At 69.7% G+C, this 114,269-nt stretch carries 99 protein-coding genes, 1 tRNA gene and 1 pseudogene (1 of these 101 running past the window's edge); 49 read left to right on the top strand and 52 right to left on the bottom strand.

Annotated elements, in window-relative coordinates; translation table 11 throughout:
• From AC5L38_RS36195 to AC5L38_RS36160, 8 genes are all read left to right on the top strand, one after another.
• A protein-coding gene (locus AC5L38_RS36195; protein WP_495247313.1) for a glycosyl hydrolase crosses the window boundary here: on the top strand, positions 1-1,145 show its 3' portion. It extends 310 nt beyond the left edge of the window; the window shows 1,145 of its 1,455 coding nt (coding positions 311-1,455); its start codon lies beyond the left edge, outside the window; its stop codon occupies positions 1,143-1,145.
• Positions 1,146-1,422: 277 nt separating this feature from the next.
• Positions 1,423-1,860, top strand: a complete 438-nt coding sequence (locus AC5L38_RS36190; protein WP_495247312.1) for an SRPBCC domain-containing protein — start codon at positions 1,423-1,425, stop codon at positions 1,858-1,860.
• Positions 1,847-2,176, top strand: coding sequence for an ArsR/SmtB family transcription factor (locus AC5L38_RS36185; protein ID WP_495247311.1), 330 nt, complete (start codon positions 1,847-1,849; stop codon positions 2,174-2,176). Before AC5L38_RS36190 ends, AC5L38_RS36185 begins: the two co-directional genes overlap by 14 nt.
• Before the next feature lie 155 nt (positions 2,177-2,331).
• Entirely contained in the window at positions 2,332-3,120 is a 789-nt protein-coding gene (locus AC5L38_RS36180; RefSeq protein ID WP_495247310.1) for a DUF899 domain-containing protein, read from the top strand.
• 457 nt (positions 3,121-3,577) lie between these two features.
• On the top strand, positions 3,578-4,123 hold the full coding sequence (locus tag AC5L38_RS36175; protein ID WP_495247309.1) for a GNAT family N-acetyltransferase: 546 nt from the start codon (positions 3,578-3,580) through the stop codon (positions 4,121-4,123).
• Positions 4,124-4,184: 61 nt separating this feature from the next.
• Positions 4,185-4,679, top strand: a complete 495-nt coding sequence (locus AC5L38_RS36170) for an NUDIX domain-containing protein (protein WP_495247308.1) — start codon at positions 4,185-4,187, stop codon at positions 4,677-4,679.
• Between the two features lie 81 nt (positions 4,680-4,760).
• Positions 4,761-5,090, top strand: coding sequence for a DUF5709 domain-containing protein (locus AC5L38_RS36165; protein ID WP_495247307.1), 330 nt, complete (start codon positions 4,761-4,763; stop codon positions 5,088-5,090).
• Positions 5,091-5,943: 853 nt separating this feature from the next.
• Positions 5,944-7,047: a pectate lyase family protein gene (locus AC5L38_RS36160; RefSeq protein ID WP_495247306.1), complete on the top strand. Its 1,104-nt coding sequence runs from the start codon at positions 5,944-5,946 to the stop codon at positions 7,045-7,047.
• 32 nt (positions 7,048-7,079) lie between these two features.
• On the opposite strand, the gene AC5L38_RS36155 is transcribed toward AC5L38_RS36160, so the two are convergent.
• Together AC5L38_RS36155 and AC5L38_RS36150 are read right to left on the bottom strand one after the other, a co-directional pair.
• Positions 7,080-7,229 carry a helix-turn-helix domain-containing protein gene (locus AC5L38_RS36155; protein WP_495247305.1) on the bottom strand — a complete coding sequence of 50 codons (150 nt, stop codon included), beginning with the start codon at positions 7,227-7,229 and terminating at the stop codon, positions 7,080-7,082.
• Positions 7,222-7,434, bottom strand: a complete 213-nt coding sequence (locus AC5L38_RS36150; RefSeq protein WP_495247304.1) for a transposase — start codon at positions 7,432-7,434, stop codon at positions 7,222-7,224. Before AC5L38_RS36150 ends, AC5L38_RS36155 begins: the two co-directional genes overlap by 8 nt.
• Before the next feature lie 154 nt (positions 7,435-7,588).
• Here AC5L38_RS36150 and AC5L38_RS36145 point away from each other — a divergent pair, with 154 nt between their 5' ends.
• Entirely contained in the window at positions 7,589-8,632 is a 1,044-nt protein-coding gene (locus AC5L38_RS36145; RefSeq protein ID WP_495247303.1) for a pectate lyase family protein, read from the top strand.
• Between the two features lie 134 nt (positions 8,633-8,766).
• The gene (locus AC5L38_RS36140; protein WP_495247302.1) at positions 8,767-9,789 is read left to right on the top strand and encodes a pectate lyase family protein; all 1,023 of its coding nucleotides are present in this window, start codon (positions 8,767-8,769) and stop codon (positions 9,787-9,789) included.
• A gap of 68 nt (positions 9,790-9,857) precedes the next feature.
• Here AC5L38_RS36140 and AC5L38_RS36135 read toward each other — a convergent pair whose 3' ends face one another.
• Complete coding sequence (locus AC5L38_RS36135; RefSeq protein WP_495247301.1) at positions 9,858-10,505, bottom strand: HAD family hydrolase; 648 nt, start codon at positions 10,503-10,505, stop codon at positions 9,858-9,860.
• Between the two features lie 251 nt (positions 10,506-10,756).
• Here AC5L38_RS36135 and AC5L38_RS36130 point away from each other — a divergent pair, with 251 nt between their 5' ends.
• Positions 10,757-11,386, top strand: a complete 630-nt coding sequence (locus tag AC5L38_RS36130; protein WP_495247300.1) for a Uma2 family endonuclease — start codon at positions 10,757-10,759, stop codon at positions 11,384-11,386.
• A 10-nt stretch (positions 11,387-11,396) separates the two neighbouring features.
• Here the strand turns inward: AC5L38_RS36130 and hrpA are convergent, their stop codons facing one another.
• The 3 genes from hrpA to ppgK form a co-directional block, all read right to left on the bottom strand.
• Positions 11,397-15,293 (bottom strand): ATP-dependent RNA helicase HrpA, encoded by a 3,897-nt coding sequence (gene hrpA, locus AC5L38_RS36125; RefSeq protein WP_495247299.1) that lies wholly within the window; start codon positions 15,291-15,293, stop codon positions 11,397-11,399.
• 331 nt (positions 15,294-15,624) lie between these two features.
• On the bottom strand, positions 15,625-17,928 hold the full coding sequence (locus AC5L38_RS36120; protein WP_495247298.1) for a glycoside hydrolase family 6 protein: 2,304 nt from the start codon (positions 17,926-17,928) through the stop codon (positions 15,625-15,627).
• 328 nt (positions 17,929-18,256) lie between these two features.
• Positions 18,257-18,988, bottom strand: a complete 732-nt coding sequence (gene ppgK, locus AC5L38_RS36115; protein ID WP_495247297.1) for a polyphosphate--glucose phosphotransferase — start codon at positions 18,986-18,988, stop codon at positions 18,257-18,259.
• Between the two features lie 130 nt (positions 18,989-19,118).
• Between ppgK and AC5L38_RS36110 the strand changes: the two genes are divergently transcribed.
• Positions 19,119-19,643 (top strand): hypothetical protein, encoded by a 525-nt coding sequence (locus tag AC5L38_RS36110; protein WP_495247296.1) that lies wholly within the window; start codon positions 19,119-19,121, stop codon positions 19,641-19,643.
• Between the two features lie 64 nt (positions 19,644-19,707).
• Here the strand turns inward: AC5L38_RS36110 and AC5L38_RS36105 are convergent, their stop codons facing one another.
• The 4 genes from AC5L38_RS36105 to AC5L38_RS36090 form a co-directional block, all read right to left on the bottom strand.
• The gene (locus AC5L38_RS36105) at positions 19,708-20,709 is read right to left on the bottom strand and encodes a hypothetical protein (protein WP_495247295.1); all 1,002 of its coding nucleotides are present in this window, start codon (positions 20,707-20,709) and stop codon (positions 19,708-19,710) included.
• Positions 20,710-20,746: 37 nt separating this feature from the next.
• Positions 20,747-21,298, bottom strand: coding sequence for a hypothetical protein (locus AC5L38_RS36100; protein ID WP_495247294.1), 552 nt, complete (start codon positions 21,296-21,298; stop codon positions 20,747-20,749).
• 504 nt (positions 21,299-21,802) lie between these two features.
• Positions 21,803-22,783: a LacI family DNA-binding transcriptional regulator gene (locus tag AC5L38_RS36095; RefSeq protein WP_329084127.1), complete on the bottom strand. Its 981-nt coding sequence runs from the start codon at positions 22,781-22,783 to the stop codon at positions 21,803-21,805.
• An 85-nt stretch (positions 22,784-22,868) separates the two neighbouring features.
• The gene (locus tag AC5L38_RS36090; protein ID WP_495247293.1) at positions 22,869-24,506 is read right to left on the bottom strand and encodes an ABC-F family ATP-binding cassette domain-containing protein; all 1,638 of its coding nucleotides are present in this window, start codon (positions 24,504-24,506) and stop codon (positions 22,869-22,871) included.
• A 349-nt stretch (positions 24,507-24,855) separates the two neighbouring features.
• Here AC5L38_RS36090 and AC5L38_RS36085 point away from each other — a divergent pair, with 349 nt between their 5' ends.
• Both AC5L38_RS36085 and AC5L38_RS36080 read left to right on the top strand, forming a co-directional pair.
• Positions 24,856-25,590, top strand: a complete 735-nt coding sequence (locus AC5L38_RS36085; protein WP_495247292.1) for a hypothetical protein — start codon at positions 24,856-24,858, stop codon at positions 25,588-25,590.
• Positions 25,591-25,749: 159 nt separating this feature from the next.
• Positions 25,750-26,901, top strand: a complete 1,152-nt coding sequence (locus AC5L38_RS36080) for an acyl-CoA dehydrogenase family protein (protein ID WP_495247291.1) — start codon at positions 25,750-25,752, stop codon at positions 26,899-26,901.
• 30 nt (positions 26,902-26,931) lie between these two features.
• Here AC5L38_RS36080 and AC5L38_RS36075 read toward each other — a convergent pair whose 3' ends face one another.
• The 4 genes from AC5L38_RS36075 to AC5L38_RS36060 form a co-directional block, all read right to left on the bottom strand.
• Positions 26,932-27,972 carry a family 2 encapsulin nanocompartment cargo protein polyprenyl transferase gene (locus AC5L38_RS36075; RefSeq protein WP_495247290.1) on the bottom strand — a complete coding sequence of 347 codons (1,041 nt, stop codon included), beginning with the start codon at positions 27,970-27,972 and terminating at the stop codon, positions 26,932-26,934.
• Between the two features lie 44 nt (positions 27,973-28,016).
• Complete coding sequence (locus AC5L38_RS36070) at positions 28,017-29,312, bottom strand: family 2B encapsulin nanocompartment shell protein (RefSeq protein ID WP_495247289.1); 1,296 nt, start codon at positions 29,310-29,312, stop codon at positions 28,017-28,019.
• Between the two features lie 585 nt (positions 29,313-29,897).
• A complete protein-coding gene (locus AC5L38_RS36065; protein ID WP_495247288.1) occupies positions 29,898-31,094 on the bottom strand; it encodes a glycosyltransferase family 4 protein in 1,197 nt (398 codons plus the stop codon).
• Positions 31,091-31,891: a sulfotransferase family protein gene (locus AC5L38_RS36060; RefSeq protein WP_495247287.1), complete on the bottom strand. Its 801-nt coding sequence runs from the start codon at positions 31,889-31,891 to the stop codon at positions 31,091-31,093. The genes AC5L38_RS36065 and AC5L38_RS36060 overlap by 4 nt, the downstream gene beginning before the upstream one ends.
• Before the next feature lie 325 nt (positions 31,892-32,216).
• Between AC5L38_RS36060 and AC5L38_RS36055 the strand changes: the two genes are divergently transcribed.
• The 3 genes from AC5L38_RS36055 to AC5L38_RS36045 all read left to right on the top strand — a co-directional run bounded on the left by AC5L38_RS36055 (position 32,217) and on the right by AC5L38_RS36045 (position 35,343).
• A complete protein-coding gene (locus AC5L38_RS36055) occupies positions 32,217-32,639 on the top strand; it encodes a hypothetical protein (protein WP_495247286.1) in 423 nt (140 codons plus the stop codon).
• A gap of 123 nt (positions 32,640-32,762) precedes the next feature.
• On the top strand, positions 32,763-33,626 hold the full coding sequence (locus AC5L38_RS36050) for an NAD(+)/NADH kinase (RefSeq protein ID WP_495247285.1): 864 nt from the start codon (positions 32,763-32,765) through the stop codon (positions 33,624-33,626).
• A 271-nt stretch (positions 33,627-33,897) separates the two neighbouring features.
• Positions 33,898-35,343, top strand: a complete 1,446-nt coding sequence (locus AC5L38_RS36045) for a pectate lyase family protein (RefSeq protein WP_495247284.1) — start codon at positions 33,898-33,900, stop codon at positions 35,341-35,343.
• A 377-nt stretch (positions 35,344-35,720) separates the two neighbouring features.
• On the opposite strand, the gene AC5L38_RS36040 is transcribed toward AC5L38_RS36045, so the two are convergent.
• The gene (locus AC5L38_RS36040; protein ID WP_495247283.1) at positions 35,721-37,247 is read right to left on the bottom strand and encodes a glycoside hydrolase family 53 protein; all 1,527 of its coding nucleotides are present in this window, start codon (positions 37,245-37,247) and stop codon (positions 35,721-35,723) included.
• Positions 37,248-37,632: 385 nt separating this feature from the next.
• The gene (locus AC5L38_RS36035; protein ID WP_495247282.1) at positions 37,633-39,693 is read right to left on the bottom strand and encodes a beta-galactosidase; all 2,061 of its coding nucleotides are present in this window, start codon (positions 39,691-39,693) and stop codon (positions 37,633-37,635) included.
• Between the two features lie 407 nt (positions 39,694-40,100).
• Here AC5L38_RS36035 and AC5L38_RS36030 point away from each other — a divergent pair, with 407 nt between their 5' ends.
• The 4 genes from AC5L38_RS36030 to AC5L38_RS36015 are packed head-to-tail and all read left to right on the top strand — an operon-like array spanning position 40,101 to position 44,249.
• On the top strand, positions 40,101-41,411 hold the full coding sequence (locus tag AC5L38_RS36030) for an ABC transporter substrate-binding protein (protein WP_495247281.1): 1,311 nt from the start codon (positions 40,101-40,103) through the stop codon (positions 41,409-41,411).
• Positions 41,408-42,310, top strand: coding sequence for a carbohydrate ABC transporter permease (locus AC5L38_RS36025; RefSeq protein WP_495247280.1), 903 nt, complete (start codon positions 41,408-41,410; stop codon positions 42,308-42,310). The genes AC5L38_RS36030 and AC5L38_RS36025 overlap by 4 nt, the downstream gene beginning before the upstream one ends.
• Positions 42,310-43,200, top strand: coding sequence for a carbohydrate ABC transporter permease (locus AC5L38_RS36020; RefSeq protein ID WP_495247279.1), 891 nt, complete (start codon positions 42,310-42,312; stop codon positions 43,198-43,200). Before AC5L38_RS36025 ends, AC5L38_RS36020 begins: the two co-directional genes overlap by 1 nt.
• Before the next feature lie 44 nt (positions 43,201-43,244).
• Complete coding sequence (locus AC5L38_RS36015; RefSeq protein WP_495247278.1) at positions 43,245-44,249, top strand: LacI family DNA-binding transcriptional regulator; 1,005 nt, start codon at positions 43,245-43,247, stop codon at positions 44,247-44,249.
• A 149-nt stretch (positions 44,250-44,398) separates the two neighbouring features.
• Here AC5L38_RS36015 and AC5L38_RS36010 read toward each other — a convergent pair whose 3' ends face one another.
• The 3 genes from AC5L38_RS36010 to AC5L38_RS36000 all read right to left on the bottom strand — a co-directional run bounded on the left by AC5L38_RS36010 (position 44,399) and on the right by AC5L38_RS36000 (position 47,991).
• Positions 44,399-45,673, bottom strand: a complete 1,275-nt coding sequence (locus tag AC5L38_RS36010) for a hypothetical protein (RefSeq protein WP_495247277.1) — start codon at positions 45,671-45,673, stop codon at positions 44,399-44,401.
• Between the two features lie 214 nt (positions 45,674-45,887).
• Positions 45,888-47,468 (bottom strand): TROVE domain-containing protein, encoded by a 1,581-nt coding sequence (locus AC5L38_RS36005; RefSeq protein WP_495247276.1) that lies wholly within the window; start codon positions 47,466-47,468, stop codon positions 45,888-45,890.
• A gap of 453 nt (positions 47,469-47,921) precedes the next feature.
• Positions 47,922-47,991, bottom strand: a tRNA-OTHER gene (locus tag AC5L38_RS36000).
• A gap of 491 nt (positions 47,992-48,482) precedes the next feature.
• Here AC5L38_RS36000 and AC5L38_RS35995 point away from each other — a divergent pair.
• Positions 48,483-48,740 (top strand): hypothetical protein, encoded by a 258-nt coding sequence (locus AC5L38_RS35995; RefSeq protein ID WP_495247275.1) that lies wholly within the window; start codon positions 48,483-48,485, stop codon positions 48,738-48,740.
• 200 nt (positions 48,741-48,940) lie between these two features.
• Positions 48,941-50,416, top strand: a complete 1,476-nt coding sequence (locus tag AC5L38_RS35990) for a pyridoxal phosphate-dependent decarboxylase family protein (RefSeq protein ID WP_495247274.1) — start codon at positions 48,941-48,943, stop codon at positions 50,414-50,416.
• Between the two features lie 135 nt (positions 50,417-50,551).
• Here AC5L38_RS35990 and AC5L38_RS35985 read toward each other — a convergent pair whose 3' ends face one another.
• The 3 genes from AC5L38_RS35985 to AC5L38_RS35975 all read right to left on the bottom strand — a co-directional run bounded on the left by AC5L38_RS35985 (position 50,552) and on the right by AC5L38_RS35975 (position 52,934).
• Positions 50,552-50,893 (bottom strand): type II toxin-antitoxin system PemK/MazF family toxin, encoded by a 342-nt coding sequence (locus tag AC5L38_RS35985; RefSeq protein ID WP_495247348.1) that lies wholly within the window; start codon positions 50,891-50,893, stop codon positions 50,552-50,554.
• On the bottom strand, positions 50,883-51,113 hold the full coding sequence (locus AC5L38_RS35980) for a ribbon-helix-helix domain-containing protein (protein ID WP_495247273.1): 231 nt from the start codon (positions 51,111-51,113) through the stop codon (positions 50,883-50,885). The genes AC5L38_RS35985 and AC5L38_RS35980 overlap by 11 nt, the downstream gene beginning before the upstream one ends.
• Positions 51,114-51,350: 237 nt before the next feature.
• Positions 51,351-52,934 carry an RICIN domain-containing protein gene (locus tag AC5L38_RS35975; RefSeq protein WP_495247272.1) on the bottom strand — a complete coding sequence of 528 codons (1,584 nt, stop codon included), beginning with the start codon at positions 52,932-52,934 and terminating at the stop codon, positions 51,351-51,353.
• Between the two features lie 237 nt (positions 52,935-53,171).
• Between AC5L38_RS35975 and AC5L38_RS35970 the strand changes: the two genes are divergently transcribed.
• Positions 53,172-54,422 carry an amidohydrolase family protein gene (locus AC5L38_RS35970; protein ID WP_495247271.1) on the top strand — a complete coding sequence of 417 codons (1,251 nt, stop codon included), beginning with the start codon at positions 53,172-53,174 and terminating at the stop codon, positions 54,420-54,422.
• Positions 54,423-54,780: 358 nt separating this feature from the next.
• A complete protein-coding gene (locus AC5L38_RS35965) occupies positions 54,781-55,251 on the top strand; it encodes a hypothetical protein (RefSeq protein ID WP_495247270.1) in 471 nt (156 codons plus the stop codon).
• 425 nt (positions 55,252-55,676) lie between these two features.
• Here the strand turns inward: AC5L38_RS35965 and AC5L38_RS35960 are convergent, their stop codons facing one another.
• Positions 55,677-56,021: an MmcQ/YjbR family DNA-binding protein gene (locus tag AC5L38_RS35960; RefSeq protein ID WP_495247347.1), complete on the bottom strand. Its 345-nt coding sequence runs from the start codon at positions 56,019-56,021 to the stop codon at positions 55,677-55,679.
• A gap of 55 nt (positions 56,022-56,076) precedes the next feature.
• Complete coding sequence (locus tag AC5L38_RS35955; protein WP_495247269.1) at positions 56,077-58,104, bottom strand: phosphocholine-specific phospholipase C; 2,028 nt, start codon at positions 58,102-58,104, stop codon at positions 56,077-56,079.
• A 176-nt stretch (positions 58,105-58,280) separates the two neighbouring features.
• On the opposite strand from AC5L38_RS35955, the gene AC5L38_RS35950 reads away from it, so the two are divergent.
• Positions 58,281-58,835, top strand: a complete 555-nt coding sequence (locus tag AC5L38_RS35950) for a hemerythrin domain-containing protein (protein ID WP_495247268.1) — start codon at positions 58,281-58,283, stop codon at positions 58,833-58,835.
• 412 nt (positions 58,836-59,247) lie between these two features.
• On the opposite strand, the gene AC5L38_RS35945 is transcribed toward AC5L38_RS35950, so the two are convergent.
• Both AC5L38_RS35945 and AC5L38_RS35940 read right to left on the bottom strand, forming a co-directional pair.
• Positions 59,248-60,645 carry a DUF2786 domain-containing protein gene (locus AC5L38_RS35945; protein WP_495247267.1) on the bottom strand — a complete coding sequence of 466 codons (1,398 nt, stop codon included), beginning with the start codon at positions 60,643-60,645 and terminating at the stop codon, positions 59,248-59,250.
• A gap of 330 nt (positions 60,646-60,975) precedes the next feature.
• Complete coding sequence (locus AC5L38_RS35940) at positions 60,976-61,272, bottom strand: hypothetical protein (RefSeq protein WP_495247266.1); 297 nt, start codon at positions 61,270-61,272, stop codon at positions 60,976-60,978.
• 291 nt (positions 61,273-61,563) lie between these two features.
• Here AC5L38_RS35940 and AC5L38_RS35935 point away from each other — a divergent pair, with 291 nt between their 5' ends.
• Positions 61,564-61,791 (top strand): hypothetical protein, encoded by a 228-nt coding sequence (locus AC5L38_RS35935; RefSeq protein WP_495247265.1) that lies wholly within the window; start codon positions 61,564-61,566, stop codon positions 61,789-61,791.
• Between the two features lie 28 nt (positions 61,792-61,819).
• Positions 61,820-63,808 (top strand): hypothetical protein, encoded by a 1,989-nt coding sequence (locus tag AC5L38_RS35930; protein ID WP_495247264.1) that lies wholly within the window; start codon positions 61,820-61,822, stop codon positions 63,806-63,808.
• A gap of 14 nt (positions 63,809-63,822) precedes the next feature.
• On the opposite strand, the gene AC5L38_RS35925 is transcribed toward AC5L38_RS35930, so the two are convergent.
• Positions 63,823-64,296, bottom strand: a complete 474-nt coding sequence (locus AC5L38_RS35925; protein WP_495247263.1) for a hypothetical protein — start codon at positions 64,294-64,296, stop codon at positions 63,823-63,825.
• 491 nt (positions 64,297-64,787) lie between these two features.
• Here AC5L38_RS35925 and AC5L38_RS35920 point away from each other — a divergent pair, with 491 nt between their 5' ends.
• Positions 64,788-65,615 (top strand): helix-turn-helix domain-containing protein, encoded by an 828-nt coding sequence (locus AC5L38_RS35920; RefSeq protein WP_495247262.1) that lies wholly within the window; start codon positions 64,788-64,790, stop codon positions 65,613-65,615.
• Entirely contained in the window at positions 65,606-65,812 is a 207-nt protein-coding gene (locus AC5L38_RS35915) for a DUF397 domain-containing protein (protein ID WP_495247261.1), read from the top strand. The genes AC5L38_RS35920 and AC5L38_RS35915 overlap by 10 nt, the downstream gene beginning before the upstream one ends.
• Positions 65,813-65,855: 43 nt before the next feature.
• On the opposite strand, the gene AC5L38_RS35910 is transcribed toward AC5L38_RS35915, so the two are convergent.
• A complete protein-coding gene (locus AC5L38_RS35910; protein WP_495247260.1) occupies positions 65,856-66,824 on the bottom strand; it encodes a helix-turn-helix transcriptional regulator in 969 nt (322 codons plus the stop codon).
• Between the two features lie 173 nt (positions 66,825-66,997).
• Here AC5L38_RS35910 and AC5L38_RS35905 point away from each other — a divergent pair, with 173 nt between their 5' ends.
• Complete coding sequence (locus AC5L38_RS35905) at positions 66,998-70,447, top strand: S8 family serine peptidase (protein ID WP_495247259.1); 3,450 nt, start codon at positions 66,998-67,000, stop codon at positions 70,445-70,447.
• Positions 70,448-70,635: 188 nt separating this feature from the next.
• Here AC5L38_RS35905 and AC5L38_RS35900 read toward each other — a convergent pair whose 3' ends face one another.
• From AC5L38_RS35900 to AC5L38_RS35890, 3 genes are read right to left on the bottom strand one after another with little or no spacing between them, the layout of a single operon-like run.
• The gene (locus tag AC5L38_RS35900; RefSeq protein ID WP_495247258.1) at positions 70,636-71,445 is read right to left on the bottom strand and encodes a hypothetical protein; all 810 of its coding nucleotides are present in this window, start codon (positions 71,443-71,445) and stop codon (positions 70,636-70,638) included.
• Entirely contained in the window at positions 71,442-71,867 is a 426-nt protein-coding gene (locus AC5L38_RS35895) for a PadR family transcriptional regulator (RefSeq protein WP_495247257.1), read from the bottom strand. The genes AC5L38_RS35900 and AC5L38_RS35895 overlap by 4 nt, the downstream gene beginning before the upstream one ends.
• A gap of 14 nt (positions 71,868-71,881) precedes the next feature.
• Entirely contained in the window at positions 71,882-72,649 is a 768-nt protein-coding gene (locus AC5L38_RS35890) for a CPBP family intramembrane glutamic endopeptidase (protein ID WP_495247256.1), read from the bottom strand.
• Positions 72,650-72,927: 278 nt separating this feature from the next.
• Between AC5L38_RS35890 and AC5L38_RS35885 the strand changes: the two genes are divergently transcribed.
• From AC5L38_RS35885 to AC5L38_RS35875, 3 genes are all read left to right on the top strand, one after another.
• Entirely contained in the window at positions 72,928-73,866 is a 939-nt protein-coding gene (locus tag AC5L38_RS35885) for a MerR family transcriptional regulator (RefSeq protein ID WP_495247255.1), read from the top strand.
• Positions 73,867-74,047: 181 nt separating this feature from the next.
• A complete protein-coding gene (locus AC5L38_RS35880; protein WP_495247254.1) occupies positions 74,048-74,329 on the top strand; it encodes a hypothetical protein in 282 nt (93 codons plus the stop codon).
• Between the two features lie 538 nt (positions 74,330-74,867).
• Positions 74,868-75,584 (top strand): NPP1 family protein, encoded by a 717-nt coding sequence (locus tag AC5L38_RS35875; RefSeq protein ID WP_495247253.1) that lies wholly within the window; start codon positions 74,868-74,870, stop codon positions 75,582-75,584.
• A 91-nt stretch (positions 75,585-75,675) separates the two neighbouring features.
• On the opposite strand, the gene AC5L38_RS35870 is transcribed toward AC5L38_RS35875, so the two are convergent.
• The 6 genes from AC5L38_RS35870 to AC5L38_RS35845 all read right to left on the bottom strand — a co-directional run bounded on the left by AC5L38_RS35870 (position 75,676) and on the right by AC5L38_RS35845 (position 83,077).
• Complete coding sequence (locus AC5L38_RS35870; protein ID WP_495247252.1) at positions 75,676-77,796, bottom strand: hypothetical protein; 2,121 nt, start codon at positions 77,794-77,796, stop codon at positions 75,676-75,678.
• 395 nt (positions 77,797-78,191) lie between these two features.
• A complete protein-coding gene (locus AC5L38_RS35865; protein WP_495247251.1) occupies positions 78,192-78,680 on the bottom strand; it encodes a hypothetical protein in 489 nt (162 codons plus the stop codon).
• Positions 78,681-78,838: 158 nt separating this feature from the next.
• Complete coding sequence (locus AC5L38_RS35860) at positions 78,839-79,402, bottom strand: hypothetical protein (protein WP_495247250.1); 564 nt, start codon at positions 79,400-79,402, stop codon at positions 78,839-78,841.
• Positions 79,403-79,938: 536 nt separating this feature from the next.
• The gene (locus tag AC5L38_RS35855) at positions 79,939-80,196 is read right to left on the bottom strand and encodes a helix-turn-helix domain-containing protein (RefSeq protein ID WP_495247249.1); all 258 of its coding nucleotides are present in this window, start codon (positions 80,194-80,196) and stop codon (positions 79,939-79,941) included.
• Positions 80,196-80,693 carry a DUF2975 domain-containing protein gene (locus AC5L38_RS35850; RefSeq protein WP_495247248.1) on the bottom strand — a complete coding sequence of 166 codons (498 nt, stop codon included), beginning with the start codon at positions 80,691-80,693 and terminating at the stop codon, positions 80,196-80,198. The genes AC5L38_RS35855 and AC5L38_RS35850 overlap by 1 nt, the downstream gene beginning before the upstream one ends.
• A gap of 194 nt (positions 80,694-80,887) precedes the next feature.
• Positions 80,888-83,077, bottom strand: coding sequence for a 3-keto-alpha-glucoside-1,2-lyase-like domain-containing protein (locus AC5L38_RS35845; protein WP_495247247.1), 2,190 nt, complete (start codon positions 83,075-83,077; stop codon positions 80,888-80,890).
• A 246-nt stretch (positions 83,078-83,323) separates the two neighbouring features.
• Between AC5L38_RS35845 and AC5L38_RS35840 the strand changes: the two genes are divergently transcribed.
• From AC5L38_RS35840 to AC5L38_RS35815, 6 genes are all read left to right on the top strand, one after another.
• Positions 83,324-84,343, top strand: coding sequence for a LacI family DNA-binding transcriptional regulator (locus tag AC5L38_RS35840; protein WP_495247246.1), 1,020 nt, complete (start codon positions 83,324-83,326; stop codon positions 84,341-84,343).
• A gap of 294 nt (positions 84,344-84,637) precedes the next feature.
• The gene (locus AC5L38_RS35835; protein ID WP_495247245.1) at positions 84,638-85,963 is read left to right on the top strand and encodes an extracellular solute-binding protein; all 1,326 of its coding nucleotides are present in this window, start codon (positions 84,638-84,640) and stop codon (positions 85,961-85,963) included.
• Positions 85,963-86,910: a carbohydrate ABC transporter permease gene (locus AC5L38_RS35830; protein WP_495247244.1), complete on the top strand. Its 948-nt coding sequence runs from the start codon at positions 85,963-85,965 to the stop codon at positions 86,908-86,910. The genes AC5L38_RS35835 and AC5L38_RS35830 overlap by 1 nt, the downstream gene beginning before the upstream one ends.
• Positions 86,910-87,761 carry a carbohydrate ABC transporter permease gene (locus AC5L38_RS35825; RefSeq protein WP_495247243.1) on the top strand — a complete coding sequence of 284 codons (852 nt, stop codon included), beginning with the start codon at positions 86,910-86,912 and terminating at the stop codon, positions 87,759-87,761. Before AC5L38_RS35830 ends, AC5L38_RS35825 begins: the two co-directional genes overlap by 1 nt.
• Before the next feature lie 2 nt (positions 87,762-87,763).
• A complete protein-coding gene (locus AC5L38_RS35820) occupies positions 87,764-89,368 on the top strand; it encodes an FAD-dependent oxidoreductase (protein WP_495247242.1) in 1,605 nt (534 codons plus the stop codon).
• A gap of 1 nt (position 89,369) precedes the next feature.
• The gene (locus AC5L38_RS35815; RefSeq protein ID WP_495247241.1) at positions 89,370-90,767 is read left to right on the top strand and encodes a GH1 family beta-glucosidase; all 1,398 of its coding nucleotides are present in this window, start codon (positions 89,370-89,372) and stop codon (positions 90,765-90,767) included.
• Positions 90,768-91,092: 325 nt separating this feature from the next.
• On the opposite strand, the gene AC5L38_RS35810 is transcribed toward AC5L38_RS35815, so the two are convergent.
• Positions 91,093-91,656, bottom strand: coding sequence for a hypothetical protein (locus AC5L38_RS35810; RefSeq protein WP_495247240.1), 564 nt, complete (start codon positions 91,654-91,656; stop codon positions 91,093-91,095).
• Between the two features lie 66 nt (positions 91,657-91,722).
• On the opposite strand from AC5L38_RS35810, the gene AC5L38_RS35805 reads away from it, so the two are divergent.
• On the top strand, positions 91,723-93,141 hold the full coding sequence (locus AC5L38_RS35805; RefSeq protein ID WP_495247239.1) for a M20/M25/M40 family metallo-hydrolase: 1,419 nt from the start codon (positions 91,723-91,725) through the stop codon (positions 93,139-93,141).
• 250 nt (positions 93,142-93,391) lie between these two features.
• On the opposite strand, the gene AC5L38_RS35800 is transcribed toward AC5L38_RS35805, so the two are convergent.
• Together AC5L38_RS35800 and AC5L38_RS35795 are read right to left on the bottom strand one after the other, a co-directional pair.
• Positions 93,392-93,988, bottom strand: coding sequence for a hypothetical protein (locus AC5L38_RS35800; RefSeq protein ID WP_495247238.1), 597 nt, complete (start codon positions 93,986-93,988; stop codon positions 93,392-93,394).
• 159 nt (positions 93,989-94,147) lie between these two features.
• Positions 94,148-94,519 (bottom strand): DUF5997 family protein, encoded by a 372-nt coding sequence (locus AC5L38_RS35795; RefSeq protein WP_495247237.1) that lies wholly within the window; start codon positions 94,517-94,519, stop codon positions 94,148-94,150.
• Between the two features lie 55 nt (positions 94,520-94,574).
• On the opposite strand from AC5L38_RS35795, the gene AC5L38_RS35790 reads away from it, so the two are divergent.
• Entirely contained in the window at positions 94,575-95,315 is a 741-nt protein-coding gene (locus AC5L38_RS35790; protein ID WP_495247236.1) for a LysR family substrate-binding domain-containing protein, read from the top strand.
• A gap of 62 nt (positions 95,316-95,377) precedes the next feature.
• On the opposite strand, the gene AC5L38_RS35785 is transcribed toward AC5L38_RS35790, so the two are convergent.
• The 6 genes from AC5L38_RS35785 to AC5L38_RS35760 form a co-directional block, all read right to left on the bottom strand.
• On the bottom strand, positions 95,378-95,590 hold the full coding sequence (locus AC5L38_RS35785; protein WP_495247235.1) for a ferredoxin: 213 nt from the start codon (positions 95,588-95,590) through the stop codon (positions 95,378-95,380).
• Positions 95,590-96,417 carry a cytochrome P450 gene (locus AC5L38_RS35780; protein ID WP_495247234.1) on the bottom strand — a complete coding sequence of 276 codons (828 nt, stop codon included), beginning with the start codon at positions 96,415-96,417 and terminating at the stop codon, positions 95,590-95,592. Before AC5L38_RS35780 ends, AC5L38_RS35785 begins: the two co-directional genes overlap by 1 nt.
• Before the next feature lie 563 nt (positions 96,418-96,980).
• On the bottom strand, positions 96,981-97,646 hold the full coding sequence (locus AC5L38_RS35775; protein WP_495247233.1) for a M15 family metallopeptidase: 666 nt from the start codon (positions 97,644-97,646) through the stop codon (positions 96,981-96,983).
• A 118-nt stretch (positions 97,647-97,764) separates the two neighbouring features.
• Complete coding sequence (locus AC5L38_RS35770) at positions 97,765-99,159, bottom strand: CHAP domain-containing protein (RefSeq protein ID WP_495247232.1); 1,395 nt, start codon at positions 99,157-99,159, stop codon at positions 97,765-97,767.
• A gap of 316 nt (positions 99,160-99,475) precedes the next feature.
• A complete protein-coding gene (locus AC5L38_RS35765; protein WP_495247231.1) occupies positions 99,476-100,774 on the bottom strand; it encodes a hypothetical protein in 1,299 nt (432 codons plus the stop codon).
• 148 nt (positions 100,775-100,922) lie between these two features.
• Positions 100,923-104,126, bottom strand: a complete 3,204-nt coding sequence (locus AC5L38_RS35760) for an AfsR/SARP family transcriptional regulator (RefSeq protein WP_495247230.1) — start codon at positions 104,124-104,126, stop codon at positions 100,923-100,925.
• A 351-nt stretch (positions 104,127-104,477) separates the two neighbouring features.
• Between AC5L38_RS35760 and AC5L38_RS35755 the strand changes: the two genes are divergently transcribed.
• Positions 104,478-104,834: a helix-turn-helix domain-containing protein gene (locus AC5L38_RS35755; RefSeq protein ID WP_495247229.1), complete on the top strand. Its 357-nt coding sequence runs from the start codon at positions 104,478-104,480 to the stop codon at positions 104,832-104,834.
• A 15-nt stretch (positions 104,835-104,849) separates the two neighbouring features.
• On the opposite strand, the gene AC5L38_RS35750 is transcribed toward AC5L38_RS35755, so the two are convergent.
• Positions 104,850-105,452 carry a ClpP family protease gene (locus AC5L38_RS35750; RefSeq protein WP_495247228.1) on the bottom strand — a complete coding sequence of 201 codons (603 nt, stop codon included), beginning with the start codon at positions 105,450-105,452 and terminating at the stop codon, positions 104,850-104,852.
• Entirely contained in the window at positions 105,449-106,075 is a 627-nt protein-coding gene (locus AC5L38_RS35745) for a ClpP family protease (protein WP_495247227.1), read from the bottom strand. Before AC5L38_RS35745 ends, AC5L38_RS35750 begins: the two co-directional genes overlap by 4 nt.
• 244 nt (positions 106,076-106,319) lie before the next feature.
• On the opposite strand from AC5L38_RS35745, the gene AC5L38_RS35740 reads away from it, so the two are divergent.
• Genes AC5L38_RS35740 through AC5L38_RS35730 form a run of 3 tightly spaced genes read left to right on the top strand, consistent with a single transcriptional unit; the run spans position 106,320 to position 107,327 of the window.
• Entirely contained in the window at positions 106,320-106,646 is a 327-nt protein-coding gene (locus AC5L38_RS35740) for a PadR family transcriptional regulator (RefSeq protein WP_495247226.1), read from the top strand.
• On the top strand, positions 106,643-106,999 hold the full coding sequence (locus AC5L38_RS35735) for a DUF1048 domain-containing protein (protein ID WP_495247225.1): 357 nt from the start codon (positions 106,643-106,645) through the stop codon (positions 106,997-106,999). The genes AC5L38_RS35740 and AC5L38_RS35735 overlap by 4 nt, the downstream gene beginning before the upstream one ends.
• A gap of 1 nt (position 107,000) precedes the next feature.
• Positions 107,001-107,327, top strand: a complete 327-nt coding sequence (locus tag AC5L38_RS35730) for a DUF1048 domain-containing protein (protein WP_495247224.1) — start codon at positions 107,001-107,003, stop codon at positions 107,325-107,327.
• Between the two features lie 206 nt (positions 107,328-107,533).
• On the opposite strand, the gene AC5L38_RS35725 is transcribed toward AC5L38_RS35730, so the two are convergent.
• The 3 genes from AC5L38_RS35725 to AC5L38_RS35715 all read right to left on the bottom strand — a co-directional run bounded on the left by AC5L38_RS35725 (position 107,534) and on the right by AC5L38_RS35715 (position 109,281).
• Positions 107,534-108,370, bottom strand: a complete 837-nt coding sequence (locus tag AC5L38_RS35725; RefSeq protein ID WP_495247223.1) for an SAM-dependent methyltransferase — start codon at positions 108,368-108,370, stop codon at positions 107,534-107,536.
• 267 nt (positions 108,371-108,637) lie between these two features.
• Positions 108,638-108,775 carry a hypothetical protein gene (locus tag AC5L38_RS35720; protein WP_495247222.1) on the bottom strand — a complete coding sequence of 46 codons (138 nt, stop codon included), beginning with the start codon at positions 108,773-108,775 and terminating at the stop codon, positions 108,638-108,640.
• Positions 108,776-108,942: 167 nt separating this feature from the next.
• On the bottom strand, positions 108,943-109,281 hold the full coding sequence (locus AC5L38_RS35715; RefSeq protein ID WP_495247221.1) for a hypothetical protein: 339 nt from the start codon (positions 109,279-109,281) through the stop codon (positions 108,943-108,945).
• Positions 109,282-109,868: 587 nt separating this feature from the next.
• Here AC5L38_RS35715 and AC5L38_RS35710 point away from each other — a divergent pair.
• The 3 genes and pseudogenes from AC5L38_RS35710 to AC5L38_RS35700 all read left to right on the top strand — a co-directional run.
• Positions 109,869-110,486, top strand: a complete 618-nt coding sequence (locus AC5L38_RS35710) for a hypothetical protein (RefSeq protein WP_495247220.1) — start codon at positions 109,869-109,871, stop codon at positions 110,484-110,486.
• Between the two features lie 1,566 nt (positions 110,487-112,052).
• Positions 112,053-112,835: a cellulose binding domain-containing protein gene (locus tag AC5L38_RS35705; protein ID WP_495247219.1), complete on the top strand. Its 783-nt coding sequence runs from the start codon at positions 112,053-112,055 to the stop codon at positions 112,833-112,835.
• 158 nt (positions 112,836-112,993) lie between these two features.
• A pseudogene (locus AC5L38_RS35700) lies at positions 112,994-113,443 on the top strand (transposase); the annotation flags it as partial.
• A gap of 325 nt (positions 113,444-113,768) precedes the next feature.
• On the opposite strand, the gene AC5L38_RS35695 reads toward AC5L38_RS35700, so the two are convergent.
• On the bottom strand, positions 113,769-114,107 hold the full coding sequence (locus AC5L38_RS35695) for a helix-turn-helix domain-containing protein (protein WP_440064592.1): 339 nt from the start codon (positions 114,105-114,107) through the stop codon (positions 113,769-113,771).
• Between the last annotated feature and the right edge of the window lie 162 nt (positions 114,108-114,269).

The following is a 114,269-nucleotide window of genomic DNA, read 5'->3' as shown; positions in this document are numbered from 1 at the left end:
TGCTGAACTGGGAGCGCGCCTACGCCACCGCGTTCCGGATCCAGACCTCCTCCGGCGGCGGCCAGTGGAAGACGATCCACAGCACGACCGCGGGCAAGGGCGGCACGCAGACCCTCGACGTGTCGGCCACCGGCCGCTACGTCCGGCTGCACGCCACCAAGCGGTCCAGCCAGTACGGTGTCTCGCTCTGGGAGTTCCAGGTCTTCGGCAAGGGCTCGGGCAACCCCGTCCCCAGCGCCACCCCGACCAGGCCGACGCCGAGTTCGAGCCCGAGCCGCACCCCGAGCGCCACCCCCAGCGCCACGCCGACCAAACCGACGCCGAGCTCCACCCCGAAGCCCACCCCGAGCGCCACCCCCAGCAAGACCCCGACCACACCGGTCCCCGAGGTCCCGCCCACGGGAACCTCCGGCAAGAAGGGCGTGGGCGTGTGGCAGGCGCCCAACGTCAGCGCGGCCCTCGAAGCCTCCGGCGCGAACTGGTACTACACGTGGTCCACGAACCACAACAACATCACCACCCCCAAGGGGGTGGAGTTCGTCCCGATGATCTGGGGAGCCGACAGCGTCACCGACCAGAACCTCGCCCAGGCGAAGAACTCCGGTTCCCCCTACCTGCTCGGTTTCAACGAGCCGGACTTCGCCGAGCAGTCCAACATGACCGTGGACAAGGCGCTGTCGCTGTGGCCGAGGCTCACCGCGACCGGCCTGAAGGTCGGCAGCCCGGCCGTGGCCTGGGGCGGTGACCGGGCGGGCGGCTGGCTGGACCGGTTCATGACCGGGGCGGCCCAGAAGAACTACCGCGTCGACTTCATCACGCTGCACTGGTACGGCGGCGACTTCCGCGCCGATGCGGCGGCCGGCCAGCTCAAGTCGTACATCCAGGCCGTGTACGAGCGCTACCGCAAGCCGATCTGGCTCACCGAGTACGCGCTGATCGACTTCTCGAACGGCGTCCGCTTCCCCACGGACGCGCAGCAGGCCGCCTTCGTCACCGCGTCCTCCAAGATGCTGGCCTCCCTGCCGTACGTGCAGCGCCACGCCTGGTTCGGCCTGCCCTCCTCCGACACCGAGCCCAACAGCGGGCTGTTCCGGAGCAACGGCGTCGCCACCCCGGCGGGCCGTGCCTTCCAGGCAGCCGAGTGATCTAGGTCATCGCCAAGGACCCGGGCATGGGTCCGCGGCCTTCCCCCGGTCCGGCCCGCGCGAGTCCTGTCTCGCGCGGGCCGGACCCTTTTTCACCCGCCGATGCGAGTCCCGATGGCGGCCATGACCGTGTACGACCCCGCTCGCCTCACCTCGCCCTCTCGCCCTCTCGTTCTCTCGCCTCGCCGGGTCGGGTCCTGCGGGCGCGCGGGTTGACGCAACCAGTTGATTGCCATAGGTTAAGTAGCAATCAACTGGTTGCGATAAGGAGACGGACATGACATTCCCCGACCGGATCGAACGCACGCTCCAGCTGCCCCACCCGCCGCAGCGGGTCTGGGAGGCGCTGACCACCGCCGAGGGCCTGGGCACCTGGTTCGGAAACCACGCCGAGATCGACCCGCGCGTCGGCGGCCAGGCCAAGCTCACCTGGGACAGCGGCGACACCGCCACCCTCACCATCGAGCGCTTCGAGCCGCCGCGCGTCTTCGGCTACACCTGGCCGATCAACGGCCTTCCCGACGGCGACCCGCGACGCACCTACGTGGAGTTCACCCTGGAGCCCACCGGCGCCGGCACCACGCTGACCATGGTCGAGAGCGGGTTCGCGCAACTGCCGGGCACCGGGGAGCACGAGGCCGCCTACTCGGGCAACACCAAGGGCTGGACGAACGAGCTGGGCGAGCTGGTCGCCTACCTCGATGGACGAGCCTGACCTGGAGGCGGTGGCGCAGGAGGTCTTCGCCGCCCTGGCCGATCCGAGCAGGCGAGGCATCCTCGCCGCACTCGCGGCCAGGGGGCCGGCCACCGCGACCGACCTGGCCGCCCAGCTGCCGATCACCCGGCAGGCCATCGCCAAGCACCTCGCCCTGCTGGCCGAGGCGGGGCTGGTGGTGGCCGAGCCGGGAGAGCGCCGCCGGGTCCGCTACCGCCTGGACTCCGCGCCCATGAAGGTGGCACAGCAGTTCCTCGCCGCGCTCGCCCGCGACTGGGACGGCCCGCTGGACGCCCTGCGAGACCGGCTGAAGTGAGAGCCCGCTCCGGTGTGACTCCACCGGCCGGCCCCGCGTGACGCCGGGTCGTCCCGCCCACCGGACTCACCGCCCGGCCCCGGACCGACCGGACCCGAACCGCCCGCGGCGCCGACGCCCCCGCGCCGGCGTCGTAACCGTTGGGAGAGATCGAGATGACGATGACGGGAAACCTGCCGGAAGTGGTGTCGCGCGAGGAGTGGCTCGCCGCCCGTAAGGAACTGCTGGTCAGGGAGAAGGAGCTCACCCGGGCCCGTGACCGGGTCAACGCCGACCGCCGCCGGTTGCCGATGGTCCGCGTTGACGAGCCGTACGCCCTGGAGGGCCCGAACGGGACGGTGAGCCTGCTCGACCTGTTCGAGGGCCGGCAGCAGCTGGTGATGCACCACTTCATGTTCAGCCCCGAATGGGACGCGGGCTGCCCAAGCTGCTCCTCCGCCGCCGACGGGATCGGCGGGCTGCGGCAACTGCACGTGCGCGACACCACGCTCGTCGCGGTGTCGCGGGCGCCGTACGCCAAGATCGCCGCATTCCGCGAGCGGATGGGCTGGACGTTTCCCTGGTACTCCTCGTACGGCAGCGCTTTCAACCACGACTTCCACGCCACCCTCGACGACCGGGTCGTGCCGGTGCTGCTCCACTTCCGCACCGAAGCCGAACTCGCCGAGGCCGGGACACCGTGGACGGGTGGACCGTGGACGGAGGGCATGCGCGGCGAGGAACTCCCGGGCATCAGCGCGTTCCTGCGGGTCGGCGAGGAGGTCTTCCACACCTACTCCACGTACGGGCGCGGCATCGAGGAGTTCCACAACGGCTACCCCTATCTCGACCTCACCGCCCTTGGCCGGCAGGAGGCATGGGAGGAACCCGAGGGGCGCGCGGCCCCCCTCGGGCTGCAGGCCGGAGGCCCCAACATGCGCCTGCCCGACGAATACGACATCTGACATCGGCCTCGCCCGTTGCCTCCAGGCCGACCGGGAAACCCGTGTCTTTCACAAACCGGAATACCGCCGCGCGGACAGCGGGCAAAGGGGGCGCACCCGCATCGCGAGGAGCGGAACGACCGCTTACGGGATAACGCGACCTTCCCGAAGTCGCGGAACCGCGACAGCGGCCTGCTGCCACCGCCGACAGGAGCGGCGGTGGCAGCAGGATCACCCTGCGGGCCGACATCGATGACTTCAGCCGGCGCCGGCCGACCTTCGGGGTCTGGGTGGATCTGCCGAGCGGCCCACCCGGGTCGAGCGGACCCTCCGAGCGGGACACCCCGGCCGGGATCCGGGGAAAGGGCTTCGGGTAACACGAGAAAATAGGATAAAAAGCCTATTTGGGTATGATTCGCAAGACACAGACGACGGGTGGTTCGCGTACATCCCACCCCGCGCTGAGAGGATCATCCGCATGGACAACCCCTCCCAGGCCGTTCGGCCCACCTTCCGCACGGCCACCGTCGCGGACGCGCCCGCCCTGGCGCTCCTGGTCGACTCGGCGTACCGGGGAGAGTCGAGCCGCGCCGGATGGACGACCGAGGCGGACCTGCTGAGCGGGCGGCGGACGAACCCCGAGAGCGTGGCCGCCGAGCTGGGGAAGCCGGGAAGCCACATGATCGTCATGGAGGCGCAGGACGGGATCGTCGCCTGCTGCCAGGTGGAACACCGGGGCGGATACGCCTACTTCGGCATGTTCGCCGTACGCCCCACCCTGCAGGGCGGCGGCTTCGGCAAGGCGGTCCTCGCCGAGGCCGAGCGCTTCTCCCGCGACACCTGGGGGGTCGGCGAGATGCGCATGACGGTGATCTCGGCGCGCGAGGAACTCCTCGCCTGGTACGTGCGCCGCGGCTACACCCGCACCGGCGAGATGATCCCCTTCCCCTACGACGACGAGAGCGTCGGCGTACCGGCCAGGAACGACCTGGAAATGGAGCTCCTGGTCAAGAAACTCGGCTGAGCGAGGGGTGCCGCCGGCGGATCCACCCGTGACCGGCGGTCGCGAGGGTAGCGTGGCGAAGATGAGCGAGCCCTATCCCGACCCCGCCGCCTGGTACGCCACCCTGCCCAGCGTGTTCGTCTCGGCCTGCATGCTGCTCACCGACGCGGAGGACCGCGTCCTGCTGGTCAAGCCCAACTACCGGCCCGGCTGGAACTTCCCCGGCGGGATCGTCGAGGAGGGCGAGGCACCCCACGACGCCGCCACGCGCGAGGTGGCCGAGGAGCTCGGCGTGTCCGTCAAGGCGGGCGAGCTGCTCGTGGTCCACTGGGCGCCGCCGACGAGGGAGCGCCCCCGCGCGATAATCAACTTCATGTTCGACGGCGGCGTCCTGGAGGATCCCACCCGCGTACGGCTGCAGGTGGAGGAGCTCGACGAGGTGGCGTTCCTCCCCTGGGACGCCGCCGCCCCCCTCCTGCCCGCGCACATGGCGCCCCGCCTCGCGGCCGGGCGCCTGGCCCGCGAGAACCGGTGCCCCGTCTACCTGCCGGGCGAGCCACTGGAGACCGACGGCTGAGGAACCCGGTCACGGACCTCGCGGGGGCACGACGGAGATCTGACCTGGGATTTAGGGCGATAAAACGGGTAGGGCGGCGGTATGACCGAAACACCCCCAGACCGCGAGGGTCTGAGCGACGAGCAGGCGATCGAGGTCGAGGAGTGGACCGACGACCTCGGTCTCAACCACGAGATCGTCGAACACGACGACGAGCACCAGGACACCCTCGACGAGCGCCTCCGGCGCGAGGCCCCGGAGCGCGAGCGGGTCCCGCGCGACGGAACCCGCCTGGTGGCGCCGGACGAGGGGCTGAGCCCCGACGAGACCTCCGAGGAGTACGCCTCGGAGGTGGGCCTCGACGACGGCGACCTGTCCGCCGAGGAGCGCGCCGTCCACATCGAGCCCGACATCGAGTACCGCGAAACCTGAGAACCCCTCCGGGGCCGAAGATCCCGGCCCCTCGCGAACCGAGCACGGACCACCGGCCGCGCCCCCGGGCCTCACCGGCACGACGAGGCCCGGGGCGACCGGTCCGTGCGCTTCTCGACGACCTGCCCTACCACCTCGACAGCACGACGAAGCCCGGGGCGACCGGTCCCCCGCGACACGCACCGGCACCCCGGACCGGCTCACCACCCGAGCCCCCGCACACCGGACCGGCTCACCGTCCTGGCGTCCCGCACGCCGGGATGACCCCCGCACCTCCCACCGGCACACCCGACCGGCTCACCACCCGCCCCGCGCACCGGGCCGGCTCACCACCCTGGTCCCCGCACGCCGGGATGACCCCCGCCCGCCAACCCGGGCCCGCACCCGCACCCGCCCCCTCGCCTCCCACCGGCGATCGCGGAGCATTGACAGAAACTTGTTGGAAACATAAACTCGGGCCCGTCTGGAAAGCGCTTTCCTAGCGCCTCGCCGGGAAGCGTTCCACCCGCTGGAAGGTGGCGATGCCATAGCCGCGCACTGACCCGAGCCCTCCCTTCTCCCGAGTGCGGTGACCACTCCCGCCTCACCTCCCACGCGCGCCGCGCGGCCTCAGCCCACGGGCGGACCGGCCCGGCGAGACGACGACCGCCGCGCGGTGGGAAAGCACCGCCTTCCACGCGACCGGCGCACCTTTTCCGTACCGGAGATCCGACCGAGGATCCGCACCGGAAACCGTGGCCGTCGCGCCGATGAGCCGCGCACCGCGGACGTCCCGTACTCCTCTCCCGGCTTCACGCTGCCGCCTGACCGCACGCCGCCGCGACCGCGACCGCGCGCAGAGAGCAGAGAACACGTGTCCCCCAGATCCGCCCTCCCCCCGCCCCTCCCCTCGAAGCCGGCGGAACTGCCGCGTTCCGCACCCGGAAGCACCCGGCGCACGGCACCCGTCCTCGCCGCCGTCGCCCTCCTGATCTCCGCTCTGATCGGCCCCGCCGTGGCGGAGACCGGAGCCGCGCGGCTCGCGGACCCGGTCAACGCCCAGATCGGCTTCTCCACCGTCAACGCCCTCGGCCAGAACGGCACCACCGGCGGCGCGGGAGGCCCCACGGTCACCGCGGCCACGACCGCGCAGTTCCTCGACTACATCTCCCGCTCCGGGCCGTACGTCATCCAGGTCACCGGCCGGATCACGCTGCCCACCGGCTCCAGCGACGGCATGCACAACGTCGCGTCGGACAAGACGATCATCGGTGTCGGCGCGAACGCCGCGCTGGTCGGTGGCGGGCTGAACATCGGCCTGCCGGTCAGCGACTCCGTCACCTCGCCGCCCGCGAACGCCGTGCACAACATCATCATCCGCAACATCGCGTTCTCCGGCGCCACCGACGACATGATCAACGTGCAGATGTTCAGCCACCACGTCTGGATCGACCACAACGACTTCTCCAACGGGGACGACGGGGCGGTCGACATCAAGCGCGGCTCGGACTACGTGACCGTCTCCTGGAACAGGTTCCACGACCACGACAAGACCCTGCTGCTCTCCCACGACGAGGACGCGGGCCCGCAGGACATCGGCCGGCTGCGCGTCACCTACCACCACAACTTCTTCGACGCCTCCGACCAGCGCCACCCCCGGGTCCGCTTCGCGAACGTCGTGCACGTCTACAACAATTACTACCGGGACAACAGCTACGGCATCGCGTCCACCTACAACGCCGGGGTGCTGGTCGAGAACAACTACTTCTACAGCGTCAACAACCCCGGACGGGTGGAGTTCAGCGGGGACCTCGGGCGCCTGGTCGAGCGCGGAAACATCCTGGTCGACTGCAACCACGCCATCGAGACGCGGGGCACCGTGACCGAGCCGCGCACCTACTACTCCTACAGCGCGGACCAGGCCTCCGCGGTGCCGACCATCGTGCCCGCCGGTGCGGGCGTCGGGAAGATCTGGTGACTCCTCCGCTTCCTGAAGGGAGCGGCTTCTCGTTAAGCCGCTTGCGCGACGTCGCGACGGTAGGCGGTGCGGCGGTGCTCCAGCGCGGCGTCGTACAGGGTGCGGTGGTCATCCAGGCACGCGGTGAGGGCGACCTCTTGATGGCGGGTGGGACGCAGCAGGAACTTGAACGACCTACGCACGAGCACCCCCACTCGTGGGGACATGATCGTACTGGAGCTCGATGTAGCGCCGCACGGTATCGACCGACACCGCGCCGGCCGTGGCCACGAAGAACGACCGCGACCACAGCGCGTACAACTCCTCCAGGCGGTACTTCGGACACCACACCACGTGGTATCCGAGGTCGTACGCCGCACCGGGACAGGTGCGCACCTGACGAGTCACACGACCATTACAACAGCACCATCCATCCAACGCGCGACGACCGGAAATCTCCAATGCGCAGACCTGACCGGCCAGGGCACACTCGGGCTCTGGCGGCCCTCCCGCTCCCGATTCCCTCGTCGCCTAAAGGCGACGGTCCCCTCGGAAGGATCTGATGGAGACGACGATGAACGCCATGAACCGCCCCCTCCGCCGCTCGGCCGTCACCGCGCTGCTCCTGGTCGCCGCGCTCGCCGGCGCGGGTGGCGCCGCCGGCGCCGACACCACCGCCTCGGGTACGGCCACCGGAGGGAAGCTCGCCGCGGCCTGCACCGGCACCCCGAGCGGCTTCGCCACCGTCAACGCCCTCGGCCAGAACGGCACCACCGGCGGCGCCGGAGGCCCCGTCATCACCGTGACCACCGCCGCGGCGCTGAAGGACTACGTCGGCCGGGCAGGACCGTACGTGATCCAGGTGTCCGGCCGCATCCAGGTGTCCGGCATGCTCACCGTGGTCGCGAACAAGAGCATCCTGGGCGTGGGCACGACCGCCGAGATCACCGGCGGCGGGCTCCAGCTCGGCTCGACGACCCGGCCGGGCAACAACGTGATCATCAGGAACATCCGGTTCACCGGTGCCGAGGACGACTCGATCAGCGTCACGAACAAGGCCCACCACGTGTGGATCGACCACAACGACCTCTCCGACGGCTACGACGGCCTGCTCGACATCAAGCGGGAGTCGGACTTCGTCACGGTCTCGTGGAACCACTTCCACCACCACAGCAAGTCGGCGCTGCTGGGCCACTCGGACAACTACACCGCCGACGTCGGGAAGCTGCGCGTCACCTACCACCACAACTTCTTCGACGGCACCGACCAGCGCCACCCCCGGGTGCGCTTCGCCGAACCGGTCCACGTCCTCAACAACTACTACCGGAACAACGCGCTGTACGGCGTCGCGTCCACCGAGAACGCCGGGGTGCTCGTCGAGGGCAACTACTTCGAGAACGTCGCCCACCCGATCTACGTGGGCTACGACAAGAGCGGCCCCGGCCGGGTGGTCGAGCGGAACAACCGCTACGTCGGCTCCGGCACCCCCCAGACGGCCGGCACCGTCGTCGAGCCGCGCACGTACTACCAGTACACCGTCGACGACCCCGCGACCGTCCCGGCGACCGTGTCCGCCGGCGCGGGTGTCGGGAAGATCGGCTGCTAGCCCTCTCCCCCCGGATCGCCGCCCGCCGGCCACCCCCACCGGCGGGCGGCGGCCCACCTTCCCGCACCTCCCCGGAACCTCCCGAACCTCCCCGGGATCCCCGCGACCGCTCCCGCACCAGGAAGGCAGACACCATGCCCCAGAGAATCACCGATCCCGCGACCCGGCGGGGTACGGCCCTGCGCGCCGCCGCGGCCGCCGTGCTGGCCGCCGTCCTCGCCGTGACACCGGCCGTCGCGGGTACCGCCACCGGGACCGCCGCGGCGTTGCCCGCCCCGGTCGGCTTCGCGTCGGTCAACGCCCTCGGCCAGAACGGCACCACCGGCGGCGCGGGCGGGCGCACGGTCACCGTGACCGACGCCGACACGTTCCTGGAGTACATCGACAGCAAGGAGACGCTCGTCATCCGGGTCGCGGGCACCATCGCGATCACCAGCAAGCAGGGGGTCCGGCCGAACAAGACCATCATCGGGGTGGGCACCTCGGGCCACATCACCGGCGGCGGCCTGGACTTCTACCGGTCCTACAACGTGATCGTGCGCAACATCCGGTTCACCGAGGCCGAGGACGACGCGATCAACGTGGGCCAGCAGTCACACCACATCTGGATCGACCACAACACCTTCTCCGGCGCGGTCGACGGCTCGATCGACGTGGTGCGCGGCGCCGACTACGTCACCGTGTCGTGGAACCACTTCGACCACTCCGACAAGAGCATGCTGATCAGCCACTCCGACGGCGCCGCGGGCACCGACGTCGGCCACCTCAAGGTGACGATCCACCACAACTTCTTTGACAACAGCCGCCAGCGCCACCCGCGCATCCGCTTCGGCGAGCCGGTACACGTCCTCAACAACTACTTCCTGGGCAACGAGCTGTACGGGGTGGCCTCGACGGAGAACGCCGGGGTGGTCGTGGAGGGCAACTACTTCCAGGACGTGCCCCACCCGCTCTTCTCCGCGAGCGGCTACGCCGACAGCGGCCCGGGACGGGCGGTGCAGCGCAACAACGTCTACGTGAACTCGGGAACCCCCGAGACCTCGGGCACCGTCGTCGAGCCGCGCACCTTCTACGCGTACACGGTCGACGCCCCCTCCGGCATCCCGTCGGCGGTACGCGCCGGCGCCGGCATCGGCGCGCAGTGGGGAAATCCCTGACCTCACCCGTACGACATCCGGACGGACATCCGGACGGACATCCGGACGGACATCCGTAGGACAGACGGTCAGCGGGTGAGGGCGGCGACCAGGGCGTGCAGGTCGTCGACGACGTGGTCCGCCTCGGCGGCCTGGGGGCGCTCCGCGTGGAGGTGCCCCCAGGGACCCCGCCGGATCAGGGCGGTCCGCATGCCCGCCGCCCGTGCGGGCAGCACGTCGTTGTCCAGCCGGTCGCCCACGTAGAGGATCTCGCCGGGCTCGCGTCCCGACACCGCGACGACCTTGGCGAAGAACTCCGGGGCGGGCTTGGAGACGCCCCAGCCGTCGGAGGTGTGCACCGCGTCGACGGGCAGGTCCATCGCGACGAGCGCGTCGCGCGCCTGCGGCGGCTGGTTGCCCGCGATGATCAGCTCGTGGCCGAGGTCGCGCAGCGCCGCCAGGGCGGGCCGCACGTCCGGGTAGAGGTCCTCGGCGTCGAAATCGACCCGCAACCCGTCCGGGTCGTCGCGCTTCCACGCCTCCTGCTCGGCCTCGACGTCGAAGCCGGGCCGCAGGAGCCGGAAGGCGTCCTCGAACGACCTGTCGAGAGCCGCCATGCCGCCGAGCACGCCGAGCATGGTGAACCGGGTGACGCCCAGCCGGTCGGCCCAGCGCGACCAGATGCGCGTCTCGTCGATCAGCGTCTCGCCCACGTCGAACACCAACGCCCGGACCACGGTGCCTCCCTCTCCGTTCGAGTTCCCGATCGTAGCCCGGCCGCCCGAGGCGGCCCCGGGCGGGACCACCACATGCCGCGCGCTCTCGTACGGCCGCGTCCGAAGATCGCCCCCCGCGCGAGAAGCCATGAGCACCGGCCAACACCCCTCCAGCGGGCCGGCCCATAACCACAGGGCATGTGCTCCACGTCCGAGCACACTCTCATGCGACACTCAGAGTGCCTGTTCGGACACGAAGGGATACAAGGTCGATGGTGATGACAGCGTCTCAGCGATCCGCCCAGCGCACCGCGCCCCAGCCACCCGCCCGGCCCGCCGTCCCGGAGGACCGGCCACTCCCCCGGACTCCGAGAGAGATCTTCGAGTCCCTTCCCCCAACCCTGTGCCTTCGCGCCGAGATCATCGACGGGAATCTCATCGTGAGCCCATCCGGCATTCCGCAACACGGCCGAATCGCCATGCGCCTCGCCTTCGCCCTGCAGCCGATCCTGGAGAAGAGCGGCTGGGAGAGTTTCGCGGGAAACGTCGATGTCTGTATCGAGGGACCACGTGACACCCTCGTCCCCGACTACTGCCTGGTCCCCGTGAACGCGCCGCTCTGGGGCGAGCGCGAGATCCTCTCCTCGGGGCTCGTCCTGGTGGCGGAGATCGTCTCACCCGGGAGCATGGAGATGGACCGCGCCACGAAGCCCAGGATCTACGCGGGCTGCGGTGTCCCGATCATGCTGATCGTCGACCCGGTCGCCTCTCCTCCGGCGGTCACGGTCCTCAGCGACCCCGAGGAGGGCAGCTACCGGACCATGACCCACACCGAGATGGGCAAGCCGCTCCGGATCCCCTCCCCCGTCGACTTCGACCTCGACACCTCGATCTTCCTGTAGTCGCCGGAGCTCAGAGCTTCTCCATCGCCTTGCGGATGCGCTTGTCGGAGATCGAGTACGGGGTGCCGAGGGTCTGGGCGAAGTAGCTGACCCTGAGCTCCTCGATCATCCAGCGGATCTGGCGGACGTCGTCGTCGGAGCGGCGGGCCGGGGGGAGCTTCTCGACCAGCTCGTGATAGTCGTCCTCGATGTCGTGCACCTGGTTCATCCGCTCCCCGTCGCGGAACGCGTCGTCGTGGACCTTCTCCAGCCGTCGCTCGGCCCCCTTGAGATAGCGGAGCAGGTCGGGCAGGCGCCTGTAGCCGGTGTCGGTGACGAACCCCGGGTAGACGAGGTTGGCCACCTGGTCGCGGATGTCCTCGATCGCGGGGGTGGAGCGCGACTCCGGCAGCAGGTTCGAGACGGTGTGCCAGACCCTGAGGATGCTCTCGACCCGGGCGACGACCTCGGCGGTGGTGTCGAACAGCTCGGCCCGGACCTTGTCGTGGAGCGTGGCGAAGGCCGGCTCGTCCCAGACCGGACCGCCGTGCTCGATCATGAGATGGTCGGCGGCGCAGGCGATGCAGTCGTCGAACAGCGCGGTGGCACCGGCGTGCGGGCTGCGGCTCAACGCGAGCTTGGCCTGGTTGCCGAGGCGGCCGAGCACCCATTTGGCCGGTGAAGGCGTGTTGAGCAGCAGCAGCCTGCGGGTGCCCTCCCACATGGCCCGGCGCTGCTCGGCCTCGGTCTCGAACATCCGTACGGCCACGGTGGCGCCCTCGTCGGCGAGCGCCGGGTAGGCCTTCATCCTGCGCTGCTCGAACGTCTTGGGCAGCGCGCCCACGGTCCATCCCGTCAGGCCGGACTTCTCCAGGCCGTCGGCGGCCTTGGACAGGGTCTGGCGGAGCTTGGGGGCGAGCCTTCGTTTCAGCCCGGCCAGGTCCTTGCTCTCGGCCAGCTTCTGCTTGCGGCCGTCGATCACCCGAAAAGTGATCTTGAGGTGGTCGGGGACCAGGTCGGGCTGCCAGGCCTCGCGCGGCACCTGGACGCCGGTCAGGTTCAGCAGCTCGCGTTCCAGCACCGCGAGCAGCGGCTCCTGGGTGGGCTCGGCCCGCTCCAGCGCCTTCTTCGCGTAGTTGGGGGCGGGGACGAAGTTACGCCGGATGGGCTTGGGCAGGCTCCGGATGAGCGCGGTGAGCAGCTCCTCGCGCAGCCCGGGGATCTGCCAGTCGAAGCCCTCGACGTTGACCTGGTTGAGCAGCGCGAGCGGGATGTGCGCGGTGACGCCGTCGGCGTCGGTGCCGGGCTCGAACTGGTACGTGAGGGGGAAGCGCAGGCCGCCCTGGCGCCACACGTCGGGGTAGTCGCGCCGGCTGACGTCGCCCGCCGTCTCGCTGATCAGCATCGACTTCTCGAAGCTGAGCAGGTCGGGCTGGTCGGCCCTGGCCTTCTTCCACCAGGAGTCGAAGTGGCGCCCGGAGACGACGTCGGCGGGGACGCGCTGGTCGTAGAAGTCGAACAGCGTCTCGTCGTCGACGAGGATGTCGCGGCGCCGGGCCCGCTCCTCCAGCTCCTCGACCTCTTCGAGCAGCCTGCGGTTCTCGGCGAAGAAGGCGTGGTGGGTCTCCCAGTCGCCCTCGACCAGGGCGTGCCGGATGAACAGCTCCCGGCTCAGCTCGGGGTCGATGCGACCGTAGTTGACCTTGCGCTGGACCACGATCGGGACGCCGTACAGGGTGACCTTCTCGTAGGCCATCACCGAGCCCTGCTTCTTCTCCCAGTGCGGCTCGGAGTAGGTGCGCTTGATCAGGTGCTGGGCGAGCGGCTCGACCCACTCGGGTTCGATCTTGGCGTTGACCCGGGCCCAGAGCCGGGAGGTCTCCACCAGCTCGGCGGACATCACCCACAGCGGCTGCTTCTTGGCGAGCGCGGAGCCCGGGAAGATCGCGAACCGCGCGTTGCGCGCGCCGACGTACTCCGTCATGGGCCTGCGCGGCTCGTTCGGGGGGCGGCGGCCGCCGCCGGCGTCGGCGGTCTTCTTGTCGATGTCCTTGACGCCGACGTGCGACAGCAGGCCCGACAGCAGGGAGACGTGGATCTTCTGCTCGTCGCCGGGGGTGCCGTTGAGGGTGACGCCCAGGGTCTTCGACGTCTGGCGGAGCTGGCTGTAGACGTCCTGCCACTCGCGGACGCGCATGTAGTTGAGGAACTCGGCCTTGCACAGTCGCCGGAACGCGCTGGACGACAGCTCCTTCTGCTGCTCCTGCAGGTATTCCCACAGGTTCAGGTACGAGACGAAGTCGGACTCCTTGTCCGCGAAGCGGCGGTGCTTCTCGTCGGCGGCCTGCTGCTTGTCGGCCGGCCGCTCGCGCGGGTCCTGGATCGACAGGGCGGAGGCGATGACCATGACCTCGCGGACGCAGCCGTTGCGGTCGGCCTCCAGCACCATGCGGGCCAGGCGCGGGTCGACCGGGAGCCCCGCCAGCTTGCGGCCGAGCGGGGTCATCTGCCTGGCCTGGTCGAAGGCGCCCAGCTCCAGCAGCAGGTCGTAGCCGTCCCTGACCTGGCGCTGGTCGGGCGGCTCGACGAACGGGAAGGCCCCGATGTCGCCCAGGCCGATCGAGGTCATCTGCAGGATGACCGAGGCGAGGTTGGTGCGCAGGATCTCCGGGTCGGTGAACTCCGGCCGGGTGACGAAGTCGTCCTCCTCGTACAGCCGGATGCAGACGCCCTCGGAGACACGGCCGCAGCGGCCCTTGCGCTGGTTGGCCGAGGCCTGGGAGATCGCCTCGATGGGCAGGCGCTGGACCTTGGTGCGGTGGCTGTAGCGGGAGATCCTGGCGAAGCCGGGGTCGACCACGTACTTGATGCCCGGCACGGTCAGCGAGGTCTCGGCCACGTTGGTGGCGAGCACGACCCGGCGGCCGGTGTGCCGCTGGAAGACCCGGTGCTGCTCGGCGGCGGACAGCCTGGCGTACAGCGGCAGGATCTCGGCGTCCTTGCGCTTCGACAGCGCCTCGGCGGTGTCGCGGATCTCCCGCTCGCCGCTGAGGAAGACCAGGATGTCGCCGGGCCCCTCCGCGCACAGCTCGTCGACGGCGTTGCCGATCGCCTGGATCTGGTCGTCGTCCTCGGCGACCGGCCGGTAGCGCACCTCAACGGGGTAGGTCCGGCCGGAGACCTCCACGATCGGCGCGTCGCCGAAGTGCTTGGAGAAGCGCTCGGGGTCGATGGTCGCCGAGGTGATGATCACCTTCAGGTCGGGGCGGCGCGGGAGCAGCTGCTTGAGGTAGCCCAGGATGAAGTCGATGTTGAGGCTGCGCTCGTGCGCCTCGTCGACGATCAGCGTGTCGTACTGGTCGAGGTCGCGGTCGTTCTGCAGCTCGGCCAGCAGGATGCCGTCCGTCATGACCTTGACGAGGGTGCCGTCGCTCACCTGGTCGGTGAAGCGCACCTTGTAGCCGACGGCGTCGCCGAGCGGGGTGTCGAGCTCCTCGGCGACGCGCTCGGCGACGGTGCGGGCGGCGATGCGGCGGGGCTGGGTGTGCCCGATCAGGCCCTTGACGCCCCGGCCCAGCTCAAGGCAGATCTTCGGCAGCTGGGTGGTCTTGCCGGAACCGGTCTCCCCGGCGACGATCACGACCTGGTTGTCGCGGATCGCCTCCAGGATGTCGTCCCTGCGCTGGCTGACCGGCAGCGCCTCCGGATAGGTGATCGCGGGGACACCGGAGCGGCGCTGGGCGACCCGCCGCTCGGCCCGCTCGATGTCGGAGGTGATCTCCGCGGCGATCTTCTGCTGCGCGGCACGGTTTCTGACCCTGCGGGCCCCGTCGAGCCTGCGGCGGAGCCGCCGCTGGTCACGCAGCGTGAGCTCGGGCAGGCGCGCGTGCAGGTCGGAGAGAGGCGATGTCAAAGGAGGCGTTCCCATACTGAGACCCAGGATACTTTCGGCCCACGTGTGCGGGCCCACCCGCCACCGCGAAGGCGCGTGTGAGGCTCCACACCTGAATGCCCCCGCGTGAAGGGCCTTGCGTGCGGGCCCCCGCGTGCGGGCCCAACCGCCCATGCTGCCCGAGCCGCCGCTCCGCCGCATCCCAATATCCATCTGGTACGGGCAGCCCGCCCCGGCTCCCTCCCGGTTTCCCGCCGAAGGGTGCCCGGGCAGGAGAACGGCCCCGCCTCCCCGGGGCCGGGGTGACGGGGCCGTCGCGTTCGGGCCTCACCCGGGCCCCGCGGGAGCGGGACCCGGGATCAGCGGGTTACGGGAGCGCCGGGTAGGCGTTCTGGAGCAGCTGGCGGAACTGGGCGGAGAACCACTGGCCGGAGATCGGCGCGTCGGCCAGGGCGCCGCTCATGCTGTTGCCGTTGCGGTCGTTGCCCGGGTAGGTCGGGTCGCACATCCGGTCGAAGCCCTTGCCCTCGTTGTTCGGGATCTCCTTGCTGGAGCCGTCGGACTCACCCGGGGGCTTGATCCAGACGTAGGCGTCCAGACCGGCGGCGGGGCTGGCCTGCGGGCGCTCGCCCAGTCCGGCACCGCTCTGGTTGCACCAGTTGCCGGCGTGGAACCTGCGGTCGACGCGCGACTGGTCGACGAAGGTGTTCACGTTCGTCGAGGTGCTGGGAGCCGACGGGCGGGCCGAGCCTCCCCAGCCGTTGCGGGAGGTGTCGATCAGCATGCCGATGTTGGACCTGAAGCCCTTCTGGATCAGCGTGTTCCTGAAGGCCTGGGCGAAGGAGAGCTCGTCGACGTAGAAGTTCCAGTCCAGCCAGTCGGACTGGCGGACGCTTTGGCCGTTGACGGTGGTGTTGATGGTGAAGTGCGGCTCACGCAGCGCCGAGTAGTTGGCGGTGTTGGTGATGAAGCCGTCCACGCTGTCGAAGCCCGCGGTGGTGCCGGCGACGGTGCTCGCGAACAGGTCTGCGGCCGGGCCGAAGTTGCTGTCCCAGCCGAGCCAGCCGTGGTGCCCGGCGTCGACGTAGGTGTAGACGTTCGTGATCGCGTGCAGCTTGTTCAGGGCGTAGCGGACGCCGTCGACGTAGGCGCCGCTGTCCTTGGCCTCCTGGCACTTCGCCAGGTTGAGGTTGGTGACCAGGTTCGGCAGCGAGTCGATCTCGACGATCGTCGAGATCCGCAGGCCCGCGTACTTCGACTCGCCCATGATCGCGGCGATCGGGTCGATGTACTCGGTCTTGTAGCGGTTCAGGCCGTTCTGAGCGATGAGCAGCTCACCGTTGGAGGCGAGCGCCGAGCAGTCGCGGTTGGGCAGGTTGTAGATGACGATCTGGATCGTCAGCGGCCTGCTGCCGTTGGCCGCGTCCTGCACCAGGGCCTCGTCCAGGTGCTCGCGCAGCCCCATGGCCGAGGAGGAGCCCTCGATGGCGGCGATGCGGTCCAGCCACACGCCGGTGGAGATGTCGGCGATCGCGTCGCCACCGGGCTCGGCGGCGGCCTTGGCCGACCAGTCGGGGTTCACGTAGCCGTCGGCGCCGGAGTAGGGGTTGTCGACGTGCACCGGCGTCGGGTTGGTGCCGTCGTCGTCGGCCTCGGTCACGGCGACGGAGGCGCCGGTGTGACCGGAGGCGGCGGCCGCGACGGTGGCGGTGCCGTTGGCCTCGTCGGAGTCCTGGGCGGCCGAGACCGTCACGTTCTGCGCCGTGTTCCAGTTGGCGGTGGTGAAGGCCAGCGTGGAGGGCGAGATGGTGAGGTCCGCGTCACCCGTCTTGGTCAGGTTGACCGTGACGTTGCCGCTCGGCGCCTGGCTGAGCCTGAAGCCGACGGTCCTGGAGGCGCCCTCGGGAACGCTGAGGGAGGTCGCGGAGGCGACGATCGACGGCGTCTGGTTGCCGCCGCCCACGGTGAAGGGGACCGCGGCGGTCTGGGTGGACAGCGCCGGGGAGGCGTTGTCGTAGGCCTTGGCGCTGGCGGTGTGGGAGCCGGACGCCAGGCCCGTGGCGGAGTAGGAGTACGGGGAGCTGGTGTCGGTGTTGACCAGCGCGCCGTCGACGTAGAACTCCACCTTGCTGACGGAGCCGTCGTCGCTCGCGGTCGCCGCGAGCGGCACCGCGGCACCGGACTGGTAGGTGGAGCCGGAGGCGGGGCTGGTCAGGCTGACCGTGGGGGGCTGGTTGACGGGGTTCTGCCCGCCGCAGGTCACGCCGTTGATCGTGAAGGCGGCCGGCTTGGGGTTGCTCCCGGTCGACGCCCCGTTGAAGCCGATGCTGGTGGAGGCGCCGGTGGCGAGGGAGCCGTTCCAGGCGAGGTTCCTCGCGGTGACCTGGGTGCCCGACTGGGCCCAGGTCGCCGACCAGCCCTGCTGGAGGGTCTGCCCGGCGGTGAAGGCGAATCCCAGGGTCCAGTTGGTGAGCGGGTCACCGAGGTTCTTGATCGTGACGCTGGCGGTGAATCCGCCCTGCCAGTCGTTGGTGGTGTAGGCGACGTCGCAGGCGACTGCGGCGTGCGCCGTGGCGGCTTGCCCGGTGGCGAGACCGGCGGCGGCCACAAGTGTGGCCGCCAGGGTCGCCACCCGGTTGCGCCAGGCATGGCGGCGCGGATTGACTGTCATTCGTGATCATCTCCAGGAGGATGGTGGGAGCGCTCCCATAGTCCGGATGTTTCACGGATGTGTACAGCTTGTTGCACGTCGGAGGCCCCCGAATGGGCCGCTCTCCGCCCCTGACCTCACCGAACGACTTTCGAGCGCGATGAAAGTTTCAGATCCCTCTCCGGAGCCCTTCATGAACGGTGCGCGCCGGCCGTCGCCGGCCCCCGCGCCTCGCTCCCCCGCCGCTCGCGCCCGCACCGCCCATCCCACGCCCTACGCCCCATGTCCGGCGTACGCCGGCCTTCCCGGGCCGCCTGCGCGAAGCGCGCACCCGGGCAGGACCGGGCCCCTACTCGGTGGCCGCCATCGCGGCGCCCACGATGCCCGCCTCGTTCTGAAGACCCGCGGGGACGATCGGGGTGCGCAACTTGATCTGGGGCAGGAACTTGTCGGCCTTCTTGCTGACGCCTCCGCCGATGATGAACAGCGACGGGGAGAACAGCGCCTCGACGTGTTCCAGATACTCCTGCACCTTCTCGGCCCACTCGTCCCAGTCGAGGTCGTGCTCCTCGCGCGCGTGGTCGGAGGCGCGCTTCTCGGCCTCCTTGCCCCTGATCTCCAGGTGGCCGAGCTCGGTGTTGGGCACCAGGCGGCCGTCGATGAGCAGGGCGCTGCCGATCCCGGTGCCGAAGGTCAGCAGCATCACCACACCCGTCCTGCCCTTGGCGGCACCCGCCGCCACCTCGGCCAGGCCGGCCGCGTCGGCGTCGTTGAGCACGGTCACCGCCAGCCCCGTCGCCTCGGAGAACAGCTTCCGCGCGTCGGTGCCGATCCAGTCCTTGTCCACGTTGGCGGCCGATCTGGCGACCCCGTCGAGCACGATCCCGGGAAAGGTGACCCCCACCGGCCCCTGCCACGCGAAGTGCTCGACGATCGCCGCCACCACCTCGGCCACCGCCTCGGGCTTGGAGGGGTCCGGTGTGGGGATGCGCAGCCGCTCCCGCGTCAGCCGCCCCTTCGCGACGTCCACCGGCGCGCCCTTGATCCCGGACCCGCCGATGTCGATTCCCAGCGCTTCCATGTGCTTACCTCCTGTTGACTCCCCCTTCCCCCCGATAGGCGGCTGATACTCGTTTGCAGCGAGCGGTCAACCCGGTTGAAAGCGGTCCATCACACACTGTGGGCACAGCAGCCGGAAAGGAAACACTCCCATGACGATCAGCCGCCTCCTCGCGGGATCCGCCCTCGCCACCGCCCTCCTCGCCATCGTCCCCGCGACCGCCCAGGCGGCGACCGCCCCCGCGACCACTCCCGCAGCCGCCCAGGCCGCCCCCGGCGCGACGGCCGCGCAGGGCGCCGGCCCGTGGGGTACCTACTACGCCCCCGGCAGGAGGGCCAAGACGCACGGCTCACTGACGGTCTCCGGTGAGGACCACGCGGTCATTCCCGCCGCCGAGCGAGGCAGGATCTCCGGCAAGGTCTACGACCTGACCCGGGGCCCCTCCTGCGGCTGGGCGGTCTTCCGCCTCACCTACCGCACCGCCGACGGCAAGAACCTGCCGTTCAAGCACCGCAGCATCGTCGACTGCTCGTACCGCACCCCGAAGTCGTTCGCCTTCACCCAGCGCGACCTCTACCAGGTCGAGCTCAAGGTCTGCTCCGAGGCCAAGGCCTCCAAGCCCTCGCTGAACTGCCTGTACGCGGGCACCTGGAAGGTCCTCTACACCTCGAAGTGAGCAGGGGGGCGGGAGGCCCCCGCCCGCCCGGCCCGGCCGCCGGGCCGCCTCCCCGACAGGAGCGTCAGCTCGTCGGGGCGGCGATCCGGCGCCTGCCACGATGCCGAGGGCTGTGACGGGCACGACCGCCCCGGCGCCTGCGGCGCACCACGATGCCGAGGGCCGTGACGGGCACGACCACCCCTGCCACCAGTCCCACCAGGGACAGGTACTCCCCGTCGGGCTCGACGGAGAGGCCCGTGCTCTTCGCCGAGAAGGTGAGGGGGGCGGTGACCACCCGCTTCACCCTTCCGCTCATCAGGGTCAGCTTGCCCTTCCAGGGACCGTCGGGCATGCGCCGGTCCATGGTCACGGTCACCGGGGCGACGGCCCCGGGAAGCAGCGTGACCCCCAGGTCGGCGGAGAAAGGCCCGGCCTGCAGGCCGCCGGGGCCTTCCTTCAGCGACAAGATCCCGCTCATGTCCAGGGTCCGCTTCCCGGTGTTGCGGACCAGCGCCTCCAGTCGCACGCTGCCGTCCGGAGTGCGGATGGGCGTCAGTTTCTCGATCCGGAAGTCCGACGGCGGTTCGCCGCCCGGCCCGACGTCGAGGTAGACGCGGATCCCGACCCGGTTGACGACGCGCACGGGGTGGGAGGCGTCGGGCTCGGCGGAGACCTCCGCCCAGACGACGCCGAACCGCTCACCGCGCGAGGCGACGAGCGGCACCCTGATCGTCACCTCGGCGACCGCCGTACGGCCCGGCGGCAGATCGATCGAGTCACGATCGAGCGACATCCAGCTCACCAGCTCGTTCTGGGGACGGCCCGCCGGTGCGTGGAAACTGTTCCGCACGATGGTGGCCGCGGCCGGGTACAGGCTGATGTGCTGGAGCTTCCTGGACGTGTTGGAGATCTCCATCTTCCGCCGGATGGTGGTGCCCGGATTGAGATGGTCGACGATGTAGGAGAGCGCGCGGGGGTCGCCGCGATGGCTGACCGGCGCCTCGAGCAGGCGGATGCCGATCGTGCCCCGGGGGTCGGCGCCGGCCGACGCGCCGACCCCGCCGGCCCCGCCGACACACAGCATGGCCAGCAGCGTCAGCGCGAACGATCCGGCGATCCGGTTATGCCACCTGATGTGTCACCGTCCCGGTGTAGTCGCCCACCTGAGCCGTGATGGGGATGTTGACGATCAGGGTGGGGTTCCAGGTCGCCGTGCTACCGCCGGTGCCGCCCGTGTGGGCCATGGCCGGGATGGCGGTCAGCGTCGTACCCGTCAGCGGGACGGCCTCGGCCACCGTGGGCTGTCCGGGGATGAAGACGCCACCGCCGGTGGTGGCGGTCGTCGGCCCGGACCAGTACTCGATGGCGGTGAAGGGAATGGTCAGCGCGCCGTCGGTGAAGTCCGTCGCGTACACCGTCGCGGTCCAGACCGAGTCGGCTCCGCCTCGGGTGTCGGAGACCGACACGGGACCGATCTGCCCGGTGAGCGTGCCACCGGGAGGAGCGGAACCGAGGTCGATCGGGCCGGCCGGCGCGACGATGTCCAGGCTTCCCGCTTCCACGGAGAAGGTGACGATGGTGTCGGCGGTGGGAGCGGCCACCGCCGGTGCCGCCAGGATGACCACCAAGGCGCCTACGCCCGCTGAGGTGAGCGCGGCAAATCTCTTACGCAAGATCTCTTCCTTCCAAATGATGAGGCATGTCTTCGGAGGGCGGCAAGCAATGGATCTTCCACACTTGTCGCGATAACCCTAAGAGATCAATGACTACTCAGAGTGACGAAAACGGCAAACGAAAGGCTCCGAGATGTTCCGTTGAGAGCCAAAGCGGCGGATGGCGCCAACGGTGGCTTACGGTGTGACATCGCCATGTCCGTGAGGGATCCGAGCCCGTCGCGCACACCACATCGGCGCGACACGGACTCGCGGGACGACCACACTTTCAGGAAGCCGAGAACACCTCGGCTTCTTATTCACGACATATGTTTGTAACTATCGAATGCAAACCCGGAAGACAGTGACGTCACGTTGCCGGTCCGCCCGCGGACAGGGCTTCGGACGGGCACCGGGAACGGCCCCCGCGGCGCGGCGGACGCCGCCTCGGGCCTCGGGGCACCGGGCGGGGACGAGGTGTGCTCCTTCAGGCCCCGGACCCGGGACGGCCTCCCCCGGGAGCTCTCAGCGCTTGACCGGACCCGTCGAGGCCCTGACCACCAGCTCGGGCTCGAAGAGCAGCTCGTCGGCCGGGACCAGGGCCTTGTCGATCTGGGCGGCGAGCAGGTCGACGACCGCGCGGCCCATCGCGTCGATCGGCTGGCGCAGCGTCGTCAGCGGCGGGTCGGTGCAGTTCATCAGCGCGGAGTCGTCGTAGCCGATCACCGAGACGTCGTCGGGCACGGAGAGCCCCGCCCTGCGGGCCGCCCTGATCGCGCCCAGGGCCATCACGTCGCTGGCGCAGATGACACCGGTCACACCCCTGCGGATCAGCCGAGCGGCCGCCGCGTGCCCCCCTTCCAGGGAGAACATGGTGTGCTCCACGAACTCGGGGTCGAGGTCGGCCGCGTCCAGCTTGCGCCGCGAGGGCACGTGGTCGGGGGGGCCGAGCACCATGCCGATCCGCTCGTGGCCCAGCGACCGCAGGTGGCCGAGCGCCATCTCGGCCGCGGCCACGTCGTCGCAGGAGACCTGGGGAAAGGCGAGGTGCGCGACCGCGGCGTTCACCAGCACGGTCGGCAGGCGCCGCTCGCGCAGCAGCTCGTAGTGCTCGTGGGAGGCGTCCGCCTGGGCGAACAGGCCTCCGGCGAAGACCACGCCGGACACCTGCTGCTGGAGCAGCAGGTCGACGTACTCCGCCTCGGAGACGCCGCCCAGGGTCCGGGTGCACAACACGGACGTGAACCCCTGCTGGGCCAGCGCACCCCCGACGACCTCGGCGAAAGCGGGGAAGATGGGGTTCTGCAGCTCGGGGAGGACGAGCCCGACCAGCCGCGCCCTGTCACCCCGCAGCTGGGTCGGCCGCTCGTAGCCGAGCACGTCGAGCGCCGTCAGGACGGCCTCACGGGTCGCCTCGGACACTCCGGGCTTCCCGTTGAGCACGCGACTGACCGTCGCCTCGCTCATCCCGACCTTCTTGGCCACTTCTGCAAGCCGTCGTGTCATGATGAAACTATAAGGCAAGAGAAGCAATTACTTGCGGCGACTTGCGAAAGTTACGTCAACAGTCAGGCCGGGCGGGCCGTCCCGGTCAGCTTTCGGTGATCCTGCCGCCGTCGACGTGGACCCGCCGGGTGGTGTGCACCGCGTCCAGCATCCGGCGGTCGTGGGTGACCAGCAGAAGCGTACCGGGGTAGGAGGCGAGCGCGGACTCCAGTTGCTCGATCGCGGCCAGGTCCAGATGGTTGGTCGGCTCGTCGAGCACGAGGAGGTTCACCCCGCGCGCCTGCAGCAGCGCCAGCGCGGCCCGGGTCCGCTCCCCCGGCGACAGGGTGGCGGCCGGTCGCGGCACGTGCGCGGCGCGGAGCCCGAACTTGGCGAGCAGCGTGCGGACCTCGCCGGGAGCCATGTCGGGCACCGCCGCCCCGAAGGCCTCCACCAGGGGCTCGTCCCCGAGAAACAGCCCCCGCGCCTGGTCCACCTCGCCGACGACCACCCCGGGGCCCAGCGAGGCGTTGCCCTCGTCCAGCGGCAGCCGGCCCAGGAGCGCGGCGAGCAGGGTGGACTTGCCCGAGCCGTTGGCGCCGGTGACCGCCACCCGCTCGGCCCAGCCGACCTCCAGGTTCACCGGGCCGAGGGTGAACGCGCCGCGCCGGACCACGGCCTCGCGCAGCGTCGCGACGACGGCCCCCGACCTCGGGGCCACCGCGATCTCCATGCGCAGCTCCCACTCCTTGCGGGGCTCCTCGACCTCTTCCATCCGCTCGATCAGCCGCTCGGTCTGGCGGGCCTTCGCGGCCTGCTTCTCGGTCGTCTCGGTACGGAGGTTGCGGCCGATCTTGTCGTTGTCGGTCGCCTTGCGCCGCGCGTTCTTGACGCCCTTCTCCATCCAGGCGCGCTGCATCCCCGCGCGCTGCTTGAGGGCGGCGACGGTGCCGGCGTACTCCTCGTACTCGTCGCGGGCGTGCCTGCGGGCGACCTCGCGCTCGGTGAGATAGGCCTCGTAGCCGCCGCCGTGCACCCTGACCAGCTGCTGGGCGAGGTCGAGCTCGACGACCCGGTTCACGGTCCTGGCCAGGAACTCGCGGTCGTGGCTGACCAGGACGGTCGCGGCGCGCAGGCCGGTGACGAAGCGTTCGAGCCGCTCCAGCCCCTCCAGGTCGAGGTCGTTGGTGGGCTCGTCGAGCAGGAAGACGTCGTAGCGGCTGAGCAGCAGGGAGGCCATCCCCGCCCGCGCGGCCTGGCCGCCGGAGAGCGCCGTCATCGGCCGGTCGAGCTCCACGGCGAGGCCGAGCTCGGCGACGACCTCGGCGGCCCGGTCCTCCAGGTCGGCGCCGCCCAGGGCGAGCCAGCGCTCCAGGCCGGTGGCGTAGTCGTCGTCGGCTCCCGGGGTCCCGTCCACCAGCCCCTGGGTCGCGGCGTCCAGCGCGCGCTGCGCGGCGGCCACCCCGGTACGGCGGGCCAGGAAGTCCGCGATCGTCTCACCCGCGCGGCGCTCGCGCTCCTGGGGGAGGTAGCCGACCGACGCCGAAGGCGGGCTGAGCCGCACGGAGCCGTGCTCGGCGGGCAGGAGCCCGGCGAGGATCCGCATCAGGGTGGACTTGCCCGCGCCGTTCACGCCGACCAGGCCGACGACGTCGCCGGGGGCGACCACCAGGTCGAGCCCGGTGAAAAGCGCTCGGTCGCCGTGTCCGGCGGCCAGGTCCTTGGCGACGATGGTGGCACTCATACGCAAACGCTATCCGCCCGCCGACACCGCGGCGCCATGCCCGATATGTCTGTTATGTCGCATTAAGAGCCCCAAGGCACCTCGCGCGGACGCCGCCATACACCCCACCCGTGTCCGGAGTGCCCTATTCCCGACAAAACGGACATATCACACTTTTCAGAGAAAATTTTTTGTTTCGCGACAACTGGCGGCTGACCTGCCCGTTCTCACCGGGAAACGTTACCTTACGGAGATCTAAACCAGCTTTTTTCGGCACTTCAGGCAACATCAGTCGCTTCTGTGCCGTCTTATGGGACGGAGACGGTCAACTGACCGCCTCCGAGGACGGGGAGAAAAGGAAAGCGTCTTGATGAAACGAATCGCCGTCGGTCTGCTGTCCGCGGCAGTGAGCGGCTCGATGCTCCTGTCGGCGGGAACGGCCTCCGCAGAGCGAGTCGCTCTCAGCGTGCGCATCGACAACGTCAGCCCGAACCCGATCGTCGTGAAGGGCGACGACGACACCAGGGTCAGCATCGAGGTTCGTACCACCGAGGCCACCCGCGTCGAGCTTCGCCTCAGGCCGGTCTCCGACCAGGCCCGCACCCAGGCGGCGGAGGAGCCCAGGCTCCTGCACAAGGGTGACCTGTGGCGCTTCACGACCAGCTTCGACGAGAACGACTTCGAGGGCCGCTGGGTCGCGATCGCCGACGCGTACGACAAGGACGGCAAGAAGGTGACCGACGAGGTCAACTTCTCCGTGGTGCACGAGAAGGCGGAGAAGGCCGAGACCCGCATCTACCGGTTCTCCGCCAACCCCGAGAAGGTCCGCAAGGGCCGCTCGGTCTACTTCACCGGCCGTCTCCAGGTGGACGACGACCGCTGGAAGGGCGTGCGGGGCGAGGAGGTGGAGATCTACTTCCGCAAGCGCGGCTCCAACACGTGGAAGTTCGTGACCTCCCCCGACACCGGCTGGAAGGGCACGTTCCGCGCCAAGGCCCGCGCGTACAGCAGCGGTGAGTACCGCGCGATCTTCGACGGCAACGACGAGCTCTCCGAGAGCCGCAGCCGGTCCGACTGGGTGCGCGTCTACACCCGCCGCTGGTAGTCCCGCCTGACGGTCGCGCCGCGACCGGACGGTAACGACGCGGAAGCCCGGGGCGACCCGGGCTTCCGTCGTTTCCGGCGTTCCCCGGCGAGGTCTCCCGGTTGATCCCCCGGCTTTCGGGCAGCGGAGGGGTACGACGACCGGAGGGAAGCCGCGCCGATGACGACCGGTGATTTCTACGACTACTCCGAGCTGCTGGAGGAGCACGAGAAGGAGATCGTGCTCCGGGTACGGGAGTTCATGGCGCGGGAGGTCGCGCCCATCGCGAACGAGGCGTGGACCAACGCGCGTTTTCCCCACCAGCTGGTTCCCGAGTTCGCCAAGCTCGACATCGCGGGCCTGGCCTACCGGGGGGCGCGGAGCCTGCTGACCGGGTTCGTGGTTCTGGAGATGAACCGGGTGGACCCGTCGATGGGCACGTTCTTCGGCGTCCACGACGGCCTGGCGATGGGCAGCGTCGACCGGCTGGGCTCGGAGGAGCAGCGGGAGCGGTGGCTGCCGTCGATGGCGGCGATGGAGAAGATCGGGGCGTTCGCGCTGACGGAGCCCGAGGGGGGCTCCGACGTCGCGGCGGGGCTGCGCACGACGGCCCGGCGCGAGGGCGACGTGTGGGTGCTCAACGGGGCCAAGCGCTGGATCGGCAACGCGACCTTCGCCGACCTGATCGTGGTGTGGGCCAAGGACGAGGCCGACGGCCAGGTCAAGGGCTTCGTGGTGGAGAAGGGCACGCCCGGCTTCGCCGCCACGAAGATCGAGAACAAGATAGCCCTGCGGACGGTGCAGAACGCCGACATCACGCTCACCAACTGCCTGGTGCCGGAGATCAACCGGCTGCAGAGGGCCAACGGCTTCCGCGACACCGGCACCATCCTGCGGCAGACCCGGGGAGGCGTGGCCTGGCAGGCGGTGGGCTGCATGACGGGCGCCTACGAGCTCGCGCTGGAGTACGCCAAGACCCGCGAGCAGTTCGGGCGGCCGATCGCGGGCTTCCAGCTCGTGCAGGACCTGCTCGTACGGATGCTGGGCAACGTCACCTGCTCGCTGGGCATGGTGGTGCGGCTGGCACAGCTCCAGGACGCGGGCGTCTACAAGGACGAGCACTCGGCCATGGCCAAGGCCTTCTGCACGGCGCGGATGCGCGAGGCCGTGGGATGGGCCAGGGAGATCCTGGGCGGCAACGGCATCGACCTCGACTACGACGTCGGCCGGTTCGTGGCCGACTCCGAGGCGATCTACTCCTACGAGGGGACGCGCGAGATCAACACCCTGATCGTGGGGCGGGCCATCACCGGCACGAGCGCCTTCGTCTGAGCTTTCTCGTCAGGGCGACGACGGCACCGGTCAGTGGTCGCGGCGGGTGACGAGCCGGGCGAGTGTGGCCAGCTCGGCGGCGGGCCGGGACAGCGCGCCCGCCGCCGCCAGGTGGCGCAGGGCCCGCGCGAGCAGTTCGTCGGCCTCCACCTGGGTCCAGGCCCGCCCGCCCGCGGCCTCGACGAGCTCGGCCGCGCGGACCAGCTCGGTGTCGGAGAGCGGCCGCTCCCGGTGGTAGAGCCCGGCCAGCTCCCGTCCGGCCGGGGTGCCCGAGGTCAGGGCGGCGACGACCGGGATGGACTTCTTGCGGCTGCGCAGATCCGAGTGGACCGGCTTGCCGGTCGCCTCCGGGTCTCCCCAGACGCCCAGCAGGTCGTCGACGAGCTGGAAGGCCAGCCCCAGGTCCCTGCCGAAGGCGACGAAGTGCTCGACCTGCTCGGGGCGCCCGCCGCCGAACAGGGCGCCGAGCCCGCAGGCGCACCCCAGCAGGGCCCCGGTCTTGCCGGCCGCCATGCTCATGCACTCGGCCGGCCCGACGTCCTGGCGCTCCTCGAAGGCGACGTCCGCGCTCTGGCCGTCCAGCAACTCCTGGACCGCGGTGCTGAAGATCCGGGTCGCCTCGGCGGTGACCGGGTGCCCCCCGGTCGCGAGCACGTCGAAGGCGAGCGTCAGCAGCGCGTCACCGGCCAGGATGGCCGGGCTGACACCGAAGACGGCCCAGGCCGTGGGGCGGTGGCGGCGGGTCCGGTCACCGTCCATCACGTCGTCGTGCAGCAGGGAGAAGTCGTGCACCAGCTCGACGGCGGCGGCCGGCCGGAGCGCCGAGGCGGCGGTGCCGCCGACCGCCTCGGCCGACAGCAGGGCCAGCGCGGGACGGATCGCCTTGCCCCCGCCGGTCGTGGACGGCCGGCCCCGCTCGTCCCACCAGCCGAAGTGGTATCCGGCGATGCGCCTCATCGACGCGGGAAGCGTGTCGGCCGCCGGGCGCAGGGTCGCCTCGACCATGTCCCGGCTCCAGGCCAGCACCTCACCCGCGGACCGCCCGTCCGTCGACGTCTCTATGGTCGTCATGCTCGCTCTCCTCGCTCGGCGGCCGGCCCGCGGCCCCCGCGTCCTCAGTGGCCGATCTCGACGTCTTCCAGGATTCCGAGCGCGTCCGGCACCAGGACCGCGGCGGAGTAGTAGGCGCTGACCAGGTAGGAGATGATCGCCTTCTCGCTGATGCCCATGAAGCGGACCGACAGGCTGGGCTGGTACTCGTCGGGGATGCCGGTCTGGTGCAGGCCGATGACCCCCTGGTTGTCCTCGCCGACGCGCAGGGCCAGGATCGAGGTGGTGCGGGTTTCGGTGATGGGGATCTTGCTGCAGGAGAAGATGGGGACGCCCCGCCAGGCGGGCACCCCGCTGCCGCCGACGTCGACGCCCTGCGGGTAGAGCCCGCGCGCGTTGCACTCGCGGCCGAAGGCGGCGATGGCGTGCGGGTGGGCCAGGAAGAAGCTCGTGCTCCTGCGGCGGCTGAGCAGCTCGTCGAGGTCGTCGGGGGTGGGCGGGCCGGTGCGGGTGTGGATGCGCTGCTTGAGGTCGGCGTTGTGCAGCAGCCCGAACTCGCGGTTGTTGATCAGCTCGTGCTCCTGCCGCTCGCGCAGCACCTCGATCGTGAGCCGGAGCTGCTGCTCGATCTGGTCCATCGGGTCGTTGTAGAGGTCGGCCACCCGGCTGTGCACCCGCAGGACCGTCTGCGCGACGCTCAGCTGGTATTCGCGCGGGGCGAGCTCGTAGTCGACGAACGTGCCCGGCAGGTCGGCCTCTCCCGCGTGCCCGGCGGCCACCTCGACGGCGGCCTCGCCGTACTTGTTGCTCGGCCCCTGGGCGGCCGTCTCCCGCTGCCGCAGGTGGGCCTGGAGCGTCTCCGCCTGCTCGGCCAGCTCCAGGAAGGCCTGCCGGGGCAGGATCATCGCCGTGCCGCTGGTGACCGCCCTGGCGGTGAACGGCCACTCGCGCTCGTCGCCGACCAGCGCGTCGTCGCCGAAGTGGTCGCCCGAGGCCAGCACGGTCAGCACGATCTCGTCGCCGTACGGCCCGGTGCCGACCTTGTTGACCTTGCCGTGCGCGATGACCACGACCTCGTCCGCGGGCCGCCCCGCCTCCACGAGCACGTCACCGGCCTGGAAGTCCCGCTGGGCGAACCGGCCCGCCAGCGCGTCGAGGACGTCGGAGTCGTCGAACCCGCGCAGCAGGGGCAGCTCGCACAGCTCGGCCGGGATGACCGCCACCTGCGAGCCGGAGTTGGTGAAGCTCACCCGCCCGTCGCCGATCGTGTAGGTCAGCCGCCGGTTGACCCGGTAGGTGCCGCCCGAGACCTGCGTCCAGGGGAGCATCCGCAGCAGCCACCGTGAGGTGATCTCCTGCATCTGGGGAGTCGACTTGGTCGTCGTCGCCAGGTTACGCGCGGCTTCCGTACTCAGACTCAGCTGCGAGCGGCCAGCCTCGAACTCCGTCACAACACACCACCGATCCGTACTCGTACCTACAGGGGAGAGAAGACATGAATCAACCAGGGGGGAACGTCAATCACCCGCGAAAGGAACGGCAGAATCGTTGACCCCCCGATGCGCGGAGCCGGATGCGGCCCGCCATCGTGGACGCCCTAATCTTGGGTTGCCCTTAAATATCTTGTCAAGCATTGAATAGGATCCGGCCGATAATAAACAAAGCCGCCTCCACCAAATGCCCGAAAAAGATTGAATGTCTTATTCATTTGGCAACCGGCTCACGTAAAAGGCATTATGAGCTGGGAATATCTCTCATTTCAGACATCATGCCGCACATCCCCGGCAACCGACGGAACGCCGTGGAGACCCCCTCTCCGCACGGCACGGAAAGTTCCACGGACCGCTCCGGGAGCAGCACGCGAGAACACGTCGAGACGACAGCCAAAAGGGAAACACCGCCTCAGGCGGCATTCCCCATAAAAGATGAAAATCAGGAAGAACCGGTCAGCGCGGTCGTTCCGGTGCGCGGCCCAGGAGTTCGGCGAACAGGTTCTCCCAGAGCGGCATGATCATTTCGGGCGTGTAGTCACGCGCGGTGACGGCCGCGGCGGCCCCCATCCGCTCCCGCAGCCCCCGGTCCTCGATGAGCCGGATCATCGCCGCCGCCAGCGCGCCGACGTCCCGGGGCGGGACGAGCAGCCCGTCGATCCCGGGGGTGAGCACGTCGGCCGGGCCGGTCGGGCAGTCGAAGGCGACGACCGGCAGCGCCTGGGTCATCGCCTCGATCATCACCATCGGCAATCCCTCGAACCGCGAGCTGAGCACGTAGAAGGAGGCCTTGGCCAGCTCCTCGTCCAGGTGGTCGGTCCGCCCCATCAGGGTGACGTTGTCGCGCAGCCCGTGTTCCTTGAGGAGCTCGCGCAGCGCGTCCTTCTTCGGGCCGGTGCCGTAGATGCGCAGCCGCCAGTCGGGATGGTGGTCGACGACCTGCCGGAACGCGGGGATCAGCAGGTCGAAGCCCTTCTGCCCGACGAGCCGCCCGGCCGCGACCACGAGCCTGTCCTCCTGCCAGGCGAGCGGCCGCCGCACGGGGCCGACCGCGTTGGGGACGCGCACGACGGGGGTGCCGGGCAGGAGCGCCTGGTACTCCCGCCTGTCGGTCCCGGTGAGCACGGCCACCGCGTCCAGGGCTCCGTAGTGGCGGGCGATCGCCCTCCGGACCGCCTCTGGGTGGGTGGCCAGGTTCATGTGCTCCTGGGCGACCCTGACGACGCTCGTGGGAGCGCGCCGGGCGGAGATGAGGTTCAGCGCGGGGCGGGTGGTGACCAGGACGCCGTCCTGGAGCGCGGAGACGTAGTCGATGACGGCCCGCTCCACGCGCTCGGTGAAGTAGGAGGCCGCGAACTCCCCCGCGGGCACGATCTTGCCGCGGATCCGCCGCCAGGCCCTGCGCCCCACCGAGTCCGAGGGCCTGCCGTCCCGCTGGTCCGACAGCGCCAGCAGGCGGACGCGCGCGTCGATCGGGAACTGGGGCCTCTCCCTGCGGCGCACCGCGCTGACGATCTCGACCTCGTGCCCGGCGGCGGCCATCGCGTTCGCCTGGTTGATCACCGTGCGGATCGTCCCGCCCATGCCGTACGCGTGCAGGAGCATGTAGCGGATCTTCATGGGCCCGCAGGCCCCGGGGATCGCGGGCGTCATGTGGACTCCGCGGCGCCCGGCAGGTAGCCCCAGCTCTGGCACATCGGCCTGAGCGACTCCGGGATCTCCTTCTCCCCCGGCAGGTCGCGCGCGGGCTGCACGCTCCCCGAGCGGATCTTGTCCTTCCAGTCGCCGAGCCCCTTCTCCAGCACGGCCTGCTCGCCGTACGCCAGCATCTCCGGCTCCCAGGGGACGCCGAGGAAGTCGCAGAGGCGGCGCGCCTCGGCCCCGGGGTCGGCGGTCAGGTCCTCGTAGCGCACGGTGCACCCGCTGAGCGCCCCCCGGGCCCGCTGCACGGCCTTCATGTAGCGCAGGGCGTCGAGCGCCGCCTCCTCGGGCGTCCTCTTGCCGGCGCCGGCCTCGTACCACGAGCTCGCGACGGACGCCGGGTGGCGCAGCAGGAAGACGAACCGGGCGTCGGGCCAGCACGCGGCGATGCGCCGGTACGCGAAGGCGTTGGCCGGCGTCTTGTCCACGACGAACGTCTTGCCGCTCTTGACCAGCTCACGGTGGAGCACGCGATCCCACAGCAGGTGTTCCAGGTCGGCCCGCTCGTGCCCGAGGGCTCCCATCGCCTTCTCGGCCAGCGAGGTGCCGAACTCCACCCGGAGCCTGCGCACGTGCAGCTCGTGCGGGGCGTGCAGCATGGAGTGGGCGTTGAGCAGCGCCCTCAGGAGCGTGGAGCCGGACCTGACCGGCGAGAGGATGAAGATCGGGGCGACCAGCAGCCGGTCGACCTTCGGGTCCGCGGGCGGCCTGAACGACTCCTCCGCGGCCGCGGGTGCCCTCGTGATCACGGCTGGACCAACTTTCCCTACTCGGTTAAGCTGGAATCCGGTTAGCCTGACAAGGGCGTCGTTTGCCTTGCGCTGCCAGTCCATGCCCAGGGAGGGTAGCCACCTTTCCTGGCATTTAACTGTGTGTTCACTTAGGAACACCTCTCCGTCCACGGGCGCACCCGCGCCGTCGCGGCTCTCGGGCAAGGGCGGGACGAGCCGGTGATTCACCCTCCCCGCGCGGGGTAGTGACACGTTCTCACAGCTCAGACGGCATGCGCGCCGACAGCGACCACGCCCCGGCACGCCGCCCCCGGCTCACCGCGCCCCGCGAGGAGAAGATCGAGTGACCCACGACGTACGACCGGATCCGGCCTCCTCCCGGATCTCACCGGACACCTCGGCCCACGACGTCGACGACGCCACCGCCGAGGCCCTGGGAAAGCTCTCCGAGGCCCTGGAGACGACCGAGAGGGCCCGCGGGCACCTCTACTCCTTCCACCAGCTGACCGGGCACGCCGACCTGCAGCTCGACGAGGCCGTGAGGCTGCTGCGCGCCGCGGGCCACCCCGAGACGGCCGACCTGGTGACCCGCGAGCTGATCGGCCTCGACGTCATCCCCGGCCGGTGGACCTTCCAGGTCGTGGAGGAGTACGAGGACGGCTACCACAGCGTCTTCACCGGCATGGAGAAGCGGATCAGGGACGAGCTGGCCGGCGGGCGCCGCCACATCCACGAGGCCCGGATGAAGGAACGGCGCCAGGGCTGACCCGCCCTCCCCGCGCCGGGCGCGCCACCGCCCCGGGATGTCCGGCGCGTCTTCGCCCCCGCTCCCCCGGGGGCCGGGATTCCGGCGTACGGGCCCGGCGGCGGGCCCCGTACAGTGTGAGGCATGGGGATGGTCAAGACCGTAGGGCTGGTACTGCACCCGCAGCGCGATTCGAAGGTGGCCATCGACACGATCGTGGAGTGGGCCCGAGCCCGTGACGTCACGGTGCTGGGGCTGCCCGACGAGGTCGGCCGCATCGACTGCAGCGCCGTGTCGGTCGACGGCTCCACCCTGGTCGAACGCGCCGACCTGCTCGTCAGCCTCGGCGGCGACGGCACGATGCTGCGCACCATGCGGCTCATCTCGGGGCGCAAGACCCCCGTCCTCGGCGTCAACCTCGGCAAGCTGGGGTTCCTCGCGGAGATCGACGTCGACGAGCTGCCACCCGCGCTGTCGGCCATCGACAACCACGACTACACGGTCGAACCGCGCATGGCGGTGCGGGCGACCCTGCCCGACGGCACGGCGGTGACCGCGTTCAACGACATCGCCCTGGTGCGGATACCGGGAGACGGATTGTCGGCGGTGTCGATCACCGTTGAGGGGCACCCCTTCGTGCGCTACGCGGCCGACGCGGTGATCGTGGCCACCCCCACCGGGTCGACCGCCTACAGCTTCTCCGCGGGCGGTCCCATCGTGTCGCCGACGGTCGAGGGGTTCCTCGTGGTCCCCGCGGCGGCGCACTCGTCGTTCAACCGGGCCCTCGTGCTGTCGGCCGACGAGCGGGTCATGCTCGACCTGCTGCCGACGAGCGGCCGGCTGGCCGTGGAGGTGGACGGCACGGTGGCCGCGCACCTCACACCGGGGGACGGGCTCGGCGTCACCGCGATCCGCGCCGCCGCCTGGGTGGTCAGGCTCGGCCCGAAGAGCTTCTACGACCGCGCCCGGCGCAAGCTCCGCGTCAACGGCAGCGCCGAGGTCGACTAGACCGCTTCGGAATCAGCGCACCGCCCCGGCGCCCGCCGGGGCGGGCTCCTTCCCGCGCCCCGCGCTGGTCACGGGCGTGGCGACGACGTTCAGGTGACAGCGCCGGTCATGAAACTTTCATGCCCCGCTTGACAGCGGGAAAGCGCTTACCTAGCTTGTGGGTTGTTCGCTCACATGTACGCGGATCGCATATGTGAACGGCGAGTGCTCGCTGGGGGGATTCCGAACCGCAGGTCGCGACCGGCCTGCCGGACCAGCAAGGAGCTCGACTGTGCTGTACAGAATCAACGGGAGGGCGGCCGGCGTCTTCGTCGCCGTCGCCGCCCTCGCCCTGTCGGGAGCGGTGGCGGGCGTCTCCGCCGCCTCGGCCGCCGCCCCCTCCCCGGGGAACTACAACCTGGTCAACAACGGCAGCGGCCTGTGCCTGACCGTTCCCGGCGCCAGCTCCTCCAGCGGCGTCCAGCTCACCCAGAGCGGCTGCGGCGGTTCGGGGCAGTCCTGGACCTTGACCGGGAGCGGCACCCAGCTCAAGGCCGTCCACAGCGGCCTGTGCGCGGGCGTCAAGGACGCGAGCACCTCCGCGGGCAAGGCGGTCCAGCAGGAGAGCTGCTCGGGCGGCTCGTCGCAGACCTGGAACCTGACCGAGTCGGGCTCCAACTACCGGGTGGTCAACGCCAACGGCGGCAAGTGCCTCAACACCAAGGACAACTCCACCTCCTCCGGCGCCCTCGTCCAGCAGAACTCCTGCGACTCGGTCGCCACCAAGCAGTGGCGGCTCGTCCCCGCGGGCGGCGGCAACCCCGACCCGACCGTCACCCCCACCCCCGGCCCGACGCCCACGATCACCCCCACCCCCGGCAACCCGGGCGGGCTCGTCGGCTGGGCGACCCAGGGCGGCGGCACCACCGGCGGCGGCAACGCCTCGCCCACCACGGTCAGCAGCTCCTCGGCGCTGAGCAGCGCGCTCTCGTCGAGCGGCGCGGCCGTCATCCGGGTGTCGGGCACGATCTCCTGCTCCGGGATGCTCACGGTCGGTTCCAACAAGACGATCATCGGCAACTCGGGCGCCACCATCGCGGGCTGCGGGTTCAACATCTCCCGGGCCTCCAACGTCATCGTCCGCAACCTGTCCTTCCGTGACTGGAACGACGACGGCATCCAGGTCCAGTACTCGACCCGGGTCTGGATCGACCACAACACCTTCAGCAACGGCTACGACGGCGCCGTGGACGTCAAGCGGGCCAGCGACTACGTGACCATCTCCTGGAACAAGGTCACCAACCACGACAAGTCCATGCTGCTCGGCCACGACGACGGCAACGGTGGCGAGGACCGCGGGAAGCTGCGCGTCACCTACCACCACAACTGGTTCGACGGCACCACCCAGCGCCACCCGCGCGTGCGCTTCGGCAACCCGGTGCACGTCTACAACAACTACTACGGAAGCGTCGGCGGCTACGGCGTGGCCTCCACCGAGGGCGCGGGCGTCCTGGTCGAGGGCAACTACTTCGAGAACACCGACGACCCGTACCACCTCGGCGAGGGTGACTCGGGACCGGGCACGCTGGTCGCCCGCAACAACCACTTCGTCAACTCCGGCAGCGGCCAGGCCGGTGGCAGCGTGTCCTCCATCCCCTACTCCTACTCCCTCGACAGCGCCTCCAGCGTCAAGTCGATCGTGACCGGCGGCGCCGGTGCCGGCCGGATCTCCATCTGACGCGGGCCCCGTCCCACGTCTGACTCTCGTCTGATCCACGTCTGACCCGCACCTGACCCGGGTCCGATCCGGATCCGAGAGGCGGCGACCGCCGAGCGTGGCCGGGCCCCCGACGGGGGCCCGGCCACAAGCTTTCCGGCCGGACCCCGTACGGGGTCCGGCAACGGGCTTTCCTGGCTTTCTGATCTTTCTGATCTTTCTGAGCTTCCCGGGCTTCCCGGGCTTCCCGGGCTTCCCGGGCTTCCCGGGCTTCCCGGGCTTCCCGGCGACCGCGCGGCGGGAGCGTCCCGCCGTGCGGTCGCGAGGATCACCGGTGGTTCGCCGGCCCGGGCGAGGAGAGCGTCGCCCTCATCGAGCACCCCGCGCGGTCGCGAGGATCACCGGTGGGCGAACTGGGCGAGCGCGGGCAGCGCCCTGTCGGCGAAGTCGAACAGCGCCTGGTTCTCCCAGCCGTTGCCCGAGGACGGGTCGGCCGGGTCCCAGCCGTTGCCGGTCACCGCGGTCCAGGTGGGCTCCCAGTAGACGGCGCCGAGCCCGCGCCCGCCGGGCACGGCCTGCACGATGCTCATCACGTCGCGCAGCATCGCCGACTGGCCCGCCGGTGAGGCCGGGTATCCGGGGTACGGGGTCGCCGCGGTGATGATGTTGGCGAGGCCGTCGTCGTTGCCGGTGGTGAAGGGGTAGGCGGTCTCGGCGAGCAGGACGGGCCTGCCGTAGCGGGAGGCGATGTCGTTGATGTTGGCCTGGAAGGCCCCGAGCGTGCCGTGCCAGTAGGGGTAGTAGGAGACGCCGATCACGTCGTAGTTCACGCCGTTGGCCGCGGCGCTGTCGAACCACCAGCGAAAGAGCCCGTTGTCGCCGCCCTCGGCCAGGTGCAGCACGACCTTCGTCGAGGACGAGACGGCCTTGACCGCGCTGTAGCCCGAGTTGAGGAGCTGAGCGAGGTTGCCGAAGTTTGAGCTGCGGCCGTCCTCCCAGAGCATGCCGTCGTTGATCTCGTTCCCGACCTGGACCATGTCGGCGGTGGTGCCCTGCGCCTTCAGCGCGTTCAGCACGTCGTAGGTGTGGTCGTAGACGGCCGTCTTGAGCTGGGCGAACGTGTGTCCGGTCCACGCCGCGGGCTTGTACTGCTTGCCGGGGTCGGCCCAGGTGTCGGAGTAGTGGAAGTCGACCAGCAGGCGCATCCCCCGGGCCTTGACCCGCTGCGCCATGGCCAGCACCCGCGCCTTGTCGTTGTAGCCGTCGGCCGGGTTCACCCACACCTTCAGCCGGACGTAGTTGGCTCCGGCCGCCGCCAGGATCGCGAGGGCGTCGCCCCGCGTGCCCGCGGCGTCGTGGTACCTGCCTCCGTACGCCTCCGACTTGGGCAGGCTGGAGGTGTCGGCGCCCCTTACCGCCAGCGTCGCCGACCCCGCCGCGAAGGTGACGTCGTCGAAGTTGGCCCAGCCGCCCGCCGCGGCGGCGGAGCCGAGGGCGATCGTGCACCGGCCGCCCGTCACGGTCTGGGTGACGGCGATCTGGATCCACTCGGACGAGCTGACCGGCGCGTGGGTCCGCCTCTCGGCGGAGCCACAGTTCCTCAGCGCGATCCAGCTCTGGCTCACCGCCCCGGACCTGACCCAGGCGCGGAGCGTGTAGGTGCCCCAGGCCAGTCCGGTCAGCGTCTGGTGGGTCTCGACGGTGTACGCGGCGGTGGACCAGTGCGACAGGCGGTAGGAGCCCGCGTGGCCGCCGGCCTCGGTGAAGTCGGCGGCGGCGGAGCCCGTGGTGCTCCACGAGGACGGCGCGGCGACGCCGCCTCCGGTCTCGAAGCCGCCGTTGGCGACCGCGGGGGCGGCCCGGGCCGGTAACGGCACCAGGACGGCGGCGGCACATGCCAGCAGTGCCACCAGGATCTTCTTCATCGACTACCTCCGGTGTGGAGATCCCGGCCTTCAGGACGGGAAGAAGGCACAGCACGGCGCCGCACGGGATGAAATCGTGTGCACGCCCGCACGTGACCGGCCGCGTAGTACCGTTCGAGGCGTAACGCCGTAAGGGCATCCTCGCCGCCGGGCCGGTGGAGAGGCGAAACGCCTGTGGAGCCGGTGTAAGACCTCAAGGAGAGGCTTCTCTCCGGCGGGCGATCGGCGATGAAGCAGGAACCCCCACGGGCGACCGCGGGAATCCCTCTCGTTTCACGAGGGGAGAAGGTCAAGGGTCCTCACTTGGTCAGGAGTGATGTGGACGATCCCCGAAGACCCCGGGTGACGCGCCGCGGTCAGGTGGCCGGCGCGGTCCCGGGGACGATCATGTGTTCCCGGCGAGCTCGACGACCGTGACGCCGCCGGGGGGCACGGTCGCCGCCCCGGTGTGCGCGGCGCCGTCGAAAACCCCGGTCCCGCTCACCCCCGGGACGGTGACCGGTTCGTCGCCGTGGTTGAGAAGGAAGAGGTGCCGGCCCCGGCGTACGAGCTCCAGCGTGTCCGGCAGGTCGCGCGGGCGGGACACGCCCGCGAGGTCCAGGACCGTGCGCAGGAGCGCGCGCAGATCCCCGCCGTCCCCTCGGGCGCCGGAGTCGGGGGACGGGTCGAGGGCGGTGGCGACGTACCAGGCCGTGCCCGCTCCCAGCTCGTGGCGGGTCACCGCGGGGTGGCCCGCGTCCGGCCCGCCGGTGAAGGCGTGGATGGCGCGCGCCCCGGCGAGGCGGATCCGCTCGGACCAGATCCGGCCGGTCAGGCCGGTCGGGCCGGTCGGGCCGCCGTCATCACCGCCGTCATCACCGGCACCGACGGGCACCGTGCCGCGCTCCGGCAGCGGGTGGAACTCCTCCACCGACAGGCCGAGCACGTCGCGCAGCGCGCCGGGGTGGGCTCCGGGGTGGATGGCGTCGTTCTCGTCGACGATCCCGGAGAAGTAGGAGACGACCAGGTGCCCGCCCGCCTCGACGTAGCGGCGCAGGTTCTTGCCCGCCGCCTCCGTGAGCAGGTAGGAGCTGGGCACGACGATCATCCGGTACGCCGAGAGGTCGGCGGAGGGGTGGGCGAAGTCGACGGTGACGTGCTCGCGCCAGAGGGCCTCGTAGTAGGCCTCCACGCGCTCGCGGAAGCGCAGGTCGACCGAGGGGCGCCACTCCAGCTCCAGCGCCCAGTACGACTCCCAGTCCCACACGAGCGCGACCTCGGCCTCGACGCGGGAGCCGCGCACCCCGGCCAGCCCGCGCAGGTCGGCGCCGAGGGCGACCACGTCGCGCCAGAGGCCGGAGTCCGTCCCGGCGTGCGGCAGCATCGCCGAGTGGAACTTCTCCGCGCCGTGGCGGGAGGCGCGCCACTGGAAGAACAGCACCGAGTCGGATCCGCGCGCGACGTGGGCGAGGCTGTTGCGCCGCATCTCCCCCGGCCGCTTGGCGAGGTTGCGCGGCTGCCAGTTGACGGCGCCGGTCGAGTGCTCCATGAGCATCCACGGCCGCCCGCCCGCCACCGAGCGGGTGAGGTCGGCCGCCATGGCCAGCTCGATGTGGTTGTCGGCCCGCCCGGCGTCGAGGTAATGGTCGTTGGAGACGACGTCCACCTCGCCCGCCCACCGCCAGTAGTCCATCGGCTCGCAGTTGGGGATCATGAAGTTGGTGGTGACCGGCAGGTCGCAGAAGCGGCGGATGGCGTCGCGCTCGCGGCGGAAGTTGGCGATGTGCGCGTCGACGGAGAAGCGCGCGTAGTCGAGCCACAGGGCCGTCAGCTGGCCGACCGGGGCGATCCTGGGCGGTTCCACCTCCTCGAACGAGCCGTAGGTCAGCCCCCAGAACGTGGTCCCCCAGGCCGCGTTGAGCGCCGCCACGTCCCCGTGCCGCTCGCGCAGCCAGGCGCGGAACGCCTCGGCCGAGGTCTCGCAGTAGCAGCGCGCGTTGGCCCAGCCGTACTCGTTGTGGACGTGCCACATGGCGACCGCCGGGTGTCCGGCGTAGCGGGCGGCGATCCGCTCGGCGATCCGCTCGGAGGCGGCGGCGTACTCCGGGGAGCTGGGGCAGAAACTGTGCCGGGAGCCGCCGGCGATGACGCGGCCCTCGCGGTCGACCAGGCGGGCGCCGGGGTGGGCCGTCCTGAACCAGGTGGGCGGGGAGGAGGTCGGCGTCGCGAGGTCGATCATGATGCCGGCCGAGTCGAGCAGGTCGACGATCCTGTCCAGCCTGCCGAAGTCGTGGACGCCTTCGGCGGGCTCCAGCAGGCCCCAGTTGAAGATGCCGAGGCTGACCAGGTTCACCCCGGCCTCGCGCATCAGCCGCACGTCCTCGCGCCAGACCTCCTCCGGCCACTGCTCGGGGTTGTAGTCCCCGCCGTACGCGATGCCCCCTGGCAGGGCGGGATATCCGGGCAACAGCTCCCCCTCGAACAGTTTCTGTGAACGTGCACAGTAATGTACGGCCGGAGGTCGCAAAAGACCATCCGCGAGATGCTCGGCGTATTCGTGGTTTAACAAGAACGTAACGGTCATTGACAGCACCGGTTGATGGATTTCAGTCTGTGAGCGTTCACAGACATCCTCGACGGCTTTCCCGGCATCTCCCCGGCACCCCCTCGGCGACCCGGCCGACGGCCTCGTCGGTGGCCTCGCCGATGACCTCGTCGGCGGCCGTCACGCGGTCTCCCCGGCGACCTTCGCCGGCGGCTTCGCAGCGACCTCGTGGTGATCCCACAGCGACCTCGTGGTGACCCCACAGCGACCTCGCAATGGCCGACCCCTGACATGAAATCCCCACACGGAACCCCCACCCGGAGGAACACATGCAGACAAACCGGCTCGTAGCGGTGGCGGCCGCGCTCCTCGCCACCGCCCTGGCCGGGTGCTCCGGCACCCCCCAGGAGCCGGCCGCCCCGGACGCGCGGAGCTCGGCCCCGGCGGGGCCGGTCAAGCTCACCTACTGGACCTGGGTCCCCAACATGGACAAGATCACGGCGGTCTGGAACAAGGCCAACCCCGACATCCAGGTCACGGTCAGCAAGCAGGCCGGCGGCGACGACGCGGCCACCAAGTTCCTCACCGCCGCCAAGGCCGGCAACCCTCCCGACCTGGTCCAGGCCGAGTACCAGATGCTGCCCTCCTTCGTCGCCGCCGACGCGGTGGCCGACCTCACGGCCGAGGTCGGGCAGGCGAAGGGCGAGTTCGGCGAGGGCGTCTGGGGACTGGTCACGCTCGGCACCGACGCCGTCTACGCGCTCCCCCAGGACAGCGGCCCGATGATGCTCTACTACCGCCAGGACCTGTTCGAGAAGTACGGCATCGAGGTGCCCAGGACCTGGGACGAGTACGCCGAGGCCGCCCGCACCGTACGGAAGAAGGATCCCAAGGTCTTCCTGGGGACCTTCTCCAGCAAGGACCCCGGCTCCTTCACCGGGCTCGCCCAGCAGGCGGGCGCCCGGTGGTGGTCGATCAGCGGCGAGTCGTGGAAGGTCGCGGTCAACGACGCGCCCACCACGAAGGTCGCCGACTACTGGGGCGGCCTCGTCAAGGAGGGGGTCATCGACGACCAGCCGTACTTCACCCCCGAGTGGAACAAGGCCCTGAACGACGGCAGGCTGCTGACCTGGCCCTCGGCCGTCTGGGCGCCCGGGGTGCTGTCCAGCAACGCCCCCAAGGCCAAGGGGAGGTGGGCCGTCGCCCCGCTGCCGCAGTGGAGCGCCGGCGAGAACTCCAGCGGCTTCTGGGGCGGCTCCTCCACCGCGGTCGCCGCCAAGTCCGCCAACCGGGCCGCCGCGGCGAAGTTCGCGACCTGGCTCAACACCGACCCCGAGGCGCTCGGCCTGCTCGTCAAGGAGGGAGCGGTCTACCCGGCCGCCACCAAGGGCGGCACCATGCTCGGCGAGGCCCCCGGCTACTTCTCCAACCAGCCCGACTTCTGGCAGCAGGCCGCCGCGATCTCCGCCACCGCGCGGGGCTTCACCTTCGGGCCGAACGTCAACGTGACCTACAACGCCTTCAAGGACGCCTTCGACAAGGCCCTGCAGGACGGATCGGCCTTCTCCGGCGCCCTCGTGAAGATGCAGGACGCGACGGTCGCCGACATGCGGAAATCCGGATTCCAGCTCACCCCATGACACGACGCCCCGGCGGCGGCGCCCGCACCGCGAGCGCCGCCCCCTACCTCTTCCTCGCACCGGCCATGGCGCTGTTCACGCTCTTCATGGCCATCCCCATCGGCTACACGGCCTACCTCAGCCTGCTGCGCACGAAGGTCTCCGGACTGGGCCTGGGCAGGAACTCCCGTCGCGAGGTCTTCGTCGGCCTCGACAACTACGCGGCGGCGCTCGCCGACGGCGAACTGTGGACCGGCTGGCTGCGCGTCCTGGGCTACGGCCTGCTGGTGCTGACAGTCATGCTCGGGCTCGCCCTGCTGTTCGCGCTGCTGCTGGACTCGGCGCACGTGCGGCTCGCGCGCTTCTCCAGGATCGCCCTCTTCCTGCCGTACGCGGTGCCGGGCGTGGCCGCCACCCTGCTGTGGGGCTTCCTCTACCTGCCGAGTCTCAGCCCGTTGCGCCAGGTGCTCGACGTCGACCTGCTCGGCTCGGACACGGTGGTGCTGTCCATGGCGAACGTGGCGGTCTGGGGCGGCGTCGGCTTCAACATGCTGGTGCTCTACACCGCCCTGCGCGCCGTTCCCGGGACCTTCTACGAGGCCGCCAGGATCGACGGGGCGAGCGAGCTCCAGATAGCACTGCGGATCAAGGTCCCGATCCTGCTGCCCGCGCTCATCCTGACCACGGTGTTCTCCATCATCGCCACGATCCAGGTCTTCACCGAGCCGACCACCCTTCGACCGCTGACCAACACGATCAGCTCGACCTGGAGCCCGCTCATGAAGGTCTACCGCGACGCCTTCGTCACCGGCGACCTCTACTCGGCCGCCGCCACCTCGATCGTCATCGCGGCGATCTCCCTCGTCCTGTCGTTCGGTTTCCTGCGCGTCGTCCGCGACCGCGCCTTCGGGGAGGGCTGATGGCCACCACGACCCTCACCTCGGCTTCCCGGGGGCCTTCCCGGGGGCTTTCCCGGAGGCGTCGCCCGGCCGGGATCGCGCCGACCGCGCTCCTGCTGCTGGGCGCGCTCTACTGCCTGCTGCCGGTCAGCTGGGTGCTGGTGGGCGCGACCAAGTCGAGCGCGGAGCTGTTCTCCACCTCGACCTTCGCCCCCGGCACCGGACTGCTGTCCAACCTGTCGGACCTGTTCGCCTACCGCGACGGCGTGTTCTGGCTGTGGATGCTGAACACGCTGCTGTACGCGGGCGGCGGCGCCCTGCTGTCCACCGCCGTCTCGGCCGTCTCCGGCTACGCGCTGGCCAAGTATCGCTTCCCCGGGCGGAACCTGATCTTCAACCTGCTGATCGGCGGCATCCTGGTGCCCGCCGTCGTGCTGGCCATCCCGCAGTACCTGCTGTTCTCGCGGATCGGGCTGGCCGACACCTACTGGTCAGTCCTGCTCCCGCAGATCCTGCACCCGTACAGCATCTATCTCGCGCGCGTCTACGCCACCGCCGCCGTCCCCGACGCCCTGCTGGAGGCCGGGCGCATCGACGGCGCCGGGCACTGGCTGCTGCTGCGCCGGGTGGCCCTGCCCCTCATGATCCCGGGCATGGTGACCATCTTCCTGTTCCAGTTCGTCGCGATCTGGAACAACTTCCTGCTGCCCTTCATCATGCTCGGCGACGACCAGAGGTTCCCGCTGACCGTCGGGCTCTACACCCTGCTCGCCGCGGGGGCCAACCAGCCCTCGCTCTACAACCTGATCATCACCGGCACGCTGCTGTCGATCGTCCCGCTGATCGCGCTGTTCCTCACGATGCAGCGTCACTGGCGGACCGACCTGGCCGGTGGAGCCGTGAAAAGCTAACCGGCCGGACAGCGCGGCGGCCGGTCGAGGGGACAATGGGGAGCATGGCGAAACGTCCGACCATCCACGACGTCGCGGCGGTGGCGGGGGTGTCCCGGGGAACGGTGTCCCGGGTGCTCAACGACGACCGGTACGTCAGTCCCGCCGCGCACGCCGCCGTCAAGCGGGCCATCGCCGAGACGGGTTACGTGCTCAACCGGGCCGCCCGCAGCCTGGTCACCCAGCGGACCGGCTCGGTGGTGATGGTCCTGTCGGAGCCGCAGGAGAAGCTGTTCGAGGACCCCACCTTCAGCGTGCTGCTGCGCACCGCCAGCCGGCGGCTCGCCGAACGGGACGTGTCGCTGGTGATGATGATCGCCGGGAACGACGGCGACCGCGACCGGGTGATCCGCTACCTGCGCGGCGGCCACGCCGACGGGGCCTTCCTGGTCTCCACCCACGCCGGTGACAGGCGTCTGGTGGACGCGCTGGTGGACATCCCGGTGGCCGCCGTCGCCCAGGGGGCCGTCATCGGGCGGGAGAACGCGATCCCCTACGCGGCGGCCGACGACCGCGAGGGCGCCCGGCAGATGACGCGCTACCTGGTGGAGCTGGGCCGCAAACGGATCGCCACCATCACCGGCCCGCTCGACACCCCCGGCGGCGCGCTGCGACTGGAGGGCTTCGCCGACATCCTCGGCAGGAAGGCGAGCAGGAGGCTGATCGAGCACGGCGACTACACCCAGCTGGGCGGGGAGAGCGCGATGGCCCGGCTGCTGGAGCGCGCCCCCGACATCGACGCGGTGTTCGTCGCCTCCGACCTGATGGCCGCGGGCGCGCTCTCCGCCCTGCGCGCCGCCGGGCGGCGGGTGCCCGAGGACGTCGCGGTGGGCGGCTTCGACGACTCGGCGGTGGCGCTCACCACCCACCCGCCGCTCACCACCGTCCGGCAACCCCTGGAACGGGTCGCCGAGGAGACCGTCCGCCTGCTGCTCGCCCTGATCGACGGCGCGGAGAACCTGGAGCCGGTGATACTGCCCACGACCCTCATCGTGCGCGAGTCGACCTGACCGGCCGACCGGATCGGTCGTTCGTCGTTCGATCGGTCGGCCCGGTCGGCCTGGTCGGGCGTCTTGGTAGCGCGTTCTGGTCGGGCTTTCTGGTCGGGTGAGCGGCGGGATCGGTCCACTTCCCCGCCGCGGGACGCGGGACCGCGAGGTCAGCGGCCGGGTGACGACCCGTTCACGGTCAGGACGTGCTCGGTCTCGATGGCGGGGAAGGTGCCGGTGTCGACGATCCCGTGCTCGCGGAAGGCGGCCTCCAGCAGCGCGTAAGCCTTGGGCTCCAGCTTCCACAGGGCCCGGCACTCGCGGGCGGTGGCCAGCGAGACACCGGTCTCGTGGGCGATGTCGTCCGCGCGGGGCACGAACTTCCGCTCGATCTGCTTGTCCCAGTACTCCCGCGCGGCGCGTATCTGGGCCGCGCGCCGCGCCGTGTCGACGATCGGCGGCGGGACGTCCAGCACGTGGAACTCCTCATCGTCATCGTCGACCGAGGGCCGCAGCGCGGCGGGGCCCGCGGCCACCGCGGGGCGCGCGGGCGGCGCCGCCGGCCTCGCCGGCGCCTCGGGCTCCGGCGCCCACGGCACGGGCGGGGTCAGGTCGATCAGCGCGGAGGTGTTGTAGAGGGCACCGATCTGGGAGAGCAGGGCCTCCTGGCGCGCGGAGTCGACCGCCAGGCCACTGTGCTCCACCGCACGGTCCATGGCACGGTCCAGCTTGGTGAGGGCCACGCGCATCTTCCTCTCGGACGCCCCCGAGGCGCGGAGCGCGCGGGCGCGCTTGGCCGCCAGGGCGACCCGGGTCAGCCTGCGGTGGGCGTCCACCTCGCTGGCCGTACGGTCGCTGACCTCCGCCAGCCCGACGCGGACCAGCGCACGCTCGGGGGTGATCCGCCAGTTGATGCGGGAACGCCCCGTGATGCGGTGGCGTTCGATCGCCATGCCGCGCTCCCACAGCCACGCCGCCACCAGGGGGGCGGCGAGCCGGAAGATGGCCTCGGCGGCGCTGCGGGCGTCCATGCTCGACAGCACGGCCGTCAGGCCGGTGAGCGCCCACACGGCGACGCCGTCGATGCCCGCGGAGAAGTTCTCCCGCATGTTCCGGCGCGCCCGGACGGCGCTGGTGATGACGGCGACCTCGATGAAGGCGAAGAGCAGCAGCCGCAGGGGGCCGTCGAAGCCGAGCACGTCACCGGAGAAACGCCACATGCCCTGGGCGGAGACACCCGTCGCGATGCTGGCGGCGACGATGGTGAGGATGTCCTCGGCGGGACGGGGCGCGATGTGACGGTGATAGAAGCGGACCGCCACGCGCTGGGTCGCGCGCAGCACGAAATACGCCACGACCAAAAGGACGAGGGCGAACACGCCGATGATGACCGTGAGAACCGGCTGGTCCGATGCGAAGGCGTTGATTTGATCGATGGGGGGCATCAGTCACTGTCCGTCAGTCTCGATGTCCGACAGGATATCCAGCGATCATTCCAGAATGTCGGCGGCCTGTTCGCGAAACGGGCGCTCACCCGCGTGACAGATGTGAACACAGTTGCGACGGAAATCAGTAAAGATCGCGGTAACCGGGCGGCCGGGCGGACATCGACCGGATGGTCTCCCACCTGATCGATGCCGACCGGCCGCCCGGCCGGGGTCAGAACGGCCAGCTCGCGTCGCGGCCCCTCTCCAGCAGCGGGATCAGCCGGAACGACGCGTCGGAGAAGCCCCCGAACTCGTGGCGTCCGCCCGAGCCGGTCGGCATCGCCGCCCGCCGGTACCCCTGCAGGTTGAAGCCGTACATCGGAACGCGCTCCGGCACCGCGCGGGTGACCTCGGCGCCGTGGTGGCCGCTCATGGTCTGCATGTCGGACAGGACGACGACCCGGTCGTGCCCGCGGTAGGCGCGCCGGAGCGAGGCGGCGATCCGCGTGCCGTGGCCGACCTCGCCGATCCGCCCGCAGAACCGGTCCATCTCCTTCAGGACCGACGCGCCCCGGCCCACCCTGTGCTGGAACACGCCGTCGGCGAAGCCGTACAGGTCCACCCGCTCGCCGCGGGCGGCGAGCGTCACCCCGAACAGCGCCGCCGCCTGGACGGGCGTGACGGCCGAGCGCGCCGAGACCGCGCCGGAGGTCATCGACGCCGACGTGTCCACCAGGACGAGGGTGCGTCCGCCGAACGACGGCACGTTGCCCGTGGCGAGCGCCAGCGCCCTGTCCAGGGCATGGCCCCAGCGCGTGCTGGGGGCGTTGCGGTACGCGGAGTAGAACCTGAACGGCAGCTGCCGCGACCCGGCGACCTCACCGGGGTCGGCGAGCTTCGCCGCGACCCGTCCCGCCACCTCGTCGGAGACACCCGCCTCGTCGAAGTTCCTCAGGTTTCTGATCAGAGACATGTAGCCCATCGACGGGATGACCGCCTCCCACGCCTCGCGGTCCATCGGGCCCTGGAGCCACCCGGCGAGCGCCTCCCAGGTCATGCCCGCGGCGCGCAGGCGACCGGGATCGGCCAGGACGGCGCGCCGCGCCTCGACCGGCAGTGCCGCCAGCCCCTCGCGGGCGCGCAGCGTCGCCAGCGCGTCGTGGATCGGCTTGTCACGGCCGTGCCTGCGGTCCAGGGCGTGCGCGAACAGCTCGCCCTGCCACGCCTTGTCCGCCGCCGGAGCGGGATGGACGAGGTCGATGACGTCGGCGAAGCGGAAACCCCTGGTGCCCGTGTCGTACTTGAGCAGGCCGCGCTCGGTGTACAGGCGCCGGACGGCGTCGGCGACGCCGCGCTTGACCGGCTTGGGGATCGCCCGCCCGTACCTGGACGTCCAGTAGGCGAGGGCCTCGCCGGGCTCGTCGGCACGCCGCAGGACGCCGTCCACCAGCTGCCGGTTGAGGCCGTGCAGGCCGGCGTCGAGCCGTGCCCTGACCGACTCCAGCGCGGCGACGACCGGGGCGGTGCGCATGTTCGCCTCACCGCGCAGCCAGGGCAGGAAGCGGGCCATCCACTCGCCGTCCTCGACCGCGACCCGGTGGACGAGCCTGCGGAACCGGTCGTCACGGTCACCGGCCCTCTCGTAGAAGGTGTTCTCGCCGACCATGTTCGACACCGCGAGGAGGAAGAGCTCGCCCTTGGCGTCGCGGGCGTATCCGGGGGCTCCCTCGTGGGTGAGCCCGGAGGGGACGCGCTCGGTCCTGACCGGGCTGGAGACGGCCGGCCGGTTGGTCGCGGTGTTGAACGTGGACATGGTCGGGCCTTTCTCTGCGAGTTCCGTACGTCACCCGTGGGCCGCGCGCGCCGGGAGTGCTCCTTCTTCATATGGACTTTGTCTGGACGTGCTTCACCTGGCGTGCCCGAGGTCGAGAGCGAGGAAGGTGCCAAGGTGCTCTTCCTGGCTGAGCTACGCGGCCGGAACCGCGACCGGATTCGAACCGGCGACCGCCCCGTTAACAGTGGAAGTAACCCTCCCCTGCGCACCGGGCACGCGTGTGAAGCCGTGCGCCTCCCGAGATCGAGGTGACCGCGGGTGCCCTGCCTGGCGGGCGGCGGCCCCGCTGAGTGGAGCCGCCAGGAATCGAACCTGGAAGTAACCGCGATCGGCGCACCGGGAGGCGCGTGGACGTTTTTTGCCGGACCTCCCCGAGATGAAGCCGGCGACGGAACGAAAGCGTGCCGCCTTTACACCACGCGCCGCACGGGTTGGGCGGCGCGCCGGGAATCGAACCCGGTCCGCTCGATCCCGAATCGAAGTAACCGTCACCTTCGCACCGGGGAGGTCGATATGAATTTGTGGTCTTCCCCGAGGTCGAGATCGGCCGCGGGCCATGACGTGCTGCCGTTACACCACACCGGCCGAGGCCGGAGCCGGGAGTCGAACCCGGACCCTCGCTTTGGAAGAGCGAAGTAACCGCTGCCTTCGCACCGGGGAAGCGCGTATCCGGTTGTCGGGACCTCGTATTCCGGAGACGGCTCCGGCGCGTTCTTCTGCGAGGTTCTTGCCGTGAGACTCTTCTCACGTTTTTCTTCTCGCGTTGGACGGCCGGTTTCGTTTCCGAATCCCGAGGCGTTCACAACGGTAGCCACCGCCGCCGCGCATCACATCTCATTATTCGCCGGAAAAATAGGGGTGACAGGGGCCGGCTACGGGGCGAAAATGTCAGTGCCGGGAGAGACGATAGAAGATGAACACGGGTCGAACCACCGACGGGGACGCGATCGAAGTTCCGCAGGACCTCCGCGCCTCCCGGGAAAGGATCACGTGATGACGACTCCGATGAACGTGTCCGACCTGGCGCAGGTTCTCTTCGTCTCCGCGCTGCAGGCCTCGGACCACCCCTCACCGGACCAGGTGCGCACGATCATCGAAGGCCGGATCCGCGCCTGCCACGCAGACCTCTCCGACTGCGCCGCCCTCGTCGCCCAGGAGGCCGGAGACCATCCGGAGGCGTACGCGAGCCGGATGCGCTGGGCCCTGTGCGAGGCCGGCCGGGTCCGGCCCTCCATCTCCTTCTCGGCCTGACCACGCTACGGGGCCGCGCCGTCACGTAAGGCGCCCGGAGCCGTACGGGGTGAGGCCGGGCCCGGCCCCAGCATCCTCCGCGAGGCTCTCGCCGGACAGGCCGCCGAGGTGGGGCCACGGCCCCAGAACGGAAGAGGCACCGTCCTCACCAGGCCCCGGGCCGTTCGCCAGATGGCCGGCCCGCGTCGTAGCGTCGAAGGATGGACGCCAGAGACGAAGCGGGCACCCCGCGCATTCCCCGACCATCGCCCACCGGCGGCCACCCGCCCGGTGCGCCGGGGGAAGCACGCGGGTCGCTCGGAGCCGATCACGCCCGCGTCCCCGAGCTGCTGGAGGCCACCCGCGCGTACGCCGTGCGCCTGCTCGGCGGGCTCGGCGACCGGCCGGTGGCGCGGACGCCGCTGAGACCCGCGCCCGCGTCCCTGCCCGAGGCGGGAATCGGCCTGGAGGGGGCGATGGCGGAGTTCGCGCGGCGGTGGGAGCCCGGCTTCGCGGCCGGGGCGGGCCCCCGCTATCTGGGCTTCGTCACGGGTGGCGTGACGCCCGCCGCGCTGGCGGGCGACTGGCTGACCGGCACCCTCGATCAGAACCCCACCTCGGGCCTGGACTCGCTCGCCCCCGACCTCGAACGGGAGACGGCGGCCTGGCTGCGCGACCTCTTCGGCCTGCCGCCCGAGCACCGGGGGACGTTCGTCAGCGGCGCGACCATGTCCAACTTCGCGGGCCTGGCCATCGCCAGGGAGTGGCTGGGCGAGCTGCGCGGCGTGTCGCCGGCCGAGGATGGCGTGGCCGCGCTCGGGCCGGTGACGGTGCTTTCTGGAAGCCCGCACTCCAGCGTCGTCAAGTCGCTGTCCATGCTGGGCCTGGGACGGTCGGCGATCCGGCGGGTCAGCCTGCTGCCGGGCCGGGAGGCGGTGGACGTGGCCGGGCTCGCCGAGGAGCTCGACCGGCTGGACGGCGCACCGACGATCGTGGTCGCCAACTCCGGCACGGTGAACACCGTCGACTTCGACGACCTGCGCGCCATCGCGGCCCTGCGCGAGCGTCACCCGTTCTGGCTGCACGTGGACGCCGCGTTCGGGGCCTTCGCCGCCCTCTCCCCGGAGCACGCCCACCTCGTCGCGGGCCTGGGCGAGGCCGACTCGGTCTGCGTGGACCTGCACAAGTGGCTGAACGTGCCCTACGACAGCGCGATCCAGTTCACCCGCCGCCGCGACCTGCAGGCCCGCGTCTTCCAGAACTCGGCCGCCTACCTCGGCCCGGTGGGCGACGACCCCGACTTCGTGCACCTCACGCCGGAGAACTCCCGGCGCCTGCGCGCGCTGCCCGCCTGGTTCACCCTGGCCGCGTACGGGCGCGAGGGCCACGCGGAGATCGTCCGCCGCGACGCCGCCCTCGCCGCCGGGCTCGGCGAGCGGATCGCCGCGATGCCCGCCTACCGGCTGCTCGCCCCCGTACGGCTCAACGTGGTCTGCTTCACCCTCGCCTCCTCCCCCACCCAGGCCCGGATCGGCGAGGTGGTCGACGCGATCACCGCGTCCGGCGAGGCCTTCCTCACGCCGACGGTCTACGAGGGGGTGCCCGCGCTGCGCGCCGCGTTCAGCAACTGGCGTACCACCGAGGCGGACATGGAGCGGGTCGCGAAGATCCTTCAGGAGGTCGCATCCGGACCGTGAACCCGATCCCCCGGCAGTGCCCACGGTTGGTTCGAGCAGAGTCTCAGATCCGGAATGCCAGGAGGAGCTACAGATCACCTTCTCGACACGATGCTCCTACCGTCACCGCTTACCGGGACACGCTAAAGGAGTGATTTACCACGTCTCCCTGCTGTCTCTGCAGAGCCGCCCGAGGAAGCCGTGCAGCGTTCTGCCGATCTCATGGATTTCACCTGGGGCGAGGCGCCCCGCGAAGTCTCCGAGCCGGGAGATGTCGGCGCATCTCATCTGGTCGACGAGCACGCGAGTCGCCTTGCCGTTCAGCTCGATCTCGGGGCGGAAGATCGCAGGGCCGGCGCTGGACGAGGTGGGGGCGACGACGAGGGTGGAGAGTGTGGCGAAAGCATCCGACTGCAATATCACCGCGAATCGTTCGCCTCGTTGCTCGTGACCGACCGTGTCACGAGGAGCCCGCAACCGGTAGATGTCACCGCGCATCCGCGTCACCGAACTCACGGTGGATCGCCCGGATCTCGGCCAGATCGTCCGGGTCATTGGCCAATCTCTCGGCGTCGGCGCGCGCCTGCTCCAGCCAGCGGAGTCGTCCCGCCACGTGGATCGCCTCACGGATCACATCGGTGGTGGACCTGCCCTCGGAGGTCAGCTCGGAGAGAATCCTCTCCGTGTCCGAGTCGATCTCGACAGTCAACATGGCCATATCTTCACTGTACGACGGGGCGTCTCGCAGGTCTTCGACCGAATTTCGTGAGCACTCGACTACTTGAAGTGATGATGTTCCGGCGAATCGGACGTTGCCGGTTCCGTACCCACCACGTCCGATCCGGCCGGTGGGCCGGCCGGATCGGACAGGTGCGGACGGCGAGGCGGTCCCGGCCCGTGCGGGACCGCCCTTTCACGGGATCGCCCTCACACCGGCTCGCGGGGAACGAGATCGCTACGGGACCGTGTCCGCGCCGCTGACGCCCGCGCCCGCCGGCGGCGGGGTGGAGGACGCGGATCCGGCCGAGTAGGAGTACGACGGCCGCGAGACGGACCCGTTCGCGCGCAGCCAGTCGCTCATGGTGCTGCCACTGCTCTGCGCCCGCCGGATCGTGGCGATGTCGTAGTAGTTGCTGCCCGCCCAGGTGAGGCTCGCGTTGCCGAAGTCCTCGGTGATCGTCTTGGCGCCCTTCACGTGGTTGCTCTCGGCGTAGATCTTCCCGTTCACACCCAGGCCGATGAAGTAGTCGTCGACGTCCACGTAGTTGGCGAACACGTGGGCGTACCCGAACCGCACCCTCGGGTGGCGGGTGTTGGACCCGTCGAACCAGTTGTGGTGGTAGGTGACGTTCAGGTAGCCGGTGTCCTGGGAGCCGTTGCTGTCACTGTGTCCCAGCAGCATCGACTTGTCCGTGCCGACGTAACGGTTGTAGGAGACCGTCGCCAGGTCCGACCCGCGCTTGATGTCCACCGAGCCGTCGGCGGACGGGTAGAACGTGTTGTGGTCGATCCACACGTGGTGGGAGTAGCACTGCACGTTGACGGAGTCGTCCGGGGAGTTCCTGAACGACAGGTTCCGGATGATCACGTTCTGCACGTGGGTGAACCTGTCCCGCTCGGCGGGGTCGCAGAGGTCGCCGCCCCAGGCGACCTCCTCCGGGCCCCAGCCGTTGACGTCGAGCCCGAACCCGCTGATCGTCGCGTTCGTCCCGACGCCGATGATGGTCTTGTTCGACCCGACGTCCAGCATGTCCGCGCCGTTGCCGCTGATCGTGCCCGACACGCGGACGATCCGGGGCGTGTCGTCGGCGACGGCCGCCGCCAGCTGCGCGTAGTTGCCGACGGTCACCGTCTGGCCGCCCGAGCCGCCGTTCGTGCCGCTGCGGCCGTACTTGGTGAGGGTCGCGAAACCCACCAGGCCGCTCGCGTTGCCCGGGTTGCCGGGGGTGGGGGTGACCGTGGGAGTGGGGGTCGGGGTGGGGGTGATCGTGGGAGTGGGGGTCGGGTCGGGGTTGCCGCCGCCCGCGGGGGCGAACCGCCACTGCTTGGTGGCGACCGAGTCGCAGGAGTTCTGCTGGACGAGGGCGCCGGAGGAGGTGGAGTTGTCCTTGGTGTTGAGGCACTTGCCGCCGTTGGCGTTGACCACCCGGTAGTTCGATCCGGAGGCGGTCAGGTTCCAGGTCTGGGAGGAGGCGCCCGAGCAGCTCTCCTGCTGGACCGCCTTGCCCGCGGAGGTGCTCGCGCCCTGGACTCCGGCGCACTTGCCGCTGTGCGCGGCCCTGAGCTGGAAACCGCTGCCGGCGGCGGTCAGGTTCCAGGTCTGGCCGGTCGCGCCGCAGCCGGACTGGGTCAGCTGTACGCCGTCGGAGGCACTGGCCCCAGGGACGGTCAGGCACAGGCCGCTGCTCGCGTTGACGAGGGTGTAGGCGCCGGGTGCCGGATCGGCCGCGGCGGCGGAGGTGCCGAACGCCCATCCGGACGCGGCGACCGCGCCGACGATGACGACGGCCGCGACCCTCCTGACGAATCTGCTCTTCACAGCCGAACTCCTTGCTGGTCCGGCAGGCCTGGGTGACCTGCGCTCCGGATTCCCCCCAGCGAGTGCGCATCGCTCACATGCGTGAACACGTCCGTGTTGGCGGACAAGCAACACCATAGGAAAGCGCTTTCCAGCTGTCAATGAGCGAGAAACTTTCACATGGACAGCCGCTCAGGGGGCGGCGGCTTGGCAGGTCTGGCCGTCACGCTCCTCGCGGCGTGCTTCTACCGTGCTGTCATGGACACTCCGGACCTCCTCATCAGGAACGCCACCCTGCGCGGCCGTCCCGGCAGGTGGTCGCTGGCCGCCACGGGCGGGCTCATCGGCCTCGTCGCCGAGGACGACCCCGATCTCGGCCCGGCGACCGGCGTGACCCTCGACGCCGACGGCGCTCTGGTCACCGAGCCGTTCGTGGACGCCCACCTGCACCTGTGCAAGGTCCACACCCTCGATGAGGCCGGGCCCGGCGCGCTCTCGGAGTACACCGGGGGCACGATGGGCGCCGCGATGGGCGCCATCGAGACGGCCGCCGCCGTCAAGACCGGCCAGACCGTGGAATCCGTCCTCGAACGCGCCCGCCCGGTGCTCCTGGAGTCCGTACGACACGGCGTCCGGGCGGTGCAGGCCTTCGCCGACATCGACCCGGCGGCGGGGCTGACCGGCCTGGAGGCGCTGCTGGCGCTGCGCGAGGAGTTCCGCGGCCTGGTCGACGTGCGGGTGGTGGCCTTCCCCCAGGACGGCCTGCTCCGCGAACCCGGGACCGAGGAACTCCTCACCGAGGCCGTACGGCGCGGCGCGGACGTGGTGGGCGGCATCCCCTGGATCGAGTGGACCGACGCCGACGCCGCCGAGCACGTGCGGCGCATGGTCGACCTCGCCTGGCGGCACGGCCTGCGCGTCGCCATGCTGGTCGACGACGCGGGGGATCCGGGGCTGCGCACGGCCGAGATGCTGGCGCGGGAGCTGCTGGAGCGGAACATGATCGGACGCGGCAGCGCCCAGCACGCCAGGGCGATGGCGCTCTACCCCGAGCCGTACCTGCGCCGCCTGGCCGGGCTGTGCCGCGCCGCCGGGCTCGGTTTCGTCAGCGATCCGCACACCGGGCCGCTCCACCTGCCGGTCTTCCGGCTGGCCGACGCCGGGGTCCCGGTCGCGCTCGGCCAGGACGACATCGAGGACGCCTACTACCCGTTCGGGCGGCACAACCTGCTGGAGGTGGCCTTCCTCGCAGCCCACCTGCTCGACGCCCGCACCGACGCCGCCCTGGAACGGCTGTTCGACATGGTGACCGTCGACGCCGCGCGGGTTACCGGCCTGCCCGTCAACCGCCTGGAGCCCGGAGCCCCCGCCGATCTCGTCGTCCTCGAGGGACGGACCCTCCGCGAGGCCCTGACCCGGCACGCCCCGCCCCGGCACGTCGTCGTCGCGGGCCGGATCGTGGCCTCGTCCACCCTGCACACCTCCTTCGGACCCGGTGTTCCGCGCTGACGGCCCCGGGCCGGCGGGATTCGTACCGTGAAAACAGGCGCCCGGACGGAAACGATCTACTGAACTCTGGCGGTTCCGCCGCGCGTGACACCCTTTCGGGACACGAGCCTTCGGTGGAGGCCGGTAGCCGAGTGTTACCGGTCGCCCCTTTTTCGCTGCTTTCCGCTACCTCAGGGTAATCAGACCGCCCCAAGGCTTTGGGATCCGCTAGCAGACTCCCGCGGCCACCCCCACTTACCGTGAGAGCAGGTTACGCATCGTGTCGGCGTCGTCCTCGACGCGGCACGACGCTCCGCCAGCCCGGGCATCGCCCAGGGCTCGACCGATTCGACACCGATTCGATGTGGAGTGATCTGCCATGACCATGATCAGGAACGCCCTCGCAGCCGGAGCCGTACTGGCCTCCGCTCTCATCACCCCCATGGCGGTGACGGCCTCGTCCGCCGCCGCGACCACCGTGGCCGCGACCACCCCGGCCGTCGCCACCTCCGTCCTCAAGCCCTGCCGCGAGCACAAGAACCCCGACAGGTGCCGCGCCCGGCGCGAGTACCGGCGCGAGACCGGACGGGACTACCGGCGCGAGGACATGCGCGAGCGCAGGCGCGAGAACATGCGTGAGGACAGGCGGGAGCGCAGGCGCGAGAACATGCGTGAGGACAGGCGGGAGCGCAGGCGCGAGGACCGGCGGGAGGACAGGCGGGAGCGCGGGCGCGAGGACCGGCGGGAGCGCGGAAGCGATCGCACCGGCACCGGCAGGGGCGCCGGCGTCGGCGGCGGCATCAGCGACAGCATCGGCGGCAGCGGCAGCGGCCGCGGGATCAACAACTGACAGACACCCGACGGGTAACCGGCACCGACGAGGCCGAGACGGCTGACACGGCTGACACGGTCACCTGCGGCAATGGGGCCGGAAGGCCGGCACCGTGACCGTGAGCCGCACGCCCGCCTCCCCGCGAGGCGGCCCGGCCTGGCTCGCGAAGACCCGGCTTGGCTCGCGAAGAACCCGACTGGGCTCGCAAAAGACCCGGCCGGGCTCGCGAAAGACCCGGCCCACGACGGGCGGCCCGTCCCACCGAGCATCGGGGGACGAGCCGCCCGTTCCCCCTGCGTCCGACGAGCCCGATCCGTGCGAGCGTGCGTCCACAGAGAACGTGCGTCCACAGAGAAACGGAACAAGCAAAACCGGTCGGCCGGGAAATCCTCCGCGCATGACTCACGCCGTGGAGTCTTCCGCCCCTCCCTATGTCGTACGGGCTAGCGTGCGGCCTCGTGAGCGTCGACGAGCCGTTTGGGAGCCGTCAGACACCACGCCTCGGTGACCAGCTCGAACAGCTCATCCGCTTCGATCTTCGCGAGGTGCACCACGACCCAGCCGAACCGGCCGATGGTGAACTGGACCTCGAACACCTCCGGCCGCTCCGCCACCAGCGCGATCTGCTCGTCGATCGTCGCCTTGAGACCCACGGTCTCCGTCTTCTCCCACAGATAGCCGAAGCCCTTGCCCCGCACCTTCAGCGAGACCCAGTCGCCGCCGTCGCTCTGCTCGGTCTCGGGCAGTTCCTTCAGCATCTCCAGGAATTCATCCACGCTCACACCCATGGCCCACGGTCTACCAGAGCGCACCGACATTTCTCCCCGGCATCCCCGGCGGTCGTCAGCCCGTGATGCCGGGCTCGCCGTTCTCGATGTGTCCCATCAGGCGACGGGCGAAACCGGTGTCCCCGGCGACGGTGACCCACAGGTCGTACCATCCGGTCGCGGCCCGCCACGGCACCCGCCCGGTGCCCCGGGCCGCGAGCCGCAGCGTCCGCGCCGTCCCCCCGTAGGCCAGGGGCGAGATCGTCACGTCGGCCGGTTCGTCACCGGTGTTGACGACGGCGATCTCGATCGTCCGTGTGGCCGCGTCGATCACGCTGGACAGCTCCACCGGGTCGTCCGTCCCGCCCCGGAACTCCCGGCGGAAGCCGTTCGGCCCGGTGAGGACGAGGGCGTACGTGGGACACGGGAAGTAGACCACCTCGCGGGCGTGGCCGAGCACGTCGAAGTGCAGCGGCCGGGCGAGCTCCCCCATGTAGCCGTACAGCGCCAGGTGCGCGCTCTCCGTGCCGGTGTTGCTCATCGTGATCTCGACGGCGCGACCGCCGGTCCGCGCCGAGGCGTCGGGCCGGTACGGCAGCGCGCGGGCGGGCCTGACACCCGGTTCGCTGCCGGGCATCCGCTGCTCGGCGGGGGCGTCGGGGTACCAGCGACCGGTCGTGGCGCCCTGGGCGGGCGGGGTGTCCTGGCCTGTCGGAGTGTTCCGCGCGGCCAGGGTGTTCCGGACGGGTGCCTCCGGCGGGGGCCACGCCTCAGGGCGGGCGAAGTCGAAGGCGGAGGTGAGATCCCCGGCGACGGTCCGCCGCCAGGCGCTGATGTCGGGGGCCTTGATGCCGAGCCAGGTCTCCAGGAACCGGACCGTGGAGCTGTGGTCGAACGTCTGGGAACAGACGTGACCCCCCACGCTCCACGGCGACACGACGATCATCGGGACGCGCATGCCCAGCCCGATGGGCCGTCCGGCGACGAACTCCCCCGGGGTCCCGTCCGGCGGGACGGGCGGGGGGACGTGGTCGAAGAAGCCGTCGTTCTCGTCGTAGGTGATGAAGACCGCGGTGCTCGCCCACACCTCCGGATTCGACGCGAGCGCGTCGAGGATCCGGTAGACGACCTTCCCGCTCTCCACGGCCGAGGAGCCCTCCGGGTGTTCGGAGTCGGCGAGCGAGGTCACGACGTACGAGACCGCGGGGAGGCGTCCCGCCGCCACGTCGGCGGCGAACCAGTCCCCCAGGCCGCCCGTCCGGGTGCGGCGCAGCGCCCGGTCGTGGAGCAGCCGGTCGGCCGGATCGAGGCGGGCCACCCTCTCCTCCAGCTCGGCGAGCATCGGCGCGGGGTCCTCGGACGCGCGCACCTTCTCGTAGAAAGAGTGCATGCTGCTCTGTCCGAGTTTCGCCATGACCGCCTTGAACGTGGCGAAGAACTCCAGGTTGTTGCACTGGTAGTTGTCCCACTCCTGGTAGACCTGCCAGGAGTGCCCGGCCCGGGTCAGCAGCTCCGGCGCCGTGGTCCAGGAGTAGCCGGGGTGCCCGTCCTCCTCGCAGGCCCCGTTGTCGACGGCCCGCTGTTCGGTGCCGGGCTCGTGGCCCGTGTGGCCGGAGACGTGGTAGTTGCGGTTCGGCGTCGTGGAGCTCAGCACCGAGCAGTGGTAGGCGTCGCAGATCGTGAACGCGTCCGCCAGCTCGTAGTGGAACGGGATGTCCTCGCGGTCGTAGTACGCCATGGTGGAGGGGCCCTTGTTGGGCACCCAGGCGTCGTTCCAGCCCATCGCCCAGGCGTTCTGGGTGCCGAGCCAGCTGTGGTCGTGGGTGTCGAGCAGCATCGGGTCGGCTCCCGCGCGCCCCGCGGCCTCCCGTACGGAGAAGGGCAGGATCCCGTCCTGCTCGAAGACCGGCCGCAGCGCCCGGGTGGACACCGCGTTGCGGTCCTCGTAGCCGCGCACCCCGCGCATCCGGCCGAAGTAGTGGTCGAACGACCGGTTCTCCTGCATGACGAAGACGACGTGCTTGATGTCGGAGAGGGTTCCGGGAGGTGCGGGCCGCGCCAGCAGGCGCACGAGAGAGGGGGGAAGTACGGACGGTGCCGACATTGAGCATCCCTTTAACGGCATTTCGGGCAAGCCTCAACCTAACAACCCGGCCCCGTCCATCCCACACCCGGGATGCGGCCCCGCCCGTGAGCCTGCCACCCCGTCCGCTTCCACCGGCGCGCGCGTCCCCCAGGACTTCGGGGACACTGGGTGGAGTAATCAATCGAAAGAGGAGCATGAATACACGTTCCGAGACGGGCGACCGCCTCACCGCCCTGGGCACACAGTTGCTCGAAGTTCATATCTGGCTCCGCGAGATGCTGGAAGATCTCCAGGACAGCGTCGACGACTATTTTGACGGCAAAGGGCTTCCACCACGGGACCTGCGCGCCCATTGCCTTTCCTTCTGCACGGCGTTGACGCGCCACCACACCGGCGAGGACAGGGGCGCGTTCCCGGCGATCGCCGAGGAGTTTCCCGAGTTGCGCAAGGTGCTCTCCGATTTGCGCACGGACCACAACCAGCTGGACTGGCTGCTGGGAAATCTCCAGAAACTACTCGAATCCCTCCCGGAGAAACCGGACCCGGCCACGGCCTCCAAGGTGCGCGAGGAGGTGACGGCGCTGTCGGCGGTCATGCGGACGCACTTCATCTACGAGGAGAAGAAGCTGATCTCCGTGCTCAATTCGATGGACGTGCCCGAATGGCGCGAGAACCGGCCCGACTTCCTGCTGATCGACGACATGGACGATCTGGGCGGCAACGGGTCGTCAACGATCCGGCCGCTGTAGCCGCCGGATCTGGAGGCGCAGCTCCCGTTCACGGTGCTCGCGCCGCTGCTCACGACGTAGTTCTGACTCTTCGGCGCTCCTGCGGTCCCAGCGCGTCCGGATCCGCCGGATCTCGTACAAGGTGACGCGGGATAGCAAGATGAGCTGATAGCGATGGCCATGGCTCCACTCCCGGATCCGACCTGGCGACCCCGACCGGGGGGCGACCCACGTCGTCCGGCAAAAATCTTTTTAAAAGTCCACCGACGCAGTATTTTCCCGAAGGGCAAACCACACCACCGGGCCGCCCCCGGTTGGCCGAGGTACCGGCGAACTCGCAGCGGAACCGACGCGTTCTGCTGCCGCCCGCCCCGCCGACACCGCTTCCTTTGTGCCTTCCTCAACGTGCGGGCAATGGCTCGGCGGACACCGATCAGCCGGTGACTTCGGTGCCGCCGTGCAGGGTGGCGAGGTCTGCGGCGGCGCGGCCGGAGAGCCAGCCGTCACGGTTGTGGGACGGGGCCACCGGGCGTGAGGTCAGCTGGGGGAACATCTCGTCGACCGCCTCGTCGACCGCCTGGTCGCGGGCGGCCAGCACGGGGAGCAGGTCCGTGCCCGAGCTCGCGGCGGCCTCGCGCACCGCCTCCCCGGTGGCCTCGGCCAGGCGCTCGCCGATCCGCTGGGCGTAGGAGGTGAGGAACGACTGCCGGAAGGAACGGGTGGTGGAGCGGCCATGGCCGTCGCGGCGGGAACCGGCGTGCACCATGGCGGTGGTGGCCTGCACCAGTAGCGAGGTGAACAGCAGTTCTACCGCGTCCAGATCGGCGGGGAAGCCGAGCACGGTGGAGAAGCCGAAATCACTGCTCCATACGGCGCGGCAGCGGTTGGCCGCGGCCACCGTGTCGACCAGCACCGCCTTGGGCCCCTCGTAGGGGGCCTCGACGCCGATCCGGCGGCCCGCGGGCTGGTCGGTGGCGCTTTGGTCGTGTGCCGCGGCGGCCAGCAGTGCCGCATCGATGCTGTGCTTGGCCATCAGCCGCTGCGCCGCCGCGGTGAAGGTCTCGGCCTCGGCGGGGAACTCAGTCGACTCGGCCTTGGCCAGCAGTGCCCTGACCCGGGTCAGCATGCGCTCGTCGACCGCCGGGCCGCGTCGCAGGGTGGCGTGCCGGGCGGTGCCCGGCGGCGCGATCAGCCGCTCCAGCCGGGGGAGGGTGGTCAACAGGCAGATCAGCTGGAGCAGGAGGGTGACCAGGGCGGCCCGGTCCAGGCGTTCGCGCTCGCCGCGTGCCCGTGAGTAGTCGTCGCCTTCCCACCAGACCTTCGCCTCCAACGCCGACAGCTGGCCGTGCCATCGGGGGTCGACGGTGACCGCGGCATACTTCTGTGCCTCGTCGGCGATCGCGTCGGTCAACAGCCGCACGTGCCGGGCGCCGAACTCCTTGCGGGCCATCCGCGCGACGTCGGCGGGCTGCCAGCCCCGCTGCCAGAGGTCGGCCAGATCGTGCCGGAGCGTGGCGGTCAGCGTGCGGTCGGCGACGCGCCGCCATCCGCTGACTCCGGGCCGCTCGACCAGCGCCGCCGCGCTTCGTTCGAACCCGTCGGTGTCGCCGTCCAACCGGGCGTGCACCGCCTGCGACACCAGCTGCTCGGCGAGCACGGCGGGGCTGAGCGACCAGGGCTGGTCGAACAGCGAGAACCCGGCCTTGCCGGGGAAGCCGAACGCCGAGAAGTCGTGCGGCCCGGCCCCGTGGGGAGCCCCTGCGTCCCTGGGCTGCCGCCGCTTGCGCTCCTTCTCCTTGGCTTTGCGCCGTTCCCGGTTGGCCTTGCCCATCGTCGGCTGCTCCTTGTTTCCGCTCGCTGGAAATCCGCGTCGTTCCGGGTTGCCCGCGACGCCGGTGAACCGATCACGGTCACGTGGATCGCCGATCGCGCTCGGGCCAACCCGAGCCATGATGGCACCGACACCGCTGTTCAGACTGCCATCCGCCGTGTTCGGCCGAGGTCGCGTTCGAGGGCTTCGCCGGTGTCACCGGGGTCGACGCGGTGGCGATCCGGCACGGAACCGACTCGTTCGGCTGCCACCCGCCCCGTCCGCTCTCACCGGTGCGGCGGGAACGCGGCCGGCCCTGCCGACATGGATGATCGAGGCGGAAGCGTGTGGTCAGCGGTCCGGTTGCTGGAGGCGCCGGATCTGGAGGCGCAGCTCTCGTTCGCGGTGCTCGCGTCGTTGCTCGCGGCGTAGTTCCGATTCGTCGGCGCTCTCGCGGTCCCAGCGCGCCCGGGTCCGCCGGATCTCGTACAGGGCGACGCGGGACAGCCAGATGATGCCGATCACGATGGCCATGAAGATGGTCACGTGACCGGCGAGGAACAGCACGAAACCGGCGACGAAATATATCCAGTACGCGGTCTTGACGGCGGTTTCTATGGTGTCGATGTGTTTTTCGAACAGCGTCATGCGTTACTCCGATGGTGGTAGATGGAGTAGTCGCTCCGGCATGAGAGGGAATGACCGAAATACCAGTTCCGTCCGCTCACGGGGTCATAGACCCACTGGCGGAAGCGCGATACCGGTCGAGTACGGGACTTGCCGACTTAGACGATCAATACCTAACCTGGTATGCGACTTTCTCCTTCATCACGGGGTCACGAAAAGGGCGGGGGTGGCGTGGCCGAGCGGATGGTGCCCAGTCCCCGGCACGAACGGCTGCGGCAATTGCTCGTCGAAGCCGAATACAGGGCAAACGAAGTGCGGCAGGCATACCAGCGCGCCTCCTCGGCGATGCGGTCGGGACAGGTCTGGACGGGGCCGACGGCCGCCACCTGGACCACCGAGCTGGAAGACCGGCACCAACGGCTCGGACGGCTCGCCCAGAGCGTGGTGGACGCGGTCGAGGAGGAGCTGCGCCGCTCCCCTCCACTGGTGACCGAGGCCGAGGCGAACGCCATGCGCCGTGAGATGGCCGGACGCACGTGACCGTCATGACCGCAAGGGGGAACGCTCCATGGCACCGACCGGCGAGTTCTGCGGTATCGACCCCGAGCAGATGGGGCAGCTCGCCACCTCCCTGCGCGGCGCCGCCGACAAGCTGACCGCTTTCAGCAGGGAGTTCAAGGGGAAGCTTCGCGAGAACGGGGTCGAGACCCCCGTCCTCCGGGAGATCGGCGACATCGCCGACTGGGGCGGGAGGCAGGTCTCCATGCTCCACGGCCGGATCGACCTGATCAACGCCCTGGGCGACGGCGCCCCGGAGCTGGGCGACGCGGGCGGTACGGCGTCGGTGGCGGCGGGCGGGCAGGGGCTCATCCGCCTTCCCGACGAGCTGAAGGACTACGACCTCGCCCAGGGCTTGGCCAGGATGTACGGCGAGGACATCCTGGTGAACTTCCACAGCGACCTGCAGGCCAAGCTCATCCACGAGCACATCGACGACGTCGCCAAAATCGCCGAAAACCCCCAGGCCGCCGCCGCCTTCTTCGCCCTGCTCTCCCCCAAGGTCCGGGACGCGCTGCCCAGCATCATCGCGGCCAGCGGCAGCAAGACCGCCAAGAAGGACCTGGCCACCTTCAGCAAGGCCCTCGGTGCTGCCCTGAACGCCCCCACTCTCGTCCCTGCCTTCGCCAAGGTCAGAGAAGACCTGGTCAAACCGGTCGACGGCAAGATCGTCGCGTGGAACCGGCTCGCACTGCTCAAGGGCGCGAACGCCCCCTCGTCCATCCGCAGCGCGGCGGCCCGCGCGCTGGCTCTGGACGAGTTCGCGAAGAGACCCGGCCAGGAGTGGCGTGCTGGATCCCTGGGTGGCAAGAAGTACGACCTGCCTGACGACCTGGTCGCCCTGGGCCTGGAGGTGCTCGACGGCGACGGCGCGGCCGTACGGGATGCCTTCGCCAAGATGGGCGGGGCCGACGTCAAGCTCAGCCAGGTCGACAAGATGAAGCTGTTCCTCGACTACGCCAAGGGAGTGGGCACCGGGGACGAGGTGGCCGACGCCTTCGGGCGGGCGATGGAGGCGGGCACCGAGGCCAAGACCGAAAAGGCCGGCCGGCACAGCCCAGAGGCCGCAGCCTTCGCTCTGGACCTGATAAAAGTCGCGGGCTCCTTCGGCGCCGACCTGCCATGGCCCGCCAAGGATTCCATGGGCGTGGTCGCGAACTCGTATGTCCATGAGGTGGTCTCGGGCGGACGCTTCGACAGGGCCGCCGACCGCTCCTCCGGCATACAGATCCCCGAACATTGGGAAGCCCTCCCCGGGGTGACCCCCGCGTTCTACCTCAGTCCCGGTGACACTTCTCAATTCATGAAAACCTTCGTTGGAGAGGACAAGGTCGCTGAGGCGTTCGACTCGACGGTTGCAAAGTTTCGCTATGACGCCTTGCTGGGCGCTGCCAGACTGGACGCACAGGGCAACACCGATTACTTCCGCGACATTTCACTGATGTTCGGTGATTTTGGCAGCGTCGCGTTCAAGACGGCGAAAGACGTGCTCGGCGAAGAAGACGCTATCTCCGATATGACCCGAGATATCACCAAGAACACCGTCGGTTTGATGCTCGGCGGGGCGAGCTTCACGAAGCCCGTATTCGAAGTTGGTTGGGAGTTCGCCCAGGCTTACATCGTCAGCACCGCATCGGATAAGTGGGCCGACAGTTTCGAGACACAGGTCCAAGCGGCCACAGAGACCCGAGCCGACCTGGCCAGACGCATGAAGTACGAAATGGCTTACCTTCTCCACAGTGGCGGCTACCCGGCGAGCGAACCTCCCAGCGAACTCCTCAGCGCGACCACCGGAAATCTCAAAACATATGACGAACTCGTGGCCGAGGCCAGACGCGAGGCCACCGGTGACAAGAAATGGGAACAGCTAATTAAAGTAAAGCTGGATGCCTACGATGGCTGGATGGACGATAACGCAAGCCTCGACAAAAAAGTCGAGCATTCCTCGCGATTCCAAACCAGCGACTTGGCTGAGAATCTATTGAAGACCCCGAACTAAAATAGGAAGATCTCTTATCGTGGAAGACAAGCGGTCTGTGCGTGCAGCCGCCAGGTAGGCGCTTCCGGCGCCACATAAACGTTAACCATCACTCCCACCTCCTTGCTGCCATAGATAAATCGCCCCTCCGGCGCATCTACCTGACTGATGTCATACTCCACCTTGTAGCCCAAGATTCGGGAAAGCGTGTTCTCCATAACCCTTTGGGCTTTGTCTAGGCGAGAATCCAGTGATTCGTCGACGCGTTCCTCGTCGGCCGTTGCCCGCAATACTCGCTTGACCTTCTCTCCCCCACAAGGAAGATCCTTGTCCGGACGCTGTACGATTCGCAGATTCATGAGCGGGTTCTTGAAGACGTCGTCGGCTTCCAGGCGCTGTGTATCCTTTTGCAACTCCGCTGCCGCGTCCTTCAAAGATGGCCCGGAAGCACATCCTGAGGCCACTGTCATCAGCGCCAGACCGACGGCCAGTAAGCGGGTGGAGCGCATTTGGGACCTCCGGGGTGGTGGGCGCCGGGACGTATCAATCTTTACCCACTCGGCACGTGTTCGCCACACCCTTTCCATACTCGTTCGTCAGGCAAGGGGAGTTGCCAGGTCACGCCGACCGCTGTCGTCAGCCAGGGCAGGAGCATGTCCTCGCGGGTTGAAGCCGTGATCCGCTCGGCCGGCGGCTCGTTCGTCGTCATGGTTTCGCCTTTCGAATTCTTTCCGATGCTCGCGGCGGGAGACCAAAATAGGGTTATCTAATTCATATCCGACCCGATTCGCTGCCAACCAGGGAAGTGATTTATCGCTTTCTTGTCAGCACTTTCGCGAAGAGGATTCCTGTGCCTAGAATGCCTTATGGGTAGTCGACCGACTACTGGATAGGCAACCCAGGATAGAGCGGACCATGACAGCCGTTGGTTTATCTGGACTGGATTCGATATCACCGGCCGATCATTAAGTCCGTTTTTTCTAATTCGGGAGGAAATGAAATGGATGAGGTGCTGCCCCTCGACCCTGGATCCCCTCGCGTGCGGTTCGGCGCCGAGATGCGTCGGCTGCGGGAGGCCGCCCAGCTCTCACAGTCCTCCGTGGCCAGACGCCTCGGCTGCACCCAGACTCAGGTCAGCCGCCTGGAGGGTGCTACCCGCACACCGTCGAAGTCCGACGCGGAGAAGCTGGACCAGCTCTTCAACACTGCTGAAGGCAACGCCTTCACTCGCCTCCGTCAGCGCATCCTGGCCCAGCCCGGTGGCCCGATCTGGTTCCAGAGCTGGGTCGAGGAGATTGAGCCGACCGCCCTCGTCCTGCGCTCCTGGGATCCTCTCCTCGTTCCCGGCCTTCTCCAGACGGAGTCCTATGCCCGTCACGTTCTCAGCCAAGAACCTCGAATGACCTCTGAGGAGGTGGAGAAACGCATTGAGGTCCGCATTCGACGTCGCTCCATCCTGGAGCGAGACAATCCGCCACTGTTCCTGACTCTCATCGACGCCAATGTGGTACGCCGTCCGGTCGGAGACTCTGAGGTTATGCGCGGCCAGCTCGACTACCTGTTGGAAATCGGCAAGAACCCTGCTGTTTCCATCCAGCTTGTCGATCAGCGATGTCTACCAGGACTGCTGGGAGCGTTTATGATCGCTGAGCTTCCGGACGGACAGCCAGATGCTATCCACGCCGACTCCTCGGCTGAGGGATACGTCTCGACTGACTCCAGTCTTGTGGCCTCGATGTGGAACCGATATGAGGCGATACGGCGATGGGCTTATCCTGAGCACATGTCCCTCAAAATGATCGAGGATGTGAGGCAGGAATGGACCTGAGTGCCGCCGTGTGGCAGAAGTCATCACGTTCCGGATCGAACGGTGGCCAGTGTGTCGAGGTGGCCGCCAACCTGCCTGGGGTGGTCGCTGTTCGTGACAGTAAGAACCCGGACGGAGCCAAGCTGTTCTTCGCTCCCGCCGAGTGGAGATCGTTCATCGGTGGCGTCAAGACCGGTGAGTTCGACTCGCTTGCCTGACCTTCCACTTCAAAGCCCACCTCAAAAGACCACGACACAAACCCTAGATCCACCCCCGCCGGGTGGCCTCCATCGCGACCTGGAACCTGGTCTGCGCCCCGACCCGGTTCATCAGCTTGGTGACGTGTCGTTGCACGGTCCGCTCGCTCCAGCCCAGGGCCCGGCTGGCGGCCTTGTCGGTCGCTCCAGAGGCCAGCAGCGTGAGCAGTCTCGCCTCCTCCTCCGACAGCACCTCCGCGTCGGGTGAGTTCAGCTGGACCGGGACGCTGCGCGTCCACGTCGTCTCGAAGAGGGCGACCAGCGCGTCCAGGAGCGGGGAGGGGTGGATCACGTAGGACGCAGCGATCATGTCGTCCACGGGGCTGAGCAGCGGGATGATGGCGAGGCGGTCGTCGGAGATGGCGAGTTTCATCGGCAGGTCGGCGGCGATCCTGGCCTGCTCCCCGTGTCGCATCCCGGCCGTGACGTCCTCCAGCCAGCCGGGGAGCGCGAGCGCGGTCTTGTCGTAGACGACCCGGTATTTCACCCCTCGCTTCAGCAGGGCGAGTTCCACCTGGTTCGGCTCCCTGTGCGCCTGCGGGGTGGCGTAGGGCGGGCGGTCGAACCCCCGCATCTGGGTCCGGCTGTTCTGCTGCATCTGAACCCAGTGGTGGTTGACCTCGTCGCGTCCCGAGACCATCTCGATCAGATCGCCCGGATGGGCGAACCGGGTGCCCGCGCGGTACATCTTGACCAGCGTCCCGATGTGCAGGCGGACGTCACGCAGCTCGGCCTCGCGCTCGCGCAGCACGGCTTCCAGCCCGCTGTCCGGTGAGACGGCGACATAGCGAACGGGGCGTCCCGTCGAACGGGTGGCCAGACCGAGCTCGACGAGTGAGCGCAACGTCCGTCTCGCGGCGGCCACCGGGAGATGACAGTCATGGACGAGTTCGGAGACCGTCGCCTGCGTCCTGCGGACGAGTGCGTCGTACACCGCCTCGTCCTGTCGGCTCAGCCCGATCGCCTCAAGCATCACACTCTCCTTGCCTGTACGGTGAGCTCCGGCGCCGGGAACGCCCCGCCACTTCGCCTGTCGTGTTTACGTCACCTGACAGGAACTCGCCGCTGACCCAGCTTGTCAGGGGATGACAGCTGATGCCAGCGTTCAGGGGCACCACAGCGCGCACCTGAACGAAGGAGTCCCCCATGTCGCTGTCCGCCCTACGATGTCGCGGGCAACGCCTGTCACTCGCCGCACTCCTCGTCCTGGGATCTCTCGCCACGGTCCTGCCGGCGAGCCCGGCCACGGCGGCGAGCCCTGCCACGGCTGAGAAGCCCCCCGCGGAGCAGGCCCGGCGAGGAAAGATCGCCCCTGAGCTGATCGACCGTACGAAGACCGCCGGCGCACGTGCCGACGACCGTGTCGAGGCCGCCGTCGTGCTCCGCGCGGGCACCGGCCTCAGCTCAGCGGACCCGAGCGAGGCGCGCAAGGCCCTGGCCGAGACGGCCAAGGCCGTCCAGGCCCCCGTCGTCCAGCTGGTCGAGGCTCACGGGGACCAGGTGCTCAACACGTTCTGGATCAAGAACATGGTCCTCGTCCGGGCCAGGCCCGCCACTCTGGAGGCGCTGGCCGCGCTCGACCTGGTGGACCGGATCATCCCCAACTTCGAGCTCAAGGCCCCGCCCACGCCGCGCCGCGCCGCGAAGGCGGCGGAAGGTGAGTCCGCCTGGGGCATCGAGAAGATCGGTGCCGACCGGGTGGCGAAGGAGCGCGGGCTCACCGGTGACGGCGTGCGCGTGGCGGTCCTCGACACCGGTGTCGACATCGCCCACCCCGACCTCACCGGGAAGCTCGTCACCGACGACGCGTCGGACCCGTCCTACCCGGGCGGCTGGATCGAGTTCGGCCCGGACGGCAGGCCGGTGCCCTCCTCGCCCCACGACAGCAGCTACCACGGCACGCACGTGGCGGGCACGATCGCCGGTGGGAACGCCTCGGGCACGCAGATCGGTGTCGCTCCCGGCGCCGAGCTGATGGCCGGCCTGGTCATCCCGGGCGGCAACGGGACGCTCGCCCAGGTGATCGCCGGCATGCAGTGGGCGATCGCGCCGTACGCCGCCGACGGCAGCCCCGCGGGCGAGCCCGCCGACGTCGTCAGCATGTCGCTGGGCGCGGAGGGCTACGCCGACGAGATGGTCGAACCGGCCAGGAACATCTACCTGGCCGGCGCCTTCCCGTCCTTCGCCATCGGCAACGAGTGCCTCGAAGGGGGGTCGGGCAGTCCCGGCAACGTCTACGAGGCCGTGTCCGTCGGCGCCACCGACGCGGGCGACGACGTGCCGGAGTTCTCCTGCGGCGGGACGGTCCGCAGGACCGACTGGATCGACGCGCCCGCCGAATGGCCCGAGTCGTACATCGTCCCCGACATCTCGGCGCCCGGCGTGGACGTGCTCTCGGCCCTGCCCGGCGGTGAGTACGGATCGCTGAGCGGCACCTCGATGGCGACCCCGCACGTCTCCGGCACGGTCGCGCTGATGCTCCAGGCCCGCCGCGACCTCGGCGTCGACGAGACGCTGGGCATCCTGGCCGGTACGTCCTTCTTCGACGGGCGCTACGGCGCACGCCCGAACCCGCGCTTCGGCGCGGGACGGATCGACGCGTACGCCGCCGTCGCGGAGGCGGCTCTCACGAGCGGTGTCCGGGGCGTCGTCACCGACGAGAAGACCCGCGAGCCGCTCGGCGGCGTGACGGTCACCCGGACGGACACCGGCCGGACCGTCGAGACCGACGAGCGCGGCCGGTTCGAGATCCGGTTCGGCGCCGGATCGTACGACCTGAAGCTGTCCAGGTTCGGCTACCTGCAGGAACCGGTCAAGGTCCGCGTCACGGAGAACCGCTTCTCCGATGTCCAGATCGCGCTGGACCGGACCCGCTGGGGAAGGATCTCGGGGCGGGTGACCTACGGCCCGACCGGTTCGAGGGTGCCGGGCGCGACGGTCACGGTGCTCGACGTACCCGACCGTCTCGTGGCGACGACGGACGTCAACGGCAAGTACATGATCGAGGACGTGCCCGAGGGCGACTACCAGGTCGCCGTGGCGGCTCCCGGCGTGTCCAGGTCGGAGCCCGGCAAGGTCACCGTGATCGGGACGAAGACCGCCCGTGCCGACTTCGCCCTCCCCCGGTCCTCCGCCACCGAGCGCGTCTCGGTGACCTCGGACGGCCACCAGGGCAACGGCGAGGCGTGGTGGCCGAAGATGAGCGCGAACGGCGAGGCGGTGGCGTTCGCCAGCCCGGCGTCCAACTTCGTCGCGGACGACACCAACAACGACCTCGACATCTTCGTGACCGACCTGCGCACCCTGGCGGTCGAGCGGGTCTCGGTGGCCTCCGACGGCACGCAGGGCGACAGCTTCTCGCTGAGCCCGACCATCAGCTCGGACGGCCGCCTCGTCGGGTTCGGCAGCGGGGCCGCCAACCTCGTACCCGGGGACGTCAACGGTCAGACGGACGCCTTCGCGCACGACCGGGAGACGGGGAAGACCGAGCTGATCTCGGTGGCCTCCGACGGCACCCTGAGCGACGGGCTCTCCTCGTCGCCCTCGTTCAGCGCCGACGGCCGCTTCGCGGTCTTCAACAGCGACGCCACCAACCTCGTACCCGGGGACGCCAACGGACGGACCGACGTCTTCGTCCGCGACCGGACCACCGGCAAGACCGAGCTCGTCTCGGTCGGGACCGGCGGCCTTCCGGGCGAGGGGAACTCGCGCGAGCAGTCGATCAGCGCCGACGGCCGCTTCGTCGCCTTCGAGAGCCAGGCCGCCGACCTCGTGGCCGGAGACACCAACGAGCACGCCGACGTGTTCGTCCGCGACCGGCAGACCGGTAAGACCGAGCTGATCCCCGCGCCCGAGGCGAGGGAGGCGAGCAGCCCGTCGATCAGCGCCGACGGGCGGATGGTGGTCTACATCGCGAGTGGCGGGATCGAGGGGTACCAGATCTACGTCCACGACCGGCAGACCGGCACGAGGAGGCTCGCGTCGGCGGCGTCCGACGGGAGCATGGCCAATGACTGGTCCTTCGCCCCGTCCCTGAGCGCCGACGGGCAGGCAGTGGTGTTCTACACCTACGCCACCAACCTCGCCGCCGGTGACACCAACGGGCGGACGGACGTGTACGTGCGCGACTTCAAGGCGGGCACCACCACGCGGGTCTCCGGCGGTCCCAAGGACGTCGAGGGTGACGGCTCGGCCGGCATCCCGTCGATCAGCGGGGACGGGCGGTACGTCGCCTTCGAGAGCAACTCCGCCAACCTCGTCGGTGACGACACCAACCGGAAGTCCGACATCTTCGTCCACGACCGGACCCCGGGCCCCGAGCCCCTCTTCGCCCTGACCGACCTCGACGTCAGCCCGTCCACCGTCCGTCCGGACCTCCCGGTGCGGATCACCGCGCAGGTGAAGAACGTGGGCGAGAAGACGGGCGGGTACGACGCCGTCCTGCGGATCAACGGCGAGGTCGAACAGCGGCAGACCGTCCAGGTCCGCGCCGACAAGGCGGTACGGCTCTCGTTCGACGCGCGCCGGAGCGACGCGGGGACGTACACCGTGGAGCTGGGCCCGCTCACCGGCCGGTTCGTGGTGAAGGACCAGTGAGGGACCACTGAGGGATCGTCACCTGAGCCACTGACGGGCCGTCGCCCGGGCAGTGCTCGGATACGGGCCGGATATGGGCCGGACACGATGACATGCCCCCGGCCGGCCGCGGCGTACCAAGCCCGCGGCCGGCCGGGGGCATCCGGCTGTTCCCGGCGAATCACCCACGACCGTGCTGGGCAGCAGGCTCAGGACCTCCTGCCGCGCCGCTGGGCTGTCCACAACGCGGTCATCGAGATCAGCGCGCCCACGGCCGCACCGGTGAGCAGGCCCAGGATGGTGCTCAGGTCGCCGTCCAGCTCGCCGAACCGGAGCAGGGCCGCCACCGCCAGCGCCAGCACGACGAGGACGCCGGCGACGAAGGCGTAGAACCTGGGGCTGAGGAAGATGCCGCGGTCGGGGGCCCGGGGCGGGGCGGTCAGCTCAGCGGCGGGTCCCAGGCTGGCGGCCCTGGGACGCTTGAAGTACTCGAAGCCCACCCAGGTGCCGCACGGCTCCCAGCCGTCCGGGGTGAGCCGGTCGAGCACGCTCCGGCGACGGCCGGCCGCGACCAGTTCCCTGCTGTACTCCCACTGCTGCGGGTATTCGGGGTCCCGGGCGCAGACGAACAGGCCCTTCGCGTCGACCCTGTCGACCTCCCAGCCCTGCGCGCCGTACTCGTTGAGCAGCTTGACGTCGTGGAACAGGTCGGCGGTCCAGCTCCAGGTGCGGGCGTCCACGGCGGGCTCGGCGGGCGGGAGCGAGGTGCCGGTCAGCTCCCCGGCCAGGTCGGCCGCGGGGCCGAACTCCTCCTCGGGGTCGCCGCCGCTCTCGGCGAGGTAGCCGGCGAGCTCGTCGAGCATGGCGCCGGCCCGGTCGGCCGGCATCCCCGCCTCGGCCAGGAGTACGGCGAGTTCGTCGAAGTAGGCGCGGGCCTTCTCACCGGAGGCCGTCCCGGCCGTCCCGGTCGTCCCGGTCGCCTCGGTCGTCCCGGTCGTCTCTCCGGAGTCGGGGTTCATCGGAGCTCCCCTTCGCGTTCTCGTTCCTGGCCGCTTTCCTGGCCGCTTTCCTGTTCGCGTTCCCGCGAGGTCGCGGGACGGGACGCCTCGACGCCGCCCCTGACCAGCGCGGTGCGCACCGACTCGTCGAAGCTCAGCCAGAGCCCGCCCTGCTCGGCGAGCGTCTGCCTGCCCCGGTCGGTGAGCCGGTAGTAGCGGCGGCCGGGCCCGCGCTCGGTCACCCGGAACTCCGCGGTGACCAGCCCCGCCTCCTCCAGCCGGTTGAGCACCGGGTAGAGGGTGCCGCCCTTGATCTGACCGAGGCCCAGCTCGGCGAGGTCCTTGACGATCTCGTAGCCATAGTTCTCCCCGGCCGTCAGGCTGGCGAGAACCAGCAGGTCGAGCACACCCTTGAGCCAGCTCGCGCGTCGGTCGCTCGTCATGCTGGCGATCCTACTTAGACGGCGTTCCCACCTAGTCCCGGCCGGCTCCCGGCGGGCTCCCCGTCCGGCTCCCGGGCCGGTTCACGCCGCGGCCGGGGAGACAGCAGCAGGCCGCGAAGGTCGATCAGGACGTGCAGCAGGATCGGCAGGAGCAGGCTGCCGGTCCTCAGATAGAGCGAGGTCAGGGCGAGTCCGATCAGGGTGACCGCGAACATGCCGCGCCATCCCTGGTAGAGGTGCCCCGCGACGAAGACCGCCAGCGCCGCGAGGGCGGCGACCTCCTCGCTCAGGCCGAGCGCGCCCATGCCGACCGCGATGAGCAGCCCCCGGTAAACGATCTCCTCGGTGACCCCGGCGGTCACCGACAGGCCCGCCGCGTACCAGCGCTCGGCCGTGGTACGTGGCAGCAGGTGGGCGACGGCCTCCTGGCCGGGGACGGGCCTGCCCCTGGCCGCCAGTCGCCTGAGCACGAGCAGGCCGGCCGTGGCGGCGATCAGGAAGCCGACGATCACCCCGAGGATCTCGTCCGGCGGATCCTTGAACACCAGGCCGATGTCCGCGGGGTCGAGCCCCGGCTCCATCGCGACGATGAACAGCGCCACGGCGGCCAGCGCCCACAGCTCGGCGCACCAGAGCGCGCACGTCCTGCGGTAGGCCGTCGGGTCCCGGTCCCGCGAACGGGCCAGCCCGTCGTAGGTGCGCTTGCCGAGCAGGGGGCTGACGAGGGCCAGGTACACGACGAGGACGGCCGAGACGAGGAGCGTCAGGGGGGTGAAGGACATCGGGGGCTCCTTAGATGCTGTGCCATCTAGACGGTAAAGCAAGCTAGTTAGATATACAACCTAGCTCGTTATCCAGTCCATGTTGATGGACGCGAGCCTGGATCCGTCGCCGCCCGGAGGCCGTCAGCGGCACCGTTCCTTCGTCTCCCCCCGTCTCCCCCCGTCTCCCTTCGTCTCCCCTTGCCCCGGGCCTCGTCTCCCCTTGCCCCGGGCCCGCGCTTGGCCGCCGCGACCCGCCGACTTGCACCTCCCGTAGAGGGAGACGCCAGGGTGGGGGCATGAACGGCGACACGCTCTACTCGATCGGCGATCTGGCCCGGCGGACCGGGCTGACGGTCAAGACCGTCCGGTTCTACTCCGACCGCGGGATCGTGCCGCCGACCGGCCGCAGCCCGGCCGGTCACCGCCTCTACGGCATCGACGCCGTCGCACGCCTTGACCTCGTACGGACGCTGCGCGACCTGGGGGTGGACCTTCCCACGATCCGCAGGGTCGTGGACCGGGAGATCTCGCTTCCCGAGGTCGCCGCGGCGCACGCCGAGGCGCTGGCGGTGCAGATCCGGACGCTGCGCCTGCGGCGCGCGGTGCTGACGGCGGTGACCAGGCGCGGGTCCACACCCCAGGAGATGGATCTCATGCACAAACTGGCCAAGCTCTCCGAGGACGAGCGCCGGCGCCTGATCGGCGACTTCCTCGACACCGCCTTCGGCGACCCGGACGCCAACCCCGAATTCGCGGGGATCAGGCGCTCGATGACCCCCGAACTGCCCGACGACCCCGCACCCGAGCAGGTCGAGGCATGGGTGGAACTGGCCGAGCTGTCGCAGGACCCGGAGTTCCGCGCGATCATGCGCCGCCTGGTCGGGCAACACGCGGCGGAGCGCGCCCGGGGCGGCGTCACGGGCCCGCGCCGCGATCCCGTCGCGATGGTCCGCGACCAGGCGGGCCCGTCCCTGGCGGCCGGCGTCGACCCGGCCTCACCCACGGCCGATCCGGTCGTCGCGGCGGTCACGGCCCACTACGCGCACGCCGTCGGCCTCCCCGACGACGCCGACCTCCGGCACCGGTTGCTGGTACGGCTGGAGAGCGCGAACGACCCTCGCAGGGAGTCGTACCTCCGGCTGCTCGCGGTGATCAACGGCTGGCCCGCGCCCGAAAGCCTGACGCCGGTGCTCGACTGGTTCATCCGGGCCCTGAGCGCCCGGACACCGGCGTAACGGGCCGCTCAAGAAGGCGTCACCGGGCCGGTTCGTCCCGTACGGGGGCGTCACCGAGCCGGTTCGCCCAGGGCGGTCTCGCAGGCGCGTTCGGCCGACGGGCCGACGGAACATGAGACGCGGAGCGGGCGGAGACGGGCGAGACCGTGAACGCCGGATTTCCGGGTGGAACAATCGGCGCATGGCACGCTTCAAACGGCTCACCGTCGAGGAAGCCCGCACCCTCAGCCGCGAAGAGCTCCTGCCCCGGATCGAGGACGAGCAGAAGCACTGGTATCGGCTCATGAACGACATGGAGATGCGCGTCGGCGACGACGAGGCGTTCAAGACCTTCAACGAGATCATGCACATCGTCATCGGCCCCGGCCGCTCCGTCTCCGACACGCTCGTCCTCCTCGAGGAGGACGAATCACGCGACCGGGACTACTGGACGAAACCGCTCGGCGAGCTCGGCGAGCTCTGATCCCGGGCCCCTCGCGGAGCGGCGCGCGTTTCCGCCGTTCCGGTCACCGTGTCATTCCAGCCGTTTCCCGGTCACCGGTCGTTCTCCGGCGACCGGGAAAACCGGCGTCGAAAACAAGGCGCCGCTCGCCGGTCGAGTGGATCTCATCCTCGGCCGCGATTACCGATTAGGCGATTTCCCGTCACGGGATTTCCGAATCCGGAATCACCCCGGCCCGTTCTCGTCCGGTGTTCCGCGAACAGATCTTCTCGACGTCAAAGGTTCACGGGGCATTAACTTCCATTTACTTCGATCTTGACTCAAGACTGCAAACATCCTACCTTGATCCTCGACCACGGTGCGGAACACCGCACCTTCTCAGGGACCGTGACCGTTTCACCCCCCAGCGAATCGACGGGAAGGTTCGATGCGAAGAATGTTGTCCGGGGCGTCGCGAGACAACGCGTCCCCGGCGGAAAGCCGGAGTCAGGCCGGAGCCAGGAGCCGACGCCGGCCCGGAAGGCTGTCGTTCGTCCTCCGCGCGTTCACGGCCGCCGTCGTGACGCTCTTCGCCTTCCCGGGCGTCGCCTTCGCGGACCCGCCCTCCGCCCTCGACTGGGCGGCTCCGTGGCCCGACCGCGTCTACGAGCCGGGTTTCGACTACGACGGCGACGGCTGCTACCCCACCCCGGCCATCGGGCGTGACGGGACGATCGCCCCGGGCTTGGCCCTGGGCGGCGCGGAGAACGGCCACTGCCGCGACTCGTGGGATCTGGACAACACCAACGCCTACTCGCGCGTCAAGTGCAACAACGGCTGGTGCGCGTACATGTACGCGCTCTACTTCGAGAAGGACCAGGCGGCCCTGGGGCCGGGCAGCGCCGGGCACAGGCACGACTGGGAGCACGTCGTCGTGTGGGTGCAGGGCGAGTGGGGCATGTACGTCTCGACGTCCGCGCACGGCAAGTACACCACCCGGCACAGAAACAACGTGCCGTGGGACGAAACCGGAAAACACCCGCTGGTCGTTTACCACAAGGACGGAATCAGCACGCACTGTTTCCGGCACGCGGGTTTCGGAGAACGGCCGGAGAACCACAAGGGATCGTGGCAGTGGCCACCGCTGATCGGCTGGGACAACTATCCGCCCGGATTCCGCGAAAAACTGGTCGGCCACAATTTCGGCAGCGCCAGCTTCGGGCTCAAGGACGGTTCGTTCGAATGGGAGCTCTCAAAGGCCCTGCCGGCCGGAATTCCCTTCGATCCCTACGCCTGATCCGGACGACGATGGATTCGCGCCGGGAGCGCGCACCTCGAATCCTCGCCCTCGGAATGCTTCAGCGTCTCGCCGCTTGGCGCGCGTAGAGCTACGCCGGTTGATAGCAGCAGAGCCGTCCGGTCCGGATCGTCAGGCGTAGTTCCTCGCCCAGCACCGGATCGGCGGCGGCGATGCGGGTGACGGCGCGCCGGAGGGCCTTGCCGACCGAGACGCGGGCACGTTCCTCGTTGCCGGTGAAGTTCCTGGCCCGTCCGGCCAGGCCGGTCGCGGACGCCAGCTCGTCGATCAGCCAGTCGCGCTCGGCCCGCACCCGCTCGGCCCGGACGACGTCGTTGGCCGCCTCGTACCCGTCGATCTCCTCCTGCAGCAGCGACAGCCGTCTGCGGTAGGCCCTGATGGCCTCCTCGTCCAGGGCCGGCTGGGCGGTCGAGGTGCCGGCCTCCACGGCCGCCGCGTTGTGCGGCACCGGACCCGCGGCCAGCTCGATGGCCGGGATCTCGTACCGCGGGTTGGCCAGCAGGACCGCCAGGTAGGCCATCCCCAGGCTGTGCTCGACGTGCGCGCTCCGCGCGCCCAGCCCGATCCGCCACCGGCGGCCCTCGCGCCTGCACTCCATGAGGGGCCGCCGCCCGCCGTGCCCGGCGGCGGTGACCTCGGCGTGCCGCCCGCTGTCAACGGGCAGGACCATGCCCAGCTCGGCCGCCTCGCTCGTGGCGACCTCCAGCTGCCTGCCCGCCTCCGCGACGTCCCCGGCCTCGGCCCGGAGCGCCAGCGCCTGGGCCCACCGCACGCGCGACAGGACCGCCGCCGGCCAGTGCCCCATGGCCAGGTTGTCCCGTACGGCCACCCGCAGATGCTCGACCGCCCGCTGGGCGTCGCCCATGGTCAGCGCGGCCACGCCCAGCGCGTGCCGGGCGGAGCCGAAGCACGCGACGCCGAGACTGGCCACCATCGGAAGCCTGGCGAACGGGCCGAGCAGCTCGTAGGCCGCCGCCGAGACCTCGGTGTCCCCCAGCAGGTGCGCGGCCTCCACGACGCCGTGCATGGTCACCAGCCAGCTGCTGGACCGGGGCAGCAGGGCCAGGTCGCCGCCCCGCAGCCGCGCCAGCGCGCCGGCCGCCTGCCGGTGGTCCCCCGCGGTGGCCGCGGCGACCGCCAGCGCGGCCAGGTAGGAGTTGTCCACGGCGCTGAGCGTCGGCGAGTTCACCTCCTCGGCCAGCATCGGGACCAGCTCGGCGATGCGGCCCTGGTACCAGCGGATGGCCACCATCTGCGCGCCGTACCAGCCGGCGGCGTCCGCGTCGCCGGCCCGCCTCCCCCGTTCGGCGCAGGCGGCCGCCTCGGCCTCGGCCTCGGCCGACCGCAGCCGTCCCGCGCGGATGCCGAGCATCACGTCGATCGCCCGCACCACGAACCCGACCGCCAGGTGGTCCTGCTGGGCCAGCAGCCCGCGCAGCTCCGCCAGGTGGCGTTCCGCGTGCGGACCCGCGTCGAGAACGTGGTCGACGGTGCGCCACAGCAACCCCATCAGCAGGTCGCCGCGGCAGGAGGTCCGGAAACCCGCGGCGATCAGCTCCTGGGCGAGCTCGTGACGCGCCTCGCTCTGGCCGGGGCCCAGCAGGCAGTGGTGGGCCAGGCTGAGCGCCTCGCTCCACGCCGCCGGATCGCCCGACCGCCTGGCCTCCTCCAGCAGGGCGAGGATGCCCGCGTGCCCGCCCGACCGGTAGTCGGCCTCGGCGGCGAGCCGTACCCTGAGCCGGAGGGCGAGTGACGACCGGGGATCCACCAGCGACAACGCGTGCCGCAGGCGCGCCTCGACCGACGCGGCGGCCATGACACCGCGGTGCTCGTGCACCCACAGGCCGGACAATCCCAGCGCCGCGAAGGCCATCGCCCGTCCGTCGCCGTCGCTCTCGGCCGCGCGGTACGCCGCGTCGAAGCACTCCCGGCTGGACCGCAGGTCACCCTCGACGCACCGGGCCCGCACCCCGCCGTGGAACAGCGCCCCGATCTCGTTCTCCGCCGCCGCCGACGTCAGCCCGTGGTACGGCAGGCAGCCGCCGGCACGGGACCGGCGCGACGCGGGGCTTCTGCGCTCCCTGTCCGCCTTGTCGTGGCCCGGGTCGTGGACGGTAGAGAAGGCATGGCCGTCATGGATGTCCTGTGCGTCACGGACGTCATGGACCAGGAGCAGTGACCGGCGATCCACGGCGTACCTCAGCTCGCGGCGAGGCCGAACGCGTGCCCCTCCGGGTCGGCGGGCGAGGCGAGGGCCGCACGATCGGCGGCGACCGTGGCGATCTCCACAGCGGCGGGCATGTCGGTGACTCCTCGGATCGGTGTGCGATCAGGCTGCCGCCGGACGGTTGCACCCGTCTTGCAACATCCTTGCGCACGACCTCACCGGGATCCGGGCACCCGTGACACCCGTCGTCCGGCCGGTTTCACGGTCTCGGGGACGACACGCGGCGACGGCCTCGCGTGTCCCGGTACGCCCAGGCCCGCGAGGCCGTCGCCTGCCCTCCCCACCGATGGTTCGGCGGGGAGGGGCCGTTCACGCACGGCCCGGGATCCAAAATCCCGAATCCGGGATCGGATCCGGGATCAGTAACGGCCGTGCACCGTGTTCGTCCTCTTCGTCATGCGCTGGTACCCGGGGGCGTTGAGGATGACCTTGGCGTAGACCTCGTCGCCGGCGCCCTCGAGCGAGGAGTCGTCCTCGTCGAGGAGAGAGCACCGGATCGTGGGAACGGAGAGAATGATCAGCCCTCCCCCGTTCCGGTCCGATCCCGCGCTCAGCTGCGCGTCGCCCGCCTTGTACAGCCGGTTGTCGTAGACGGCGTCCTCGCCCCAGATCTCGACCTGGGCCCTCGCGCCGTTGTCGACCAGGTACTGCGCCTGGGCCTGCGTCATTCCTACCTTGCCGAAGGTCAGGACCCTGCAACCGGCCGCCTCCTTGGTGATCGTCAGCCGGGCGGTCAGGACGCCGGGCACGTCGTCGGCCTGGGCGGGCGCGGCCGCGAGACCCACGCTCAGCGCCGTGGCGGCGCCCAGCGCGGCGGCCAGGCAGGCGATTCTCTTAAGTGCGGACATCGTCGTTCCTCCGGTGTTCGTCAAAACTGGATCGGCGTTCGTCTGGGCGGGAGCGGTGTCCGTCTGGGCGGAAGCGGTACCCGCCGGAGCGGTGTCCGCCGAGACGGGAGCGGTGCCCGCCGGAGCGGGAGCGGTGCCCGCCGGGACGGGACTCGTGTTCATCTGGGCCGGACCGACGTTCGTCCGGGCTGGGGCCGGCGCGACTGCTTGCGCGCCTTGACGTAGCGGTTGGTCGCGGGAAGCCAGCAGGTCACGACGGCCAGCAGCACCCCCAGGACGGCCAGGGCGGCCAGGAACCCGGTGATCGGGGACACCATGTCCGTGAGGTCCCGTAATCCGAGGAGGGCGACGACGGGGGTGAGGACGCTCAGAACGACCCGGGCCCATGTCCTGCCGTCGCGGACGGGCAGCAGGAGCAGGAAGAGAATCACCCCGAGGAAGATCCAGATGTACGCCCGGGCCTGCAGGGAGCCGAACGCGGCCTCCACCGCGGTGTCCACGACGGAATTCACGGCCTCCGAGCCGGCCTCGACGCCGAGCTCGTCGCGCACGTAGTTCCGCAGCAGGCTCCTGCCCGCGATCAGGGAGAACGTCGCCGACGCCAGCATCGACGCCGCCGTCACCGCGGTGGCCAGGGTGGCGGCCAGCAGCGTCCCGGGCCTGCGGGGTTCGTACGCGCTGCCGCCTGTCATCTGGTGCGCGGAGGGGATGTGGTCACTCATTTGTTTTCCTTCCAATGGTTTCGTGCCGCTCACCCGCCGGACGGTCACCTGCCGTACGGAGAGGGATCGGCGGAGGCCTCGGAGCGGACGGCCGGCGAGCACTCGACGGCGTCCGTGTTCCTCCGGGGCGCGGAGCTGTTCCCCGGCCCGCACCTCGGCGCGGTCCCCCCCGCCGCCCTGGGCGGTGTGGTCCGCGAACGGTTCCCTGCCGGGATCGGTGCGATCCCGGCCTGGATCGGTGCGGACCGGCGGGAGAAGGGCCGACGAGCCGGATACCCCCAAGGTGTTCCATCCGGTTCCACCCGCCGTTCCATCCCGGGTCCACCTCCCCGTGCCCCCGGGGGTCTCCGGCGCCCCGGCCGCGGCGAGAGGAGCCGAGCGGCCTCCCGAGGGCCGGCCCGGCGAGACGGCTCACGAGACGGTGCGGACCCGCGGTGTCCGGCGAGGCCGTACGGCACCGTCTTCCGGAAACACGAAGGGCCCCGACCTGTTCACACAGGTCAGGGCCCTTGGCGGAACCCGGCGGAACTCGTTCGTCACCCTTCCACGGCGTTCGCGTCCTCCCTGGCTTCCGTGACGTCCGTGACGTCCGCGGCCTCCCAGCGCAGCAGGTCTCCCGGCTGGCACTCCAGCACCTCGCAGAGCGCGGCGAGCGTCGTGAAGCGCACCGCCTTGGCACGGCCGTTCTTGAGCACCGCCAGGTTGGCGGGCGTGATCCCGACGCGGTCCGCGAGCTCGCCCACGGACATCTTCCGCCTGGCCAGCATCACGTCGATGTCGACGGTGATCGGCATCAGATCACCTCTTCCAGCTCGGCCCTCATCCGCGCCGCCTCGACGTCGCGTGCCACGGCCTGGGCGAGCAGCATCCGCAGCACGAGCACGATGAGCGCGACCCCCAGGATCGCCACGACACCCCCGCATATCAGCAGGACCACGCCCGGGGCGACCGGTTCGCCCGGCGCCAGGAGGACCGCGAACGCGAACACCAGGAGGGCCGCCGCCACGAGCGCGCCGATCACGATGTGCACGTACCGGAAGGCCGCGTGGGAGAACACGGTGCCGCGGCGCACCATCGTCACCAGCCTCCACACGCAGACCAGGATGACCTGGACCGTCACGACACCCAGGACCACGAGCACGAGAAGCGGGGTGCGCAGGTACGCGAACTCCGCGTTGAACTGCTCCATGTCGGCGGCGAGCAGCGGCACCATCACCGTCTGCACGAACACCGACCCGGCGAGCAGCACCACGAGCACGGCGCGCAGCGCGAGCACTGTCAACTTCCCCATCATCTTCCCTTCGATCGACTAGCGATGGAAATGTATCGATATTCGATAGGGGAAGCAACCGGAAGGGTCAGCCGGAGAGGTGAGACTCCGGTACCGGCGCGCGCGGCCCGGAGCTCCGGAGTCCCACTTTCCAAGATCGTTCAATGCCCGCCCGCGCGGGCGCGGCCCTTTCGGGGGCGACCGGGCCGGGAACCCTAGGGCGCCGTGACCCGCAGGTCGTCGAGGGTCGCGGTGCTCGAGTGCATGCGCAGGCCGACCTTGCCGGTCGCCGGCTCGGCGGCGGGGGCGGTCCAGGTGAGCACCTGGTTCCCGTCGACGAAACCGGTGACGGCCGAGCCGGACACGGTCACCCTGAGCGTGCGGAACGCGCCGGGAGCGATCGGGACGGAGGCGCCGGCGACCTTGGTCAGCGTGCCTCCGACCTTCTTGTACAGGTCGGCGGTGTCGGTGCCGTCGTTGAGCCGGAACAGGTAGAAGTTGGCGGCGTCGGCGTACCGGAAGATCAGGCCCGCGTTGGCGCTCGCGTTGTCCAGCCGGACGCGTCCCTGGACGGTGTAGTCGGCCCAGGTGGCGGAGCCGGTGACGGCGAGGCTCTCCGCGGCGGCGGTGGAGGTCTGGGAGTACGCGCCGTTCGCGACCGACCACGACCCGCCGTCGCTCGTCCAGCCCGCCGCGTCGCCGTCGCCGAAGTCGTCCGACAGCAGGGTGGTGACGGGGGCCGCGGCCGACTCGTGCGCGCCCCGGTCGGGAGAGCCCTGGTAGAGCGCGGTCCCGAAGAAGTCCTGGGCGCCGGGCGAGGAGACCGCGACGCCGCTGTCGATCCCGGGCGAGCCCTGCTGGAGTTTGTAGGCGCCCGCGGAGGCCAGTCCCGACGCCCCGCCCGGCGCGACGAACTGCGGACTGGCGATGATCTTGTACGGGTCGTTCGGCTGGTTGGCGTTGGTGCCCGAGTAGAGGTTGTGGTCGTAGGTGACGTTGCCGCTGATGCTGTAGGCGCCGCTGCCCTGGTTCACGAAGACGTTGTTCGTGTAGGCCACCTTGCCGGTCGACGTCCCGGTCATCTGGCCGGTCTGCCCGGCCGAGCGGTAGAAGACGTTGTTGTGGACCTTCAGGTCGCCCGACCCGCTGACCAGGTGGAACACCCCGACGCTGCGGTCCAGGTCGTTCTGGGAGATGTTGTAGCGGAACACGTTGTCGTCGGTCTGGTCCATGACGAGCAGCGTGCCGCCCTCGTTGTCCTGGCTGTAGTTGTACTGGTAGACGCTGCGGTAGACCATCTGGTCGAAGTCCCAGGGCTGGCCGTCGCCGTCGAGCCTGCGGGTGCGGAAGGCCTGGTTGAACTGGAAGACCGCGTCGGTCGTGGCGTACATCCACTGCGCGGCGACGACCGCGATGTCGTCCAGGTAGGGCAGGGTCGAGGTGGTGGACTCGCCGATCCGGTCGGTGGTGTTGCGCTCGACGAGCGGGGCCAGCCCGGACCGGACGAGGATCCCGTCGCGGTGGATCCGGGTGACGGTGTTGCCGCGGATCACCAGGTTCTTGAAGGCGTCGAAGTCGTGCGCCCAGGTGGTGTTGAGCAGCGCGTCGGTCATGGTCTGGATGCCGGTGTCGGCGACGTTGTCGACGGTGTTGCCCTCGATGAGCACGTCCGTCCAGGTGCTCTCGGGTCCGGTGGAGGTGCCTCGGGCGTGGAAGTTGATCCCGCCGGTCCGCCGGTCGGTGCCGAACACGTCGTGGACGTAGGTGTTCTTGACGTGGATGTGGGTGAAGTTCCCCGCCCCGGCGCCCTCGCCGACGACGAGGACCCCGCTGCGCCGCCGGTCGGTGGGCTGCTGACCGCTGGTGATCTCCAGCCCGCCGATCTCCCAGTGCGAGACGTTCTTCAGCCGCACCCCGAAGCCCTCGCCGTCGACGGCCGTGTCGGCGAAGTCGATGCGGGGCTTCGCGCCGGTGCCGTACTGGCCGAGCACGATCGGCGCCCCGGCCGTGCCCGAGCCGCGCAGGTCGAGGTACTGGCCGGTCCAGACACCACCGGACCTGAGCAGGATGCTGTCGCCCGGCCCGAAGGTCTGGGCGTTGACCTTGCCGAGCGTCCTCCAGGCGGCCGAGGACGAGGTCCCGGCCGCGGCGTCGGAGCCGCCGCTCGCGTCGACGTAGTAGGTGGTCCCGGCGGCGCGGCGAGTGGCCCCGGCCGCGCGGGAGGTGGCCCCGGCGGCGTCAGCTCCGTGGACGGTCCCGGTCGTACGGGCGGAGTCGGCACCGCGAACGGTCTCGGCCGCGTGAACGGGCTCGGCACCGCGAACGGTCTCGGCCGCGTGGGCGGGCTGGGGCAGGAGCAGGGCGGCGGCGAGCGCCAGGACGGCCGAGGTGTTGGGGAGCCCCACGCTGATACCTCTGATTCGTATTAGTAATATCTGACCTGCGAAAATATCCGTGCCCCCGATTCGTAACGGGAAGATAATCCGCGATCTTCGCGGCCGTCAAGAGCAGATTTCCGGCATGTTTCAAGATTCTTTCGCCGAGAGTGTTGACAGCACCCCGTCCAACTTGCAACGGTTTCGCCAATACGAATCAGCCAGCCACCCTCTCTTGGCTGTTCCCCCTCAACTGATACGAATCAGGAGATCGCGATGGACGGAGTTCGGCGCCGGGCCCGCCAGTCCGACGTGGCCAAGCTCGCGGGTGTCTCCCAGGCGACGGTCTCCGCGGTCATCAACGGCCGGGGCCCGGAGACCGGCATCCCGGAGCAGACCGTCCAGCGCGTCCTGGAGGCGGTGCGCCAGCTCGGCTACGTCGCCAACCCGGCGGCTCGCAGCCTGCGCGGGAAGCGCAACCGGCTGCTCGGCGTCTACACCTTCGAATCCATCTTCCCGCTCGACCAGCTGGACTTCTACCACGAGTTCCTGGTCGGCATCGAGCAGCAGGCCGTCGCCGACGGCTACGACCTGGTGCTGTTCGCCTCCACCGAGGATCTGAACGGCCGCCGCCGGGTCTACAGCGACGGGGTGAACCGGCTCGCGCTCGCGGACGGCAGCGTGCTGCTCGGCGTCGAGCCCGGCTCCACCGAGCTGGCCAGGCTCGCCGCCGAGGGGTACCCCTTCGTCCACATAGGGCGCAGGAGCGTTCCCGGCACCGAGGTAGCCTGGGTCGGCGCCGACTACGCCAGCGCCACCAGGGACATCGTGGGCAGGCTCGCCGCGCTGGGCCACCGGCGCATCGCCTACGTCACCGGACCCGACCGGATGGAGGTCTTTCTCGACAAGGAGGCCGGCTACCGGGCCGGCTGCGCCGACGTGGGGCTGCCCGAGCTGATGTACGTCATGTCGCAGCTCGACCCGGCCTGGGTCGACGCCGCGCACGCCGGTGGCGTCACCGCCGTCCTGGCCGAGAACGAGCCCCTGGCCAGGCAGCTCGTCGCCGCGCTGGGCGAGCGCGGCCTGGCCGCTCCCGCGGACATGTCGGTGGTCGTCCTGGTGACGATGACCGAGAGCGGCTGGAGCAACCTGCGGATCCCCCGCAACGAGATGGGGCGGGGCGCGGTGAAGATGCTCACCCGGATCCTGGCCGGTTCCGAGGATCCCGGCGACCATCAGCAGCTGCTGCCCTGCGGCCTCCCCGAGGATCACATGATCGGCCCGCCCAGAACCTGACCACGGATCACACGACCGGCACCCACGGAGCCTGACCGTGGATCACATGACCGGGCCGGCCGGAGCCCGTCGCGGATCACGTGATCGCCACAGGAATCCGACCACAGATCACGTGACCGGCCTCGGAGCCCGACCGCGAGTCGCGTGACCCGCCTCCCCCCAGAGCCTGACCACAACCGAATACTCCCAGCTCCCGGCGGTCCAGCGCCGGGGGGCGACCTTCCACACTCCCGACCCTCACCTCTCAAAACCCCGTATTCCGAAACCCCCCATACTCCGAAACAGGAGAAAATCATGATCACCAACCGGTGGACAGCCGTCAACAGGCGTGGATTCCTCGCCGCCGCGGTCAGCGCGGGTGTTCTCATCGCCGCGACGGCCTGCGGGACGGGCGGCGGAGGCAGCGGGAGCGGCGGCGGGGGCACGGCGGACACGTTGACCGTCTGGTTCCCCGGCAACTCCGCCCCGGAGATCGAGCTCGTCACCAAGAAGCTGGTGCCGGAGTTCGAGGCCGCCAACAAGACGAAGGTCCAGGTGACCTTCGTCGACTGGGCCCAGATGTCGCCCAAGCTCAACGCCGGTTTCGCCGGCAACAACGCCCCCGACGTGTTCGGCCACGGCCCGGCCGTCGCCGCCGGTTTCGCCGCGGCCAAGCGGATCGAGCCGCTCGACGCCCGGATCGCCGCCCTGTCCGAGGAGGACAGGACCGACCTCGCGCCCTACCTCGCGGGCGGCCAGGTGGCCGGCGGGCAGTACCTGATCCCGCTGGGCGGCAACGGCGTCCTCGTCGCCTACCGCAAGGACCTGCTGGAGAAGGCCGGTGTCGCCGAGCCGACCACCTGGGCCGAGGCCGCCGAGGCGGCGAAGAAGCTGACCGTCAAGGAGGGTGGAGCGATCCAACAGGCGGGCCTGATGCTCCAGTCCGCCAAGATCCAGCGGGTGCAGAGCTTCCAGGCGCTGATCGGCTCGGAGGGCGGCGAGCTGCTGTCGTCCGACGGCAAGGAGGTCACCTGGAACTCGCCGGAGGGCGTGAAGGCGCTGGAGTACTTCGCCGGACTCTACAGCGGCGACGGCAAGGTCAGCGACCAGGTCGGCCTCGACTTCGCCAACCAGCCCGCCGGGCAGAACCCGCTCGCCACCGGCAAGGCGGCGATGGTCACCGCGACCAACGGGCAGATGCTCCAGATGGTCAAGGCCGTACCCGACCTCGCCTCGAAGGTCGGGGTGCTGTCCCCGCTGAAGTCCGTCGACGCCAAGACCTTCGGCGGGGCGACCACCGGCCTGTTCGTCAACGCAGACACCAAGAAGAAGGACCTCGCCTGGAAGTTCGTCGAGTTCATGGTCTCCAAGGGCGTGAACGAGCGGTACGCCGAGACCGTCGGCGGGCTGCCGGTGCGCGCCTCGGCCGCCCAGGGCGCGTACGTCACCGGGCAGCCGCTGCTGAAGCCGTTCATCGACGCCGCTCCCGCGTACGTGGGCAGCCCGAACGTCCCGGCCTGGGTGCAGGTCCGCGACGTGCTCGACAAGCACCTGGAGACGGCGCTCGCCGGGAAGGCGACCGCGAAGCAGGCGCTGGACGACGCGGCGGCCGAGGCCGGGCCGCTGCTCGCGGCCCAGTGATGGCGCTCCTCAGCAAGCACGGCACCAGGCACGGCGGGGACCGGCCCGCGGCGGCGACGCCGCGGGCCGGGGCCCGGGGAAGGGGCCCGACCGGCCGCCGCAAGCTCGTCGGGCTCGCCTTCACCGCCCCGGTCCTGGTGTACATGGCGATCTTCCAGCTGTTCCCGGTGCTGTACGGGTTCTACCTGAGCTTCACCAGCTACAGCCCGCTCGACCGCGGCGCGCCCCGGCTGGTCGGCGCCGACAACTACGCGGCGCTGCTCGGCTCGGCGGACTTCCTGAAGTCCCTGCGGGTGACCGTCCAGTTCGTCGCGGAGGTGCTGCCGTTCGCGGTCGGCATCGCGCTCGGGCTGGCGCTGCTGGCCAACCGGAAGATGCCCGGCATCGGGCTGTTCCGGGCCGGGCTGTTCCTGCCCCGCATCGTCCCGCTGACGGCCGTCAGCCTGGTGTGGCTGTGGATGTACTCCCCCGACGGCTGGTTCAACGACCTCGCGGGCTCCCTGGGCCTCGACCCGCACAACTGGCTCCTCGACGAGGACACCGCCCTGCACTCGGTCGCGGTCATGCGGATCTGGAAGGCCCTCGGCGGCAACATGGTGCTGTTCCTGGCCGGGCTCCAGGCGATCCCGGTCACCCTGTACGAGGCCGCGAAGATGGACGGCGCGAACGCCTGGGCCCGGTTCCGGCACGTGACGCTGCCCGGCCTGCGGCCGGTCATGGTCTACGTGGTCACGATCAACATCGTCTACCTGTCGCAGTCGTTCGCCGAGATCTTCATCCTCACCGGCGGCGGGCCGCTCGGTTCGACGACGACCACCAACTACCTGATCTACCAGGAGGCGTTCCAGAACAACCGGTTCGGCTCCGCCAGCGCCATGGCGTTCGTCCTGTTCGCGGCCATCTTCGCCTTCGCGCTCGTCGCGATGCGCGGGAACGGGCGGAAGTGATGCGCAGACCAGGATCGATCCTCGCGCTGGTCATCGCCACGGTGCTGGTGCTCGTCCCGTTCTGGTGGATGGTCTCGATCGCCTTCAAGCCCGAGTCCGAGGTGTTCTCGTCCGATCCGCGGCTGCTGCCGCAGAACCCGGTCCTCGACAACTTCTCGACGGCCCTGGACTCGGGCAACCTCGGCACGGCGATGACGAACTCGCTGGTCGTCGCCGTGCTGGTCGTCATCGCCAACTGTGTGTTCGCGCTGCTGGCCGGGTACGCGTTCGCCAAGCTGCCCTACCGGGGGAGCAACGCGATCTTCATGACGATCGTCGCGACCACGATGGTGCCGGTGGCGGTGACCCTCATCCCGCTGTTCCTGATCGCGAAGGGCATCCCGCTGGCGGGCGGGAACGACATCACCGGGCAGGGCGGCTCCGGGCTGCTCGACTCGCTGGCGGGGCTCACCCTGCCGCACCTGATCGGGCCGCTCAACGTCTTCCTGGCCCGGCAGTACTTCCTCGGGCTCCCCGACGAGCTGGGCGAGGCCGCCCGGGTCGACGGCGCGAGCGAGTTCAGGCTCTTCTGGAAGATCTACCTGCCGCTGGCGAGGCCGCTGGTCGCGACCGTCGCGGTGTTCGCCTTCACCGCCGTCTGGGACGACTTCCTCTGGCCGCTCGTCGTGACGAGCTCGCCCGAGACGCAGACCGTCCAGCTGGCGCTGAGCAAGTTCCTGACCGGCGGAAACGTCGCCTACGGGCCCGCCATGGCCGGCTCGGTGCTGGTGCTGCTGCCGATCCTGGCCGTCTTCGTCTTCAACCAACGCAGTTTCGTCGCCGGCCTGTCCGAGGGCGGCGTGAAGGGATGATCATGCAGGAGACACACGCGCCGGTGCTGGTGGTCGGAGGAGGCCTCGGCGGCGTCGCCGCGGCGCTGACCGCCGCGAGGCTCGGCCGGCGGGTGGTGCTCACCGAGGAGACCGACTGGCTGGGCGGCCAGCTGACCAGCCAGGCGGTCCCGCCGGACGAGAACCCGTGGATCGAGTCGCGGTACGCCTCGCCGAGCTACCGCAGGCTGCGCCAGGGCGTCCGCGACCACTACCGCCGCAACTACCCGCTCCGCGCCTCAGTGGCCGCGCAGCGCCTGCTCAACCCGGGCCTCGGCGTGGTCAGCGGGCTGTGCCACGAGCCGCGGGCGGCGCTGGCCGTCATCGAGGAGATGCTCGCGCCGTACCGGACCGCCGGGCTGCTCACCGTCCTGCTGCGGCACACGCCCGTGGCGGTCGAGGTGACGGGCGACCGGGTCGAGGCGGTCACCTTCACCCGGCCCGACGGGACCGAGCTGGTCGTGGCGGCCGACTACGTCGTGGACGCCACCGAGCTCGGCGACCTGCTGCCGCTGGCCGGGGTCGAGCACGTGATCGGCGCGGAGGGCGTCGCCGACACCGGCGAACCGCACGCCGCGCCGGTGGCGAACCCCCTCGACCAGCAGGCCGTCAGCTGGTGCTTCCCGCTGGAGTACCGGCCGGGCGAGGACCACACGATCGACCGCCCGGCGGGCTACGACCACTGGCGCACCCACAAGGCCCCGTTCTGGCCCGGCCCCCAGCTGTCGTGGACGGACGTGGAGCCGATCGACCTGTCCGTGCGCTCGCGCGGCCTGTTCCACGACAACGGCCACATCCCCGGAAAGCACGACCTGTGGCACTTCCGCCGGATCGTGGCCGCGGAGCAGTACGAGCCCGGCACCATCTCGCACGACGTCACCCTGGTCAACTGGCCGCAGATCGACTACTGGGACCGGCCGCTGATCGGTCCCGGCGCGGACCGGGAGGCCGCGCTGGCGGGCGCCCGCGACCTGTCGCTGTCGTTCCTGTACTGGATGCAGACCGAGGCCGGATACCCGGGCCTGCGGCTGCGCCCCGATCTCGTCGGGACCGAGGACGGCCTGGCCAAGGCGGTGTACGTCCGGGAGTCGCGGCGGATCAAGGCCGAGTTCACCGTGCTGGAGCAGCACGTCGGGGTGCAGGCTCGCGGCCCGCTCGCCGGGTCGGAGGTGTTCGCCGACGCGGTCGGGATCGGCTCCTACCGGATCGACCTGCACCCCAGCACGTCCGGCCGCACCTACGTGGACGTCGACTGCTACCCCTTCCAGATCCCGCTCGGCGCGCTGCTGCCCCAGCGCGTCGACAACCTGCTGCCCGCCAACAAGAACATCGGCACCACCCACGTCACCAACGGCTGCTACCGGCTCCACCCCGTCGAGTGGAGCATCGGCGAGGCCGTGGGCGCGCTCGCCGTCCAGGCCCTCGCCACCGACCTGCCGCCGCGCAAGATCCGCGCCGATCCGGCCAGGCTCGCCGACTTCCAGCGGACGCTCACCGACACCCTCGGCGTCACCCTCGCCTGGTCGCAGGAGATCAGGTCCACCCCGTGCGGCCGCCAGCCCGCCGTACCCCAGCTCGTAGAGGACTGACGTGACCACAGCGACCACAGCAACCACAGCAACCGGCCCGGCCTTCCCCGCCGGGTTCGTCTGGGGCGCCGCCTCCGCCGCCTACCAGATCGAGGGCGCCGCCCGCGAGGACGGGCGCGGGCCGTCGATCTGGGACACCTTCTCCCGTACGCCGGGACGGGTGGTCTCCGGGCACACCGGCGACGTCGCCTGCGACCACTACCACCGCTATCCCGACGACGTCGAGCTCATGAGGTCGCTCGGCCTGGCCGCCTACCGGTTCTCCGTCGCCTGGCCGCGGATCCAGCCCGACGGCTCGGGCCCGGTCAACCCGCACGGCCTGGACTTCTACGACCGCCTCGTCGACTCCCTGCTGGCCGCGGGCATCGACCCGTACGTGACGCTCTACCACTGGGACCTGCCCCAGGCGCTGGAGGACCGGGGCGGCTGGGCGGCCCGCGACACCGCGTACCGCTTCGCCGACTACGCCGCGGCCGTGCACGCCCGCCTCGGCGACCGCGTCCGCACCTGGACGACGCTCAACGAGCCCTGGGTCGCGGCCTTCCTCGGGTACGGCAGCGGCGTCCACGCCCCCGGCAGGACCGACGCGGGCGACGCCTTCCGCGCCGCCCACCACCTGCTCCTCGCGCACGGCCTCGGCACCCGGGCGCTGCGCGAGGCCGGTGCCCGCGAGCTGGCCCTCACCCTCAACCTCTCGCCCGCCGTCGGCGATCCGGCCGCGGCCGAACTCGTCGACCTGTTGCTCAACCGCCAGTTCCTCGACCCGGCCCTGCGCGGGGAGATGCCCGAGGACCTGCTGAAGATCATCGACCGGCACGCGGGCCTCGACCACCTCCGCGACGGCGACCTCGCGCTGATCCATCAGCCGATCGACCTGCTCGGCATCAACTACTACTGCCCCCAGTACGTCGCCGACGTCCCCGGCACCCCGGCCGACCCCGCCTGGCCGGGCAGCGAGGACGTCTCGTTCGTCCACCCCGGCGGCCCAAGCACCGCGATGGGCTGGCCCATCGACCCGGCGGGGCTCACCGCCCTGCTGACCCGCCTGTCGCGCGACTACCCCTCCGTGGGCCTGCTCATCACCGAGAACGGCGCGGCCTTCGACGACGACGCCCCCTCGGGCGACCGGGTCGCCGACCCCGACCGCGTCGCCTACCTCGACTCCCACCTCAGGGCGGCCCACGCCGCCCTGGCCGAGGGCGCGGACCTGCGCGGCTATCTCGTCTGGTCCATCCTCGACAACTTCGAATGGGCCGAGGGTTACCACAAGCGCTTCGGCATCGTCCACGTCGACTTCACCACCCAGCGACGCGTGCCGAAGGACAGCGCCCTGTGGTACCGCGACCTCGTCACCACCGGAGTGATCCCCGCATCGGTCACCGACACGGTCGCCGGCTGAGCATCGGCGGCGGGCGGTGACGCGACCGGCGCGTCCACGTACGCGCCGGTCGCCGCACGGCCCCTGCTCGCGGCGTTGAGCCCGAACGTCCCGTTCCGGCGAAGCGGCGGCACGAAAACCGGTTCGGCTCATCCGGCCGAACCGGTTTTCGTGCGTGCCGTGCGTGCCGTGCGGATCACGGCCCGATCCGCGGCGCGTTCCGGGGGCCGCCGTGCCGCGGTGAGCCGCCCCCACCGGCCCCGTTTCCCGCCCGGCACCCCGGCACCCCGGCCCCGGTGGCCCGCGCCGGCGCGCCGTCGTGGAGTTCTCGTCGCCGGAGGTCGCGTCACGAGGGGAGCCAGGACGGCCACCAGGGCGGTTCGCAGTCACCGATGATCCCTTCGGTGGCGACGTCATGAACGATCATGCCTATCGGCCCGGCGACGGAGGCGAGGACGGACAGGAGCATCAAGACGGCCTTCAGCCAATCGTGATTCGCGACCCAGGACAGGCGGGCGAGCAGAAAGACCGGCAACGCGGCGAGCAGGGAGACACCGGAAACGATCGGAAAGGCAACGAACCGGCTCGCCGCCCAAATGAATCCGGCAAAATTCTCCCCGACGCTCAAATCACCGAGACAGTAAACCTGCGTCCTGGCCACCAGAACGATGTCCAGAAGAGTTCCCAGCGTCGCGCACATCAACGCGAAAATCGCCGAGACCCCGCAGCCAGTGGCCCAGAGCACATCACTTCTCCTCGAGGTGTTCCGCTCGATCACGGCGCAATCAAAACAGACACCCATGCTCTTGGAGCGCAGAGAATGTGAGGATACGGTGCAGATCCCTCCCGGTCTCGCTTTCACCGGCTCTGAAAAACGATCCTTCGCGTCTCCGCCGAATCCATTGATCATTGCGCGAGGGCTTCTCACCCCCTGCCCCGGCGGGGCTCGGTCGATCTCGGATACCATAATCCGGCCATGGATCATAAAAGAGTTCACGAAGCGGTCGTCAAGAGCTGGAACGAGGACGTGCTGCCCAGCCTTTCCGGTCTGGTGGAGATACCCGCGTTGTCGGCCGCCTTCGACGCCGCCTGGGAGCGGAACGGCCATCTGCGAACCGCCGCCGACCACGTGCGTGACTGGATCGCGTCGCGCGGCCTGCCGGGCGCCCGGTGCGAGGTCGTCCGGTTCGACGGCCGCGCCCCGCTGCTTCTCGTGGACGTGCCCGCGACCGCCGGCGCCGTGGCGAGCGGCACCGTGCTGCTCTACGGTCACCTCGACAAGCAGCCCCCGCTCGGCGACTGGTCCGACGGGCTGGGTCCATGGCAGGCGGTCGTGCGTGACGGACGACTCTACGGTCGCGGCGCGGTCGACGACGGATACTCGGGCTACGCGGCGACGACCGCGCTGACCGCGATCCACGCGGCGGGGGGCGAACACGCCCGGACGGTCCTGCTGCTGGAGACCGGCGAGGAGTCCGGCAGCCCGGACCTGCCCACATACCTGGAGCACCTGTCCGACCGCCTCGGCGACGTGTCCCTGGTGATCTGCCTGGACGGCGGCGGTGGCGACTACGAGCGGATGTGGCTGACCGAGAGCCTGCGCGGCGGGGTGCAGGCGACCGTCACGGTGCGGGTCCTGGAGACGTCCGTGCACTCCGGGGTCGCCAGCGGTATCGTGCCGAGCTCCTTCCGCGTCATGCGCCGGCTGCTCGACCGGGTGGAGGACTCCTCGACCGGCGAGGTCACCGTTCCCGAGATGAACGTGCCGATCCCCGAGGAGGCGCGGGCCAGGGCCGAGGCCCTCGCCGCGCTGGAGCCGGGAGCCGCCGCGCGCCGCTATCCGCTCGTCGACGGGATGCGCGCGGCCTCGGACGACGACGTCGAACTCATCCTCAACAACACCTGGCGGCCGACGCTGTCGGTGATCGGCGCGGCCGGGCTCCCCGACCCCGCGGTGGCGGGAGCCGTGCTGCGCGCCTCGACGTCCCTGCGGCTGAGCTTCCGGACCCCGCCGACGGTCGACGCCGAGGTCGCGCTGGCCGCGCTGGTGAAGATCCTCACGACCGACGTGCCGTACGGCGCGCGGGTCGAGGTGGACGACTTCCTTCTCCTGAACGGCTGGCAGGCCCCGGCGGCCGCGCCCTGGCTGGCCGCGACGCTGGAGGAGATCGGAGATCGGGTCTTCGGCGAGCCGTGCCGCGGTCTCGGCATCGGCGGCGGGATCCCGTTCATGGAGATGCTCGGCCGGCGCTACCCGGACGCGCAGTTCGTCGTCACCGGCGCGCTGGGAGCCGACTCCAACATGCACGTACCCGACGAATGGCTGAACATCGCGTTCGCCGAGCGGGTGACCGAGGCCGTCGCGTACATCCTCGACGCGCACGCCCGCGACTGACCCCTCGCGGCCGACGCCGGGAAAAGCGGCGGGCCCCCGTGTGAGGACCTCCTGGTCGTCCACGCCCCGTTCCTGAACCCGGGAACGGGGCGTTCCGGCCGGCGGGCGGCACCGGGTTCGGACCAGTGCCGTCGCACGTGCGAGGCGATCCGGCCGGGATCAGGACCGGCAACGGAACCGGCCCGGGCGTACGGTCCGTGCCCCTCCGCAGCCGCCCGCCCTCGTCGTCACCCGGTCGGCCACCCTGGGTTCAGAAGTTCTCGTTCCACAGGTACCAGGGGCCGTAGTAGTGCTCGACGTCGGGTTCGTACTCCTCTTCCTCCGGCAACGGAGGTTTCCCGTCCGGGCTCCAGATGAAGCCGTGGGCGTGAATGCCGTCTCCCCCGCCCGCCAGCGCGAAGCGCACCGTGCCCCCGTGCCGTTCGGCCCAGGAGATCTCGAACAGCCCGAGCGTCGCGGCCTCCATCCTCCAGCCGGCGCTTCCCGCCACCGCCGACCGCGCGACCTTCTCGAAGCTCTCCTCGGACAGGGAGAGCCTGAGTCTTCCGGGCCCCGCGGCAGGCAGCGCGAGCACCAGGATTCCGACGATCGCCGGCGCCGCCCAGCGCGACAGGTTTCGTCTGACATCGGACCGGCCTTGCGGACTGAAGATCTTCACGGCGAGGCGCACGAACCAGACCGCACCCAGTACGAAGAACGCCAGGAGAACGGGCAGCACCCACAGAGGGTTGCCGCTGGGAAAGCTCGCCCCGTACAGGAGGAGCAGCCCGATGACCACCAGTGAGCCGATCAACGGGAGACCCGGCGCGCCGATCGAACTTCTCAGGGTCCGTTCCTGCGAGATCACGGCGACTCCGATCAGGAGCGATCAGGACATCTCATGATCTACCAGCTTCACCGTTCGTGGTGCTCCAGTCGGCTTGATCCGGGGAAGACAACGCGTACCCGGGACTGCTCCACCCCGAGCACCGCGGCCGGTGCCGGGTGCACCCGTCCCACATCCCGTCTAGCGCTGCTTGAGGCGGAGCGCTTCCTTGCGGACCTCGACCTGGAGGGCCTGCTCGCGCTCCAGCCACGCCGGGTTCTCCGCTTTCAGCGCATCGATCTCAGCGGTGGTGAGCGGTCCGGTGATCCCACCTCTGAGCAGGCCCGCGACGGAGACCTTGAGCTTCGCGGCGATGACCTGCTTGGAGTGCGGGCCGTTGCGGCGCAGGTCGACGAGCCAGGCGGGGGGCTTCGTCTGCAGCTCGTTCAGCTCGTCCCGGGAGACGACACCCTCCTGGAACTCGGCGGGAGTGGCCGAAAGGGGGACACCCAGCTTCTTGGCCGCGGTCGCGGGCTTCATCGTCTGGGTCGTCTTCGGTTTGGGCGAGGTCATGGCGTCAAGAGTAGCCAGCCGGAACAGGTTCCCCAGCCATCGGTACCCTGAGGAAGTGACTGATGGAGAGACCGGCAGGACGTTTCGACTGGCCTACGTGCCCGGGGTGACACCCGCGAAGTGGGTCAACGTCTGGACCGAGAGAACGCCCGATGTGCCGGTCCCCCTGGTCGCGGTCCCCGCCGCCGAGGCGGTGGGACTCCTGCGGGACGGCGGCGCCGACGCCGGATTCGTCCGGCTGCCGGTCGACCGGGACGGGCTCAGCGTGATTCCTCTCTACGTGGAGACCACGGTCGCCATGGTCCCCAAGGATCACGCGGTGGCCGCCGCCGACGAGGTGTCCATCGCCGATCTCGCCGACGACGAGGTGTTCCATCCTCTGGACGACACCGTCGAGTGGACGGTCCGGCCCGGGCTGCCCGCGTTCACCCGCCCGGCCACGACGGCGGAAGCGGTCGAGCTCGTGGCGGCCGGCGCCGGGATTCTCCTGGTTCCGCTGTCGCTGGCGCGCCTCCACCACCGCAGGGATCTCACCTACCGGCCGGTGACGGACGCGCCGCAGTCCCAGGTCGCGCTGGCCTGGCTCACGGACGCGACCACCGACCTGGTGGAGGATTTCATCGGCATCGTCCGCGGCCGGACGGTGAACAGCTCCCGTGGCCGCACCCCGGCCTCCCCCGCGAAGAAGCCGGCGCAGCGGCAGGCGCAGAAGCCCGCCCAGAAGCCGGCACAGAACGGCTCCGGTCGCCGGGCCGTGCCGGCCGGCCGCAAGAAGAAGGGCAACCGGCCTCGGTGACCCGCGGACGACCCCGGACGTCACGCGAGACCGCAGCCGGCCCCCGACCGGGCCGCGACGGCTCAATCAGGGGCCCGGTAACGGAGGGTGATCGCTTCACGGGGACAACACTCCGCCACCTCCTGGGCCAGCGAGATGTCCTCGGGGTCGGTGAGTTCGCCCCCGCGCGCGGTGGCCACCCGATCCGGGCCGAGCGTGAACAACCCGGGCGCGGTCGCCGAACAGAGCCCGGTGCCGAAACACAGGGCCCGGTCCACCTCCAGGTGCCGGCCCATCACAGGACGACGGGCAGAGCCCGATAGTCGTTCAACGCCCACACCTCGTGGCGCCGTATCTCCTCCCGGGGGCAGGCGAGCCGTAGATCCGGGAACCGCTCGACGAGAGTGGCGAGAGCCATCTCGCTGATCAACCGCGCGGCGGCCGCCCCGAGGCAGTTGTGGATACCGTGCCCGAGTCCCAGGTGACGCGCCCCGTCGCGGGTGAGGTCGAGGCGATGCGGATCGTCGAAGACCTCCGGGTCACGGTTGGCCGACGCGATCATGACCATCACCGGCTCCCCGGCCGCGATCTCCACATCCCGGACCTTGACCGCCTCGGTGGGGAACCGCCAGGGCACCGAGGCGACCGGCGACTCGTAGCGCAGCAGCTCCTCTATGCCCGACCGGCTCAGGACCCCCGGATCCCCGGCGACCAGCGCGCGCTGGTCGGGATGGTCCAGCAGCGCCAGCATCGCGTTGCCGATGAACATCTTGGTCGTCCCGACCCCCGCGATGATCATGATGATCACCAGCGCCACCAGCTCGTCCTCGGTGATCCGCCCCTCCTCGTCCGCCGCCCGGACGAAGGCGGAGGTGAGGTCGTCACCGGGTTCGGCCCGCTTCCGGGCCACGAGTTCGCGGCCCCGTTCGCAGAAACGCTCCCGCGCCCCCGGGATGAGCGGAAGTTCCGCCGGGTCGGTGGAGATGAGCAGGTCCACGTCCCGGGAGAGTTCCTCCCGCCCCTCCATGGTGAACCCGAGGCGCGTCGCGATCACGGCAGGCGGGATCGGCGCCGCGAACTCCGCCACCAGATCCCGCTCCTGCCCCGGTTTCCAGTCGTTCACGGTCAGGTCGATAACGCGCCGGATATCCTCCCGCCATTTCTCGACGGCCCGCGGAGTGAAAGCGCTCATGGCGCACCGCCTGACCCGGGTGTGCTGCGGCGGATCGAGCCCTGGAATGGTCTGTGCCAGTATGGTCCCCCCGCTGACGGACAGCCCCGCCGCCTGGAATTCGGCGCTCCCGCGCCACTCGGCGGTGCTGAACCGCGTGTCGGCGAGGATGGCCATGGCATCGTCGTACCTGGTCACAACCCACATGGGGACGTCGCCGAGCGGAAAAAGATATCGATGAACAGGCGAGTTGACCCGCAACCAGTCAAGCGCCGGATAGGGATTACGAAAATAGTCGGGGCTGAAAAGCTCCACCGGAACGGCCGTATTAGACATACGAGGATTCCTCCCACCGCTTACGTCGCCTGCATCGTATGTCGCACCTCCGCCACAGAGAATGGGCGACCTGTGATGAAGCGGCCGCTTTCTCCGGTCTCTTCCACGGAGGGGGCAGTCGGCCGACCGATCCCTTTGACGGAGGGACCGGTCAGCCGACCGGTCCCCTTGGTGGAGGGTCAATCGGCCAGCGCGGGAGCCTGGAGGAGGCCGTAACAGGCGGTCGGGGCTCCGGTGGCGTAGGCCCAGTAACGGTCCCCGTACGACCAGTGCCACCATTCGGTGGGGTAGTTGACCAGGCCCACCGCTGTCAGGACCGAGGCCAGGAGCTGCCGGTTGCCGGCCGCCTCCGGCAGGATGTCCGGGGACGCGGTGTAGCACGCTCCGTCGGGGCCGGTGGGAGTCGCGTTGACCTCCGTACCCATCGGCAGTTCGACCCTGGCGTGCGTGCAGAGGGTCAGGTCCACTGCGGCGCCCGCCACGTGCGGCGCCACCTCGGGCGGGGAGATGTAGCGGCCCGCCTCGCGCCGAAGGCGTTCACCGCTCCAGTCCGGGTGCAGGTCCCGGAGCTCTTCGACGGACTCGGCGAAGTACCGCTCCTGCAGCGCGGGGGGCCGGTATCCCTCGATCACGAGGAGCCGGAGCTCCCGCGGCAGTAATGACTGCGCGGTCACAAGCCGCTCGGCGACGCTCAGCCGCAGGTGCGCGTAGGCCCCTGCCGGATCCGCCAACCGCTGGTCGACGAACACCGCGTCCAGCCCGCGCAGGTCGACGAGAGGCTGACCGCATTCTTCGACCGGTAGTTCGAGGATCCGGGGATCCGACAACAACGTGATCTCTGGCATCTGGTGACGACCCCTCATTCTTCGTTGGCTGGGGAAGGGGGCGCCCCTGTGCCGCCCATGGTGGTCACGGGCGGTACAGGGGCGCGGGTGGAGCTGGGGTGGAGCTGGGGGGTGGGGGTTATCGGACGATGCCTTGGGTGTCGATGCCGTCGCCGTTCCAGTCGCCGGTGACGGGCAGGTCGGCGGTGTTGCCGAAGCCGACCTGCTTGGTGATCTCGGCGGCGCTGGTGACCGGGCTGGTGCGCAGGTTGAAGGTGTAGCCCATCCGCACGCCGATGTTGTCCTTGCCGTCGTTGTCCCAGTCGCCGGCCAGCGGGGCGGAGTTCTTGTTGCCGTACATGATCTTGTGGTCGACCCGGCCGCTGGCGGGGTCGTTGGACAGGTAGAAGATGGCGGTGGAGGGGTCGTAGGCGCTGGGGGTGTCGGTGCCGTTGCCGTCCCAGTCACCGATCACGGGCTTCCAGGCGGTGTTGCCGTAGCCGATCGGCACGGTGGTCTCGACATCGCTGGTGACGGGGGTGGTGCGCAGGTAGAAGGTGTAGCCCATCCGCACGCCGATGTTGTCCTTGCCGTCACCGTCCCAGTCACCCACGATCGGCACGGAGTTCCTGTTGCCGTACATGATGTTGTACTCGGACTGACCGTTGTCGGGATGGTTGGACAGGTGGAACATGGCGGTGGTGGGGTCGTAGGCGCTGGGGGTGTCGGTGCCGTCACCGTCCCAGTCACCGATGATGGGAACCATCGGGCTGTTGCCGTACCTGACCACCGGCCGGATGTCGGTGCTGGAGTCCAGGTTGTCGCCGAGAGAGAACTCCAGCACCCCGTAGTTGGGAGGTTCGGGGTCGGAGGTGTCGTCGACACCGACTGGCTCGGAGTATCCGACGATGTCGATGTTGCCGCGCGAGTAGCTGTTCGCCTTGATGCGGTCACCGCTGTTGCCCTCGATGGTGTAAACCGTGCTCGAGGTCGCCGACTTCACGATTCCGACGTGGTCGATGTCACCGCTCTGGTCCCAGTCGAAGACGACGGCGTCACCGGGCTGCGGCGTGTAGCCGCTCGAACGGGTATGCCATGTCCCATGTTTCGTCCCGTAGTCCTTGAAAGAGGACGCCCACCCGGTCAGCACGCCTCCACTGGTCTCGGCGATGTCGGCGTAGCGCACGCCGGCGTTCTTCCACACGTATTTGGAGAAGTCCGCGCACCAGTCGCTGTCTCGCCACTGGACCCCGTCGGTGGACGGGCAACCGGCCGCGGACTTCCAGTTGCGGAAGTACCCGGTGTAGTAGTTGCAGCCGCTCCCCATCGGGTTTTCGTGGTTGCGGGAGGAGCTGTTGAGCTGGCTCTGGGCGATGGACACGATGGAGTCGCGCGACACCGCGGCGGCGGCGGGAGTGGCGGTGACCGTGACCATTCCCGCTCCGACGAGCACCGTGGTGACCAGCCCGCCAAGGCGACGGAAGAAGCGGGAGCGGGTTTCCCCGCTCCTGGTGCGGGGGGTGATCGCACTCATGGGAGTTCCTTTCCGGTGAATCCTGTCTGTCTCAGTGCGACAAGGATCCGGCCGGCCGCTCCAACCTTTCTGTAATTGCGCTGCAGCCTTCCGCCGGCCGATATGGAGGGCGATTACAGATGTCACCGGGGCACGCCGTGGCCGGGCCGGGGTTCCCCCGGCGACGGCCGGCAACGACAGGCGCCCCTGTGCCGCCCGTGGTGGTCACGGGCGGCACAGGGGCGCGGGTGGAGCTGGGGTGGGGCTGAAGGGCTGGGGTGAGGCTGGAGCCAGGCTGGAGCCAGGGTGGAGCTGGGGTGGAGCTGGGGGGTGGGGGTTATCGGACGATGCCTTGGGTGTCGATGCCGTCGCCGTTCCAGTCGCCGGTGACGGGCAGGTCGGCGGTGTTGCCGAAGCCGACCTGCTTGGTGATCTCGGCGGCGCTGGTGACCGGGCTGGTGCGCAGGTTGAAGGTGTAGCCCATCCGCACGCCGATGTTGTCCTTGCCGTCGTTGTCCCAGTCGCCGGCCAGCGGGGCGGAGTTCTTGTTGCCGTACATGATCTTGTGGTCGACCCGGCCGCTGGCGGGGTCGTTGGACAGGTAGAAGATGGCGGTGGAGGGGTCGTAGGCGCTGGGGGTGTCGGTGCCGTTGCCGTCCCAGTCACCGATCACGGGCTTCCAGGCGGTGTTGCCGTAGCCGATCGGCACGGTGGTCTCGACATCGCTGGTGACGGGGGTGGTGCGCAGGTAGAAGGTGTAGCCCATCCGCACGCCGATGTTGTCCTTGCCGTCACCGTCCCAGTCACCCACGATCGGCACGGAGTTCCTGTTGCCGTACATGATGTTGTACTCGGACTGACCGTTGTCGGGATGGTTGGACAGGTGGAACATGGCGGTGGTGGGGTCGTAGGCGCTGGGGGTGTCGGTGCCGTCACCGTCCCAGTCACCGATGATGGGAACCATCGGGCTGTTGCCGTACCTGACCACCGGCCGGATGTCGGTGCTGGAGTCCAGGTTGTCGCCGAGAGAGAACTCCAGCACCCCGTAGCTCGGAGGAGCCTGGGAGGCCAGGATGGTGTCGACGATGATCTGCGCGTCACCGGCCTGCGGCTGGTAGCGGTCCGGATACGCCGACACCTGCACGGTCTGGCAGATCTCGCCGATCGGCTCGGTCATCCACTTGTTGTTCGGGTACTTCGAGATCATCTTGTTGAGGAAGGCGTTCGTCGCCCAGGTGGGGTTCAGCCGCTGTGCCCTGGTCCCCCACGAGGCCCGCTGCTGGAACAGCCCAAGGCTGTCGTGGTCGAGCTCCTCGCTGATGTTGTCGATGCTGGACTCGACGATCGTCGTGGTGATGGCGATGACGGCGGCCCTGGAGTGCAGGCCCCGGTCGCGTACGGCCTTGATGATCATCCGCGCGCAGGAGACGCGGTACGCCGACATGTAGCCGCGCATCTTGGCTTTCAACTTGCCGTTGAGCTGCGTGGCGAGGGCGGAGTCGGTGGAAGTGGTGCCGTCCGGGTCACACGCGGCGAGAGCTCGGGCCGCGCTGACATCGCCGGCCCGCGTGCTCGGCGCCGGGGTGGGGTCCGCCATCGCGGTGGGCGTGATCAGCAGGCCGCAGGTCACCGCCATGACGGTCAGGCTAGCGAGCCGACGGGCGCTGCGGATCGGGGACGAGGGGAGAGCACTCATTTGACGCCTCGATTCGGGGAGGTTCGATCTGGCGTCCAAAGAGTGCGGCCGGGCGCTCCAACCCCGCTGTAAGAATCTTGTAGGACCTCTACAGGGTGAGTTCTCCGTGCTCGCGGGAGCCGTACACGCGAAAGACGTCGACCGCCTCGGCCCGGATCGTCCGGGCCGTCTCGTGGTCTCCCAGTTCCTCGTACAGCAGGACCAGATCACGCAGGGTCCGCGCGCGGAACAGCGGGAGGTTAAGCTCCTCCCACTGCCGTACCGACTCCTTGAGACAGCTCTGCGCCTCTTCGAGTCGCCCTGCGGCGAGGTGAAGCTCTCCCAAGGTGCGCAAGGTGATCGCCTCGCCCCACCGGTCCCGCAGGGAGCGCATGTCGGCGAGTACGCCCTCCAGTGACGGCAGGGCCTCGTCGCACCTGCCCTGCCGGAGCCATGCCTTGGCACGGGTCCGCAACGCGTAGCATTCGAGCAGCCGGTCGCCGATCTCGCCGAAGATCCGCGCCGCCTGCTCACTCAGCCGCTCCGCCTCGCCGAACTCCGCTCTGGCCATGTGGTGGAGGGCGATGGTCCGCATGGTCAGCGCCTCACCTCGGCGGCTTCCCGACTTCCTGTACAGCGCGAGCGCGTGCTCCAGGTCGGTCCAGGCGCGCTCCAGATCACCCTGTTCCAACCGGATCGACCCTGACAGCCGCCGCACGTGGGCGAGAGCGGCCCGGTCTTCCTGGTCGCTCCACATCCGCTGAGCGCTGTCGAGGAAGTGGAGCGCCTCCGGCAGGTATCCCTGCTCGCGACAGACGGTGCCCATTCCCACGAGGGTGGCGTACTCTCCCCGGAGATCCTTCGCGGCGCGGAACATCGGCAGAGCCTGGCTGAAGTACTCCTGAGCCTCGGTGTAGCGATCCTGCTCGTACCGCAGCCGGCCCAGCTCCGCGAGCAGCGTCGCCTGGCCGGCGGCGTTCCCCTTGCGGCGCGCGACCGCCAGAGCGGCTTCGTGGGTACGGCTCCAGGCCGTGAACTGGTTCTCCGCGGCGAAGGCCGAGTGGCACAACGCGGACGCCAGTTCGATCGCGGCCTCGTCGAGGTCCATCGCCGCCGCCAGTTCGACGCCGGCGACGAGTGGCTCCTCCTCGATGCGGAACCACGTGTGAGGAGCCGCGAGGACGGCCCGCGCGGTCCCGGGGTCCATGGGAACGACAAGTCCGTAGGACTCCCGCATCGCGATCATGCCCGTGGGTTCGACGGCGCGCACCTTCTCCAGCAGCCAGAGCCAGCCGCCGAGCACCCTGGTCACCGCGGTCACCCGCGCTTCCTTCGGGTCCTCGGTCTCGGCGCACTCCCGGGCGAACAGCCGGATGAGATCGTGGAGTCGGTAGCGCACCTGGCCGGTCGCGTCGACGCCCTCGACCTCGACGAGCGAGGCGTCCACCAGCTGTTCCAGGTTCCGCTCCGCCTCGTCGTGGCTCGACCCGGTGGCGGCCGCCGCGACCCAGGCGGGAAAGTGCGGAAGGCCGAGCAGGCCGAGGTATCGCAACGCCCCGCGTACGGAGTCGGGCAGCAGCTCGTAGCTCAAGGCGATGCTGGCACGGACCTCCTGGTCTCCCACGGTGAGTTCGTCCAGTCGGCGCCGCTCGTCGGCGAGCCGGTCGGCCATCAGCTTCACCGACCACTGACGCCGTGAGGCGAGCCTGGCCCCGACGATCCGGATGGCGAGGGGCAGGTACCCGCACTGCCGTACGATCATCCGTGCCGTGTCGGCCTCCGCGGTGATCCGTTCGCCGCCGGCGACGTGGGACAGCAGGGCGAGTGCCGCGTCGACGGTCAGTACGCCGATCTCCGTCGGGACGGCGCCGGCGAGGCTCGGAAGCTTGTTGCGCGAGGTGATCAGCACGGCGCATCCCGCCGCCCCGGGCAGCAGCGGGCGGACCTGACGCTCGGTGGCCGCGTCGTCGAGCACCACCAGCATCCGGCGGCCGGCGAGCAGGCTGCGATACCGGTTGATCCGCTCCTCCAGGGTCGCGGGAAGCTCCGGCGCGGGTGTGCCCAGTTCTCGCAGGAGGCGGCCCAGGACCTCCTCCGGGGTCGCCGGGAGTTCGGTGGTGCCGCGTAACTCGGCGTAGAGCTGGCCGTCGGGATAGAGCCGGGCTATCTCGTGGGCGACCCGTAACGCGAGGGTGGACTTCCCCGTGCCGCCTGCTCCGAGGATCACGCACACCGGCATGGCGGACGGCTGGGCCAGAGCCGTCCGTAACGAGGCGATTTCCTCGGTTCGGCCCGTGAAGTCGGGGGTGACGGGCGGCAGTTGGTACGGCCGCCCCCTGCCGGAATCGGATCTTCCTGAATCCGACCTGCCCGAGTCGAGCCCACCGGAGTCGAGCCTGTCCGAGTGGGACCTGCCTGAATCGGATCTGCCTGAATCGGATCTGCCTGAATCGGACCTGCCTGAATCGAGCCTGCCGGGCACCGAGGGCGCCGGCCCGCCCGCCCTGCCCGGGCCGTCGGGTGCGGATGTCCCCGGCTGCCGCGGCGCCCGGGAGCGATGCCTCGGAAGCAGGTCCGGGTCCCCTCGCAGGACGCCCTCGTGCAACAGTCGTAGCTCGGGACCGGGATCGATGCCCAGTTCCTCGGCGAGAACCTCCACACCCTGCCGGTAGACCGCGAGCGCGTCCCCGCGCCGTCCGACCCCGTTGAGCGTGACCATGAGGTCGTAGCGCAGGCGTTCATGGGTGGGATGACGTGCCACCAGAGCGGTCAGCTCTCCGATGACCTGCTCGTGCAGACCGATCTTGAGATCCGCGGAGATCCGTTCCTCGGTCACGGTGAGCCTCAACTCGTCGAGGCGCCGGGCCTCGCCGAGCAGGAAGGAATCGCCGATCCCGCCGAGGGCCGGACCACGCCAGAGCGCCAGGGCCGTACGAAGACGCTCGCTCGCCTCTTCGTGACGCCCCCCGGCAGCCTCGCGCCGCCCTTCGGCGACGAGCGTCTCGAACAGGGCACGGTCGACGGCCCCCGCGGGAACGTCGGCCAGGTAGCCCGCCTGGTGAGACATGATGATCGACGGCATGCCCGCGCGCTCGAACGATCGGCGCAGTGACGAGATGTAGGTCTGCAACACGGCCCGGGCGGTGTCCGGGGGATCCTCGTTCCAGACCGCTTCGATGAGCCGCTCGGCCCGGACCACGTGGCCCTCGTCGAGAAGCAGAGCGGTCAGCAGGGTTCGTGGTTTGGCTCCCCCGAGCGGCACCTGACGACCATCGCTCCAGACCTCTACCGGGCCAAGGAGACGAAATTCCATGCACTCCTCCAGTGAGGACTCCCCAAGCCCTCGAGGTACTCCGGCTGTGGACGGGATCCGTCCGTCGAAAAGTGCGCCACGAATGGGGGGGTCCGCCCTCAACGTGAGCACCTGCCATGCGGTGGCTGCCAGAGTAGATCACCACTGCTCGCGATTAACAGGGCTGATTTGCCTCAGCAGACCCTCAACCGCTCTCTGTCGCCGGTCCGGCCAGTTCTCCGGGACGAGACGGGTCTCCAGGACGAGGCGGGTCTCCGGGACGAGGCGGGTCTCCGGGACGAGGCGGCGGGAACGGTTCCGCTTTGCGCGAAGTCGACAGAACTCGAACGCACCGTCTACCTATGGTGAGGCATGGCCTTCTCTGTCCCGCCGCTGCGCCCGGCGACCGATCGGACCGACCCCAAGCCGTCCCCGGCTCACGAGCCGCTGTGGCGGCACGCGCTCGGTGAGCGTCTCAGGGGTCTTCGTCACGATCGGGGCGAGAAGCTGAGCGAGACGGCGCGTCGCGCCGGCGTCTCGCCGCAGTATCTCTCCGAGATGGAACGAGGCCTCAAGGAGCCGTCGAGCGAGATGATCGCCGCGGTCGCCGGCGCGCTGGACGTCACCCTGCTCGATCTGACCCTCGCCGTCGCCGAGAGCCTGCGGTCCGCCCAGACCAGCGCGTCGAGAGGTGCCACCTGCTCGGCGGCGTACACCCTGGCCGCGTAGCGTGGCCCGCCGGGATCACCCACGAGCCGGTGAATGCTCCTCGATGATCTCATCGAGGAGCCCGTACTCCAGGGCCGCGGTCGCGGTGAACACGCGATCGTGATCGGTGTCGGCGCGGAGGGTCTCGATGCTCTGGCCCGTGTGCCGTGACAGGATGCGCTCGATGTCCGCCCGGACACGTACGACCTCGTCGGCCTGCAGGATGAGGTCGGGGATCGTCCCGCGCCCCTGAGCGGCCGGCTGGTGCAGGATTATTCGCGCGTGCGGGAGGGCGGCACGTTTTCCTTCGGCGCCCGCGGCGAGAAGGACGGCGCCCACCGCGATGGCCTGTCCGACGCAGGTCGTCTCAACCCTCGGGCGGATGTAGCGCATGGTGTCGTATATCGCGAGCATGGCGCTCGGGTCCCCGCCCTCGCAATTGATGTAGAACTGTATGGGGGCATCGGGGTTGTCCGACTCCAGGAAAATAAGCTGTGCGACGAGCGCGTTCGCGACGCCCGCGTCGATCGCGGTTCCCAGATAAACTATTCGCTCGGTGAGCAGGTGCGAATAGACGTCCATGATCCGCTCGCCACGAGAATTCCGGACGATGACATTGGGAATCGTGTACGTGCTCACTGGCCGGCTCCTTCGGTGACGCCGAATCCGGGTCTCGGGCGACTGTGTGGCGCGATTTCGTCGAAGCTCTGGACGATCGCGTCTATGAAGCCGTAGTCCAGTGCCTCCCCCGCCGTGTACCAGCGATCGTGCAAGGAGTCCTCGAATATGCGTTCCACGGGCTGACCCGTGTCCTCGGCGATGAGACCGAGCACCGTGTCGCGAGTATGCCGGAGGTCGCCGGCCTGCAGTTCGATGTCGACCGCGGTGCCGCCGATCCCGGCCGAGCCCTGGTGCATCAGGACACGTGAGTGCGGCAGAGCCCGGCGCTTCCCCCGGGCACCCGATGACAGCAGGAACTGCCCGGCGCTGTAGGCGATGCCCAGCACGAGGGTCGACACGTCACAGGGAATGAGCCGAATGATGTCGCGGATCGCGAGCATCGACGGAACCGAGCCGCCCGGGGAATGAATCCACAATGCGATATCGGCCGACGCGTCATGCGTGGCGAGTGCCATCAACTGCGTGGCGAGCAACGTCCCGTTGTCGTCGTCGAGAGGGCCGTCGAGAACGAGAACACGCTGTTCGTAAAGCTGATGTCTCATCCGCGTGTTGAACAATGGAGGTTTCGATTCTTCGCTCATGCGTCCATCATGTGAGGCGATCCGGATCGGCGTCGACACGATCTGCCCGGGGCAGATCCGCTCTGGGCAGAGCGAAACCGGTCTCCGGCCCCTCTCACCGGCCGCGCACCGATGAGCGGCACCGACGATTCGAATCGCTTCCGCGCTCCGTGCTCGCCGCCTGACGGGATTGCCTCACTACTCGGTGATACCGTATAGTGGTACTAAGTAGCACTGAGTACCAGGAGATCGAAGAGGACCCACGATGGACGACCTGACGGAGATGCTGAAGGGCACGCTTGAAGGTTGCGTGCTCGAAATCATCGGCGGCGAGGAGACCTACGGGTACGCCATCACGCGGCGGCTGCACGAACTCGGCTTCGCCGACGTCGTCGAGGGGACGGTGTACACCATCCTGCTGCGTCTGGAGAAGAACGGGCTCGTCCAGGTGACGAAACGACCGTCCGGGCTGGGCCCGCCACGCAAGTTCTATGCGCTCAACGAGGCGGGGCGCGAAGAACTCGCGACGTTCTGGGCGAAGTGGGAGTACATCACGTCACGGATCGACAAGCTCAGGGAGGGCGGGAGATGAACTTCTGGGAGGCCATCACAGGCAGCGATCTCACCAGGGAATGGAAGGCTTTCGAAGTCCGGGCCGAGGCACTGCCGGCCGACTACCGGGCGGCGTGGGAAAAGATCAAAGGTCATCTTTTTCCCTACACGGATTTCACCGGCCGGAACCTGATGCCGATTCTCGACGGCGCTCTGGGGCTGCTCGAAGAGACAGCGGCCGACGGGCAGAGCATCCACGAGGTGCTGGGTGACGACATCGAGGGCTTCTGCGCGGCGCTGGCCGGCGGAGAAGGGACCCGGACCTATCGCGACCGGTGGCGCGAGCAGTTGAACAGGAACGTCGCAAGGAAATTGGGCCGGCTAGGAGGCTGACGTGGGCATCCAGGACATCATCGAAGGCAAGAAGCAGTGGCGGGCGCACATGGCGCGGGTCAGGGCACTCCCGCCGGACTACCAGATCGTCTACAAGGAGATCCAGAGATACCTCTTCAAGGTCGGACCGATCGACCTGCATGACGGGCCCCTCCTTCCAGGGATCGTCGATTTCTTCGAGGAGGGTGCCGCGGCCGGCAAGGGGGTCCTGGAACTCATCGGCGACGACGTCGCCGCCTTCTGCGACGATCTGGTCAAGGACTCGCGCACCTACGCGGACGTCTATCAGGAGTCCATCGGCGGGGAACCCGGCCCGGCCGGGAAGTGACGCCCGTCGCCCGAGGCCGAACCCCCGGGGTAGGCCGGCAGAGGGTTCCCGTGCGGTCATCCTTGGCGGCGTGGAGCGGGAAGTCGGCCTCGGCGCGGATGCCGTACTACCCGTTCGACCACGCCAAAGGCCCTGGCGGACCTGGCTGCGGATCGGCGCTTGCCCGAGGTTCGTCCAGGTGTACTGACCACAAAGGTTGAGTGCGTCTAGGGCTTGCGGGCCAGACCGCCGTAGTAGGTGTGGTACAGAATGGCGTTCCTGACGGAGATGCTCGGCTCGGCACGCCACCCGGGGAGCGGGACGAGGCCCGGCGCGACCAGCTCGAAGTCGCCGAAATACTCCGTGATCTCGTCCATGGTGCGCCAGCGGCCGGTGCCGAGGTTCTCATTGAAGAGCTTCTCGGCCGTCGTGGCCTGCCGGGACGCCTCCGGGTGCGCCTCACCGGGATTGCAGAAGTGCGAGATCGCCACGAAGCTGCCGGACACCAGCGGGGCGCGCAGCGTGGCCGCCACTCCGGCGGGATCCTCGTTGTCGTGCAGATGGTGCAGGACGCTCAGCATCAGCAGCCCCACCGGCTCGCCGAAGTCGACGAACTCCTTCACCTGATCGTTCTCCAGGATCGACCGTGGGTCGCGCGCGTCCGCCTGGATGACCGTCGTGCTGTCGTCGGTGGTGAGCAGCGCCCGCCCGTGGACCAGCACCATGGGGTCGTTGTCCACGTAGACCACCCGGGCCGCCGGGTCGACCTCCTGCGCCACCTGGTGCACGTTGCCCTGGGTGGGCAGGCCAGACCCGATGTCGATGAACTGCCTGATCCCCGCCTCGGCCGCCATGTGGTGCACGACCCGCCGCAGGAAGGCCCGGTTCTGCTGCCCGGCCTGCTGGGCTCCCGGGGCGATCTTCAGTGCCGCCTCGGCGACCTGCCGGTCGACGGCGAAATTGTCCTTCCCTCCCAGGAACCAGTCGTAGACCCTCGCGATGCTGGGCTTCGTCGTGTCGATCTCCGCGGGAAGCTGACCCTCATCCTCGCCGTGCTCGGGCACTTCGCCACCTTCGTTCCGATCGGGGTCCCACTTGATCGCGGGGAACTGGGCAGGATAATAACCCTGAATCCCTTCTAAGAGCAGGTATATGACGAGAGGCTTACATAAGCACTCTGACGGAGCTGGTCACGACGAGTGCGCGCAGAACGGTGACGGATCGGAGAAGGCCTCGGCGATCACCGCCCGCATCGGCCGCATCGGCTGTGGACCAGGATCGATCAAGGACCGTTCCCCGTCAGTGAGATCTCCACGCGCCATGACGACGGCCTACCGGAACCACAGACCACCGCGCAGGCGGATCCCGCCGCTTTCAACCCCGTACAGGCCCTGGCGCAGGACGGCGATACCGGTCAGGAAGATGTCGACGCCGATGAGGAATCGCTCGCGGTCATCGTGTCCGCGCATCTGTGTCGCCGCCGCCGTCCAGAAGGCCGGTCGCGCTCTGGATGATCCGCGAACGCCTCCGCTTCGCCCCCGGTGACGCCGACCCGGGCGGGAGGCCTCATGGTCGCACGCGTGCCCGCCGCGGGTCCGTCGGCGGCCGCCGCCCACGGCGCGAGGCCGCGATCTCGCTAGTTCTGAATCTCGCTCGGGCCCTCGTCGAAGACGGTGATGTCGGTGACGATGTGGATGGGATGGGGCCAGTCCACGTTGACCACGAAGGTCACGCCCTTGTTGGAATCCCAGGGAGGGCCGTGTGGCGCGATGTTGGAAACCGTCACGTTGGCGGAGCCGATGAAGCGCTGATGGTTGGCGTCGGCGAACCCGCCGTGTGCGTCGGGGTCCGACTCCGGGACGTACTCGCTGGCGGCGACGTGCACGATCGAGTTGACGTTGATCGCCCCCCAGTTGAAGTTGAGCGGCACCCGCCCCTTGAGCGGCCCCCAATACTTGCGGATGTGCTGTGGCATGGCCTGTTCCCTCCGCCGGTGCTGTAGCACCAAGAGTCGCGGGAACACGACCTCCTCACATGAGTAGGGCCCTACTCGGTTGTCTCCGCCGGCACCTCCCGGTGCGGCACCCCTCGCGGATGCTCCGGGCCCTGGCGAGCGGCGCCGACCTCGGCGGGGCGCCACCTCGTGATCGAACCCGCGCCACCACCGTCCGCGGGCGGGCCGCAACCGATCCGGTCCGGCAGGACGACCACCGACGACCGCGGCCCCCGCCGAACGTGCCGTCGCCTGGATCGTCGTTCACGGCAACCGGCGATTACGATACATCGGCACCATCAAGAGCGACGCCCGGCTCCACACCCACGCCCCCCCACCCCGCGAACCCTGATCGACCCCGGACTCACCCGGACCGGCGACCTCTGGACACCGGTTCCCGGACCCACCTGAGCGAACCACGGCCGGCCAGAGCACCACAGATCCGCAGTGGCCTTCCAGGCCCTGTGCGAAGTCGTGATCAATCTGGACGCGCGGCCTCGCCCCGGGACGCGGCGGTGAGGCCCGGCCGGCATGTCGGAGTCTCATGAGCCCGGGTGAAAGGACACCGCATGGCACCTTCCCGTAACCGGGTCACCCCCATGGGGGACATCGTGGCGATCCCGCTGCGCGGCGCCTGGACGGGTAACCGCGGCATCATCCATTCGGGCGAGCGCATCGTCCGCTTCCACGCGGGCGACCTGTGGATCACCTGTGCGCTCAGGTTCAAGGAGCGGCGGCGGGAGCAGTGGCGCCCTGATCACTACACCTTCCTGTACTTCCACGACGAGGCCGTCTCGCTGGCGGCCGGGCACCGCCCGTGCGCGGAATGCCGCAGGGACAGCTACAGCGCCTACCGCTCCGCCTGGGCCGAGGGTCTGCGGGCCGACGCTCCGTCCGCCCGGGCGATGAATCGGCAGCTGCACGGCGAACGGCTCGTCCGAGGCACGCACCAGAGGCGTATCCACGAGGCGCACTGGGCCGGCCTGCCCGACGGCACCTTCGTCCGGCTCGGCACCTCCCCCGCCGTCGTCATCGGCCCTCGGCTGGTCGAATGGACGTCCGAGGGATACCGGACCCGCCACCCACGGCCCGTACGGGGACTGGCCGACGTCATCACCCCGCCCTCGACCGTCGCCGCGTTGAACGCCGGATACCCGGTGCAGATCGACGACTCCGCATGTGAGTGACGTCGTCCCCGCCCCGTCGCCGGGACCGCCGAAAACGTCCGGCGCCCGCCGCATCGTCGCCACGAGCCGGACCCCGGCAACCACGACCAGGGCCTGTACGGACTTCGGATATTCAGGTGAATTGAAGATCACTGAGAAGGCGGTGTCTCATGGCACCGACTGAACCCGACTGGGCCCCTCGCGAGATGCGGCACGGCTTCGTCTCGCCGCTGTCGGACCCGGGCGTCCCGATCGAGGAGGGGTGACGCCCGGTCGGCCATCGGAACACGGTGGTCACGGAGACGGTCTATCGGAAGCAGATCCGGCCCGGTACTCATGCAGCGAGCGGAGGCCACGGACGACATCTTCGGGAGTCAGTCGCCCGGTTGGTCACTCACGCCCCGTCCCGAAGATCTGATGCGGGGCGTTCTGACCGGTGGGTGCCACCGGGTTCGAACCAGTGACATCTCGCTTGTGAGGCAACCCGAGCGCATGCCTGACCAGGGCCAATACCAGCCTCAGCCTGGAGTTACGGTCCACAGTGATCCACCAGCACCGGCCCCGTCCGTCGTCGTTGTCACTCAGTTCGTCACTCATGAGGGGCCAGTCGGTTCCCCTGCCAGGTCTTGATCGCGAGGCCTTGATGCACCTCGAGACAGCCGGCGTGGGGACGGTGCGTGGGCGGCACCCTGCAACCTCACAGGCTCTCAAGATCACAGCCGATCCGCAATTGCTGTTTGAGCACTGAACGCCTTCCGCAGTCAATACACGAAAAGGTGCTTAAATGAATTCAACAAAGACCGGCAAAGCGAAGATCTCCATGTTTCCCCGCATCGCTCTGGCTTTGGCTGGAGCCATGGCGACCATAATCATTCCCAGCGCGGTGGCTCCCAGCTCGACAGCTGCCTCCGCGTCGGCTCTGGGCTGCCAGGCGACGTACGCCGTCCTGACACTCCAACGGAAACAAGAGCTCCTGGCGATGCAGCGGCAGGTACACCGTAAATGTCAATGCCTCTAAATTCACGGCAGGGGGATGGTCCGGAACGATCAGCGCACGAGGCTCAGGCGGCCTCTGGTTCTACCGCTACTTCTGTGACTTCGACGTCGTGACCTTCAACAACGGCACCCTCGTTGAGTACGTCGATCTTTCGGCGACGAAGGCATCTCACTGCTAGTGGTAGGGCAGCGCTCCATCACCTGCTTTGCTCGGCTACTGACCCCGCTCTCTGGAGGGCGGGGTCGAGACGCATAAGTATGACCAATGCTGAGTGTCGGCGTCTCACTTGTTTTCGCCGGTCCGGCGGGAAACACGATCGGGCGGCACGGGCGCGGTTCCGGGTGAATCTTTCATCCGGAACCGCCTTGCGTCCCCACCTGGACAGCGGGCGCGAGGGCGGTGTTTCCCGAGGTCTCGAAGGTCCTCTCCCAGGCCTCGCACCGACTCGGGGAGGCGATGACCGTACGGGCGGCAACGGTGTCTATACATCCTCCGAGAACCGTCCGAACCTGGAACCGCCGGCGCGAACGGGCGGCGGCCAACGGGGTGGCTCAACGGGAGGGTGATCACTCGTGGGACGTGGTAAGGGCTTGTCACGGAACAGGGTTCTGACGTCGGCCGCGGCCACCGCGCTGCTCGCGGCCGGGGCCGTCATGGGCGGCGCGGCCACCTCCGCCGAGGCGGCGGCCGGTTGCGCTGTGACCTATACCTCGCACAGCTGGGGCACCTCGTCGGGCGGCTTCACCGCCTTCATCGACATCACCAACACCGGAGACCCGATCTCGGGCTGGGCGCTGACGTTCACGTTCCCGAGCACCCAGCGGATCACCGGTGGCTTCAGCGCGCAGTGGAGCCAGAGCGGCCAGCAGGTCACCGCCAGAAATCCCGCGTGGGGCGGGCCGATCAGCTCCGGAGGGACCTTCGGCATCGGCTTCAACGGAACCTGGACCGGCAGCAACCCGCCGCCGACGGACTTCGCCCTCAACGGCGTGCCGTGCACGGTCAAGCTGGTGCCGAGTCCCACCCCTTCACCCAGCCCCTCGCCTTCCCCACCACGGCTGCGGATCCTCCTCTCCCCCTCCAAAATCACGGTGCCCGAGGGCGGCACGGCCGGCGTCCAGGTACGGCTCAGCCAGCAGCCCCCGGGCAACGTCATCGTGGGCACCGCGCGGGTCAGCGGCGACACGGACCTGTCCGCCGGACCGCCGCTGACCTTCACCCCGGACAACTGGGACGTCCCTCAACCTCTCACCGTGACGGCGGCCGAGGACGACGACACGGTGAACGGCCCGGCGACGTTCGACTCCCGCAGCAGCCAGATCACCGGCAGCAGCGCCTTCCTGTGGAGCGCCGTCGAGCAGGACAACGACTAGGGGCCTGTTCTGGGTTTGGATCGTGAGGTTGTGCTGCGCGCTACCGTCCGGCCTTGACGGGCGAAGGGGGATGACGCGTGGTGACCTCACCGATGATGAGTGGACCATGGCCGAGCCGTATCCGCCGCTGGGTGAGCGGGGGACGGCACTCGATCCGGTCGGCCGACCGGCACCGCCGTCCGCTGTCTTTCCTGCTCACTCCCGGCCAAGCCGCCGGCAGTCCTCGTTTCATCGCCGTTTCGGCCGCCATCAAGGTCCGCCTCCGGCTCGGCCGGCCCCGCACCCGGCCCGGCGCGGCGCGGTGGCCGCGGACAAGGCCTCCCCTCCCGCGCCAACCGCCTCTACCTGCGTCGGCGCGGTATCCGAGCGGTCATTCCGGAGAGGAAGGACCAGGCGGCCAACCGCAAGAAGCGCGGCTCACGCGGAGGCCGCCCCATCCGCGACGATGTGGCGCTGTACAAGGAACGCGACACCGCCGAGCGTCGCATCAACCGGATGAAGGAGTGGCGGGGCCGGCCTTCCGCTTCGACAAGACGCCGGAAAGCCACATCGCCGGGCTTCACGTACGGGGCGCCATCCTGTGGATCCGAAGCCTTGACCCCGCCTGAAGATCCGAACTCAGAACAGGCCCTGGTCACTCACCCCCTGTTCCGAAGATCGGCTACGGGGCGTTCTGGCTGGTGGGCACTACTGGGTTCGAACCAGTGACATCTCGCTTGTAAGGCGATCCGAGCGGAGGCGCGACCAGGGCCGATACCGGCCCTGACTTAGGCATACGGTCCACGACCGTCCACCGTCGTCCGCCCCCGTCCGGGGTCGTTGTCACCCAGTTGGTCACTCAGATACGAGACGCGACCAGGCGGCGCGGCAGCAACGTGAAAGCCCGCGAGGCAGAGAAGAACACCGGAACCACGGCATCCATCGTGAGCACGATCACCCCGTACGTCGACCGCGAGGCGTATCGAGCACCATGGCCGAGTCTCCGAAGTCGGCCACGATCTTGAGCTGACCTCCGAGCGCCGTCACGTAAGCGGCCAGGGTGGCCACTTCGCTGATCACTCCGCTCTCGATCTGTGAGACGCGGGCCTGTGACACGCCCATCGCCTGAGCGACATCCTCCTGTCGCAGGCCAAGCTTGCGTCTGGCTTCAGCGAGTTGGTAGGCGCGCTGGCGAGCTACGAGCCCATCTCGGAGTTGGGCAACCTCTTGCTCATCACCGGGCTGAACAAGTTCGGCACGTAGTTCCTCCCATGTCACCGCCTGATCGCTCATCGCTCCCTCTCCTTGAGGTACCGGGCAAAACGCACCTCTGCCGTTTTGATCGCCACGTCATACCACCCGCTCCAGTCGCCGGATTTGGGCTTCCCCTTCTAGCGTGGAGACCTGACCTAAGGAGAAGGTTAGGTCGTGGGAGAGACCAGACGCAGGTTCGAT

The sequence above is a fragment of the Streptosporangium nanhuense genome, from assembly GCF_059358815.1.
Note: the sequence above shows the minus strand (reverse complement) of the source record. Positions and strands in the feature narration are given on the sequence as shown.

Excerpts from the sequence above, each read along its gene's own strand:
- AC5L38_RS36190 (WP_495247312.1), top strand. The coding sequence starts at position 1,423 with ATGACATTCCCCGACCGGATCGAACGCACGCTCCAGCTGCCCCACCCG.
- AC5L38_RS36185 (WP_495247311.1), top strand. The coding sequence starts at position 1,847 with ATGGACGAGCCTGACCTGGAGGCGGTGGCGCAGGAGGTCTTCGCCGCC.
- AC5L38_RS36180 (WP_495247310.1), top strand. The coding sequence starts at position 2,332 with ATGACGATGACGGGAAACCTGCCGGAAGTGGTGTCGCGCGAGGAGTGG.
- AC5L38_RS36175 (WP_495247309.1), top strand. The coding sequence starts at position 3,578 with ATGGACAACCCCTCCCAGGCCGTTCGGCCCACCTTCCGCACGGCCACC.
- AC5L38_RS36170 (WP_495247308.1), top strand. The coding sequence starts at position 4,185 with ATGAGCGAGCCCTATCCCGACCCCGCCGCCTGGTACGCCACCCTGCCC.
- AC5L38_RS36165 (WP_495247307.1), top strand. The coding sequence starts at position 4,761 with ATGACCGAAACACCCCCAGACCGCGAGGGTCTGAGCGACGAGCAGGCG.
- AC5L38_RS36145 (WP_495247303.1), top strand. The coding sequence starts at position 7,589 with ATGGAGACGACGATGAACGCCATGAACCGCCCCCTCCGCCGCTCGGCC.
- AC5L38_RS36140 (WP_495247302.1), top strand. The coding sequence starts at position 8,767 with ATGCCCCAGAGAATCACCGATCCCGCGACCCGGCGGGGTACGGCCCTG.
- AC5L38_RS36130 (WP_495247300.1), top strand. The coding sequence starts at position 10,757 with ATGGTGATGACAGCGTCTCAGCGATCCGCCCAGCGCACCGCGCCCCAG.
- hrpA (WP_495247299.1), bottom strand. The coding sequence starts at position 15,293 with ATGGGAACGCCTCCTTTGACATCGCCTCTCTCCGACCTGCACGCGCGC.
- AC5L38_RS36120 (WP_495247298.1), bottom strand. The coding sequence starts at position 17,928 with ATGACAGTCAATCCGCGCCGCCATGCCTGGCGCAACCGGGTGGCGACC.
- ppgK (WP_495247297.1), bottom strand. The coding sequence starts at position 18,988 with ATGGAAGCGCTGGGAATCGACATCGGCGGGTCCGGGATCAAGGGCGCG.
- AC5L38_RS36110 (WP_495247296.1), top strand. The coding sequence starts at position 19,119 with ATGACGATCAGCCGCCTCCTCGCGGGATCCGCCCTCGCCACCGCCCTC.
- AC5L38_RS36105 (WP_495247295.1), bottom strand. The coding sequence starts at position 20,709 with ATGCTGTGTGTCGGCGGGGCCGGCGGGGTCGGCGCGTCGGCCGGCGCC.
- AC5L38_RS36095 (WP_329084127.1), bottom strand. The coding sequence starts at position 22,783 with ATGACACGACGGCTTGCAGAAGTGGCCAAGAAGGTCGGGATGAGCGAG.
- AC5L38_RS36090 (WP_495247293.1), bottom strand. The coding sequence starts at position 24,506 with ATGAGTGCCACCATCGTCGCCAAGGACCTGGCCGCCGGACACGGCGAC.
- AC5L38_RS36085 (WP_495247292.1), top strand. The coding sequence starts at position 24,856 with ATGAAACGAATCGCCGTCGGTCTGCTGTCCGCGGCAGTGAGCGGCTCG.
- AC5L38_RS36080 (WP_495247291.1), top strand. The coding sequence starts at position 25,750 with ATGACGACCGGTGATTTCTACGACTACTCCGAGCTGCTGGAGGAGCAC.
- AC5L38_RS36075 (WP_495247290.1), bottom strand. The coding sequence starts at position 27,972 with ATGACGACCATAGAGACGTCGACGGACGGGCGGTCCGCGGGTGAGGTG.
- AC5L38_RS36070 (WP_495247289.1), bottom strand. The coding sequence starts at position 29,312 with ATGCAGGAGATCACCTCACGGTGGCTGCTGCGGATGCTCCCCTGGACG.
- AC5L38_RS36065 (WP_495247288.1), bottom strand. The coding sequence starts at position 31,094 with ATGACGCCCGCGATCCCCGGGGCCTGCGGGCCCATGAAGATCCGCTAC.
- AC5L38_RS36050 (WP_495247285.1), top strand. The coding sequence starts at position 32,763 with ATGGGGATGGTCAAGACCGTAGGGCTGGTACTGCACCCGCAGCGCGAT.
- AC5L38_RS36040 (WP_495247283.1), bottom strand. The coding sequence starts at position 37,247 with ATGAAGAAGATCCTGGTGGCACTGCTGGCATGTGCCGCCGCCGTCCTG.
- AC5L38_RS36030 (WP_495247281.1), top strand. The coding sequence starts at position 40,101 with ATGCAGACAAACCGGCTCGTAGCGGTGGCGGCCGCGCTCCTCGCCACC.
- AC5L38_RS36025 (WP_495247280.1), top strand. The coding sequence starts at position 41,408 with ATGACACGACGCCCCGGCGGCGGCGCCCGCACCGCGAGCGCCGCCCCC.
- AC5L38_RS36020 (WP_495247279.1), top strand. The coding sequence starts at position 42,310 with ATGGCCACCACGACCCTCACCTCGGCTTCCCGGGGGCCTTCCCGGGGG.
- AC5L38_RS36015 (WP_495247278.1), top strand. The coding sequence starts at position 43,245 with ATGGCGAAACGTCCGACCATCCACGACGTCGCGGCGGTGGCGGGGGTG.
- AC5L38_RS36010 (WP_495247277.1), bottom strand. The coding sequence starts at position 45,673 with ATGCCCCCCATCGATCAAATCAACGCCTTCGCATCGGACCAGCCGGTT.
- AC5L38_RS36005 (WP_495247276.1), bottom strand. The coding sequence starts at position 47,468 with ATGTCCACGTTCAACACCGCGACCAACCGGCCGGCCGTCTCCAGCCCG.
- AC5L38_RS35995 (WP_495247275.1), top strand. The coding sequence starts at position 48,483 with ATGACGACTCCGATGAACGTGTCCGACCTGGCGCAGGTTCTCTTCGTC.
- AC5L38_RS35990 (WP_495247274.1), top strand. The coding sequence starts at position 48,941 with ATGGACGCCAGAGACGAAGCGGGCACCCCGCGCATTCCCCGACCATCG.
- AC5L38_RS35985 (WP_495247348.1), bottom strand. The coding sequence starts at position 50,893 with ATGCGCGGTGACATCTACCGGTTGCGGGCTCCTCGTGACACGGTCGGT.
- AC5L38_RS35980 (WP_495247273.1), bottom strand. The coding sequence starts at position 51,113 with ATGGCCATGTTGACTGTCGAGATCGACTCGGACACGGAGAGGATTCTC.
- AC5L38_RS35970 (WP_495247271.1), top strand. The coding sequence starts at position 53,172 with ATGGACACTCCGGACCTCCTCATCAGGAACGCCACCCTGCGCGGCCGT.
- AC5L38_RS35965 (WP_495247270.1), top strand. The coding sequence starts at position 54,781 with ATGACCATGATCAGGAACGCCCTCGCAGCCGGAGCCGTACTGGCCTCC.
- AC5L38_RS35960 (WP_495247347.1), bottom strand. The coding sequence starts at position 56,021 with ATGGGTGTGAGCGTGGATGAATTCCTGGAGATGCTGAAGGAACTGCCC.
- AC5L38_RS35955 (WP_495247269.1), bottom strand. The coding sequence starts at position 58,104 with ATGTCGGCACCGTCCGTACTTCCCCCCTCTCTCGTGCGCCTGCTGGCG.
- AC5L38_RS35950 (WP_495247268.1), top strand. The coding sequence starts at position 58,281 with ATGAATACACGTTCCGAGACGGGCGACCGCCTCACCGCCCTGGGCACA.
- AC5L38_RS35945 (WP_495247267.1), bottom strand. The coding sequence starts at position 60,645 with ATGGGCAAGGCCAACCGGGAACGGCGCAAAGCCAAGGAGAAGGAGCGC.
- AC5L38_RS35940 (WP_495247266.1), bottom strand. The coding sequence starts at position 61,272 with ATGACGCTGTTCGAAAAACACATCGACACCATAGAAACCGCCGTCAAG.
- AC5L38_RS35930 (WP_495247264.1), top strand. The coding sequence starts at position 61,820 with ATGGCACCGACCGGCGAGTTCTGCGGTATCGACCCCGAGCAGATGGGG.
- AC5L38_RS35925 (WP_495247263.1), bottom strand. The coding sequence starts at position 64,296 with ATGCGCTCCACCCGCTTACTGGCCGTCGGTCTGGCGCTGATGACAGTG.
- AC5L38_RS35920 (WP_495247262.1), top strand. The coding sequence starts at position 64,788 with ATGGATGAGGTGCTGCCCCTCGACCCTGGATCCCCTCGCGTGCGGTTC.
- AC5L38_RS35915 (WP_495247261.1), top strand. The coding sequence starts at position 65,606 with ATGGACCTGAGTGCCGCCGTGTGGCAGAAGTCATCACGTTCCGGATCG.
- AC5L38_RS35910 (WP_495247260.1), bottom strand. The coding sequence starts at position 66,824 with ATGCTTGAGGCGATCGGGCTGAGCCGACAGGACGAGGCGGTGTACGAC.
- AC5L38_RS35905 (WP_495247259.1), top strand. The coding sequence starts at position 66,998 with ATGTCGCTGTCCGCCCTACGATGTCGCGGGCAACGCCTGTCACTCGCC.
- AC5L38_RS35900 (WP_495247258.1), bottom strand. The coding sequence starts at position 71,445 with ATGAACCCCGACTCCGGAGAGACGACCGGGACGACCGAGGCGACCGGG.
- AC5L38_RS35895 (WP_495247257.1), bottom strand. The coding sequence starts at position 71,867 with ATGACGAGCGACCGACGCGCGAGCTGGCTCAAGGGTGTGCTCGACCTG.
- AC5L38_RS35890 (WP_495247256.1), bottom strand. The coding sequence starts at position 72,649 with ATGTCCTTCACCCCCCTGACGCTCCTCGTCTCGGCCGTCCTCGTCGTG.
- AC5L38_RS35885 (WP_495247255.1), top strand. The coding sequence starts at position 72,928 with ATGAACGGCGACACGCTCTACTCGATCGGCGATCTGGCCCGGCGGACC.
- AC5L38_RS35880 (WP_495247254.1), top strand. The coding sequence starts at position 74,048 with ATGGCACGCTTCAAACGGCTCACCGTCGAGGAAGCCCGCACCCTCAGC.
- AC5L38_RS35865 (WP_495247251.1), bottom strand. The coding sequence starts at position 78,680 with ATGTCCGCACTTAAGAGAATCGCCTGCCTGGCCGCCGCGCTGGGCGCC.
- AC5L38_RS35860 (WP_495247250.1), bottom strand. The coding sequence starts at position 79,402 with ATGAGTGACCACATCCCCTCCGCGCACCAGATGACAGGCGGCAGCGCG.
- AC5L38_RS35855 (WP_495247249.1), bottom strand. The coding sequence starts at position 80,196 with ATGCCGATCACCGTCGACATCGACGTGATGCTGGCCAGGCGGAAGATG.
- AC5L38_RS35850 (WP_495247248.1), bottom strand. The coding sequence starts at position 80,693 with ATGGGGAAGTTGACAGTGCTCGCGCTGCGCGCCGTGCTCGTGGTGCTG.
- AC5L38_RS35840 (WP_495247246.1), top strand. The coding sequence starts at position 83,324 with ATGGACGGAGTTCGGCGCCGGGCCCGCCAGTCCGACGTGGCCAAGCTC.
- AC5L38_RS35835 (WP_495247245.1), top strand. The coding sequence starts at position 84,638 with ATGATCACCAACCGGTGGACAGCCGTCAACAGGCGTGGATTCCTCGCC.
- AC5L38_RS35830 (WP_495247244.1), top strand. The coding sequence starts at position 85,963 with ATGGCGCTCCTCAGCAAGCACGGCACCAGGCACGGCGGGGACCGGCCC.
- AC5L38_RS35825 (WP_495247243.1), top strand. The coding sequence starts at position 86,910 with ATGCGCAGACCAGGATCGATCCTCGCGCTGGTCATCGCCACGGTGCTG.
- AC5L38_RS35820 (WP_495247242.1), top strand. The coding sequence starts at position 87,764 with ATGCAGGAGACACACGCGCCGGTGCTGGTGGTCGGAGGAGGCCTCGGC.
- AC5L38_RS35810 (WP_495247240.1), bottom strand. The coding sequence starts at position 91,656 with ATGATCAATGGATTCGGCGGAGACGCGAAGGATCGTTTTTCAGAGCCG.
- AC5L38_RS35805 (WP_495247239.1), top strand. The coding sequence starts at position 91,723 with ATGGATCATAAAAGAGTTCACGAAGCGGTCGTCAAGAGCTGGAACGAG.
- AC5L38_RS35795 (WP_495247237.1), bottom strand. The coding sequence starts at position 94,519 with ATGACCTCGCCCAAACCGAAGACGACCCAGACGATGAAGCCCGCGACC.
- AC5L38_RS35785 (WP_495247235.1), bottom strand. The coding sequence starts at position 95,590 with ATGGGCCGGCACCTGGAGGTGGACCGGGCCCTGTGTTTCGGCACCGGG.
- AC5L38_RS35775 (WP_495247233.1), bottom strand. The coding sequence starts at position 97,646 with ATGCCAGAGATCACGTTGTTGTCGGATCCCCGGATCCTCGAACTACCG.
- AC5L38_RS35770 (WP_495247232.1), bottom strand. The coding sequence starts at position 99,159 with ATGAGTGCGATCACCCCCCGCACCAGGAGCGGGGAAACCCGCTCCCGC.
- AC5L38_RS35765 (WP_495247231.1), bottom strand. The coding sequence starts at position 100,774 with ATGGCGGTGACCTGCGGCCTGCTGATCACGCCCACCGCGATGGCGGAC.
- AC5L38_RS35760 (WP_495247230.1), bottom strand. The coding sequence starts at position 104,126 with ATGGAATTTCGTCTCCTTGGCCCGGTAGAGGTCTGGAGCGATGGTCGT.
- AC5L38_RS35755 (WP_495247229.1), top strand. The coding sequence starts at position 104,478 with ATGGCCTTCTCTGTCCCGCCGCTGCGCCCGGCGACCGATCGGACCGAC.
- AC5L38_RS35745 (WP_495247227.1), bottom strand. The coding sequence starts at position 106,075 with ATGAGCGAAGAATCGAAACCTCCATTGTTCAACACGCGGATGAGACAT.
- AC5L38_RS35740 (WP_495247226.1), top strand. The coding sequence starts at position 106,320 with ATGGACGACCTGACGGAGATGCTGAAGGGCACGCTTGAAGGTTGCGTG.
- AC5L38_RS35735 (WP_495247225.1), top strand. The coding sequence starts at position 106,643 with ATGAACTTCTGGGAGGCCATCACAGGCAGCGATCTCACCAGGGAATGG.
- AC5L38_RS35720 (WP_495247222.1), bottom strand. The coding sequence starts at position 108,775 with ATGCGCGGACACGATGACCGCGAGCGATTCCTCATCGGCGTCGACATC.
- AC5L38_RS35715 (WP_495247221.1), bottom strand. The coding sequence starts at position 109,281 with ATGCCACAGCACATCCGCAAGTATTGGGGGCCGCTCAAGGGGCGGGTG.
- AC5L38_RS35710 (WP_495247220.1), top strand. The coding sequence starts at position 109,869 with ATGGCACCTTCCCGTAACCGGGTCACCCCCATGGGGGACATCGTGGCG.
- AC5L38_RS35695 (WP_440064592.1), bottom strand. The coding sequence starts at position 114,107 with ATGAGCGATCAGGCGGTGACATGGGAGGAACTACGTGCCGAACTTGTT.